100 protein-coding genes, 8 tRNA genes and 1 pseudogene (2 of these 109 running past the window's edge) are annotated in these 115343 nt (G+C 66.0%); 76 read left to right on the top strand and 33 right to left on the bottom strand.

Annotation, left to right across the window (positions count from 1 at the left end):
• The 4 genes from C5O79_RS13020 to ftsB form a co-directional block, all read left to right on the top strand.
• Positions 1-735: the 3' end of a CTP synthase gene (locus C5O79_RS13020; protein ID WP_046546046.1), read on the top strand. 918 nt of this gene lie to the left of the window's left edge; only the last 735 of its 1653 coding nucleotides appear in the window; its start codon lies beyond the left edge, outside the window; the stop codon is at positions 733-735.
• Positions 736-737: 2 nt separating this feature from the next.
• On the top strand, positions 738-1592 hold the full coding sequence (gene kdsA, locus C5O79_RS13015) for a 3-deoxy-8-phosphooctulonate synthase (protein ID WP_046546045.1): 855 nt from the start codon (positions 738-740) through the stop codon (positions 1590-1592).
• Positions 1593-1698: 106 nt separating this feature from the next.
• Entirely contained in the window at positions 1699-2982 is a 1284-nt protein-coding gene (gene eno / locus C5O79_RS13010) for a phosphopyruvate hydratase (protein ID WP_011352544.1), read from the top strand.
• A gap of 81 nt (positions 2983-3063) precedes the next feature.
• On the top strand, positions 3064-3489 hold the full coding sequence (gene ftsB / locus C5O79_RS13005) for a cell division protein FtsB (protein ID WP_046546044.1): 426 nt from the start codon (positions 3064-3066) through the stop codon (positions 3487-3489).
• A gap of 90 nt (positions 3490-3579) precedes the next feature.
• On the opposite strand, the gene C5O79_RS13000 is transcribed toward ftsB, so the two are convergent.
• The 3 genes from C5O79_RS13000 to C5O79_RS12990 all read right to left on the bottom strand — a co-directional run bounded on the left by C5O79_RS13000 (position 3580) and on the right by C5O79_RS12990 (position 5577).
• Positions 3580-3942, bottom strand: a complete 363-nt coding sequence (locus C5O79_RS13000; protein WP_122474160.1) for a hypothetical protein — start codon at positions 3940-3942, stop codon at positions 3580-3582.
• A gap of 134 nt (positions 3943-4076) precedes the next feature.
• Positions 4077-5027 carry an Hsp33 family molecular chaperone HslO gene (gene hslO, locus C5O79_RS12995; RefSeq protein ID WP_046546042.1) on the bottom strand — a complete coding sequence of 317 codons (951 nt, stop codon included), beginning with the start codon at positions 5025-5027 and terminating at the stop codon, positions 4077-4079.
• A 25-nt stretch (positions 5028-5052) separates the two neighbouring features.
• Positions 5053-5577, bottom strand: coding sequence for a gamma carbonic anhydrase family protein (locus C5O79_RS12990; RefSeq protein ID WP_071334714.1), 525 nt, complete (start codon positions 5575-5577; stop codon positions 5053-5055).
• A gap of 148 nt (positions 5578-5725) precedes the next feature.
• Here C5O79_RS12990 and C5O79_RS12985 point away from each other — a divergent pair, with 148 nt between their 5' ends.
• The 10 genes from C5O79_RS12985 (at position 5726) to C5O79_RS12940 (ending at position 14796) form a co-directional block, all read left to right on the top strand.
• On the top strand, positions 5726-6583 hold the full coding sequence (locus C5O79_RS12985; protein ID WP_122474159.1) for a ferritin-like domain-containing protein: 858 nt from the start codon (positions 5726-5728) through the stop codon (positions 6581-6583).
• A 178-nt stretch (positions 6584-6761) separates the two neighbouring features.
• Positions 6762-7652, top strand: coding sequence for an alpha/beta fold hydrolase (locus C5O79_RS12980; RefSeq protein WP_046546039.1), 891 nt, complete (start codon positions 6762-6764; stop codon positions 7650-7652).
• Between the two features lie 81 nt (positions 7653-7733).
• Positions 7734-8564 carry a 3',5'-nucleoside bisphosphate phosphatase gene (locus tag C5O79_RS12975; protein ID WP_046546038.1) on the top strand — a complete coding sequence of 277 codons (831 nt, stop codon included), beginning with the start codon at positions 7734-7736 and terminating at the stop codon, positions 8562-8564.
• A gap of 73 nt (positions 8565-8637) precedes the next feature.
• Complete coding sequence (locus tag C5O79_RS12970) at positions 8638-9270, top strand: L-threonylcarbamoyladenylate synthase (protein WP_039364722.1); 633 nt, start codon at positions 8638-8640, stop codon at positions 9268-9270.
• Between the two features lie 49 nt (positions 9271-9319).
• Positions 9320-9982 (top strand): site-2 protease family protein, encoded by a 663-nt coding sequence (locus tag C5O79_RS12965; protein WP_039364721.1) that lies wholly within the window; start codon positions 9320-9322, stop codon positions 9980-9982.
• A gap of 8 nt (positions 9983-9990) precedes the next feature.
• Positions 9991-11193 carry a tryptophan--tRNA ligase gene (locus tag C5O79_RS12960; protein WP_011352534.1) on the top strand — a complete coding sequence of 401 codons (1203 nt, stop codon included), beginning with the start codon at positions 9991-9993 and terminating at the stop codon, positions 11191-11193.
• A gap of 8 nt (positions 11194-11201) precedes the next feature.
• On the top strand, positions 11202-11804 hold the full coding sequence (locus tag C5O79_RS12955) for a class I SAM-dependent methyltransferase (RefSeq protein WP_122474157.1): 603 nt from the start codon (positions 11202-11204) through the stop codon (positions 11802-11804).
• 48 nt (positions 11805-11852) lie between these two features.
• Positions 11853-12758 carry a 4-hydroxy-tetrahydrodipicolinate synthase gene (gene dapA / locus C5O79_RS12950; RefSeq protein ID WP_046546036.1) on the top strand — a complete coding sequence of 302 codons (906 nt, stop codon included), beginning with the start codon at positions 11853-11855 and terminating at the stop codon, positions 12756-12758.
• Between the two features lie 111 nt (positions 12759-12869).
• A complete protein-coding gene (gene bamC, locus C5O79_RS12945) occupies positions 12870-14015 on the top strand; it encodes an outer membrane protein assembly factor BamC (protein WP_039364718.1) in 1146 nt (381 codons plus the stop codon).
• Positions 14016-14019: 4 nt separating this feature from the next.
• The gene (locus C5O79_RS12940) at positions 14020-14796 is read left to right on the top strand and encodes an MBL fold metallo-hydrolase (RefSeq protein WP_047850688.1); all 777 of its coding nucleotides are present in this window, start codon (positions 14020-14022) and stop codon (positions 14794-14796) included.
• A 306-nt stretch (positions 14797-15102) separates the two neighbouring features.
• Here the strand turns inward: C5O79_RS12940 and C5O79_RS38925 are convergent.
• A pseudogene (locus tag C5O79_RS38925) lies at positions 15103-15349 on the bottom strand (hypothetical protein).
• Between the two features lie 56 nt (positions 15350-15405).
• Positions 15406-16626, bottom strand: a complete 1221-nt coding sequence (locus C5O79_RS12925) for a cupin domain-containing protein (protein WP_131931395.1) — start codon at positions 16624-16626, stop codon at positions 15406-15408.
• 32 nt (positions 16627-16658) lie between these two features.
• Between C5O79_RS12925 and C5O79_RS12920 the strand changes: the two genes are divergently transcribed.
• A complete protein-coding gene (locus C5O79_RS12920) occupies positions 16659-17201 on the top strand; it encodes a peptidylprolyl isomerase (protein ID WP_046546033.1) in 543 nt (180 codons plus the stop codon).
• Here C5O79_RS12920 and C5O79_RS12915 read toward each other — a convergent pair.
• Both C5O79_RS12915 and mutS read right to left on the bottom strand, forming a co-directional pair.
• Positions 17181-18452 carry a hypothetical protein gene (locus tag C5O79_RS12915; RefSeq protein ID WP_174242098.1) on the bottom strand — a complete coding sequence of 424 codons (1272 nt, stop codon included), beginning with the start codon at positions 18450-18452 and terminating at the stop codon, positions 17181-17183. The genes C5O79_RS12920 and C5O79_RS12915 overlap by 21 nt on opposite strands.
• On the bottom strand, positions 18433-21090 hold the full coding sequence (gene mutS, locus C5O79_RS12910) for a DNA mismatch repair protein MutS (protein WP_122474155.1): 2658 nt from the start codon (positions 21088-21090) through the stop codon (positions 18433-18435). Before mutS ends, C5O79_RS12915 begins: the two co-directional genes overlap by 20 nt.
• A 344-nt stretch (positions 21091-21434) precedes the next feature.
• Here mutS and C5O79_RS12905 point away from each other — a divergent pair, with 344 nt between their 5' ends.
• Both C5O79_RS12905 and C5O79_RS12900 read left to right on the top strand, forming a co-directional pair.
• Positions 21435-21668, top strand: a complete 234-nt coding sequence (locus C5O79_RS12905) for a hypothetical protein (RefSeq protein ID WP_099316553.1) — start codon at positions 21435-21437, stop codon at positions 21666-21668.
• A 672-nt stretch (positions 21669-22340) separates the two neighbouring features.
• Complete coding sequence (locus C5O79_RS12900) at positions 22341-23231, top strand: amino acid ABC transporter substrate-binding protein (RefSeq protein WP_046546030.1); 891 nt, start codon at positions 22341-22343, stop codon at positions 23229-23231.
• Positions 23232-23686: 455 nt separating this feature from the next.
• Here the strand turns inward: C5O79_RS12900 and C5O79_RS12890 are convergent, their stop codons facing one another.
• The 3 genes from C5O79_RS12890 to C5O79_RS12880 form a co-directional block, all read right to left on the bottom strand.
• Positions 23687-24847 carry a DUF4382 domain-containing protein gene (locus C5O79_RS12890; RefSeq protein WP_122474153.1) on the bottom strand — a complete coding sequence of 387 codons (1161 nt, stop codon included), beginning with the start codon at positions 24845-24847 and terminating at the stop codon, positions 23687-23689.
• Positions 24848-25415: 568 nt separating this feature from the next.
• Positions 25416-27038 carry an NAD(P)/FAD-dependent oxidoreductase gene (locus C5O79_RS12885; RefSeq protein WP_122474152.1) on the bottom strand — a complete coding sequence of 541 codons (1623 nt, stop codon included), beginning with the start codon at positions 27036-27038 and terminating at the stop codon, positions 25416-25418.
• Between the two features lie 312 nt (positions 27039-27350).
• A complete protein-coding gene (locus C5O79_RS12880; RefSeq protein ID WP_039364710.1) occupies positions 27351-28154 on the bottom strand; it encodes an inositol monophosphatase family protein in 804 nt (267 codons plus the stop codon).
• Between the two features lie 280 nt (positions 28155-28434).
• Between C5O79_RS12880 and C5O79_RS12875 the strand changes: the two genes are divergently transcribed.
• Together C5O79_RS12875 and cysE are read left to right on the top strand one after the other, a co-directional pair.
• Complete coding sequence (locus tag C5O79_RS12875; protein ID WP_046546028.1) at positions 28435-29259, top strand: RNA methyltransferase; 825 nt, start codon at positions 28435-28437, stop codon at positions 29257-29259.
• Between the two features lie 271 nt (positions 29260-29530).
• Entirely contained in the window at positions 29531-30334 is an 804-nt protein-coding gene (cysE, locus tag C5O79_RS12870; protein ID WP_081421096.1) for a serine O-acetyltransferase, read from the top strand.
• A gap of 48 nt (positions 30335-30382) precedes the next feature.
• On the opposite strand, the gene C5O79_RS12865 is transcribed toward cysE, so the two are convergent.
• From C5O79_RS12865 to C5O79_RS12850, 4 genes are all read right to left on the bottom strand, one after another.
• A complete protein-coding gene (locus tag C5O79_RS12865) occupies positions 30383-31183 on the bottom strand; it encodes a UDP-2,3-diacylglucosamine diphosphatase (protein ID WP_039364704.1) in 801 nt (266 codons plus the stop codon).
• A 23-nt stretch (positions 31184-31206) separates the two neighbouring features.
• Positions 31207-31698 carry a peptidylprolyl isomerase gene (locus tag C5O79_RS12860; protein WP_006478428.1) on the bottom strand — a complete coding sequence of 164 codons (492 nt, stop codon included), beginning with the start codon at positions 31696-31698 and terminating at the stop codon, positions 31207-31209.
• An 88-nt stretch (positions 31699-31786) separates the two neighbouring features.
• Positions 31787-32368, bottom strand: coding sequence for a peptidylprolyl isomerase (locus C5O79_RS12855; RefSeq protein ID WP_011352517.1), 582 nt, complete (start codon positions 32366-32368; stop codon positions 31787-31789).
• Positions 32369-32407: 39 nt separating this feature from the next.
• Entirely contained in the window at positions 32408-33130 is a 723-nt protein-coding gene (locus tag C5O79_RS12850) for a tetratricopeptide repeat protein (RefSeq protein WP_047850693.1), read from the bottom strand.
• A gap of 234 nt (positions 33131-33364) precedes the next feature.
• On the opposite strand from C5O79_RS12850, the gene cysS reads away from it, so the two are divergent.
• From cysS to C5O79_RS12755, 18 genes are all read left to right on the top strand, one after another.
• A complete protein-coding gene (gene cysS / locus C5O79_RS12840) occupies positions 33365-34762 on the top strand; it encodes a cysteine--tRNA ligase (protein WP_039364700.1) in 1398 nt (465 codons plus the stop codon).
• Positions 34763-34805: 43 nt separating this feature from the next.
• Positions 34806-35633 carry a DNA-3-methyladenine glycosylase gene (locus tag C5O79_RS12835; RefSeq protein ID WP_046546023.1) on the top strand — a complete coding sequence of 276 codons (828 nt, stop codon included), beginning with the start codon at positions 34806-34808 and terminating at the stop codon, positions 35631-35633.
• Between the two features lie 103 nt (positions 35634-35736).
• A complete protein-coding gene (locus tag C5O79_RS12830) occupies positions 35737-36708 on the top strand; it encodes an acetyl-CoA carboxylase carboxyltransferase subunit alpha (protein ID WP_039364696.1) in 972 nt (323 codons plus the stop codon).
• A 46-nt stretch (positions 36709-36754) separates the two neighbouring features.
• Positions 36755-38176, top strand: coding sequence for a tRNA lysidine(34) synthetase TilS (tilS, locus tag C5O79_RS12825; RefSeq protein ID WP_047850694.1), 1422 nt, complete (start codon positions 36755-36757; stop codon positions 38174-38176).
• Between the two features lie 342 nt (positions 38177-38518).
• Positions 38519-39772 carry an aspartate kinase gene (locus C5O79_RS12820; RefSeq protein WP_039364692.1) on the top strand — a complete coding sequence of 418 codons (1254 nt, stop codon included), beginning with the start codon at positions 38519-38521 and terminating at the stop codon, positions 39770-39772.
• Positions 39773-39882: 110 nt separating this feature from the next.
• Positions 39883-39976: transfer RNA gene (locus C5O79_RS12815), tRNA-Ser, on the top strand.
• Between the two features lie 146 nt (positions 39977-40122).
• Positions 40123-41511: a hypothetical protein gene (locus C5O79_RS12810; RefSeq protein ID WP_122474151.1), complete on the top strand. Its 1389-nt coding sequence runs from the start codon at positions 40123-40125 to the stop codon at positions 41509-41511.
• Positions 41512-41969: 458 nt separating this feature from the next.
• The gene (locus tag C5O79_RS12805; RefSeq protein ID WP_122474150.1) at positions 41970-43499 is read left to right on the top strand and encodes an NADH-quinone oxidoreductase subunit M; all 1530 of its coding nucleotides are present in this window, start codon (positions 41970-41972) and stop codon (positions 43497-43499) included.
• A 275-nt stretch (positions 43500-43774) separates the two neighbouring features.
• Positions 43775-44662 carry a ubiquinol oxidase subunit II gene (gene cyoA / locus C5O79_RS12800; protein ID WP_039342567.1) on the top strand — a complete coding sequence of 296 codons (888 nt, stop codon included), beginning with the start codon at positions 43775-43777 and terminating at the stop codon, positions 44660-44662.
• 3 nt (positions 44663-44665) lie between these two features.
• Positions 44666-46672, top strand: coding sequence for a cytochrome o ubiquinol oxidase subunit I (cyoB, locus tag C5O79_RS12795; RefSeq protein WP_122474149.1), 2007 nt, complete (start codon positions 44666-44668; stop codon positions 46670-46672).
• A complete protein-coding gene (gene cyoC, locus C5O79_RS12790) occupies positions 46672-47280 on the top strand; it encodes a cytochrome o ubiquinol oxidase subunit III (RefSeq protein ID WP_021162482.1) in 609 nt (202 codons plus the stop codon). Before cyoB ends, cyoC begins: the two co-directional genes overlap by 1 nt.
• Positions 47281-47613 (top strand): cytochrome o ubiquinol oxidase subunit IV, encoded by a 333-nt coding sequence (cyoD, locus tag C5O79_RS12785; protein WP_011352504.1) that lies wholly within the window; start codon positions 47281-47283, stop codon positions 47611-47613.
• Positions 47614-48070: 457 nt separating this feature from the next.
• Positions 48071-48436 (top strand): hypothetical protein, encoded by a 366-nt coding sequence (locus C5O79_RS12780; protein WP_046546017.1) that lies wholly within the window; start codon positions 48071-48073, stop codon positions 48434-48436.
• 141 nt (positions 48437-48577) lie between these two features.
• Complete coding sequence (locus tag C5O79_RS12775) at positions 48578-50449, top strand: extracellular solute-binding protein (protein WP_046546016.1); 1872 nt, start codon at positions 48578-48580, stop codon at positions 50447-50449.
• Positions 50450-50501: 52 nt separating this feature from the next.
• Positions 50502-51545: an ABC transporter permease subunit gene (locus C5O79_RS12770; protein ID WP_059532181.1), complete on the top strand. Its 1044-nt coding sequence runs from the start codon at positions 50502-50504 to the stop codon at positions 51543-51545.
• 48 nt (positions 51546-51593) lie between these two features.
• Complete coding sequence (locus C5O79_RS12765; RefSeq protein ID WP_046546014.1) at positions 51594-52691, top strand: ABC transporter permease; 1098 nt, start codon at positions 51594-51596, stop codon at positions 52689-52691.
• On the top strand, positions 52688-54310 hold the full coding sequence (locus C5O79_RS12760; protein ID WP_122474148.1) for a dipeptide ABC transporter ATP-binding protein: 1623 nt from the start codon (positions 52688-52690) through the stop codon (positions 54308-54310). The genes C5O79_RS12765 and C5O79_RS12760 overlap by 4 nt, the downstream gene beginning before the upstream one ends.
• Before the next feature lie 128 nt (positions 54311-54438).
• Positions 54439-55116, top strand: a complete 678-nt coding sequence (locus C5O79_RS12755; protein ID WP_046546012.1) for a C40 family peptidase — start codon at positions 54439-54441, stop codon at positions 55114-55116.
• A 146-nt stretch (positions 55117-55262) separates the two neighbouring features.
• Here the strand turns inward: C5O79_RS12755 and C5O79_RS12750 are convergent, their stop codons facing one another.
• Positions 55263-56177, bottom strand: coding sequence for a patatin-like phospholipase family protein (locus C5O79_RS12750; protein ID WP_046546011.1), 915 nt, complete (start codon positions 56175-56177; stop codon positions 55263-55265).
• Positions 56178-56456: 279 nt separating this feature from the next.
• Between C5O79_RS12750 and gltX the strand changes: the two genes are divergently transcribed.
• The 9 genes from gltX (at position 56457) to C5O79_RS12705 (ending at position 59841) form a co-directional block, all read left to right on the top strand.
• Positions 56457-57866, top strand: a complete 1410-nt coding sequence (gene gltX, locus C5O79_RS12745; protein ID WP_046546010.1) for a glutamate--tRNA ligase — start codon at positions 56457-56459, stop codon at positions 57864-57866.
• A 128-nt stretch (positions 57867-57994) separates the two neighbouring features.
• Positions 57995-58070 (top strand) — tRNA-Ala (locus C5O79_RS12740).
• 138 nt (positions 58071-58208) lie between these two features.
• Positions 58209-58284, top strand: a tRNA-Glu gene (locus tag C5O79_RS12735).
• 79 nt (positions 58285-58363) lie between these two features.
• Positions 58364-58440, top strand: a tRNA-Asp gene (locus C5O79_RS12730).
• 63 nt (positions 58441-58503) lie between these two features.
• Positions 58504-58579, top strand: a tRNA-Glu gene (locus C5O79_RS12725).
• Between the two features lie 78 nt (positions 58580-58657).
• Positions 58658-58734: transfer RNA gene (locus C5O79_RS12720), tRNA-Asp, on the top strand.
• A 66-nt stretch (positions 58735-58800) separates the two neighbouring features.
• Positions 58801-58876 (top strand) — tRNA-Glu (locus tag C5O79_RS12715).
• A 73-nt stretch (positions 58877-58949) separates the two neighbouring features.
• Positions 58950-59026 (top strand) — tRNA-Asp (locus C5O79_RS12710).
• A gap of 350 nt (positions 59027-59376) precedes the next feature.
• Positions 59377-59841, top strand: coding sequence for a GNAT family N-acetyltransferase (locus tag C5O79_RS12705; RefSeq protein WP_046546009.1), 465 nt, complete (start codon positions 59377-59379; stop codon positions 59839-59841).
• A 26-nt stretch (positions 59842-59867) separates the two neighbouring features.
• On the opposite strand, the gene C5O79_RS12700 is transcribed toward C5O79_RS12705, so the two are convergent.
• Positions 59868-60746, bottom strand: coding sequence for a helix-turn-helix transcriptional regulator (locus C5O79_RS12700; protein WP_039342882.1), 879 nt, complete (start codon positions 60744-60746; stop codon positions 59868-59870).
• Positions 60747-61004: 258 nt separating this feature from the next.
• Between C5O79_RS12700 and C5O79_RS12695 the strand changes: the two genes are divergently transcribed.
• Positions 61005-61418 carry a gamma-glutamylcyclotransferase family protein gene (locus C5O79_RS12695; protein ID WP_122474147.1) on the top strand — a complete coding sequence of 138 codons (414 nt, stop codon included), beginning with the start codon at positions 61005-61007 and terminating at the stop codon, positions 61416-61418.
• A 135-nt stretch (positions 61419-61553) separates the two neighbouring features.
• Here C5O79_RS12695 and aceB read toward each other — a convergent pair whose 3' ends face one another.
• Positions 61554-63146: a malate synthase A gene (aceB, locus tag C5O79_RS12690; protein ID WP_039342626.1), complete on the bottom strand. Its 1593-nt coding sequence runs from the start codon at positions 63144-63146 to the stop codon at positions 61554-61556.
• A 67-nt stretch (positions 63147-63213) separates the two neighbouring features.
• Entirely contained in the window at positions 63214-63975 is a 762-nt protein-coding gene (locus C5O79_RS12685; protein ID WP_046546007.1) for a haloacid dehalogenase type II, read from the bottom strand.
• A gap of 154 nt (positions 63976-64129) precedes the next feature.
• On the opposite strand from C5O79_RS12685, the gene C5O79_RS12680 reads away from it, so the two are divergent.
• Together C5O79_RS12680 and C5O79_RS12675 are read left to right on the top strand one after the other, a co-directional pair.
• On the top strand, positions 64130-65035 hold the full coding sequence (locus C5O79_RS12680) for a LysR family transcriptional regulator (protein WP_046546006.1): 906 nt from the start codon (positions 64130-64132) through the stop codon (positions 65033-65035).
• Between the two features lie 159 nt (positions 65036-65194).
• Complete coding sequence (locus tag C5O79_RS12675; protein WP_031399397.1) at positions 65195-65629, top strand: universal stress protein; 435 nt, start codon at positions 65195-65197, stop codon at positions 65627-65629.
• A 199-nt stretch (positions 65630-65828) separates the two neighbouring features.
• Here the strand turns inward: C5O79_RS12675 and aceA are convergent, their stop codons facing one another.
• The 3 genes from aceA to C5O79_RS12660 all read right to left on the bottom strand — a co-directional run bounded on the left by aceA (position 65829) and on the right by C5O79_RS12660 (position 69726).
• Positions 65829-67136, bottom strand: a complete 1308-nt coding sequence (gene aceA / locus C5O79_RS12670; RefSeq protein ID WP_047850703.1) for an isocitrate lyase — start codon at positions 67134-67136, stop codon at positions 65829-65831.
• 411 nt (positions 67137-67547) lie between these two features.
• Positions 67548-69098 (bottom strand): DEAD/DEAH box helicase, encoded by a 1551-nt coding sequence (locus C5O79_RS12665; RefSeq protein ID WP_046546004.1) that lies wholly within the window; start codon positions 69096-69098, stop codon positions 67548-67550.
• A 358-nt stretch (positions 69099-69456) separates the two neighbouring features.
• Positions 69457-69726, bottom strand: coding sequence for an acyl-CoA-binding protein (locus C5O79_RS12660; protein WP_011352486.1), 270 nt, complete (start codon positions 69724-69726; stop codon positions 69457-69459).
• A 148-nt stretch (positions 69727-69874) separates the two neighbouring features.
• Between C5O79_RS12660 and tsaB the strand changes: the two genes are divergently transcribed.
• From tsaB to C5O79_RS12640, 4 genes are read left to right on the top strand one after another with little or no spacing between them, the layout of a single operon-like run.
• Positions 69875-70642: a tRNA (adenosine(37)-N6)-threonylcarbamoyltransferase complex dimerization subunit type 1 TsaB gene (tsaB, locus tag C5O79_RS12655; RefSeq protein ID WP_046546003.1), complete on the top strand. Its 768-nt coding sequence runs from the start codon at positions 69875-69877 to the stop codon at positions 70640-70642.
• Complete coding sequence (gene rimI / locus C5O79_RS12650; RefSeq protein WP_047850705.1) at positions 70639-71139, top strand: ribosomal protein S18-alanine N-acetyltransferase; 501 nt, start codon at positions 70639-70641, stop codon at positions 71137-71139. The genes tsaB and rimI overlap by 4 nt, the downstream gene beginning before the upstream one ends.
• Positions 71126-72154 (top strand): uracil-DNA glycosylase, encoded by a 1029-nt coding sequence (locus tag C5O79_RS12645; protein WP_122474146.1) that lies wholly within the window; start codon positions 71126-71128, stop codon positions 72152-72154. The genes rimI and C5O79_RS12645 overlap by 14 nt, the downstream gene beginning before the upstream one ends.
• Positions 72151-73116 (top strand): DUF1853 family protein, encoded by a 966-nt coding sequence (locus C5O79_RS12640; RefSeq protein WP_122474145.1) that lies wholly within the window; start codon positions 72151-72153, stop codon positions 73114-73116. The genes C5O79_RS12645 and C5O79_RS12640 overlap by 4 nt, the downstream gene beginning before the upstream one ends.
• Before the next feature lie 18 nt (positions 73117-73134).
• Here C5O79_RS12640 and thiD read toward each other — a convergent pair whose 3' ends face one another.
• The gene (gene thiD / locus C5O79_RS12635; protein ID WP_046545999.1) at positions 73135-73944 is read right to left on the bottom strand and encodes a bifunctional hydroxymethylpyrimidine kinase/phosphomethylpyrimidine kinase; all 810 of its coding nucleotides are present in this window, start codon (positions 73942-73944) and stop codon (positions 73135-73137) included.
• Between the two features lie 58 nt (positions 73945-74002).
• Complete coding sequence (lplT, locus tag C5O79_RS12630; protein ID WP_046545998.1) at positions 74003-75310, bottom strand: lysophospholipid transporter LplT; 1308 nt, start codon at positions 75308-75310, stop codon at positions 74003-74005.
• 218 nt (positions 75311-75528) lie between these two features.
• On the opposite strand from lplT, the gene alr reads away from it, so the two are divergent.
• From alr to C5O79_RS12615, 3 genes are all read left to right on the top strand, one after another.
• The gene (gene alr, locus C5O79_RS12625) at positions 75529-76599 is read left to right on the top strand and encodes an alanine racemase (RefSeq protein WP_131931393.1); all 1071 of its coding nucleotides are present in this window, start codon (positions 75529-75531) and stop codon (positions 76597-76599) included.
• Between the two features lie 11 nt (positions 76600-76610).
• Positions 76611-77987, top strand: a complete 1377-nt coding sequence (gene radA, locus C5O79_RS12620) for a DNA repair protein RadA (protein WP_039342661.1) — start codon at positions 76611-76613, stop codon at positions 77985-77987.
• Between the two features lie 146 nt (positions 77988-78133).
• On the top strand, positions 78134-78400 hold the full coding sequence (locus C5O79_RS12615) for a DUF2866 domain-containing protein (protein WP_039342663.1): 267 nt from the start codon (positions 78134-78136) through the stop codon (positions 78398-78400).
• 197 nt (positions 78401-78597) lie between these two features.
• On the opposite strand, the gene C5O79_RS12610 is transcribed toward C5O79_RS12615, so the two are convergent.
• The gene (locus tag C5O79_RS12610) at positions 78598-80529 is read right to left on the bottom strand and encodes an ATP-binding cassette domain-containing protein (RefSeq protein ID WP_122474144.1); all 1932 of its coding nucleotides are present in this window, start codon (positions 80527-80529) and stop codon (positions 78598-78600) included.
• 136 nt (positions 80530-80665) lie between these two features.
• Between C5O79_RS12610 and C5O79_RS12605 the strand changes: the two genes are divergently transcribed.
• Entirely contained in the window at positions 80666-81145 is a 480-nt protein-coding gene (locus C5O79_RS12605; protein WP_122474143.1) for a glutathione peroxidase, read from the top strand.
• Positions 81146-81205: 60 nt separating this feature from the next.
• Here the strand turns inward: C5O79_RS12605 and cls are convergent, their stop codons facing one another.
• The 6 genes from cls to dapC all read right to left on the bottom strand — a co-directional run bounded on the left by cls (position 81206) and on the right by dapC (position 87375).
• Positions 81206-82645, bottom strand: coding sequence for a cardiolipin synthase (gene cls, locus C5O79_RS12600; protein ID WP_122474142.1), 1440 nt, complete (start codon positions 82643-82645; stop codon positions 81206-81208).
• 108 nt (positions 82646-82753) lie between these two features.
• Entirely contained in the window at positions 82754-83662 is a 909-nt protein-coding gene (gene prmB, locus C5O79_RS12595) for a 50S ribosomal protein L3 N(5)-glutamine methyltransferase (protein ID WP_122474141.1), read from the bottom strand.
• An 11-nt stretch (positions 83663-83673) separates the two neighbouring features.
• Positions 83674-84813 (bottom strand): succinyl-diaminopimelate desuccinylase, encoded by a 1140-nt coding sequence (dapE, locus tag C5O79_RS12590; protein ID WP_047850710.1) that lies wholly within the window; start codon positions 84811-84813, stop codon positions 83674-83676.
• A 90-nt stretch (positions 84814-84903) separates the two neighbouring features.
• Entirely contained in the window at positions 84904-85272 is a 369-nt protein-coding gene (locus C5O79_RS12585; RefSeq protein ID WP_039342680.1) for an ArsC family reductase, read from the bottom strand.
• On the bottom strand, positions 85272-86099 hold the full coding sequence (gene dapD / locus C5O79_RS12580; protein WP_006478479.1) for a 2,3,4,5-tetrahydropyridine-2,6-dicarboxylate N-succinyltransferase: 828 nt from the start codon (positions 86097-86099) through the stop codon (positions 85272-85274). The genes C5O79_RS12585 and dapD overlap by 1 nt, the downstream gene beginning before the upstream one ends.
• Before the next feature lie 43 nt (positions 86100-86142).
• Positions 86143-87375, bottom strand: a complete 1233-nt coding sequence (gene dapC, locus C5O79_RS12575; RefSeq protein ID WP_122474140.1) for a succinyldiaminopimelate transaminase — start codon at positions 87373-87375, stop codon at positions 86143-86145.
• A 159-nt stretch (positions 87376-87534) separates the two neighbouring features.
• Here dapC and C5O79_RS12570 point away from each other — a divergent pair, with 159 nt between their 5' ends.
• From C5O79_RS12570 to def, 5 genes are all read left to right on the top strand, one after another.
• Entirely contained in the window at positions 87535-88476 is a 942-nt protein-coding gene (locus tag C5O79_RS12570; RefSeq protein WP_122474139.1) for a DMT family transporter, read from the top strand.
• Between the two features lie 139 nt (positions 88477-88615).
• On the top strand, positions 88616-92128 hold the full coding sequence (gene smc / locus C5O79_RS12565) for a chromosome segregation protein SMC (RefSeq protein WP_122474561.1): 3513 nt from the start codon (positions 88616-88618) through the stop codon (positions 92126-92128).
• 85 nt (positions 92129-92213) lie between these two features.
• On the top strand, positions 92214-93497 hold the full coding sequence (locus C5O79_RS12560) for a cell division protein ZipA C-terminal FtsZ-binding domain-containing protein (RefSeq protein WP_046545989.1): 1284 nt from the start codon (positions 92214-92216) through the stop codon (positions 93495-93497).
• 166 nt (positions 93498-93663) lie between these two features.
• Positions 93664-95739 (top strand): NAD-dependent DNA ligase LigA, encoded by a 2076-nt coding sequence (ligA, locus tag C5O79_RS12555; RefSeq protein WP_122474138.1) that lies wholly within the window; start codon positions 93664-93666, stop codon positions 95737-95739.
• Entirely contained in the window at positions 95736-96269 is a 534-nt protein-coding gene (gene def, locus C5O79_RS12550; protein WP_046545987.1) for a peptide deformylase, read from the top strand. The genes ligA and def overlap by 4 nt, the downstream gene beginning before the upstream one ends.
• A gap of 81 nt (positions 96270-96350) precedes the next feature.
• Here the strand turns inward: def and C5O79_RS12545 are convergent, their stop codons facing one another.
• The 3 genes from C5O79_RS12545 to map are packed head-to-tail and all read right to left on the bottom strand — an operon-like array spanning position 96351 to position 101400.
• Entirely contained in the window at positions 96351-97946 is a 1596-nt protein-coding gene (locus C5O79_RS12545) for a pseudouridine synthase (RefSeq protein WP_122474137.1), read from the bottom strand.
• Positions 97947-97962: 16 nt separating this feature from the next.
• Positions 97963-100539 carry a [protein-PII] uridylyltransferase gene (locus C5O79_RS12540; RefSeq protein WP_047850714.1) on the bottom strand — a complete coding sequence of 859 codons (2577 nt, stop codon included), beginning with the start codon at positions 100537-100539 and terminating at the stop codon, positions 97963-97965.
• A 45-nt stretch (positions 100540-100584) separates the two neighbouring features.
• Positions 100585-101400: a type I methionyl aminopeptidase gene (gene map, locus C5O79_RS12535; protein ID WP_046545985.1), complete on the bottom strand. Its 816-nt coding sequence runs from the start codon at positions 101398-101400 to the stop codon at positions 100585-100587.
• Between the two features lie 378 nt (positions 101401-101778).
• Here map and rpsB point away from each other — a divergent pair, with 378 nt between their 5' ends.
• From rpsB to lpxB, 14 genes are all read left to right on the top strand, one after another.
• The gene (rpsB, locus tag C5O79_RS12530; protein WP_006752149.1) at positions 101779-102519 is read left to right on the top strand and encodes a 30S ribosomal protein S2; all 741 of its coding nucleotides are present in this window, start codon (positions 101779-101781) and stop codon (positions 102517-102519) included.
• 162 nt (positions 102520-102681) lie between these two features.
• Complete coding sequence (gene tsf / locus C5O79_RS12525; protein ID WP_046545984.1) at positions 102682-103563, top strand: translation elongation factor Ts; 882 nt, start codon at positions 102682-102684, stop codon at positions 103561-103563.
• A 163-nt stretch (positions 103564-103726) separates the two neighbouring features.
• Complete coding sequence (gene pyrH, locus C5O79_RS12520) at positions 103727-104440, top strand: UMP kinase (protein WP_011352459.1); 714 nt, start codon at positions 103727-103729, stop codon at positions 104438-104440.
• Positions 104441-104531: 91 nt separating this feature from the next.
• The gene (gene frr, locus C5O79_RS12515) at positions 104532-105092 is read left to right on the top strand and encodes a ribosome recycling factor (protein WP_039342717.1); all 561 of its coding nucleotides are present in this window, start codon (positions 104532-104534) and stop codon (positions 105090-105092) included.
• A gap of 49 nt (positions 105093-105141) precedes the next feature.
• Entirely contained in the window at positions 105142-105924 is a 783-nt protein-coding gene (gene uppS, locus C5O79_RS12510) for a polyprenyl diphosphate synthase (RefSeq protein ID WP_006478494.1), read from the top strand.
• Positions 105918-106739 (top strand): phosphatidate cytidylyltransferase, encoded by an 822-nt coding sequence (locus C5O79_RS12505; protein ID WP_122474136.1) that lies wholly within the window; start codon positions 105918-105920, stop codon positions 106737-106739. The genes uppS and C5O79_RS12505 overlap by 7 nt, the downstream gene beginning before the upstream one ends.
• 15 nt (positions 106740-106754) lie before the next feature.
• Positions 106755-107951, top strand: a complete 1197-nt coding sequence (locus C5O79_RS12500) for a 1-deoxy-D-xylulose-5-phosphate reductoisomerase (protein ID WP_047850716.1) — start codon at positions 106755-106757, stop codon at positions 107949-107951.
• A gap of 11 nt (positions 107952-107962) precedes the next feature.
• On the top strand, positions 107963-109333 hold the full coding sequence (gene rseP / locus C5O79_RS12495; RefSeq protein WP_122474135.1) for an RIP metalloprotease RseP: 1371 nt from the start codon (positions 107963-107965) through the stop codon (positions 109331-109333).
• Positions 109334-109394: 61 nt separating this feature from the next.
• Complete coding sequence (gene bamA / locus C5O79_RS12490; protein ID WP_047850718.1) at positions 109395-111704, top strand: outer membrane protein assembly factor BamA; 2310 nt, start codon at positions 109395-109397, stop codon at positions 111702-111704.
• 64 nt (positions 111705-111768) lie between these two features.
• Positions 111769-112266, top strand: coding sequence for an OmpH family outer membrane protein (locus tag C5O79_RS12485; protein ID WP_039342730.1), 498 nt, complete (start codon positions 111769-111771; stop codon positions 112264-112266).
• Positions 112267-112282: 16 nt separating this feature from the next.
• A complete protein-coding gene (gene lpxD, locus C5O79_RS12480) occupies positions 112283-113362 on the top strand; it encodes a UDP-3-O-(3-hydroxymyristoyl)glucosamine N-acyltransferase (RefSeq protein ID WP_046545978.1) in 1080 nt (359 codons plus the stop codon).
• A 129-nt stretch (positions 113363-113491) separates the two neighbouring features.
• The gene (gene fabZ / locus C5O79_RS12475; protein WP_011352450.1) at positions 113492-113959 is read left to right on the top strand and encodes a 3-hydroxyacyl-ACP dehydratase FabZ; all 468 of its coding nucleotides are present in this window, start codon (positions 113492-113494) and stop codon (positions 113957-113959) included.
• A gap of 58 nt (positions 113960-114017) precedes the next feature.
• Positions 114018-114806 carry an acyl-ACP--UDP-N-acetylglucosamine O-acyltransferase gene (gene lpxA, locus C5O79_RS12470; RefSeq protein ID WP_046545977.1) on the top strand — a complete coding sequence of 263 codons (789 nt, stop codon included), beginning with the start codon at positions 114018-114020 and terminating at the stop codon, positions 114804-114806.
• A 3-nt stretch (positions 114807-114809) separates the two neighbouring features.
• Positions 114810-115343: the 5' end (the start) of a lipid-A-disaccharide synthase gene (gene lpxB, locus C5O79_RS12465; RefSeq protein ID WP_046545976.1), read on the top strand. It continues 636 nt past the right edge of the window; 534 of the gene's 1170 nt are visible here — the first part of the coding sequence; its start codon is at positions 114810-114812; the stop codon falls past the right edge of the window.

The following is a 115343-nucleotide window of genomic DNA, read 5'->3' as shown; positions in this document are numbered from 1 at the left end:
GAGTCGTACAAGTCGCTGATCGAAGCGCTGCGCCACGCATCGCTGCACACGTCGACCAAGGTCAACATCGAATACATCGACTCGGAAGAAATCGAGACGAACGGTGTCGACAGCCTGAAGCATCTCGACGCCGTGCTGGTGCCGGGCGGTTTCGGCCGTCGCGGCACGGAAGGCAAGATCGCGGCGATCCGCTATGCGCGTGAAGCGAAGGTGCCGTATCTCGGCATCTGCCTCGGCATGCAGCTCGCGGTGATCGAGTTCGCGCGCGACGTCGTCGGCCTGAAGCAGGCGAACAGCACGGAATTCGAGCCGGACACGCCGGAACGCGTGGTCGCGCTGATCACCGAATGGTACGACCGCGACGGCAAGGTCGAGACGCGCACCGAGGAGTCCGATCTGGGCGGCACGATGCGCCTGGGTTCGCAGCGCTGCCCGATCAAGCCGGGCACGATGGCGGAAGAGATCTACGGCAAGGACGTGAACGAGCGCCATCGCCACCGTTATGAAGTCAATAACCGCTTCGTGCCCCAGCTCGAAGCAGGCGGCCTTATCATCAGCGCCCGTACCCCGAGCGAGGATCTGCCGGAAATGATGGAGCTGCCGCGTTCGATGCACCCGTGGTTCGTCGGCGTCCAGTTCCACCCGGAATTCACGTCCACGCCGCGTGACGGCCATCCCCTCTTCAAGTCGTTCGTCGAAGCTGCGCTTGTCAACAAGCAAGCGCGCGGAGTGTAAGCATGAAGCTGTGCGATTTCGAGGTCGGTCTCGACAAGCCTTTCTTCCTGATCGCGGGTACCTGCGTGGTCGAATCGGAGCAAATGACGATCGACACGGCGGGCCGCCTGAAGGAGATCTGCGCGAAGCTGAACATTCCGTTCATCTACAAGTCGTCCTACGACAAGGCGAACCGCAGCTCGGGCAAGTCGTTCCGTGGCCTCGGAATGGACGAGGGCCTGCGGATCCTGTCCGAGGTGAAGCGCCAGCTCGGGCTGCCGGTGCTGACCGACGTGCATTCGATCGAGGAGATCGAGCAGGTCGCGTCGGTCGTCGACGTGCTGCAGACGCCGGCGTTCCTGTGCCGCCAGACCGATTTCATCCATGCGTGCGCGCGCTCGGGCAAACCCGTCAACATCAAGAAGGGCCAGTTCCTCGCGCCGCACGACATGAAGAACGTGATCGACAAGGCGCGCGAAGCGGCTCGTGAAGCGGGGCTGTCGGAAGATCGCTTCATGGCGTGCGAGCGCGGTGTCTCGTTCGGCTACAACAATCTGGTGTCGGACATGCGTTCGCTCGCGATCATGCGCGAGACGAGCGCGCCGGTCGTGTTCGATGCGACCCATTCGGTGCAACTGCCGGGCGGGCAGGGCACGAGCTCGGGCGGCCAGCGCGAATTCGTGCCGGTGCTCGCACGTGCGGCGGTCGCGACGGGCGTCGCGGGCCTGTTCATGGAGACGCACCCGAATCCGGCCGAGGCAAAGTCGGATGGCCCGAACGCGGTGCCGCTGAACCGGATGAGCGCGCTGCTGGAGACCCTCGTCACGCTCGACCAGGCGGTGAAGCGCAATCCGTTCCTGGAAAACGATTTCAATTAAAGATCGAATGAACCTTGCGACGGCTTCGCGCGTCAGTAGCGAAAGCGGTTCAGGCGCGCGCGCCGTCGCAGTTTGAAGAATCCATCGTCATTCTCAGAGGAAACCCATGAGTGCAATCGTAGATATCATCGGCCGCGAGATTCTGGATTCGCGCGGCAACCCCACCGTCGAATGCGACGTGCTGCTCGAATCGGGCACGATGGGCCGCGCGGCGGTGCCGTCGGGCGCGTCCACCGGCTCGCGTGAAGCGATCGAACTGCGCGACGGCGAAGCCGGCCGCTACAACGGCAAGGGCGTGCTGAAGGCAGTCGAGCATATCAACACCGAAATCTCCGAAGCCATCATGGGCCTCGACGCGTCGGAACAGGCGTTCCTCGACAAGACGCTGCTCGAACTGGACGGCACCGACAACAAGTCGCGCCTCGGCGCGAACGCGATGCTGGCCGTGTCGATGGCCGTCGCGAAGGCAGCCGCCGAAGAGGCAGGCCTGCCGCTGTACCGCTACTTCGGCGGCTCGGGTGCGATGCAACTGCCGGTGCCGATGATGAACATCGTCAACGGCGGCGCGCACGCGAACAACAGCCTCGACATCCAGGAATTCATGATCGTCCCGGTCAGCCAGCCGACGTTCCGTGAAGCCCTGCGTTGCGGCGCGGAAGTGTTCCACGCACTGAAGAAGATCCTGAGCGACCGCGGCATGAGCACGGCAGTTGGCGACGAAGGCGGCTTCGCGCCGAACTTCGGCAGCAACGACGAGTGCCTGTCGACGATCCTGCAGGCAATCGAGAAGGCAGGCTACCGTGCGGGCGAAGACGTGCTGCTCGCGCTCGACTGCGCGGCATCCGAGTTCTACCACGACGGCAAGTACCAGCTCGCAGGCGAAGGCCTGCAACTGTCGTCGGCCGAATTCACCGACTACCTCGCGACGCTCGCCGACAAGTTCCCGATCGTGTCGATCGAGGACGGCATGCACGAAAGCGACTGGGAAGGCTGGAAGCTGCTGACCGATCGCCTCGGCAAGAAGGTGCAGCTGGTCGGCGACGACCTGTTCGTCACGAACACGCGCATCCTGAAGGAAGGCATCGAGAAGGGCATCGCTAACTCGATCCTCATCAAGATCAACCAGATCGGTACGCTGACCGAAACGTTCGCGGCAATCGAAATGGCGAAGCGCGCGGGCTACACGGCCGTGATCTCGCACCGTTCGGGCGAAACCGAAGATTCGACGATCGCGGACATCGCGGTCGGCCTGAACGCCGGTCAGATCAAGACGGGTTCGCTGTCGCGCAGCGACCGCATCTCGAAGTACAACCAGCTGCTGCGCATCGAGGAAGATCTCGGCGACATCGCAAGCTACCCGGGTAAATCGGCTTTCTATAACCTGCGCTAACGCGCTACTATCGGGTTCGTCATATCGACGCCGCTCTGTGCATGTGCGCGGAGCGGCGCTTCTTATATCTGCGGTTCTTACATGCGGCTTGTCACTGTCGTCCTGATTGCCTTGCTGGCGCTCATTCAGTACCCCCTATGGTGGGGACACGGCGGCTGGCTGCGGGTGCATGAATTGCGTCAGCAGCTCGACGACCAGCTCCAGAAGAACGCGGACGAGAAGCTGCGCAACGAGCGCACCGCAGGCGAAGTGCAGGATCTGCAGGGCGGCACTGCGGCCATCGAAGAGCGCGCGCGCTACGAGATGGGCATGGTGAAGGATGGCGAAGTGTTCGTGCAGTTCGTGTCGCCGAATGCGCCTGCCGTACCGCTGAACAACACGCCGTCGAATACGTCGACGCGCGGCGCCGTCTCCGCGGCACCGGTGCGTGTCGTGCCGAATCCGCAGTCGATCGCGAAGCCGTCGCGGCATCATGGCGGCGACAAGGGCAAGGCCGCGCATCACTGAGGCACGATTGCTCGAACCCATTGAAAAAGCGCGGGAAATGCCGCGCTTTTTTATTTCCTGCCGGTAGTCAATCGGCTGAGCGATGCACGCTCACCACCACCATCCCGGGTAGCCGTAGCTGATGCCCGAGCCCCAGCGATTGCCCCATCCGCCGTAATACCCGCCGTAGACCGTCACCGGCGGCGGCGAGTAATAGGCCCATGCGCGCGCGGCTGCCTCGGCTGCCATCGCATTGTTCTGTTCGCGCAGCACCTGCTGGTCGATCTCGTCATAGCGCTTGCGTTCGGCGCTCGACAGCGCGGGCGGCTGGCCGCCCGATGCACCGGGTTCGGGCAGGCGGCTCAGGATCGTGGAAGTCGGCGGCGGCATCGCGCAGCCGGCCAGCACGAGCGCGCCGGCGGCAACGGTTGTCAGGACGATGATGCGGAACGGACGATGAAGCGGGCGATTCATGTGTTTCTCCTGCAGCGCGCCGACGACGGGAAGCGGCTTGCGCCGAAGTGCGTGACTTCGGTGCCGGAGCCTTGCGTGCGACGCTCGTGCGTCATTATGCGCCCGTGCCCGGACGGCGGGCACCGGGCCACTGATCAGTGACGCTGCTCGGTCGCGGGCGCGATGCCCGTCTCGACGCCGGGTGCCGCGAACAGCTGCGCGACATCGACCGGATCGAATTCATAGCGCTGGTTGCAGAACTCGCAATGAATCTCGACATGGCCGCGCTCGACGATCACGCTGTCGACTTCTTCACGGCCGAGCATGCGCAGCATCGCGCCGACCTTCTCGCGCGAGCACGAGCACTGGAAACGCGTGCCGGCCGGTTCGAAGTGCTGTACGTTTTCCTGCCAGAACAGCCGGCGGAACACGACTTCCGGTTCGACCTCGAGCAGTTCCTGTGCGGACAGCGTGCCGCCGAGCGTGCAGACGCGCTCCCACGTATCGGTATCGGTTTCGGCATTACGCGGCACGATGCCGCCGTCGCCCGGCAGCTTCTGCAGCAGCATGCCCACCGCGCGGTCGCGATCGGCCGCGAGCCACATCCGCGTGTCGAGCTGCTCCGAGTGATGCATGTAATGCTCGAGTACCTGCGAGACGGATTCGAGCGGGCCGTCGACACCGTTCAGCGGCACGATGCCCTGATACGGCTGCTGGCCCGGCAGCTTGTCGGCCGGATCGAGCGTGATCACGCAGCGGCCGTGGCCGCTCGCGTTGACGAGCGACGCGAAGCGTGTGTCGTCGCCGATCGTCTGGGCGGAGTCGCCGGCGAACTTCGCGGTGGCCCGCATCGACAGATCCGAGCTGCACTGGACGACCAGCATCTGGACCGGCCCGTCGCCGAAGATCTGCATGATCAGGGTGCCGTTGAATTTCAGGTTCGCGGACAGCAGCGCGCACGCGGCCATCATCTCGCCGAGCACCGTGCGCACGGGGGCAGGGTAGTCGCGGCGGGCGAGCACTTCCTGCCACGTATTGCGCAGCGAAACGATTTCGCCGCGCACGGGCGCCGCATTGAACATGAATTTCTGTAACTGGTCGCTCACTCTTCTTCCTTGAAATCCGTGCGAATCACCCGATCCGCACGAGTTGCTCCTTGAAATGCGCACGCCGCTCGACGTACGTCTTCGCGTTCGTGCGCAGCCGCGCAATGTCTTCCGCCGACAGCTCGCGCACGACTTTCGCCGGTGCGCCGAGAATCAGCGAGTTGTCCGGGAACGTCTTGCCCTCCGTCACGACCGCGCCGGCACCAACCAGACAGTTGCGGCCGATGACCGCTCCATTCAAGACCACCGCCTGGATACCGACCAGCGAACCTTCGCCGATCGTGCAGCCGTGCAGCATGGCCTGGTGCCCGATCGTCACGTTTTCGGCAATCGTCAGCGGAAAGCCGGGGTCCGTGTGCAAAACCGCGCCTTCCTGGACGTTGCTGCCTGCACCGACGGTGATCGTCTCGTTGTCGCCTCGAATCGTCGCGCCGAACCAGACGCTCGCGTTCTCCTCGAGCACGACCTTGCCGATGATGGCCGCCGTATCGGCGACGAATACGCTTTCGTGGATCGTCGGGGCCGTATCGCCCAGCTTGTAGATCGTCACGGAGTCTCCTTGTCTCTTCGATGAAGGGCGCCGGTAGAATGGCGCGTCTGGTTTGCCCGGCGCATGTGCATGCGCCGCGGAACAATCGCCTATTGTAAACCGTCGCGTGCGTGCGCTCCCGCGATGCGCGCGCAGGGTGTCCCCGTTTATGAGCATGGAGTCTTCTTCTTTCGGCAATCCGTCGGCGTGCGTGCGCCGCGCCGCGCTTGCGGCGCTGTGTGACGCCGAACCCGCGGCCAAGGCCGCCCAGGTGCGCGGGCTCTACGACGCGCTGCTGGCCGGGCAGGCGGCGATCGCGCCGTCGCTCGAATTGCCCGAACCGGCCGATCTGCCCGGGCGTCCGGCGCGCCCGCCGCTCGTCGAACCGCGCCAGCTCGAGCGACGCAGCATGCGTTCGCCGGAAGGGCGCGCCGTGCTGCTGCACGCGCTTGCCCATATCGAGTTCAATGCGATCAACCTGGCACTCGACGCGGTCTGGCGCTTCGCGGGCCTGCCGGCCCCGTTCTACGCGGACTGGCTGAAGGTCGCGGCCGAGGAGGCCTATCACTTCACGCTGCTGTCCGACCGCCTGGCGGCATTCGGGCATGCGTACGGCGATTTTCCCGCGCACAACGGTCTGTGGGAGATGTGCGAGCGGACCAAGGGCGACGTGCTGGCGCGCATGGCGCTCGTGCCGCGCACGCTCGAGGCCCGCGGGCTCGACGCGTCGCCGCCGATTCGCGCGCGGCTCGTGCAGGCGGGTGACGATGCGTCGGCCGCGATTCTCGATGTGATCCTGCGCGACGAAATCGGCCATGTCGCGATCGGCAACCGCTGGTTCCGGCATCTGTGCGACGAAGCCGGCCGCGATCCCGTGCCGACCTACCGGCTGCTCGCCGAGCAATACCATGCGCCGCGGCTGCGCGGCCCGTTCAATTTCGACGCGCGCCGCGATGCCGGATTCGAGCAGGCCGAACTCGACGAACTGGCCGCGCAGGACGTGGCGGAGGGCGGCGCGCCACGCTAGCCGGCTCGCGTTCGGCCGCGCTTCGACTGCCGCCTGCCGTCCCGGGTGCCCGGGACATGACGCTTCCCGACGGTTCCTGGCGTACGCGCGCCGCTAGAGCAGCACCTCGATTGCCGGACGCCGGAAAGCAGGCGTCGCCGCTATAATCGAACGATCATTCTTTTTTCTGGCGGCTACAATGAGGGCATCGAGTTCTGTTTCCGATTTCGTCACGGTGCGCGGCGTCCAGCTGCACGTTCGGCGCTGGGGCCGGCCCGATGCGCCGACGCTGTTCATGCTGCACGGTTGGATGGACGTCGCGGCGTCGTTCCAGTTCGTCGTCGATGCGCTCGCGGGCGACTGGCAGGTGATCGCGCCCGATGCGCGCGGTTTCGGGCTGTCCGACTGGCCGGTCGCGCGGCAGGGCGGTGGCCATTACTGGTTCCACGAGTACCTGGGTGACCTCGATGCGCTCGTCGACCACTATGCGCCGGCCGGCGAAGTCAACCTGGTCGGGCACAGCATGGGCGCGAACGTCGTGTGCCTGTATGCCGGCGCGCGGCCGGAGCGCGTGCGGCGCGTGGTCGATCTCGAGGGTTTCGGGCTGGCGCCGGCGCGGGCCGAGCAGGCACCGCGCCGGCTGCGCGGCTGGCTGGACGAACTGCGCGAACCGCCCGTGCTGCGCCCTTATGCGTCCCTCGACGACGTGGCGGCGCGCCTGACCAAGACCAATCCGCGGCTCGACCCGCGCCGTGCGGCGTTCCTTGCCGCGCACTGGTCGAAGCGCGGCGACGACGGCCTGTACCACCTGCTGGCCGACCCTGCGCACAAGATGCCTGGCCCGCAGCTGTACCGGCTCGACGAAGTGATGGCCACCTGGGCGCAGGTGCGCGCGAAGGTGCTGCACGTCGAAGCGGTCAATTCGCCGACGCTGGCACACATCGCCGGCGACATTCCGCTGCCGGAATTCAAGGCGCGCTTCAACGCGTTCCCCGACTGGCGCGAGAAGCTCGTCGAGGATGCGGGCCACATGGTTCATCACGACCAGCCCGAGCAGATTGCGGCGCTGATCGAGGCGTTCTGCGCGTAAGCGCGCGGCGGCAGCGGCGGGGCGCGCGGGCGGCGCATTGCCGCGTTGCAGTAGAATGAAGCCTTACCTGCCATGCCGACAATGAACGCCGATCTCCACTGCCATTCGAATGTTTCCGACGGGTTGCTGCCGCCTGCCGACGTCGCGCGCCGCGCTCATGCCGGCGGCGTGACCCTGTGGGCGTTGACCGACCACGACGAGATCGGCGGCCAGGCAGCGGCGCGCAGCGAAGCGGAAGCGCTCGGCATGCGCTACCTGAGCGGCGTCGAGATTTCGGTCACGTGGGCGTCGCGCACCGTGCACATCGTCGGCCTGAATGTCGATCCCGCGAACCAGGTGCTGGTCGACGGCCTGTACCGCACGCGCCACGGCCGCGCGGCGCGCGCGGTGGCGATCGGCGAGCAGCTCGCCACGCTCGGCATTCCCGGCGCGTACGAAGGCGCGTTGAAGTACGTGTCGAATCCCGATCTGATCTCGCGCACGCACTTCGCCCGCTTCCTCGTTGAAAACGGCTACGCGACGTCGACGTCCGATGTGTTCGATCGGCTGCTCGGCGACGACAAGCCCGGATTCGTCCCGCACCGCTGGGCGACGCTGCCCGACGCCGTCGCGTGGATTCGGGCCGCCGGCGGCGAAGCCATCGTCGCGCATCCGGGCCGCTACCGCTACACGCCCGTCGAATTCGACGCGTTCTTCGGCGAGTTCATCGATCTGGGCGGCCGCGCGATCGAGGTCGTCACGGGCAGCCACACACCCGACCAGTACCGCGAATATGCGGACGTCGCACGCCGCTTCGGCTTCGAAGCGTCGCGCGGCTCGGATTTCCATGCGCCAGGCGAGGGCCGTGTCGAGCTCGGCAGCCTGCCGCCGTTGCCGCCGGACCTGACACCGGTCTGGGAACGCTGGCTCTGACACCGGGCGGCGGCCTGCCACCTGCGTTGCTGCCGGCCGCGCGCATCCGACTTCTCCCCCTTTACGACCCTCCATGTCCCAGTTCTTCAGGATTCACCCGGATAATCCGCAGCCGCGCCTGATCAAGCAGGCCGTGGAAATCGTCAGCAAGGGCGGCGTGATCGCGATGCCGACCGATTCGAGTTATGCGCTCGCGTGCCATCTCGACGACAAGGACGCGGTCGAGCGCGTGCGCCGGATTCGCGGCCTCGACGAGAAGCAGCACCTGTCGCTGCTCGTGCGCGACCTGTCCGAGCTCGCCAACTTCGCGATGGTCGACAATCGCCAGTACCGGCAGATCAAGTCGGTGACGCCGGGCCCGTACGTCTTCATCCTGCAGGCGACGAAGGAAGTGCCGCGCCGGCTGTCGCACCCGTCGCGCAAGACGATCGGGCTGCGCGTGCCCGATCATGCCATCACGCTCGCGTTGCTCGAATCGCTCGGCCAGCCGCTGCTCGGCACGACGCTGATCCTGCCGCCGGACGACGAGCCGCTCAACGATCCCGAAGAAATCCGTGAGCGGCTGGAGAAACAGGTCGACCTCGTGATCGACGGTGGCGCGTGCCCGCGCGAGCCGTCGACGGTGATCGACCTGACCGGCGACGAGCCCGAACTCGTGCGTGCGGGGCGCGGCGCGCTCGAACCGTTCGGACTCTCGGCCGCGTAAGCGCGCCGTTCCATTTTTTGCGCGAGTGCGCTTGTTACAATAACGCGATATGGATGCTTCCCTGATACAGACCATCGCCGTCTACGCGCTGCCCGTGATCTTCGCGATCACGTTGCACGAGGCCGCGCATGGCTACGCCGCCCGCCTGCTCGGCGACAACACCGCCTACATGATGGGGCGCGTGTCGTTCAACCCGATGCGCCACATCGATCCGCTCGGCACGATCGCGATCCCGCTCGCGATGTATTTCCTGACGGGCGGCGCATTCCTGTTCGGCTATGCGAAGCCGGTGCCGGTGTCGTTCGGCAATCTGCGCGATCCTCGCTGGGGCAGCCTGTGGGTATCGCTCGCGGGCCCGGCCTGCAACTTCGTGCAGGCGCTGATCTGGGGTGTGCTGACCCTCGTGCTGCCCGCCGTCGGCATCGACGAGCCGTTCTTCACGCGGATGGCGTTTGCCGGCGTCAGCGCGAACCTCGTGCTCGGCGTGCTGAACCTGTTTCCGCTGCCGCCGCTCGACGGCGGCCGCATCCTGGCGGCGCTGCTGCCGACGAAGCAATCGATCGCGCTGTCGCGCATCGAGCCGTACGGTTTCATCATCGTCCTCGTGCTGGTCGCGACGGGCGTGCTGACGAACTTCTGGCTGCGCCCGCTCGTCAATGTCGGCTACGCCGTCCTGAGCGCCATCCTGTCCCCATTCGCCTCGCTTCTCTAACGACAACCATGTTCCCTGAACGTATTTTCTCCGGCATGCGACCCACCGGGTCGCTGCACCTCGGTCACTACCACGGCGTGCTGAAAAACTGGGTGAAGCTGCAGTCCGAGTACCCGTGCTTCTTCTGCGTCGTCGACTGGCATGCGCTGACGACGCACTACGAGACTCCCGAGGTCATCGAGAAGAACGTATGGGACGTGCTGATCGACTGGCTCGCATCCGGCATCGATCCGGCGCAGGCCACGCTGTTCATCCAGAGCAAGGTGCCCGAGCACGCCGAACTCGCGCTGCTGCTCGGCATGAGCACGCCGCTCGGCTGGCTCGAACGGGTGCCGACCTACAAGGAGCAGATGGAGAAGCTGAAGGACAAGGACCTGTCGACGTACGGCTTCCTCGGCTATCCGGTGCTGATGGCGGCCGACATCCTGCTGTATCGCGGCTCGCTCGTGCCGGTCGGTGAAGACCAGGTGCCGCACGTCGAGATGACGCGCGAGATCGCGCGCCGCTTCAACTACCTGTACGGCCGCGAGCCGGGCTTCGAGGAGAAGGCGCTCGATGCCGCGAAGAAGCTCGGCGGCAAGCGCGCGAAGCTCTATCACGAGCTGCGCAACGCCTATCAGCAGGAGGGCGACGACGAGGCGCTCGAACAGGCGCGCGCGATGCTGCAGGAATCGCAGAGCCTGTCGATGAGCGACCGCGAGCGGCTGTTCGGCTATCTCGAAGGCGCGCGCAAGATCATCCTGGTCGAACCGCAGGCGCTGCTCACCGAAGCATCGCGGATGCCGGGCCTCGACGGGCAGAAGATGTCCAAGTCGTACGGCAACACGATCGGCCTGCGTGAAGACGCCGAGACGATCACGAAGAAGGTCCGCACGATGCCGACCGATCCCGCGCGCGTGCGTCGCACCGATCCGGGCGATCCCGACAAGTGCCCGGTGTGGCAACTGCACCAGGTCTATACCGACGAAGCGACGCACGACTGGGTGCAGAAAGGCTGCCGTTCGGCGGGCATCGGCTGCCTCGACTGCAAGCAGCCGGTCGTCGAAGGGATCCTGCGCGAACAGCAGCCGATGCTCGAGCGTGCGCAGAAGTACATGGACGATCCGTCGCTGCTGCGCGCGATCGTCGCGGATGGTTGCGACAAGGCGCGCAAGTACGCGACGGAAACGATGCGCGACGTGCGTGACGCGATGGGCCTGTCGTACAACTGATCGACCGCATGAGCGCATCCGTCATCGCCGCTGCGGGCGGCCACGTCGCCCAGGCCGAGCCGTCGCGCTGGGTCGCGCAATGGTCGCGCCTCGTGTCGCCACGCGGCGCGGTGCTCGATGTCGCCGCGGGCGGCGGCCGCCATGCGCGCTGGTTCGCGTCGCACGGGCATCCGGTCGTCGCACTCGAGCGCGACCCGGTCGCACTGGCCGCATTGCGTTCGATTCCGGGCGTCGATGTCCGTGACGCCGATCTCGAAGGCGCGCCGTGGCCGTTGCCGGCCGTCGAGCAGTTTGCGGCGGTGGTTGTCACGAATTACCTGCATCGTCCGCTCTGGCCCCATCTGCTCGATGCGGTGGCGCCGGGCGGTGTGCTGATCTACGAAACCTTCGCGCAAGGAAACGAAACGGTCGGGAAACCGTCCAATCCCGCGTTCCTGCTCGCCCCGGGCGAGCTGCTGGACGCCGTGCACGGCCGCCTGCGGGTGGTTGCGTACGAGGACGGGTTCGTCGCCGCGCCGCGCGAGGCGTTCGTCCAGCGTCTCTGCGCAGTGCGCGAGGGCGCGACCCCGAAGGCGGGGGCGGGAATTCCACGTTACGAACTGCCCGGCTAATCCGCTACAATCTCAATGTTTACCGGTACATAATCTCAATCGCGTTTCATGGCTAACGGCACCCAAGACGGCATTCAAATCCGCGGCAGCATCCCCGCGATCGTCACCCCGATGCTCGAAGACGGCAGTCTCGACCTGCCGGCGTTTCGCAAACTGATCGACTGGCACATCGCGGAAGGCACCGATGCGCTCGTCGTGGTCGGTACGAGCGGCGAGTCGGCAACGCTCAACGTCGAAGAGCACATCCTGATGATCCGCACGGCGGTCGAGCATGCGGCGAAACGCATCCCGATCATCGCGGGCGCGGGCGGCAACTCGACCGCCGAGGCGATCGAGCTGACGAAGCACGCGAAGGCTGTCGGCGCGGACGCGACGCTGCAGGTCGTGCCGTACTACAACAAGCCGACGCAGGAAGGCATGTACCGTCACTTCAAGACGATCGCTGAAGCGGTCGACCTGCCGGTGATCCTGTACAACGTGCCGGGCCGCACGGTCGCCGACATGGCGCACGAGACGACGCTGCGCCTCGCGGAAGTCCCGGGCATCATCGGCGTGAAGGAAGCGACCGGCAACATCGATCGCGCCGCGCACCTGATCAAGGCCGCCCCGAAGCATTTCGCGATCTACAGCGGCGACGATCCGACCGCGATCGCACTGATGCTGCTCGGCGGCCACGGCAACATCTCGGTGACGGCGAACGTCGCACCGCGCGCAATGAGCGACCTGTGCCGCGCGGCGCTGGCCGGTGACGTACAGACGGCTCGCGCGCTGCACATGAAGCTGCTGTCGCTGCACAAGAACCTGTTCATCGAAGCGAACCCGATTCCTGTGAAGTGGGCGCTGCAGGCGATGGGCAAGATGCAGGGCGGCATCCGGCTGCCGCTCACGGCGCTCGACGAGCGCTGCCATGAAGCCGTGCGTTCGGCCCTCGTCGAGGCCGGCGTCCTCGCCTGATGCCGAGGCGGCCGCGTCCTGCGGCCGCCGGCTCGAACCCTGATCAACCCGCACCGGCCGGCTCCGTCCGGCGCCGCTCCTGACGAGCGTTCTAGCAAGACGAAGGATTTCATGAAACGTTTCGCCTTTTCCTCTCGCGCCATCCAGATGTCGGTGGTGGCGCTGGCGCTGGGCGCGCTCGCCGGCTGCGATACGCTGAACGATTACCTGGCCCCTGACCGGGTCAACTACAAGAACACCGGTTCCGCGCCGCCGCTCGCGGTGCCGAGCGACCTGAAGCCGGTGCCGACGACTCAGCAATTCGTCGCGCCTCCGAGCAACGCCGGCCTCGGCACGCTGCCGCCGCGGGTCACGACGCAGGCCGGCAACGCGACCGACGGCATCCCGAGCGCGCAGGATCCGCTCGGCATGCACATCGAGCGCGACGGCGACCGCCGCTGGCTCGTCGTCGATGGCCGCACGCCCGAGCAGCTGTGGCCGATCCTGAAGGAGTTCTGGCAGGAGAACGGCTTCTCGCTGAAGACCGATGCACCGTCGACGGGCATCATGGCCACCGACTGGGCTGAAAACCGCGCGAACATTCCTGACGACTGGTTCCGCCGCACGATCGGCAAGGTCATCGATTTCGCGTACTCGTCCGGCACGCGGGACCGCTTCCGTACGCTCGTGAACCGCACGTCGGACGGCAACACGGATATCTCGATCACGCACAGCGCGATGGAAGAAATGATGGTCGGCCCGCAGGGCGGCACGTCGTCGCGTTGGGAGGAGCGTCCGCGCAACCCGGTGCTCGAAGCCGTATTCCTGTCGAAGCTGATGCAGAAGTTCGGCCTGACCGATGCGCAGGCGAAGCAGTTGCTGACCGATGCGCGTCCCGCGACGGCGCCCGCGCAGGTCAGCGACACCAGCGGCGGCGGGGCAACGCTGCAACTGGCCGAGTCGTTCGACCGCGCATGGCTGCGTGTGGGCCTGGCGCTCGACCGCACCAATTTCGCGGTCGACAATCGCGATCGCGAGAAGGGTGTGTACACCGTGCGCTATGCGAACACGATGGAAGAGCTCAAGCGCGACGGTCTGTTCGGCAAGCTGTTCTATGGTGGTCCGTCGGCAGCGAAGCCGGGCAAGGAATACCTCGTCAACGTGCGCGCGCAGGGCAACGGCAGTACGCAGGTTGCGGTGGTCGGCGCAAACGGGCAGGTCGATAACTCGTCGGACGCACAGCGGATCATTTCGCTGCTCCACGCGCAGCTGAACTAAGCGCGTGCGATTCTCCAGCCTCGGAAGCGGCAGCGAAGGCAACGCGCTGGTCGTCGAGGCCTCGAGTGGCACGACGACCACCCGCGTGCTGCTCGATTGCGGCTTTTCCGCCAAGGAGGTCGAGCGCCGGCTCGGCCGACTGAATCTCTGCATCGGCGATCTCGATGCGATCCTCATTACCCACGAACACAGCGACCACGTCGGCAGTGCGCTGACGCTTGCCCGCCGCGCATCGCTGCCGCTTTACATGAGCTGGGGCACCGCGCGCGCGGTCGGCGCAGATGAGGCCGATGTCGATCTCCACGTGCTGTGGGGTGACGAGACGGCCGCGATACGCGACCTGGCCGTGATGCCCTATACGGTACCTCACGACGCGCGTGAGCCGCTCCAGTTCGTCTTCATGGACGGCGCCAGCCGGCTCGGCGTGCTGACGGACGTCGGGATGGCCACGCCGCACATCACGGCCGTCCTGAGCGGCTGTGACGCGCTGGTGCTCGAATCCAACCACGACACCGCGATGCTGGCCGCGAGCCGCTATCCGCAGTCGCTGAAGGCGCGCATCGGCGGCAACCACGGCCACCTGAGCAACGACGCGGCGGCGGACATCCTTGCGTCGCTTGAACGCAGCCGCCTCCAGCACCTGGTCGCCGCGCACCTGAGCCAACAGAACAACCGGCCGGAACTGGCCCGCCAGGCGTTTGGCGGTGTACTGGGGACGAGCGGAGACGACGTGGTCGTGGCCACGCAGGACGCGGGCTTCGACTGGCTGGCGCTCGAATGAGCGGGGCAGGGCCGCTGCGGCGGCCCGGTGCGACTGCCGTGCGATAGACGCAGAAACGGCAGACGTAAAAAAACCGGCCCTCGGGCCGGTTTTTTTTCAGCTGACGCTGAGGCTTACTGGCTTGCGCCCGAAGCCGGAGCAGCCGTCGCTGCCGAAGCAGCCGACGCCACTGCAGCAGCAGCGTCGCTCGCAGCAGCCGTTGCCGACGAAGCAGCAGCCGAAGCGTCGCTCGCAGCGCCAGCAACTGCCGAAGCAGCCGACGAAGCAGCAGCAGCCGCGTCGCTTGCAGCCGACGAAGCAGCTTGATCAGCGCTCTTGTTGCAAGCAGCCAGTGCAACAGCAGCCAACAGGGAAGCTACGAGGAGGGATTTCTTCATGATCACGTCCTTTTATGGTTAAAGGTAAGCAACAGCGCGAAACAATACCGGTAATGTGCTCCAACACCGACCTGGGCCGCTGGTGGAGATGCACTTCTTAGAGCGTGAATCTTCCCTACGGCTTGGGCGGAAATTATATGCACTTTCCTATCGACCGTCGACAAATGCGGGGTCAATACGTTGTCTTTCCCATACAGAATTTGATCTGTATGGGCATACGGGGCGACTCACACTAAATCCGGCTTCCGACCCGTATCCAGCCCGCACGATACCACTCGTGCAACAAGGCTGTCATCGAGGGAACCCGGGATAGTGTTACAAACCGTTTCGCCTCCATCTGGCGTTGATTGGCCAGTTCGGGCAGCCATTCGCTGGCCTGCTCGAGCGGTCCTTCTTCACCATTAATGAAGTACGAGCGCGCGTTATACATCAATGCGGCCCTTCTGTCGAGACACACGCCCCGGCGTGACGCTTGCGTGACGAACGTGGCCTCGGACAGCGGGCGCGCGGGCGGGTCGAAAACGACGTTCGGCTTGGGCTCGCTCAGGTAGCAGCCGAGGAATTCGGCGACGTCCCGCTTGCGCCAGCGGATCGCGTCCACGATCTCGGCAACGCGCTCGACCATCGCTGGAGGCAACTGGGCGGGCGTGTCGACAGCCGGCTGCTTCGGATCGCGGTAAAGATCGTCGCCGCAACCGTCGCGCAGGCCGCCACGCTCCGCGAGATAGTACAGGAACTGGGCGCCCAGCTCGCCGGCGGATGGGGCCCGGAAGCCGATCGAGCAGGTCATGCATTCGCCTTCGGCCACGCCATCGTGCGCGATGTGCGGCGGCAGGTAGAGCATGTCGCCGGGTTCCAGCACCCATTCGTCGCTCGGCTCGAAATTTTCGAGGATCTTCAGCGGCACGTCCGGTTGCAGCGACAGGTCTTTCTGCGCACCGACGCGCCAGCGGCGCCGGCCTTCGACCTGCAGCAGGAATACGTCATACGAATCGAAGTGCGGGCCAACGCCGCCGCCATCCGTCGCATAGGAGATCATCAGGTCGTCCAGACGCGCGTCGGGGATGAAGCGGAAGCGGTCGAGCAGGGCGCGCGCGGCATCGACGTGCAGGTCGAGCCCCTGCACGAGCAGGGTCCAGGCCTTGCGCGTGACGGCCGGCAGCGAGCCGGGCTCGAACGGGCCGTGGTCCAGTTGCCACTTGTTACGAAAATGGGTGATCAGTCGCGATTCCGCGTCATAGTCCGCTGCGAGCTCGAACAGCGCGTCGCGCGAGACCGGCGACGCGACGCCGGGGATCGCCTGGCGGATCAGGAGCGGCTTCTTCTGCCAGTAGCCGCGCATGAATTGCGCCGGCGTAAGACCACCGAGCAGCGGTGTGGGAAGATCGGAAAGCGGCGCGCCGAGCGGGGCGGCAGCGGCATCCCGCGGTTCGGCTTGAGACCGGTTGCGCATCGTATAATGAGACTTGTATTTGGGAGAATTGGATGAAAATCGCAAAAAACACCGTCGTGTCCGTCACTTACAAGCTGTCGGATACACAGGGCAACCTGATCGAGGAAAGCGACGAGCCGATGGTCTATCTGCACGGCGGCTATGATGGCACGTTCCCCAAGATCGAGGAACAGCTCGACGGCCATGAGCCGGGCTACGAGGCGCAGGTTCAGCTCGAGCCGCAGGACGCGTTCGGCGACTACGATCCCGAACTCGTGAAGATCGAGCCGCGCGATCGTTTTCCCGAGCCGCTCGAAGTGGGCATGCAGTTCGAAGGCACGCCGGAAGACGGCGACGAGGAAGTCGATTCGCTGATCTACACGGTCACCGACATCGCCGAAGACAAGGTCGTGCTCGACGGCAATCACCCGCTGGCAGGCATGGCGCTGCGTTTCGCGCTCACCGTGAAGGACGTTCGCGAAGCCACCGAAGACGAAATCGAGCATGAGCACGCACATGGTGCGGAAGGGCTCGAGATCGTCGACGAGGACGAAGACGAAGACGGCGAAGCGCCGTCAGGGCGTACCCTGCACTGAGCTCGCAGGCAGGCCGGGTGCCGGCCCCGACGCAGGGGCGGGCGCCGGCCACGAAGCGCCGCCCGGTGCGGCGCTGTCACCCTGTAATGGCGGCGCGACCGACGACGAGTCGGGCAGCGCCGGCAACGCAGGGATTTCCGGCATCTGCGGCAGCGGCACGTCGTCACGCGGCACGAGCGGCAGCGCGGGCGGCACGGGCAGGTTCTTCGGCACCTCCTGCAGGCTCACGTTGAAGATCGTCTGCCGTGCCGGCGACACGCTCACCTTGACCCACTGATTCGTCGGATGGCGCGGTCCGATCGCGACGCGCGTCACATTACCCACCAGTTCACCGTCATCTGCACGCAGCGGGCGGTCGATCAGAAAACCGTTTGCAAGCGGCTCGCCGCTCGCATGCATCACGAGTATCGGGCCGCGGAACGTCGCCGCCGCCTTCACCAGCGTTCGTTTCAATTCACGGAAGCCGTCGCGTACGCGCGGCCGGTTGAAGCGCAGCCATGCGAAGCGTTCCGCGCGTTCGTAGCGATCGAACTGCGGATCGCCTTCGAACATCACCACCATCGCACGTGCCTCACGCCGCTTCGCGTATTCGGCCGCGTGGTCGATCCAGAAACCGTTCGCGATGATGCGGTCCTCGAATTCGCCGTTGCGCCCGCCGGCCGTCAGGTAGTGGTTGTTCGGCGCCGGCGCGTTGAGCGCGACGTAGACGATGTCGTCGCGCATCCAGCGTGCGTTTTCCCGATACGGCCGGAACCGTGCGACTTCGCTTTCCCGCGTGATTTGCAGCGCGCCGGGGTCGGGCAGTGCCGAATCGGCGAGCAGCGTCTGCCGCAGGAAGTCGAGCCGCTCGACCGGATCGTAGCCGCCGCCAGCCGCGGTGTTGCACGTTACCCAGTCGTCGTGGCCGGGAATGAACGCGAGCGGCACGCGTGCCGCATCCAGGATCGCGCCACGCTGCGAATACAGTGCATCGCGGCACGCTTCCTTCGAACCCTTGAGATCGCCCGCATAGACGACGAACGCGAGGTTGCGCTCGCGCGCGATCGCATCGAGCAGCCGCTGGGCGGCGGGTTCGTCCGCAGGGGCGTTCATCACACCCGACACGATCGCGAACGAGTAGGGCGTGGTGCTGCGCTTCGGCGGCGCGGCCAGCGCGGTGGCCTGCGCGAGCGCGAACACGGCCGCGGCGAGCGCGGCGGCCGTGCGCGCCGGCAGGCCGCGCGGGATGCGCTTACGCGTGTCCGTCGACATCGTGCGACCGGACCAGCGTGCGCAGTTCGTACAGCAGGTCGAGCGCCTCGCGCGGCTTGAGATCGTCGGGATCGATGTCGCGCAGTTTTTCGAGCGCCGGATGCGGCGTGTCGGGCCGCGCCGGCGCGTCCGCGCATTCGAGATCGTCGGTGGCCGCCGGCGGCGCGCTGAACAGGTCGAGTTGCGGCGTGTGCTGCGACGCCGACTGCTGTTCGAGATACGCGAGGTGCTTGCGCGCGGCGCGGATCACGGGCGCCGGAACGCCGGCGAGCTGCGCGACCTGCAGGCCGTAGCTCTGGTTGGCCGGACCTTCGTTGACCGCGTGCAGGAACACGATGCCGTGGCCGTGCTCGACGGCCGACAGGTGGACGTTGGCCGCTTGCGGGAATTCGGCCGGCAGTTGCGTCAGCTCGAAGTAGTGTGTCGCGAACAGCGTGTAGCACGCGTTGTGCGCCAGCAGGTGGCGCGCGATGGCCCACGCGAGCGCGAGGCCGTCGAACGTCGACGTGCCGCGGCCGATCTCGTCCATCAGCACGAGGCTTTGCGGCGTCGCGTCGTTGAGGATCGCAGCGGCTTCGGTCATCTCGACCATGAACGTCGAGCGGCCGCCCGCGAGATCGTCCGCCGCGCCGATCCGTGTGAAGATCCGGTCGATCGGGCCGAAGCATGCCGACTTGGCCGGCACGTAGCTGCCCACGTAGGCCATCAGCGCGATCAACGCGGTCTGCCGCATGAACGTCGATTTACCGCCCATGTTCGGCCCGGTAATCAGCAGCAGCTTGCGCTCGGAGCCGAAGCGGCAGTCGTTCGCGATGAACTGTTCGACCTGTGCCTCGACGACCGGGTGGCGGCCCTGTTCGATTTCGATGCCGATTTCGTCGGTGAAGGTGGGTGCGACCCAGTCGAGTGCGCGGGCGCGTTCGGCGAATGCGGCGAGCAGGTCGAGCTCGGCGAGTGCCGATGCGACGCGCTGGCACTCCGGGATGAACGGCAGCAGTGCCTGCAGCACCGCGTCGTACAGCGCGCGCTCGCGCGCCAGTGCGCGTTCCTGCGCGGACAGCGCCTTGTCCTCGAAGGTCTTCAGTTCGGGTGTGATGTAGCGCTCGGCGTTCTTCAGCGTCTGGCGCCGGCGGTAATCGTCGGGCACCTTGTCGGTCTGGCCGCGCGTGACCTCGATGTAGAACCCGTGCACCTTGTTATATTCGACGCGCAGGTTCGCGATGCCGGTGCGCGTGCGTTCGCGCGCTTCGAGATCGATCAGGAACTGCCCGCAGTTCTCCGAGATGTCGCGCAACTCGTCGAGCTCGGCGTCGTAGCCGCGCGCAATGACACCACCGTCGCGCACCATCGCGGCCGGCTCGGGCGCAATCGCGCTGGTCAGCAGGTCGAGGCATTCGGCGGGCGGTGCGAGCGCTGCGTCGACACGGGTGAGTGCGTCCGCGTTCGCGACGATCGCGCTGATGCGCTCGCGCAGTGCCGGCAGCGCGGCGAACGTGTCGCGCAGGCTCGACAGGTCGCGCGGGCGGGCGGACAGCAGCGCGAGACGCCCGGTGATCCGTTCGACGTCGGCGATCTGGCGCAGCGCGCTGCGCAGTGCATCGAGGCTTGCATTGGCCGGTGCATCGAGCAGTGCACCGATTGCCTGCTGGCGCGACTGTGCAGCGACCGACGCGCGCGGCGGGTGATGCAGCCAGTGACGCAGCAGCCGGCTGCCCATCGTCGTGCAGCAGGTGTCGAGCAGTGAATACAGGGTCGGTGACTCGGTGCCGCGCAGCGTCTCGGTCAGCTCGAGGTTGCGGCGCGTGGCCGGATCGAGACCGATGTACTCCGTTTCGTTCTCGACCTTCAGGCTGCGCACGTGCCGCAGTTGCTGGCCTTGCGTGGCGGCCGCGTACAGCAGCAGCGCGCCGGCCGCGCCGCACGCGCTCGTGAGTGAATGCGCCCCGAAGCCGTCGAGGCTCGCGACATCGAGCTGGTCGCACAGGCGCTGCGTGCCCGATGCGATGTCGAAGTGCCAGGCCGGCACGCGCTTGCTGGCACCCGCGCCGGCCGGCACGGCGTCGGTCGCACCGTCCGGCGTCAGGATCTCGGCCGGCCGGATGCGCTCGAGCGCGGCCGCGAGCTGATCGGGTTCGATTTCGGCGAGCCGCAGCGCGCCGCTTGCGAGGTTCAGCCATGCAAGGCCGATGTTCACCGCGACGCCGCGCTTGTTGTGGCCCGTGCACATCGCGAGCAGGTAAACGTCGTTCTTGTCGGACAGCAGCGCGGCATCGGTCAGCGTGCCGGGCGTGACGACGCGCACGACCTTGCGCTCGACGGGGCCCTTCGACGTGGCGGGATCGCCGATCTGCTCGCAGATCGCGACCGATTCGCCCATTTTCACGAGCTTCGCAAGATATTGCTCGACCGCGTGATGCGGTACGCCGGCCATCTTGATCGGCGTGCCGGCCGATGCGCCGCGTTGCGTGAGGGTCAGGTCGAGCAGGCGTGCGGCTTTCTCCGCGTCTTCGAAGAACAACTCGTAGAAGTCGCCCATCCGGTAGAAGACAAGCGTGTCGGGATGGTCGGCCTTGATGCGCAGGTACTGCTGCATCATTGGAGTGTGGCCGGCGAAGGCGTCGGGCGACAGCGTGGTCATAAGTCAGGCGTGAAGTTGTTGCTTTGGTTGCCCGAGTTTACCAGTGGGCCGGACGCGGCTGGGCGAAGTTCGCCGTTTGGCCAGGTGCAGGGTGACTCGGCAGCGTCAGGGGCCTGTCCTGCCTCGCACGCGTAGCGCTGCTGGCACAACCCGCCACATAGTGCTAACCCCGACACGCCAGTTGCGGTCGACAGTCTAGATTGTGACTGTAGGGGTTCGTTGATCGAGCATCGGACGTTCTGTCCATTTCCTCGATATGTCGACCGGAGACCGCTACGTGAACGAATCGATCTACCGCGTCATTTTCGGCTTTGTCGTGATCTGCTGACCGCGACGGAGGATATATGACGCATCCTTTGTACGAATTGCTTAGCAACCTGGACGAACGCCGCCTCTTTTATACATTGGGCCGGCATCGCCCGGACACCATTCTGATCTCGATAACTGTGCCCGGTGAGCGTATCGAGATCGACGTGTTCGACGATGGACATATGGAAATGTCCCGCTTTTCCGGAGATGAGAGTGTAATTGACGACCAGCAAATAATTTTGAAGGCTATCGAGGACGCGTCCGAGTGAAACGGGGGGCGACGACGCGCAACGCGACCACCTCCCGTTGGCAACGCTGCTACGTGCGGCAGCTTTCAGGAATTGCATCTGCCTCTTATGGGCCTTAACGGCCCGTGCCCAGAAGCGCAGGCGTAGGTCTTGGCGTAGCTTTGTGCGCCGAGCCTTGTCAGATAAGCCGCAGATACTGCTGCATCATTGGCGTGACGGGTGCCGGTGCAGCGGTGCGTTGCATGCTCATGTGACCGGGAAAAATTGCTTTGGCTGCCGGAGTTTACCAGCGGTCCGCACGGGATCGGTGGAGGTTCGCCATCCGGCCAGTCGTCGCCGATCACGACGGGCGGCTAGTCACTCAAATGAACATTCGACCGCGGCAACGACCATTCGCGTTCAATTTCTCGCCCGGCGGGGAGAAGGTTCGCCGTACGAAACCACGCGCCAGGCCGGGCTCGCTTCAGACGCGGATCAGACCGGTCGCGTTTACCGGAACGCTGTCCCGACATTTGCTCCAAGGCGGCTGCGCCGTTGACCTGAGTCAATCGAGGGCGATTGCCCCCGCATAAAGTAAGTTCACGTCGAACTTGGTGGACGCGTAGTGAGGGATGCGATGCGCGGCCAGGTACAGACGCAAAGGGTTCGGGGAAACCGAGCTTTTGCGGGGCAAACGTCGTGAACAGAGGCATCATGAGACATCCATCCTTTTGCGTGCTTGCCGCACTATTCGTGGGGTATGTCACGTCGACGACTGCCGGTGCGCAGACGTTAGACAAAATCTCCCGGTCCAATCAAATCGTCGTTTCGTACAGGGAAGCTGCTGTGCCGTTCAGTTATCTGCTGACGCCGCATAAAGCCGTCGGCTTTTCGGTGGACGTAACTGAAGCGATCGTTGACGACGTTCGCAAGGCACTTCGCAGACCGGACCTGAGGGTCGCTTACGTGCCGGTTACCGGTCAAAATCGAATTCCGCTGCTCGTTAACGGTTCCTACGACCTGGAGTGCGGGTCGACGACAAATACGTCGGCGCGGGGCAACGACGTCGCTTTTTCGGTCAATTACTTTTATGCCGGTACGCGCCTGATGGCGAAACAGGTGTCGCACATTGGCGACTATGCCGACCTCGCGCATAAGACTGTCGTGACAGTCGGCGGAAGTACGAACGAAAAAACGCTGCGGCGCCAACTCGAAGCGCAGCACATCGATGCTGAAATCGTGCTGACAAAGGACTACGCCGAGGCGCTGAAAATCGTTGCGGACGACAAGGCGGCGGCACTTGCGCTCGATGACGTGCTGCTTTACGGGCTGAGGGCGAACGCAGAGGACCCGAGTACGTGGGTCGTGGCAGGGACCGCGCTGCAGGTGGAGCCGTACGCATGTATGGTGCGCAAGGACGATCCGGTGTTCAAGCGACTCGTCGATGGCACGCTCACTCGGCTGATGAAAAGTGGTGAATTCACTCGCCTGTACGTAAAGTGGTTCGAATCGCCGATTCCGCCGCGTGGCGCGAATCTCGACATGCCGATGAGCGCGGCGCTAAAAGGAAATCTGGTTACGCGCAGCGATCGGCCTGCACAATGACGATCCCAAGGCTCGTGCGTAGGGTTTGGCACAGGTTTCTGTACCAATAATCCTTGTCAGGCAGGGCGCAGGTACTGCTGCATCATTGGAGTCACGGTTGCAGATGTAGTCGTGGGTTGGGTGCTCATGGGACCGGGAAAAGTTACGTTGGCAGCCCAAGTTTGCCAGCGGAGCGGTGCACATCGGTTGATGCGGAGAACGAAAAAGGCCCGCTGTCCGCGGGCCTCGTGCAATCAGCAATTGCCTTTCTTTGCCTGTCCAGGCGGGCAGAATCCGTTCCCCGGTCCCCCCTGAGGTGCGACGACGACCGGTGCACCCGGAACGTATGCGACGCAGCCGCTAAGTGCGCCGACCATGCCCGCCGCCGCGAGCAATGCGATAACCCCTTTCTTCACATCGTTCTCCCGTTATTGATGAAAGGGCACGTCGGCCCTTTCGATGATGCTGCCGACACGTCAGAAGGTGAAATTGACGTTCGACTGGCTGGTTGTTGCATTGACATTCGTCGATTGTGTTGCTCCCGACGCTGCGTCCGCTTCGATCGTGTATTGCCCTGCTGCCGTTGGCGCTGCAGCCAGAGCGACAGGCAGCGAGCCCGAGTATGTGCCGACGATCGGCGCGGCGGTGGGCACGTTGAGCGCATACGCGCCGGTGTCCATGTTCGCGTTGATCGCCGTGATCTCGTACGCATTGGCATCGACGGTCTGCAGCGCGCGCATGAACGCGTTGGCGCTTGCCGTCACGGTGCCGCTGACCGTGCTCGTCGTCGACGCCGGCAGCGTGATCGGCGCGGTCGATGCCGACACCGCCGTGGTCGTATTCACGACGACCGGAACCGAGCGCACGATGCCCGACGCGAAGTTGTTCTGCACGATCACGACGTCGTAGTTGCCTTGCGTCGAGCTCTGGATCAGCGGCGACAGCACGAACTTGCCGGTGCTGTCGGCCACCGTGCCGCGGACGACCTTGCCGCCTTGTTCGGCGTACACGGTCGCGCCGGCTTCGGCCGATGCGACATAGCCGGAGATTGCGCCGCTCACGACGGTCGGGATCGCGGTGACGACTGGCTTCAGCGCATACGTGCCGTTACCGCGTTGGACGATCGACTTGCACGCGTTGAAGTCGAGCACAAGATCGACGAGCGTGTTCGGTTGCACCGTGAACGGCTGGATGATCTTATAGCCGCTTTGCGTCGCGCTCGGGGTCGCCAGTGCCTGTTCGGTACCGCCCGTCGGAACGACGGAATTCGCAAGATTGTTGCCCTGATTCTGCGTGAGAACGAGCCGGACTTGCTGATACTGGCCGGCCGGCAGCGCGGTCTGGCCGAGATCGGCGAGCATGCCATTGGTCAGCGAGAGCAGGTCCATCTTCTGCGGGGTCGCCAGCGTGATCGTCGACCAGCCTGCGTCGTTGTCGGCGGCATTCGCGTTCGCGTTGACTCGAACCTGCGAGACGGTGATGTATACGTGGTCGAAGCCACATGACGGAGCATCCGTCATCGCGACATGCAGCGTACCGGTTTGCGTGGCGCTGCCGCCATCGTCGCCGCCACCGCAACCGGCGAGCACGAATGGCACAAAGGCGGCGCAAAGTGCGCTCTTGATGATGTTATTCATATGTCACCCCCATGTGGGCATTATTGTGGGTGACGGAAGAATAGCGGGACAGAAGCTTACTATCTGGGCATCTTTGAAACGAACGGTAACAATGTGTTCGATCGGTAAATCTTGCCCTGGATTGATGTCCCTTTGGATGGGACCGGCCGGGCGGGAAGCGCGATTACGTTGCAGTCGCGTGCGACGTCGGCACGGTGAATCGATTGTTGCGAAGACGCCGCCGCCGCCAATCTCCTTGGAATACGGCAGCGTAGCTTTTAGCGCAGGTTTTCTATGAGAGCCTTATCCGACAGTGCACAGGTACTGCTGCATCACTGGAGTGTGGCCGGCGAAGGCGTCGGGCACCAGCGTGGACACAAGTCAGGCGTGAAGTTGTTGCTTTGGTTGCCCGAGTTTCCCAGCGGCTTCGGCATGCACGCGCGAAGTTCGCCATTCGGCCAGTTTGCCGGAGATTGCGCGACCGGCGGCGGTCATTCTCGTGCCGCCGTCCGACCGCGCTCCTGGCCGGCCATGAGACAGTCGGCGCCGCTCAGGTCGAGAACCTTCGCGCGCCGGCTCGTCTCGTACATCAGGCCGCTTGCCCCGACGTCATGCTGAGCGCCACCGCCTGTGCGACTTCGATCCCGTCGATGGCCGCCGAATAGATGCCGCCCGCATACCCCGCACCTTCACCCGCCGGATACAGGCCTTCGACGTTCATGCTCTGGTAATCGTCCTTGCGTCGAATCCGGATCGGCGACGAAGTGCGCGTCTCGACACCGGTGAGCACCGCATCGTGCATCGCGAAGCCGGCGATCTTCTTGTCGATCTCGGGTAGGGCTTCGCGGATCGCTTCGATCACGTAGTCCGGCAGCGCGGTGCTGAGATCGGTCGGGTTCACGCCCGGCTTGTACGACGGCTCCACGGAGCCCAGCGACGTCGACGGCCGGCCTGCGATGAAATCGCCGACCAGCTGGCCCGGCGCGCGGTAATCGCCGCCGCCGAGTTCGAACGCGCGCTCTTCCCATTTGCGCTGGAACGCGATGCCCGCCAGCGGGCCGCCAGGATAGTCGTCCGGCGTGATGCCGACGACGATGCCCGCATTCGCGTTGCGCTCGGCGCGCGAATACTGGCTCATGCCGTTGGTGACCACGCGGCCCGGCTCTGAGGTCGCCGCGACCACCGTGCCGCCCGGGCACATGCAGAAGCTGTAGACGGCGCGGCCATTGCTGCAGTGATGCACCACCTTGTAGTCCGCCGCGCCGAGCTGCTTGTGGCCCGCGAACTTGCCGAAGCGGCTGCGATCGATCAGCCCCTGCGGATGCTCGATGCGAAAACCCAGCGAGAACGGCTTGGCTTCGATGAAGACGCCGCGATCGTGCAGTATCTGGAAGGTGTCGCGCGCGCTGTGGCCCACGGCCAGCACCACGTGGTCGCACTGCAGCGTTTCGCCGTTCGACAGCTTCAGCGAGCGCACCTTGCCCTGATCGATCTCGATGTCGTCGACCCGCGTTTCGAAACGCACTTCACCACCCAGTTCGTGGATGGACGCACGCATCTTTTCCACCATGCTGACGAGGCGGAACGTGCCGATGTGCGGCCGGCTGAGGTACAGGATGTCGTCCGGCGCGCCGGCCTTGACGAATTCGTCCAGCACCTTGCGGCCATAGTGGTTCGGATCCTTGATCTGGCTGTACAGCTTGCCGTCGGAAAACGTCCCGGCCCCGCCTTCGCCGAACTGCACGTTGGATTCGGGGTTGAGCACGCTCTTGCGCCACAGGCCGAAGGTGTCCTTGGTGCGCTCGCGCACGGCCTTGCCGCGTTCGAGGATGATGGGGCGGAAACCCATCTGCGCGAGGATCAGCCCCGCGAACAGGCCGCAAGGCCCCATGCCGATCACGACCGGGCGCAGGAAGTTGCCGTGCTCGGGCGCCTTCGTGACGAAGTGATACGCCATGTCGGGCGTCACGCCGCAATGCGGCTTGCCGGCGAGGCGCTTGATCGCGGCCGCTTCGTCCGTGACTTCGACATCGACGATATACGTGAGCTTGATGTCGGCGCGCTTGCGCGCATCGTGCGCGCGGCGGAACACGGTGTAACGGAGGAGCTCGTCCGCGGCCACGCCAAGCTCCGCGAGGCGCGCGCGAATCGCGGCCTCGAGCGCGCTCTCGGGGTGGTCGAGGGGGAGTTTAATTTCGCTTAGCCGTAACATGGGGACTCGGATGCGATTGCCACGGCGTCGTGGCGGTGTTGATACGGTCGGGGGCCGGCTGGCCGGCGGTGTCGTCCGCCGTGCGGGCATGCCGGACGCAAAGCCATCATTGTCATTGCGGGAAGGGCCGTGCATGCGGAAGTGCGCCGACCGGCCCGAACAACTCAAGCAACTTCAGGATAGGCGCACGAAGCGACCCTTGTGCGGGAAGATTGTCCCGCCTCCCGGCAACGGGAGGCGAACGGCGCGCCGTCATGACGATGCCCGCGAGCGGTGTGCGCGAAAGCCGCGCCGTGCAGGCGCGGCCGGGGCTTACTCCGCCGCCGGATGCACGTGCGTGTAACCCTTCAGGATCGGGATCATCTGCGCGTAGATCTTCGGGTTCGCGGCGACGATTTCATGGCGATGCAGGAAATCGGCGTCGCCCGTGTAGTTGCCGACGAGGCCGCCGGCCTCGGTGATCAGCAGGCTGCCCGCCGCCATGTCCCACACGTTGATGCCCTGTTCGAAGAACGCGTCGAGGCGGCCGGCCGCGACGTTCGCGAGATCGAGTGCGGCTGCGCCCGGACGGCGCAGGCCCGTGCAGGCCTGCGTCATTTCGGTGAAGAGGCGCGCGTAGGCATCGAGGCCGTCCTTTTCGCGGAACGGGAAGCCCGTGCCGACCAGTGCGTCCGACAGGCGGTCGCGGCGGCCGACGCGGATGCGGCGGTCGTTCAGGTACGCGCCGCGGCCGCGGGTGGCCGTGAACAGGTCGTTCTTGTTCGGATCGTAGACGACGGCCTGCGTGACGACGCCCTTGTGCTCGAGCGCGATCGATACGCAGTAGTACGGGAAGCCGTGGATGAAGTTGGTCGTGCCGTCGAGCGGATCGATGATCCACTTGAATTCGGATTCGTTCTCCGATTCGCCCGATTCTTCCGCGAGGATCGCGTGGTCGGGGTAGGCGGTCTTCAGCGTCTCGATGATCGCGTCTTCGGCGGCCTTGTCCACTTCGGTGACGAAGTCGTTCTGCTGCTTCTTGCGGATCTCGATCAGGTCGAGATCGAGGGACGCGCGATTGATGATCTGTCCGGCGCGGCGCGCAGCCTTGACAGCAATGTTGAGCATGGGATGCATGAGCCTGGATCCTGTAGCCGGCGGCACGGGCCGCCACGAAGTGGAACAACCGCCCGGCACGGCGCTAGCGCGGCAGGCGAGATGAGACGCGAATTGACAAAGAACGGGGTACGACCCGCGTTGCACGGTGTGCAACGCGTAAAGGCATGATTTTACCCGATTTTTGGCGGTTTCAGGTAACCGGAATACGGGGAAACCCCCACTATCCGTCCGGACGAGTGGGTTTGCTGCGGCGATGGCGATACCATACTGCCATTCTGATGAACCGAGTCGTATCGTAGTGGAAACCCCGCAGATTACCGCCGCGCCGTCCGAGCCGGGCGCGGCCTCGTCCTGGTCGCCGTCCGGCGGCTTCACGTCCACCCGTTTCGTGCTCGTCGAGCCGAGCCATCCCGGCAATGTCGGGGCGGCTGCCCGCGCACTGAAAACGATGGGCTTTTCACGTCTCGTGCTGGTCGCGCCGCGCGTGCCGCACGTGCAGAGCGACCCCGAGGCGATCGCGATGGCCAGCGGCGCGGACGACGTCCTCGCGTCTGCGCACGTCGTGCCGACGCTCGGCGACGCGCTGTCCGGCGTTCACTGGTCGATCGCGCTGACCGCACGCACGCGCGAATACGGGCCGCCGCGCCTGGCGCCGCGTGCCGCGGCCACGCAGGCGTGCGCGCAGGTCGGCACGGGCGACATCGCGCTCGTGTTCGGCAACGAGCGCACGGGCCTCGCGAACGAGCATGTCGAGCAGTGCAGCGCGCTGGCGCACATCCCGGCGAACCCGGCCTACAGTTCGCTGAATCTCGCACAGGCCGTGCAGGTGCTTGCGTACGAGTTGCGCGTCGCGTTTCTCGAGCAGGCGAGCGAGCCGACTGCGCAACCGTCGGCCGAAGCCGGCACGCTTGCGCAGAGCGACGAGATCGAGCGGATGTACGTGCACCTCGAGAACGCGCTGATCGCGCTCGATTTCCTCGATCCACGCAACCCGAAGAAACTGATGCCGCGGCTGCGGCGCCTGTTCGCGCGCACGGGCCTCGAGCGCGAGGAGGTCAACATCCTGCGCGGTGTCGCGAAGCACATCCTGCTGAAATCGGGCAAGCCCGACGGCGACGCGTAAGCGGTCGGCGCACGGGGTGCCGGATGTCTCGGCGCGCGGGGCAACCATCCCGTCGGCAGGTGCCCCGGGCTGGCCGCGGAAAGCGCCGGGGCCGATCACTCCCCTTGGTCGATCACCCCGCAAACCCAGCAACAGCAAGCGTTCCGCCCGAATACCCGCGCCGGCGGCGGGGTGAACTGGTGAGCGCGTGCGGCCGTTCGTGACTCGCCCTACAATCGCCAAACGTCATAAGTAAATTACCCGGCGCGATAACGGCCGGTCATTGCCGGCGATGCGCGCCGGCCTTTTCCCAGACCACATCATGTTCACGAGACTGCGCGAAGACGTTGCAACGATTCGCGAGCGGGATCCCGCCGCTCGCAGTGCATGGGAAGTGCTGACCTGTTATCCGGGGTTGCATGCGCTCGTGCTGCATCGTTTCGCACACGCATGCTGGCGCGCGAAGCGCTACTGGCTCGCGCGTTTCGCGTCGCAGGCCGGCCGGTTCCTGACGGGGATCGAGATTCACCCCGGTGCGACGATCGGCCGGCGCGTGTTCATCGATCACGGGATGGGCGTCGTGATCGGCGAGACGGCGATCGTCGGCGACGATTGCACGATCTATCAGGGCGTGACGCTGGGCGGCACGTCGCTCACGCGCGGCGCCAAGCGCCACCCGACACTCGAGGCCGGCGTGATCGTCGGCGCCGGCGCGAAGGTGCTCGGCGGTTTCACGGTCGGCGCGGGCGCGAAGATCGGCTCGAACGCGGTCGTCGTGAAGCCGGTGCCGGCGGGCGGTACGGCGGTCGGCAATCCGGCGCGCATCGTGATGCCGGCGCAGCCGAAGCCGCAGCCCGAACGCGCGGCATTCTGCGCATACGGGATCACGCCGAATGCCGACGATCCGATGTCGCTTGCGATTCATGGCCTGATCGATCACGCGGCGAAGGAAAGCCGCCGCGTCGACGAGATCGTCGCCGCGCTCGAGCGGCTCGGCACGCATCTGGAAACGCTGCAGGGCGCCGACGCGGCGCGCCTCGATCTGCGCCGGCTGTCAGCCGTGCTGGAAGGCAAGTCGGTCGAGCGCCAGGTGTAATTCAATGGATGCCCGCTGTTGCCGGCGGGTGCGACGGCAGCGGCGGTGTCAGTCGAGCGGCATTGCGTGGATGCCTTCCGCATCGACGCGCAGGTAGCCGCCGCGCGGCTTGCCGTGGTCGAGATCCCAGTCGGGCAACACCCAGCGGATGCCCCCCGGTTCCATGTGCCGGGCGGGGCGGTGCGTATGGCCGTGAATGATTACGCTCGCGCGGCTTTTCCGGAACAGCGCGGCCACGCCGTCACGCGTGACATCGTAAATCGCCGAAGCGGGGCGCATCCGGCCCGCTTCGCTGTTCGAGCGCATGCGCTGCGCGAGCGCACGGCGCCAGCGGAACGGCCATGCGAGAAACAGCCATTGCGCAGCGCGGTTGCGTGCGAAGCGGCGGAACACCTGGTAGCCGCGGTCGGCCGTGCATTGTGCGTCGCCATGTGCGAGCACGATGCGCTGGCCGAATGCCATGATCAGCGAAGGATCCGGCAGCAGCATCGCGCCGGCTGCCTTCATGAAGCGCCGGCCGAGGAGGAAATCGCGATTGCCGTGCATCACATAGAGCGCAATGCCGCGCTCCGAGAACGTGTGCATCAGCGCGGCCATGCGTGCTGCGAACGGATCGTCGTCGAGGATGTCGTCGCCGATCCAGTATTCGAACAGGTCGCCGAGGATGAACACCGAATCGGCGCTGTCGGCGGTGTATTTCACGAAATGCTCGAACGCAGCGACCGTCTTCGGAATCGCTTCGCTCAGGTGCAGATCGGAGAGAAACAGGAACGGGCGTGCGGCTTGCGCGTATTCGCGCTCGCCCGGCACGCCCGCGGAGACGCTTCGCGGCGGACTCTCCTGCAACATCGAAGTGCCTCCGTAACGACGCGTCAGACCACGACGGCCTTCTCGATCACGACGTCGTCAGTCGGCACGTCCTGGTGGAAACCGGCGTTGCCCGTCTTGACGCCCTTGATCTTGTCGACCACGTCCTGGCCTTCGACGACCTTGCCGAACACGGCGTAGCCCCAGCCTTGCGGCGTCGGCGACGAGTGGTTCAGGAAGTCGTTGTCGTTCACGTTGATGAAGAACTGGGCGGTCGCCGAGTGCGGATCGTTCGTGCGCGCCATCGCGACCGTGTAGTTGTCGTTCTTCAGGCCGTTGTTCGCCTCGTTGTCGATCGGCGCATCGGTCGGCTTCTGCTTCAGGCCCGGCTCGAAGCCGCCGCCCTGGATCATGAAGCCGTTGATCACGCGATGGAACACGGTGCCGTCGTAGTGGCCCTTCTTCACGTAGTTCAGGAAGTTCTCGACCGTCTTCGGTGCCTTCGCGGCGTCGAGCTCGAGCTTGATCACGCCGTGGTTCGTATGCAGTTCAACCATGATGAATTCCTTCGGTGAGGCGGTTTAAATGGCACGCGGCCGGTCGTGCGACGCGGCCGCGTGAGGCGCCGGACGTGCCGGCAGGTTCTTACTTCGAGACGATGCTGGCCGATTCGATCACGATCGGTTGCGCGGGCACGTCCTGCATCGGGCCGCGCGAGGTCGTCGCGACGCCTTCGATCTTCTTCACGACGTCGAGGCCCGACACGACCTTGCCGAACACCGCATAGCCGTTGCCGTCCGGGTTCGGGTAGTCGAGGCCGCTGTTGTCGACCGTGTTGATGAAGAACTGCGCGGTGGCCGAGTTCGGATCGCTCGTGCGTGCCATCGCGATCGTGCCCGTCAGGTTCTTCAGACCATTGCGGCTCTCAAGCGGGATCGGCGCGCGGGTCGGCTTCTCCTCGAAGTTGGTCTTGTAGCCGCCGCCCTGGATCATGAAGCCCTTGATCACGCGATGGAAGATCGTGCCGTTGTACTGGCCGGCCTTCACGTAATCGAGGAAGTTGGCGACGGACTTCGGCGCCTTCTCCGGGTAGAGCTCGACGCGGATGTCGCCCTGCGAGGTCTTCAGCTGCACGACGGGGTGCGCGGTAGCCGATTGCGCGAACGCAGGTGCGGTCGCGGTCGCGAGAAGGGCGGCGCCGCCAAGCGCCAGCAACAGACGTTTCATTGCGATCCTCAGGTTGGGAGGGAAAGAAGGCCGCGCCGCTTATTTCGACGGCGCGACGTACGGCGCCGCCAGTGCGCCCGACGGACCGCTGAACTGGAACGTCGGCGACATCGGCAGCGTGGTGGTGCTCACGTTCGCGGCTGCGCGGTCGGAGTAGTCACGCGTGGCCGGTGCGGTTGCACGGGCATTCGGCGCGGCCTTCGGCGGCGACACGATCTTCTGGAGATCGGCAAGGCGCTGCGCGGTCGCGCCGCTCGTGCGGCCGAGCGATTGCGCGCGCTTGTACGACTCGGCCGCGAGGCGCAGGTAGAGATCGCCGAGGTTCTCGTATGCGAGCGAGTAGCCCGGGTTCGATTGCGTCGCCGTGACGAGCGCGGTGCGCGCTTCGTCGTAACGGCCATGCTTCGCGTAAAGCGCCGCAAGGTTGTTGTACGGCTCGGGCAGTTCGGGGTACGCCTGCGTGATCGCGACGAACTGCTGGATCGCGTCGTCATCGCGGTTCAGGCGGGCCAGCACCGTGCCGCGCTTGAACTGCGCCTGCACGTCGTGCGGGTTCGATGCGATGCGCGCGTCGAGCTGCGCGAGCGCCTGCTTCCACTGCTTGCCGGCGATCGACGCGTCGATTTCTGGCGTGCCGTCGGCGGTGGCCGGGGCCTTCTGCGCATGCGCCGCGGGAGCCGCGAAAAGCGTCAGCGCGACGCCCATGACGGTGGTCGCAACGAGGGTCGCAGCGCTCTGCGCGCGGCCGCGATGAGGTTTCATAGGCGTAAATCGGAATGTTATACTCCGAGCCATTCTAACAAAACGTCTGCGCGTTCCGGCGAGCGTCAGACAGTCTTTCTTTGCCTCTCGTGGCCGTCACCGCTGTGCTTGCAGCCTGACCGCCCCATGTGATATCGAGGACGCTCGGCCTGGTGCCGCAGCAGATGGTCCGTCCGTTTCGCATGCTGGGCGAGCTTCGCCAGGGCGGTTTCCTTCGGCTCACGGTTCATCTCTATGGAATCACTGCGCATCTACAACACGCTCGCGCGTGACAAGCAAGTCTTCGTGCCGCGCCAGTCTGGCGAAGTGCGGATGTACGTATGCGGAATCACCGTATACGACTATTGTCACGTGGGCCACGCGCGCATGCTGGTCGTGTTCGACCTCGTCCAGCGCTGGTTGCGTGCGATCGGTTACCGGGTCACGTATGTGCGCAACATTACCGACATCGACGACAAGATCATCCGCCGCGCGGTCGAGAATGGCGAGACGATCAAGTCGCTGACCGACCGGTTCATCGGCGCGATGCACGACGATGAAAGCGCGCTCGGCATCCAGCGGCCCGACATCGAGCCGCGCGCGACCGAGTTCATCCCGCAGATGCTCGGCATGATCGAGACGCTCGAGACGAACGGCTACGCGTACCAGGCGACCGACGGCGACGTCAATTACTCGGTGCGCAAGTTCGCGAACTACGGGAAGCTGTCGGGCAAGTCGCTCGACGACCTGCGCGCGGGCGAGCGCGTCGCCGCGAACGACGCGAAGGAAGATCCGCTCGATTTCGTGCTGTGGAAACGCGCGAAGCCGGAGGATCCGGAAGGCACGTCTTGGGCGTCGAAGTACGGGATGGGCCGCCCGGGCTGGCACATCGAGTGCTCGGCGATGGGCTGCACGCTGCTCGGCGAGCATTTCGACATCCACGGCGGCGGCCAGGATCTGCAATTCCCGCACCACGAGAACGAGATCGCGCAGAGCGAAGGCGCGACCGGCCAGACGTTCGTCAATTACTGGATGCACAACGGCTTCGTGCAGGTCGACAACGAGAAGATGTCGAAATCGCTCGGCAACTTCTTCACGATCCGCGAAGTGCTCGAACGCTACGATGCCGAAGTCATGCGCTTCTTCATCGTGCGCACGCACTACCGTTCGCCGCTCAATTACAGCGACGTGCATCTCGACGATGCGCGCGCGTCGCTCACGCGTCTCTATACCGCACTGAAAGACGTTGAAGCCGACACGCTCGCGCTCGACTGGAACGAGCCGCACGCGCAGCGTTTCGCTGCCGCGATGAACGACGATTTCAACACGCCGGTCGCGGTGGCGACACTGTTCGAGCTGGCGGGAGAGGTGAATCGCACGGGCGACGCATCGCTCGCGCGGCAACTGAAACAGCTGGCGGGCCTGCTCGGCCTGCTGGGGCGCGAACCGCGCGCGTTCCTGCAGCAGGCGTCCGGCGCCGCGCAGGCGGGCGGGCTTGCCGCCGACGAGATCGAAGCGAAGATCGCCGCGCGCGTCGCGGCGAAGCAAGCGAAGGACTATGCCGAAGCGGACCGGATCCGGGCGGAACTGCTCGAGACTGGTATCGCACTTGAAGACAAACCGGGCGGATCGACCGAATGGCGTCGCGTATGAGCGCGGCGCGTTCCACTGACCGATCCGTCGGGTAGGAGGCAAGATGGCAACGGCCAGAAAAGCGCCGGTCAGGCGCGCGACCCCGGTCGCCGCGCGTCCGGCAGCCAAGCGCATGCCGCCGGCGAAGACGGACGCGACGCGCGCCGTGCCGAACGGCGCGCTCAACGGTCATGCGCAGCCGGCGGCTGCGGTGCCGGCCGCCGACGCGGCCCGCAAGGCCCGTGCATCCGAAGCGGACGGCGAGGAGGTCGTCGTGCGTCCTGCATACTGGGACAAGGCATGCGCCGACCTCGTCAAGCGCGACCGGATCCTGAAGAAACTGATTCCGAAGTTCGGTCCCGCGCATCTCGTGAAGCGCGGCGATCCGTTCGTCACGCTCGCGCGCTCGGTCGTCGGCCAGCAGATTTCGGTGCCGTCCGCGCAGTCGCTGTGGGCGCGCATCGGAGATGCCTGTCCGAAACTCGCGCCGCAGCCGGTGATCCGGCTCGGCGCGGACAAGCTGATCGCGTGCGGGCTGTCGAAGCGCAAGACGGAATACATCCTCGATCTCGCGCAGCATTTCGTGTCGGGCGCGCTGCACGTCGACAAATGGACGTCGATGGACGACGAGGACGTGATCGCGGAACTCACGCAGATCCGCGGCATCAGCCGCTGGACGGCCGAGATGTTCCTGATCTTCAACCTGTCTCGGCCGGACGTCCTGCCGCTCGACGACCCGGGCCTGATCCGCGCGATCAGCGTCAACTACTTCAGCGGGGAACCCGTCACGCGCAGCGAGGCGCGCGAGGTTGCCGCCAACTGGGAACCGTGGCGCACCGTCGCGACCTGGTACATGTGGCGCAGCCTCGATGCACCCGACGTCGACGCTTGAGCGGCGGCTATCGGGTTTTAACCATCAATAGTTGAGAGCCGGTTTTGAGCGTCGCCCGCGCGGGTAGAATACGCGCTGCCGCAAGACCCAAGGATTCGAACACATGAAGACCACGTTTCTGGATTTCGAACAGCCGATCGCCGAACTCGAGGCCAAGATCGAAGAGCTGCGATTCGTGCAGGACGACTCGGCTGTCGACATTTCGGAAGAAATCGAGCGGTTGTCGAAGAAAAGCCAGCAACTGACGAAAGACCTCTACGCGAACCTGTCGCCGTGGCAGGTTTCGCAGATCGCGCGCCATCCGCAGCGTCCGTACACGCTCGATTACGTTGCGGAGCTGTTTACCGATTTTCACGAGCTGCACGGCGACCGCGCATTCGCGGACGACGTGTCGATCGTCGGCGGTCTCGCGCGCTTCGGCGGCCATCCGTGCATGGTGATCGGTCACCAGAAGGGCCGCGACACGAAGGAGCGCGCCGCGCGCAACTTCGGGATGCCGCGTCCGGAAGGCTATCGCAAGGCCGAACGCCTGATGCGTCTCGCCGAGAAGTTCGGTCTGCCGATCTTCACGTTCGTCGACACGCCGGGTGCGTACCCGGGCATCGGCGCGGAAGAGCGCGGCCAGTCGGAGGCGATCGGCCGCAACCTTTACGTGATGGCCGAGCTGAAGACGCCGATCATCACGACGGTGATCGGCGAGGGCGGTTCGGGCGGCGCGCTCGCGATCGCGGTGGCCGACACCGTGATGATGCTGCAATTCTCGACCTACTCGGTGATCTCGCCGGAAGGCTGTGCGTCGATCCTGTGGAAGAGTGCCGCGAAGGCGCCGGAAGCAGCGGAAGCGCTGGGCCTGACCGCGCACCGCCTGAAGGCGCTGGGCCTGATCGACAAGATCATCAACGAGCCGCTCGGCGGCGCGCATCGCGATCCGAAGGGCATGGCCGCGCTGCTGCGTCGTGCGCTGGCCGATTCGCTGCGCCAGTTCCAGGGGATGAGCATCGATGCGCTGCGCGAGCGCCGCTTCGAGCGCCTGATGGCCTACGGCAAGTTCAAGGAAACCACGCCGGGCGCATGACCGGCTGCGCCCTCCAATCGCGCGCCGCTGCGCGCGCGTTCCTCTCGTGATTCCACCCACCGAATTCTCCGCCGACCGCGTCGTCCTCGACGCGGTCGGCGTTGCGCTTTCCGGCATGCCGGCCGATGCACGCATCGCGATCGCTTACAGCGGCGGCCTCGACTCGACGGTGCTGCTCGATGCGGCCGTGCGCGTCGCGGGCGCATCGCGTTGCGTCGCGCTGCACGTGCATCACGGGCTGAGTGCGAACGCCGACGCGTGGGTGGCGCACGCCGAGGCGAGCGCCGCAGCGTTCGGTGTCGCATTCGAATCGATGCGCGTCGACGTGCCGCGCGACAGCGGCCTCGGCGTCGAGGCGACAGCGCGCGAGCAGCGCTATGCGGCGCTCGACGAGATGTGCGAACGCCACGGCGCGGCCGCGCTGTGGCTCGCACAGCATGCGGATGACCAGGCCGAGACCGTGCTGCTGCAGTTGCTGCGCGGCGCGGGGATCGCGGGGCTTGCCGCCATGGCGCCGCGTTACCGCCCTGACGGCGTGAGCGTCGAGCGCGTACGCCCGCTGCTGCGACTGTTGCGGGCGCAACTCGAGCGCTATGCGACGCAGCGCGACCTGGCATGGATCGACGACGAATCGAACAACGATACGCGTTACGCGCGCAATGCGTTGCGCATAGACGTGCTGCCGGCGCTGGCCGTGCATTTCCCGGGCTTTCGCGATGCGCTCGGCCGCGCGGCCCAGCATGCGGCGGCCGCGCAGCGACTGCTCGACGATCTGGCCGAACTCGACTTTGCCGTTGCCGCGTGCGATGACGGGCAGGCACTGTCGCGCGACGCGTTGGTCGCGTTCGACGACACGCGCGGCGCGAACCTGCTGCGCTTCTGGATGCGCAGGCTCGGCTTGCCGGGCGCGTCGGCTGCCCGGCTCGCCAACATGATGCGGCAGTTGCGTGCCACGAATGTCGCCCATGCGCTGCGCGTCGATCACGCGGGGCAATGCCTGCGCCTTTATCGCGATGTCGTCTACTGGGAAGCGGGCGACAGCAGCGAACCGGCCGACGACGGCACCGGGAGCCCGCACCCGGAAGCGGTGCTCGCGTGGGACGGGCAGGAAGTCTGGCGCCTGCCGGGATGGCGCGGCACGTTCGTGTTCGCACCGGCCGACGCGGGAAGCGCCGACGCGGTGCCGGAGGCGCTGCTGCGCGGCGCGCGGCTGGCGGCGCGTGCCCGAGCGGGCGGCGAGCGGATGCGCACGTCGCCGGGCGGCCCGGGCCGTACGCTGAAGAACCTGTTCCAGGAGCGTGGCGTGCCCGCCTGGCAGCGCGACGTGCCGCTGCTGTTCTCCGGCGACTTGCTGATCTACGTGCCGCGCCTTGGCGTGAATCGCGATGCCGGCTTGTCCGGCGGCGGGGCGTCCGGTGACGGCGCGTGGCGGCGGATCGAGTGGCGTCCGGACCTGCTGATTGCCTGACGGCGACAGGTCGCCTGTCGCGCGATCGCACGCGCATTTTCACCATTTGGTAAACAGCGCCGGAACGGCCCCGGATGCCGCGAGCGGCTTGTCAAGCGGGCCTCTATCGGGTACGCTCGGTCGTTTGCTCGGCTCGATTTTTGAGCGATTTGTGCAGGTTTTCCGCGTGACGTACCCGGTTTGCGCGGCCTGATCGGCCTTCCGGGCAAAATCCGTCACGCTTGCGTGTTGCGTCCCAGCCGTCCCCCTCGTCGTCCGTCCACAGCCACAAGCCGCGTGACCGAACGGCTACGCGGCCTGCCCAGCGCGCCCGTGCGGTTTCTCCTCCAGTTCAGAACGACAATGGCACTCATCGTACACAAATACGGCGGCACTTCGATGGGCTCGGTCGAGCGCATCAAGAACGTCGCGAAACGCGTCGCAAAATGGCATCAGGCCGGGCACCAGATGGTAGTCGTGCCTTCGGCGATGTCCGGCGAAACCAACCGTCTGCTCGGTCTTGCGAAAGAGATTTCGAGCCAGCCGAGCCCGCGTGAGCTCGACATGATCGCGTCGACCGGCGAGCAGGTCAGCGTCGGCCTGCTGTCGATCGCGCTGCAGGAAATCGGCGTCGAGGCCGTGAGCTACGCCGGCTGGCAAGTGCCGATCAAGACCGACAGCGCGTTTACGAAAGCGCGCATTCACTCGATCGACGACGAACGCGTGAAGGCCGATCTGAATGCAGGCAAGGTCGTGATCATCACGGGCTTCCAGGGCGTCGATCCGGACGGCCACATCACGACGCTGGGCCGTGGCGGCTCGGATACGTCGGCAGTGGCGGTCGCGGCCGCGCTGGGTGCAGAAGAGTGCCTGATTTATACGGACGTCGACGGCGTCTACACGACCGATCCGCGCGTCGTCGAAGAGGCGCGCCGCCTCGATCGCGTGACGTTCGAGGAAATGCTGGAAATGGCCAGCCTCGGCTCGAAGGTCCTGCAGATCCGCTCGGTCGAATTCGCCGGCAAATACCAGGTGAAGACGCGTGTGCTGTCGAGCCTGACCGATCCGCTGATTGCGCTCGACGAAGAAATGCGCTCGGGCACCCTGATTACTTTTGAAGAAGACGAGACCATGGAAAAGGCAGTCATTTCCGGCATCGCGTTCCAGCGCGACGAAGCACGCATTGCTGTGATGGGCGTGCCCGACAAGCCGGGCATCGCGTATCAGATCCTCGGCCCGGTCGCGGATGCGAACGTCGACGTCGACATGATCATCCAGAACCAGAGCGTCCAGGGCAAGACCGACTTCACGTTCACGGTCGGCCGTGGCGACTACCAGAAGGCGATGGACATCCTCACCAACCAGGTGAAGGGCCACGTGAGCGCCGAGCACGTGCAGGGCGACCCGAAGGTGTCGAAGGTGTCGGTCGTCGGCGTCGGCATGCGTTCGCACGTGGGCGTCGCGAGCAAGATGTTCCGCACGCTGTCGGAAGAGGGCATCAACATCCAGATGATCTCGACGTCCGAAATCAAGATTTCGGTGCTGATCGACGAAAAATATATGGAATTGGCTGTCCGCGCGCTGCACAAGGCATTCGAACTCGACCAGGCATCGTGAATTTTTCGTGATGCGTTGAAGAAAATGCATCACGGAAATTGACGAGCGGTTCGAAACCCTATATTATTTCGTTCTCGTCGCACTGCCTCCCTGGTGCGAGCGAAAGTTTGGGAGACGTGGCCGAGAGGTCGAAGGCACTCCCCTGCTAAGGGAGCATCTGGGCCAAAACCTGGATCGAGGGTTCGAATCCCTCCGTCTCCGCCAAAAGCGGTGACAAAGCCCCGCAAGTTCTCGGACTTGCGGGGCTTTTTCTTTTTCGGGCCTGTCGCGCGCCGGTCACGCAATGATTACTCGACTTGCGTGGCGATAGTGGGTTACATATCGCCTATCGTTTGATGTGACCTGGGGTGATGCGCTTGGCCAGCCCGCATTCTGTTCTGACTGTCCTTTCTCATCGGCCTGTCGACGGACTTGTCGACAACCACGCGCGCTATGCGCAGCTGCACGGCTACCGGCATGTGACGGTCGACGGCATGCACGTGTATGGCGAGCGCCAGCCGATCCTGCACAAGTACCACGTGATCGTCGCGCAGCTCGTCGCGATGGAGCCGGACGCTTTGCTGCTCGTGCTCGACCCGTTTTCCGTCGTGTTCGATCCGCACGCGCTGCAGGATGTCGCGCAGGGTTACGATGCAATCGTCACGACGCAGACGCCGAAGTCGGCGCTGCCCGCAGCGAGCGGCATGATCTTCCGCAACGTGCCCGGCGTGCGTGAGCAGTTGCGCAAGCTGGTGGTCGAGCTGGGCAAATGGGCGATGTACCTTCCGGAGCGGCGGCGCGCGTGCGAGGCGACGCTGCTGGCAGAGCACTTTTCGCCGCTGCCGTTCGATATGCCGCTCGCGAACGGTCATTTCGCATCCGCTCAGACGATCTGGAGCGACGGGCTCGCGATCGATTCGATCGCAGGCGCCCGGCCGCTCGTGGCGCACCAGGCGCCCGAGTGGCGGCAAGTGGAGGACGCCTGGGCGCCGGCTGCCGACTACGATTTCCGCTATGTGGCGGCGCTCGTCGACGATGCCGAGCGATACCAGCGCGGCGATCTCCCGCACGCAATGGACGACTGGCGTGCCGCGCAGCAGAGTAAGCGCGGTGCGGAGCGGCACGTGAACCCGCAAGCCCCGATTGCGTTCGTGAGCCTGCATACGTCGCATATCGCGGGATATGGCGATCTGCACGAGGAGAATTTCGCTCGCTACTGTACGCGGCATGGTTACGCGTATCACACGTATCGCGAACCTCCCGCATTTCTGCCGGACGGCATCGGTGCGAACTGGGCGAAGCTGCATCTGATTCGCGAACATCTGCCGCATCACGCGTTCGTCTTCTGGGTCGACGCGGACATTCTGGCGATCGACCAGCGTCAGGCCATCGACAGTACGATCGACGGCCGCGACTTCGTGATCGGTACCGATCACACGGCATGGGCGATCAATTCGTGCATGATCGGCGTGCGCAACGTGGCGCCGATGCGCGACCTGGTCGAGCGCATCTGTGCCCGCATCGAGAGTTTCGGCGATCGTTCGTCGGTCTATGCGAGCGGCGGCGACCAGCAGGCGATCTATGTGGAACTGCTGCAGTCCGGCATGATCGACGCGCGCCATATCGTCGATGCGATGACACTCGCGACGTCGCCGGTCTATGCCACACGCGACAGCCGCTTCGTCCATTTTCCCGCGCAACACAATCACTATCGCGCGGTGACGATGCGCATCTGGGATCGTCTGAGCCGTCAGCGGTAGGGGCGAGCCGGTGCGGCCCGTCGTACGGCCTGCGCAAGGCAAAGCCGTTTGTATTAAGAATGTAAGATGTAATGTAAGGATAGAGAGCCGCTCGTTCGCTGTCCTGCCATGCTTCAATTAGCGTCCTCCGACCCTCCGAAATAAAAAGCCGTCATCGAAAATGCGGCACTGCGTCGATTTTTACGACCGACCTCATCGAACAATACAAAAAATTACGCATAAAAATCAGTGGCATAGGGCTAAGCTGAAAAATGACGCTCTGCTGCGCTGCAGAAAATAATCAATCGCCTTATGCTGGTTAACCCGATCGCATTTGAGCGGCGTCAAGTTTTCCGGTGATGTCGCTTTACATTTTGCCAACACTGGCGATTCACGAAATCTACCTGTCGATTTGATTTCGATCCTTTCGTCTCGCCTGTCCCCGATGCAGTGCGCGACTTCATCAAGGCCTTGTTGACATGCATGATTTCCCCTTCCTGAGCCTGGCCATCTGGGCTCCGATCCTGTTCGGCGCGTGCCTGCTGCGCACCGGTTCCGACCATCATCCACGGCGTACGCGGTTGATCGCGCTCGCCGGCGCGCTGGTGGGGCTTGCGACGGTCGTGCCGCTGGTTGCCGGTTTCGATGCGCATTCGGCCGCGATGCAGTTCGTCGAAAGCCGCAACTGGCTGGCGGCATTCAATTCCGGATGGCGGGTCGGCATCGACGGCGCGTCGCTGTGGCTCGTCGTGCTGACCGCGTTCACGACACTCGTGGTGGTGGTGGCGTCGTGGGAATCGGTCACGGTACGCGTCGCGCAGTACTACGCGTCCTTCCTGATCCTGTCGGGGCTGATGGTCGGCGTGTTCGTCGCACAGGACGGGCTGCTGTTCTTCATCTTCTTCGAGGCGACGCTGATCCCGCTTTACCTGCTGATCGGCACGTGGGGGCGCGAGCGTCGTGTGTACGCGGCCGTGAAGTTCTTCTTCATCTCGTTCGCCGGCTCGCTGTTGCTGCTGATGGCGATGCTGTACCTGTACGCGCAGTCGCATACGTTCGACATGGCCGTATGGCGCACGCTGCAACTCGGCTTCGCGCCGCAGTTGCTGGTGTTCCTCGGCTTCTTCGCCGCCTTCGCGGTCAAGGTGCCGATGTGGCCGGTCCACACGTGGCTGAGCGACGTCTACACCGACGGCCCGACCGGCGCTGCGCTGATGCTCGCGATGCTCAAGCTCGGCGGCTACGGGTTCCTGCGCTTCGCGCTGCCGGTCACGCCCGATGCGAGCCACTTCTTCGCGCCGGCCGTGATCGCGCTGTCGCTGTTCGCGATCGTCTACGCGAGCCTGATCGCGCTCGCGCAGACCGATCTCGGCAAGCTGCTCGCGTATTCGACGGTCGCGCACATGGGGATCGTCACGCTCGGGCTGTTCCTGTTCAACCGGATCGGCGTCGAAGGCGCGATCGTCCAGCTCGTGTCGTACGGCTTCGTCGCGGGCGCGATGCTGTTGTGCGTGAACGTGCTCGTCGATCGCACGAAGCAGCGCGAGATTGCAGCGTACGGCGGTGTGGCGGGCGTGATGCCGCGTTTCGCGACCTTCACGGTGTTGTTCGCGATGGCCAACGTCGGCCTGCCGGGCACGTCGGGGTTCGTCGGCGAGTTCATGGTCATCATGGGCGCGATCCGCTTCAACTTCTGGATCGGCGCGATCGCGGCGCTGACGCTGATCCTCAGCGCGTCGTACACGCTGTGGATGCTCAAGCGCGTCGTGTTCGGCAAGGTCGCGAGCCAGCGGATCGCGAAGCTCGCCGACTTGAACCGTCGCGAGATCGTGATGTTCGCGTCGCTCGCACTCGTGGTGCTGGCGGTCGGCATCGATCCAAAGCCGTTCACCGATGCGATCGATCCGACCGTCGGACGGCTGATCGAAGACGCGAGCCATTCGAAGCTGCCGACCGGGGACGGCCCGGCGCAGCCGCAGCAGTCGTACATGGCGTCGACGCGCGGCTGAGCGCGGCGCGTCGCACGAGCAGGGCGCATCGCACGGCGGTGCGGTCGTTGCACGCACATCGATCAGGTCGAGGTCCGGCGCAGGTAGCGCCGGGCCGGCTTTCGGCTGCGTGAAATTGCCCCGCGACAATCTGTCTCACAGCAGATTCTGCAATGATGATTTGCCGCATTAGCTGATTTTTTATCGCACTCGCGCGACGTATGATTCGGCCACTTTCGTGGATCGAATGCGCATCGGGCATACGCAAACGGATTCAATGACCCTCGGGCTGTGTGATGAAAAGAAAAGCTTCAAAAGGCGGAGTGGCGCTGATGTCGATCGGCGCGGCTTTGAGCCTGTCAGGCTGTAATTTAGATGTACTAAATCCGAAAGGAAGCGTGGGCGCTGCCGAAAAGGCGCTGATCGCGACGTCCACCTGGGCGATGCTGATCGTCGTCGTGCCGGTGATCCTGCTCACGCTGTGGTTCGCGTGGCGTTACCGCGCGTCGAACCGCAACGCCACCTACGCACCGAACTGGTCGCACTCGACCGCGATCGAGGTCGTGATCTGGACGGTGCCGACGCTGATCATCCTGTTCCTCGGCGTGCTCACGTGGAAAACCACGCACGAGCTCGACCCGTACAAGCCGCTCGAGTCGTCGGTGAAGCCGATCGACGTCGAGGTCGTCGCGCTTGACTGGAAGTGGCTGTTCATCTATCCGGAACTCGGCATCGCGTCGGTGAACCAGCTCGCGATTCCCGTCGGCACGCCGGTGAACTTCCGCATCACGTCGGACTCGGTGATGAACTCGTTCTTCATCCCGCAGCTCGGCGGCCAGGTCTACGCGATGGCCGGCATGCAGACGCGCCTGCACCTGATCGCCGACGAGCCCGGCAACTATGCGGGCACGTCCGCCAACTTCAGCGGCCGCGGCTTCTCCGACATGAAGTTCCGCACGCTCGCCGAACCGCGCGAACAGTTCGATGCATGGGTGCAGAAGGTGAAGGCGTCGCCGGACCGGCTCGACGCGACCGTGTACGGCACCGTCGCGCAGCCGAGCGAGAAGGCGCCCGTGCGGTACTTCTCGTCGGTCGATCCGCGGCTCTTCCACAACATCATCGCGAAATACAACGATGGCCACGTCCTCGACCTGAAGGACGCCGCCTGCGGCACGAAGGGGTAACGCATGTTCGGCAAACTCACACTCTCGGCGATCCCGTTCGATCAGCCCATCATCATGGGGGCCGGCGCCTTCATGGGGCTGGTCGTGCTGGGCATCCTCGCCGCGCTGACGATCACGGGCCGGTGGAAATGGCTGTGGACGCAATGGCTGACCACGGTCGACCACAAGAAACTCGGCGTGATGTACATCATCGTCGCGCTCATCATGCTGCTGCGCGGCTTCGCCGACGCGATCATGATGCGCATGCAGCTCGCGCTCTCGTACAACGGGCCCGGCTACCTGCCGCCGCACCACTATGACCAGGTCTTCACGGCACACGGCGTGATCATGATCTTCTTCATGGCGATGGTGTTCATGGTCGGCCTGATGAACCTGATCGTGCCGCTGCAGATCGGCGCGCGCGACGTCGCATTCCCGTTCATCAACTCGCTGTCGTTCTGGATGACGGCCGTCAGCGCGATCCTGATCAACGTGTCGCTCGTGATCGGCGAATTCGCCCAGACGGGCTGGCTCGCGTATCCGCCGCTGTCGGAGCTGCAGTTCAGTCCGGGGGTAGGGGTCGACTACTACCTGTGGGCGCTGCAGATTTCGGGCGTCGGCACGCTGCTGACCGGCGTGAACTTCTTCGTGACGATCATCAAGATGCGCGCGCCGGGCATGACGCTGATGAAGATGCCGGTGTTCACGTGGACCGCGCTCTGCACGAACGTGCTGATCATGGCGTCGTTCCCGATCCTGACCGCGACGCTCGCGCTGCTCGGCCTCGACCGTTACCTCGGCATGCACTTCTTCACGAACGAAGCCGGCGGCAACGCGATGCTGTACCTGAACCTGATCTGGGCATGGGGTCACCCCGAGGTGTACATCCTGATCCTGCCGGCGTTCGGCATTTTCTCGGAAGTCATCTCGACGTTCGCGAGAAAGCCGCTGTTCGGCTACAAGACGATGGTGTACGCGACCTGCGCGATCATGGTGCTGTCGTTCCTCGTGTGGCTGCACCACTTCTTCACGATGGGCTCGGGTGCGAACGTGAACGCGTTCTTCGGCATCATGACGATGATCATCGCGATCCCGACCGGCGTGAAGGTGTTCAACTGGCTGTTCACGATGTACCGCGGCCGGATCGAATTCACGACGCCCGTGCTGTGGACGATCGGCTTCATGGTCACGTTCACGCTCGGCGGCATGACCGGCGTGATGATGGCGATCCCGGGCGCGGACTTCGTGCTGCACAACAGCCTGTTCCTGATCGCGCACTTCCACAACGTGATCATCGGCGGCGTGCTGTTCGGCTACCTCGCGGGCTTCAACTACTGGTTCCCGAAGGCGTTCGGCTTCAAGCTGAACGAGAAGCTCGGCAAGGCGGCGTTCTGGTTCTGGCAGATCGGTTTCTACGTTGCGTTCGTGCCGCTCTACGTGCTCGGCTTCATGGGCATGACGCGCCGGATCAACCATTACGACAACCCGGCCTGGCATCCGTGGCTGCTGGTCGCCGCATTCGGCGCCGTGCTGATCGCGATCGGCATTGCATGCCAGCTGCTGCAACTGGTGGTCAGCATCCGCAACCGCAACCTGCCCGAGTACCGCGACACGACCGGCGATCCGTGGGGCGGCCGCACGCTGGAGTGGTCGACGTCGTCGCCGCCGGCCGACTACAACTTCGCCGTGATCCCGCAAGTGCGCACGCTCGACGCATATGCGGACATGAAGGCGCACGGCGAAGGCCGGCCGAACCCGGCAGCGATTCGCGACATCCACATGCCGTCGAATACCTGCGCGGGCCTCGTCGTCGCGATCTTCAGCCTCGTGCTCGGCTTCGCGCTGGTGTGGCACATCTGGTGGATGGCGATCGGCGGGCTCGTCGGGATCGTCGCGACGCTCGTGATCTACAGCTCGCGCGACAACGGCGGCTATTACATCCCCGCGTCGACGGTGCGGAAGATCGAAGACAAGCAGCCGACGAAGCGCGTGGCTGCGCGCGTCGACGACGTGGAACTGGAGGCCAACTGATGTTGCAGAAAACCCTGAGCGCAACCCTGCTCGAGCACGACGACCATCCGCCGTCGCATTCGGTGTTCGGGTTCTGGCTGTATCTGATGACCGACTGCGTGATCTTCGCGGCGCTGTTCGCGACGTTCGCGGTGCTCGGCCAGCAGTATGCGGGCGGGCCGACCGCGAAAGACCTGTTCGATATCCCGGGCGTCGCGGTGGAAACCGCCGCGCTGCTGCTGTCGAGCATCACGTACGGTTTCGCGATGCTCGCTGCATACAAGCAGCGGCGCGGCGCGCTGCTCGCGTGGCTCGCGGTGACGTTCGTGCTCGGCGCGGCGTTTCTCGTGATGGAACTGCGCGAGTTCTCGCACCTGATCGCGGAGGGCGCAGGCCCGCAGCGCAGCGCGTTCCTGTCGGCGTTCTTCACGCTGGTCGGCACGCACGGGCTGCACGTGACGGCCGGCCTGCTGTGGATGATCGTGCTCGCCGGGCAGATCGTGTTCCGCGGCGGTGACCTGACCGATCGCGACCTGCGACGCCTGACGTGCCTGAGCCTCTTCTGGCACTTCCTCGACATCGTGTGGATCTGCGTGTTTTCCTTTGTCTATCTCGCGAGCGTGATCTAAATGGCCCATTCGCATTCGTCTCAACTCGAAGAAGGGCACGGCAGTGTCGGCGGTTACGTCGCCGGTTTCATCCTGTCGGTGCTGCTCACGGCCGCGTCGTTCGGCCTCGTGATGGGCGGCGTGCTGTCGCCGCACGCGTCGCTGATCGCGCTTGCCGTGCTCGCGTTCGTGCAGATCGTCGTGCACCTCGTTTATTTCCTGCACATGAACGGCTCGTCGGGCCAGCGCTGGAACGTGATGGCGTTCAGCTATACGGTGTTGACCGCGGCGATCCTGATCGTCGGCACGCTGTGGGTGATGCACAACGTCAGCATGAACATGATGTCGCGCTGAGCGGCATCGCGGCGCAGCGGTCAATATTCATGCGCGTTCATGAAAAGAAGGCGGCACGCGAGTGCCGCCTTTTTTGTTTATTCCCGGCCGCATTGCGCCGGGTAGCGGGATCAGTGGCGTGCACCCGCATCGGCCGTCGGTGCATGCGTGCAGTCGGCACGGTACTCGGCGGCGAGCCGATCTTTTGCAGCGTCGTGCCGCTGTTGCTGTACGTGAGGTTTCCCGCTGTTCGGCTCGCGCAGTGTGCGTTGCGCCGCTTAACGCGGGGCTTGTGGCAGGATGAAAGAAGTTTTAGGAACGGGGCGCGAGGGCGCGGGGCGGGCGTCGATTGTTACAAGACGTTAGCGCAGGCTTCCCGTTGCGATGCCGCGCATCAGTTCTTACAAAGTGGAAATATGCGGGGACGGCGCTTGCCGCTATAGTCGAATCACACATGAAACAACCAGAAGAGGAATCCATGAAGACCTTGCGTGTTGCCTCGCTCATGACCGGTATGACGGCCTTGCTCGTGTCGGGCGCAGCAATGGCGGGAGTCAATGTCGGGATCAATCTCGGCGTTCCGGCGCCGGTCTACGTCGCGCCCGCACCCGTGTATGCGCCGCCGCCCCCGCCGCCGGTCGTCTATCAGCCTGCGCCGGTCTATGCGCCGGCACCTGTCTATGCTCCGGGGCCGACCATCGTGATCGGCTGGCACGGCGACCGCTACTGGGACGGCCGTCGCTACTGGGGCCGCGACGAGTGGTACCGCCATCACGGCCGCGGCTGGGGCGATCGTGGCGATCGTGGCCACTGGGACAACGGCCGCCACAACGGCTGGCGCTGATCGGCAGGGCGCGCCCGCCTGATGCGCGCCTCCGATCCGCTCGTGAAGAAACCGCCCGCGTGGCGGTTTTCTTTTGGCTTGCAGGCTTGAATGGGTAGAATCGTCCCTCGTTACTACCCTCATTCGACCGACAGGGCCTCTATGACGAAGGGTTCGCCCCGGGCCGCCGCCGCGCGCGTCCGCCGTGCGGTACGAACTGCCGGCCGCACGGCCGCGGTGTTCGTGCTGCAAGCGGTGCTGGCCGCGACTGCTGCGCACGCGGCCTACGCCATTGCGCAGTACGGCGAGCCGAAGTATCCGCCGGGCTTCAAGCATTTCGACTACGTCAACCCCGACGCGCCGAAGGGGGGCACGCTGGTGCTCGCGAACCCGAATCGACTGACGTCGTTCGACAAGTTCAACCCGTTCACGATGCGCGGCAACCCCGCGCCGGGCATCGACATGCTGTTCGAGAGCCTCGCGACCGGCAGCTCCGACGAGCCGGCCTCCGCGTACGGGCTGCTCGCCGACGACATCGACATCGCGCCGGACCGCCGCTCGGTCACGTTCCACCTGAATCCGCGCGCGCGCTTCTCGAACGGCGACCGCGTCACCGCCGACGACGTCAAGTTCTCGTTCGACACGCTGAAGAGCAAGCAGGCCGCGCCGCAGTTCGGCGCGTATTTCGCGGAGATCGCGAAGGCCGTGGTCGTCGATCCGGCCACCGTGCGCTTCGAGTTCCGCAGCGCGAACCGCGAACTGCCGCTGATCGCCGGCGGCGTGCCGGTGTTTTCGCGCAAGTGGGGATTGCGCGCGGACGGCTCGCGCATCCCGTTCGACCAGCTCGCGTTCGAGCAGCCGATCGGCAGCGGCCCGTACCTGATCGACCATTACGACAACGGCCGGACGATCACTTATCGGCGCAACCCGGCGTACTGGGGCGCCGACCTGCCGGTGCGGGTGGGCACCAACAACTTCGAGCGGATCGTCTACAAGCTGTATGGCGACGGCGTCGCTCGGCTCGAGGCGTTCAAGGCCGGCGAATACGACGTGCTCGTCGAGTACATCGCGCGCAACTGGACGCGGCGCGACGTCGGCAAGCGCTTCGACAGCGGCGAGCTCGTCAAGCGCGAATTCCGCCAGCATAACGGCGCCGGCATGCAGGGCTTCTTCATGAACCTGCGCCGACCGCTGTTCCGCGACGTGCGCGTGCGCCAGGCGCTCGACCTCGCGTTCGACTTCGAATGGCTGAACCGCCAGTTGTTCTACAGCGCCTACACGCGTATGAACAGCTACTTCGCCGACACCGACCTGCAGGCGACCGGCACGCCCGGCCCCGGCGAGCTGAAGCTGCTGGAGCCGCTGCGCGCGCAGCTCGACCCGGCCGTGTTCGGCCCGGTGGTCACGCAGCCGAACACGAATCCGCCGGGCTCGCTGCGCGCGAACTTGCTGAAGGCGCGCGCGCTGCTCGCGCAGGCCGGCTGGACCTATCGAGACGGCGCGCTGCGCAACGCGAAGGGCGAGCCGTTCACGTTCGAGATCCTCGACGATTCCGGCGCGTCGATGGAAGGGATCGTGGCGGCGTACCAGCGCAATCTGGCGAAGCTCGGCATCGACGCACGTTTTCGCACGGCCGATTACGCGCTCCTGCAAAAGCGCCTCGATGCGTTCGACTACGACATGACGACGATCCGCCTGCCGGGCGTGCAGGTGCCGGGTGCCGAGCAGTACTCGCGCTACGCGAGCAAGTTCGCCGACGAGCCGGGCTCCGACAACTTCATCGGGCTGAAGTCGCCGGCCGTCGACGCGCTGCTGCACGCGCTCGGTACCGCACAGACACGCGAAGACCTGCTCGACGCGACGCACGCGCTCGACCGCGTGCTGATGCACGGCTACTACGCGGTCCCGCAGTGGTACAGCACGACGCACCGGGTCGCGTACAAGCGCACGCTCGCCTATCCGCAGACGCTGCCGCTGTACTATTCGGCCGAGGGCTGGGTCGTGTCGACCTGGTGGGCGAAGCCCGATCACTGAACCACGCCGCCCCAACGTCCAATCCCGCCTACCGATCGCGAGTCGACGCCCTATGTGGAGCTACATCCTCAAACGCCTGCTGCTGATGATCCCGACGCTCATCGGTGTGCTGACACTCACGTTCGCGGTGATCCAGTTCGTGCCGGGCGGCCCGGTCGAACAGGCCGTGCAGGAATTGCGCAAGGGCGCGACGGAGCAGGGCGCCGTGCCGTTCGGGATGCGCGCGCACACCGGCGTCGACGCGCAGCAGCTCGCGCAGCTCAAGGCGCTGTACGGTTTCGACAAGCCGCCGCTCGAACGCTACTGGCTGATGCTCAAGCGCTTCGCGCGCTTCGATCTCGGCGACAGTTATTTCCGCCACCAGAGCGTGTGGTCGCTGGTCGTGCAGAAGCTGCCCGTGTCGATCAGCATCGGGCTGTGGACGTTCTTCCTCACGTACCTGATCTCGGTGCCGCTCGGCATCGCGAAGGCCGTGCGCAACGGCTCGCCGTTCGACGTCGCGACGAGCCTCGTCGTGCTCGTCGGCTATGCGATTCCGGGCTTCGTGCTCGGCGTGCTGCTGCTCGTGCTGTTCGGCGGTGGGTCGTTCTGGCAGCTCTTTCCGCTGCGCGGCCTCACGTCGGACAACTTCGCGCAGCTGTCGCTCGTCGGCAAGGTGCTCGACTACCTGTGGCACATCGCACTGCCGATCACCGCATCGGTCGTCGGCAGCTTCGCGGTCGTCACGATGCTCACGAAGAACGCGTTCCTCGACCAGATCCGCCGGCAATACGTGCTGACCGCGCGCGCGAAGGGACTCTCCGAGCGCAACGTGCTGTGGAAGCACGTGTTCCGCAATGCGATGCTGCCGCTGATCGTCGGCTTTCCGGCTGCGTTCATCGGCGCGTTCTTCACCGGCAGCCTGCTGATCGAGACGTTGTTCTCGCTCGACGGCCTCGGGCTGCTGTCGTACGAATCGGTCGTGCGGCGCGACTATCCGGTCGTCCTCGGCACGCTGTACCTGTTCACGCTGATCGGGCTCGCGACCAAGCTGATCTCCGATCTCTGCTATGTGTGGGTCGATCCGCGCATTCAATTCGACACCCTGGAGCGCTGACATGAAACCGTCCGTCTGCATGCCCGGCGTCACCGGGCGAGGTACGCGATGAACCGGGCCGTCGTGTCTTCCCGCATCGACGCGGCGCGCGCCCGCGTGTCGCCGTCGCCCGCGCGCCGCGTATGGCAGCGCTTCCGGCAGCAGCGACTCGGCTACTGGAGCTTCGTGATCTTTTTCGTGGCGTTCGCCGTGAGCGTCGCGGCGCCGCTGTGGTCGAACGACAAGCCGCTCGTCGTACGTTACGACGGCCAGTACTATTTCCCGCTGTTCCACGCGTATCCGGAGACGACCTTCGGCGGCGACTTCCCGACGCCGGCCGACTATCTCGATCCGTATGTACGCAAGCGGCTCGAGGCGCCCGGCAACTTCGTCGTCTACCCGCCGAACCGTTACTACTACGACACGCTGAACTACTTCTCGAACGTGCCGAACCCCGCGCCGCCGTCGCGCGCGAACTGGCTCGGCACCGACGCGCAGGGGCGCGACCTGCTCGCGCGGCTCGTATACGGGTTCCGCGTGTCGGTCGAGTTCGGGCTGATCCTGACGGTGATCGGCACGCTGCTCGGGATCGCCGCGGGCGCCGTGCAGGGCTTCTTCGGCGGGCGCATCGACATCGTCGGGCAGCGGCTGATCGAGATCTGGAGCTCGCTGCCGGAGCTGTACCTGCTGATCATCTTCGCGTCGATCTTCGAGCCGAGCTTCCTGCTGCTGATCGTGCTGCTGTCGCTGTTCGGCTGGATCGGGCTCGCCGACTACGTGCGCGCGGAATTCCTGCGCAACCGCACGCAGGACTACGTGCGCGCGGCGCGCGCGATGGGCCTCACGAACTGGCAGATCATCTGGCGCCACGTGCTGCCGAACAGTCTCACGCCGGTGATCACGTTCCTGCCGTTCCGGATGAGCGGCTCGATCCTCGCGCTCACGAGCCTCGATTTCCTCGGGCTCGGCGTCCCGCCGCCGACCCCGAGCCTCGGCGAGCTGCTCGCGCAGGGCAAGGGTAACCTCGACGCCTGGTGGATCTCGCTGTCGACCTTCGGCGTGCTGGTTGCGACGCTGCTGCTGCTGACCTTCATGGGCGATGCGCTGCGCAATGCACTCGACACGCGGATCGCCGATTCGGTGCGCGCGGCGGGAGGCCAGCGATGAGCGAACCGGTCGTATCGACGCAGCGCGAGCCGCTGCTGGCGCTCGAGCATCTGCATGTGCGCTTCGGCGACACGGTCGCGGTGGACGACGTGACGCTCGCGATCGGCCGCGGCGAGCGCGTCGCGCTGGTCGGCGAGTCGGGGTCGGGCAAGAGCGTGACCGCGCTGTCGATCCTGCGGCTGCTGCGGGACGCCGACGTGAGCGGCACGATCCGCTTCGCGGGGCAGGACCTGGTGGCCAAGAGCGAGCGCGAGATGCGCGGGCTGCGCGGCTCGGACATCGCGATGATCTTCCAGGAGCCGATGACCGCGCTCAACCCGTTGTATACGATCGGCGTGCAGATCGGCGAGACGATCGTGCTGCACGACGGCGTCTCGGCGGTCGAGGCGCGCAAGCGCGCGATCGCGTTGCTTGCACGCACGGGCATCGCCGAGCCGGAGAAGCGCGTCGACAGCTATCCGCACCAGTTGTCGGGCGGCCAGCGCCAGCGGGCGATGATCGCGATGGCGCTCGCTTGCCGGCCGCGCCTGTTGCTGGCCGACGAGCCGACCACCGCGCTCGACGTGACGATCCGCGCGCAGATCGTCGATCTGCTGCTGGAACTGCAGCGCGAGGAAGCGGAAAAGCGCGGGATGGCGATCCTGCTGATCACGCACGACCTGAATCTCGTGCGGCACTTCGCGGATCGCGTCGCGGTGATGGAGCACGGCCGGCTCGTCGAGAGCGGCCCCGTCGAGCGAATCTTCGCGGCACCCGAGCATCCGTACACGCAGCGGCTCTTGAACAGCCGGCCGCAACGCGCGGTTACCCCGGTGATGCCGATCGCGCCCGTCGTGCTCGACGCGCAGCACGTGAGCGTGCAGTTCGCGCGCAAGCGGCCGGGCATCGCGGGCTGGTTCGGCTCGGTGCCGGTGACGGCCGTCGCGGACGTGTCGGTGTCGGTGCGGCAGGGCGAGACGCTCGGCATCGTCGGCGAATCGGGATCGGGGAAGTCGACGCTCGCGATGGCGTTGCTCGGCCTGCAGAAGACGGCCGGCGGCACGATCGAATTCCAGGGGCGCGCGCTGTCGACCTATCGCGGCCGCGAACAGACCAAGCTGCGCTCGAACATGCAGGTCGTCTTTCAGGATCCGTTCAGTTCGCTTTCGCCGCGTCACACGATCGAGCGGATCGTCGGCGAGGGGCTCGAGCTGCATCGCCCGGACATGACACCCGACGCGCGGCGTGAGAAGTCGCTCGCGGTGCTGCGCGAAGTCGGCCTCGACCGCACGGTGCTGCACCGCTATCCGCACGAATTCTCGGGCGGGCAACGCCAGCGGATCGCGATTGCACGCGCGCTGGTGCTGGAGCCGCGCATCCTGATCCTCGATGAACCGACGTCCGCGCTCGACGTGTCGATCCAGCAGCAGGTGTTGAAACTGCTCGCGAATTTGCAACAGAAATACAACCTCGGCTATGTCTTCATCAGCCATGACCTGGAGGTGATCGGGGCGATGGCGCACCGCGTCGCGGTGATGCAGGACGGGGCCGTCGTCGAGTCGGGGGAGGCGGCCGACATCTTCACCAGACCGTCACATCCTTACACACAAAAGCTGTTGAAAGCGGTCTGGAAAGCGTGATAGGCGGCCAATGGTCTGACTATCTCGATTGTATTTATTAATTTGTTTTGACAAACGATTACGCGCTGGCTAGTATCGACCGAAATTTTCCGCCAATCAGCTGATTTTTAAGCAAATTCCATCGACCAATGCAGCATCGATCCCTGACCCAGGCATGCGCGCGCACCATCGCCGGGCTGTTCATCGGCGCCCTGTTCGCAGCAGCACCCGGCGCGTTCGCCGACGAAGTCAGCAGTTTTAACCAGAATGTCACGAATTCGACGCAGAACGCGTCGAATTCCTCCCTCCAGCAGACCAGTGCACAGCCGTCGTCGAGCGGCGGCGCGAAGTCGTTCCTTGCGGGCATGGCCGGCAAGGCGGGCGACGTGGTCGTCGGCGCGCTGAACATGATCGGCGTGCGCTATCGCTGGGGCGGCAACTCGCCGGATTCGGGCCTCGACTGCAGCGGCTTCGTGCGCTACGTGTTCCAGGACACGCTCGGCATGTCGCTGCCGCGTCGCGCGGAAGAGATGAGCCGCGTCGGCGAGAAGGTGAGCATGAGCAACCTCAAGCCGGGCGACCTCGTGTTCTTCAACACGATGCGCCGTACGTTCTCGCACGTCGGCATCTACATCGGCGACAACAAGTTCGTGCACTCGCCGTCGACGGGCAGCACCATCCGCGTCGACGATCTCGATAGCGGCTACTGGGAAAAGCGTTTCACCGGCGCGCGCCGGCTCGAATCGGAGTTCCCGATGAAGCCGGAAGACCTGCGTCAGCGCGTGCGCGCGACGATCGGCGACGATTCGGCGAACGGCAACAACTGACGTTCGACGGCCGGTCCGGCCGGATCAAAAAAACCCTGTCACCGAAAGGCGGCAGGGTTTTTTGTTTTGGGGCCGTGCAAACGGTGGGCTGAGAACCGTTTCGCCGGTGGCGGGCCGGCGGCGCGCGCCGGCCTGCACCTCGCGTGCTACGCAGCAGCCACGCCGCGTGCCGCCGCGAGCTTGCGCTGCAGTTCCGGCATGATGCGCGCGACGGCTTCCTCGCCTGCGAGGATCGCCGCGTTGCGCTGGTTGAAGTCGCTGCCGCCCATCGCGTTGAGGTTCGGGCGGATCACGACGTCTGCATACTTGTCGAGCTCGTAGGTCTTGATCGTCTGGCCCATGATCGTGAAGGTCTGCAGCAGCATCTCGATCGGGTTGTTGGTTGCCGCGCCGTCCGGCCGGGACGAGATGTCGACTGCGATCACGAAGCTCGCGCCCATCTTGCGCGCATACGACGCGGGCACCGGGCTCACGAGGCCGCCATCGACATACTCACGGTTGCCGATCTTCACCGGCTCGAACACCGACGGCACGCTGCACGATGCGCGCACCGCGAGCCCCGTATTGCCTTGCTGGAACAGGATCGGCTGGCCGTTCTGCAGATCGGTCGCGACGACGCCGAGCGGCTTCGCCATCTTCTCGATCGGCCGGTTGTTGAGCGTCTTGTTCAGGAAGTTCTGCAGCGCCACGCCTTGCAGCAGCCCGCGCGAGCGGAACGGCAACGCCCAGTCGCTGATCGCCGCCTGGTCCATGTCGAGCGCGATCTTGTTGATCTGAAGGGCGCTCATGCCCGATGCATAGAGTGCGCCGACCACCGAGCCCGCGCTCGTGCCCGCGACGATCTCGATCGGGATGCCGCGCGCCTCGAGCGCCTTCAGCACGCCGATGTGCGAGAAGCCGCGCGCGGCGCCGCCGCCGAGGGCGATGCCGATCTTCACGGGCTTTTCCTGCGGCAGTGCGGCGCCGGGACGGGATTTGTCGCCGAACGACGTGCAGGCGGCGAGGCTGGCGGACGCGGCGGCGATCGTGAAGTGGCGGCGCGACAGGCGAGGGGACGACATCGAATGGTTCTCCGGCGGCTTGGCGGCGGGTGTCACGGCCCGCGGCGGCGATAGGTTCCGAGCGGCCGCGCAGGGGTTCCGTGCGGCCGGCGCCGCGCCGGCTGGCGGCCGCGGCGCGCACATCATAAAGCAAGCGGCGCGCTTGGCGCGATGTCCGGCCCGAGTATAATTCCGGCTTCTTTCCCGTTCCGGGCGTCGCCGGCACCGTTGCTGTCCGGGTTGCCGCCGTCGATCCCGCGTCGAATCATTCATGCGCCCCAGGCGTTCGAGTTACCGTTTATGACCCGTCCTGTCCGTACCCGCTTCGCGCCGAGTCCCACCGGCTTCATCCACCTCGGCAACATCCGCTCCGCGCTCTATCCGTGGGCGTTCGCCCGCAAGATGAAGGGCACGTTCGTGCTGCGCATCGAGGATACCGACGTCGAGCGCTCGTCGCAGGAAGCGGTCGATGCGATCCTCGAGGGGATGCAATGGCTTGGCCTGGATTTCGACGAAGGCCCGATCTACCAGATGCAGCGGATGGACCGCTATCGCGAGGTGCTTGCGCAGATGCTCGAGAAGGGCCTCGCGTACCCGTGCTACATGTCGGCCGAGGAGCTCGACGCGCTGCGTGAACGCCAGCGCGAGGCCGGCCTGAAGCCGCGCTACGACGGTACGTGGCGTCCGGAGCCCGGCAAGGTGCTGCCGGAGCCGCCGGCCGGCGTGAAGCCGGTGCTGCGCTTCCGCAATCCGCTGACCGGCACGGTCGTGTGGGACGACGCCGTGAAGGGGCGTGTCGAGATCTCGAACGAGGAACTCGACGACCTCGTGATCGCGCGCCCGGACGGCACGCCGATCTACAACTTCTGCGTGGTGGTGGACGACATGGACATGGGCATCACGCACGTGATCCGCGGCGACGACCACGTGAACAACACGCCGCGCCAGATCAACATCCTGAATGCGCTCGGCGGCGAGCCGCCCGTCTATGCGCACCTGCCGACCGTACTGAACGAGCAGGGCGAGAAGATGAGCAAGCGGCATGGCGCGATGAGCGTGATGGCGTACCGCGACGCGGGCTTCCTGCCCGAAGCCGTCGTCAACTATCTCGCGCGCCTCGGCTGGTCGCACGGCGACGCGGAGATCTTCTCGCGTGAGCAGTTCGTCGAATGGTTCGATCTCGAGCATCTCGGCAAGTCGCCCGCGCAGTACGACCACAGCAAGCTGAGCTGGCTGAACGCGCATTACATCAAGGAAGCCGACAACGCGCGCCTCGCCGAGCTGGCGAAGCCGTTCCTTTCCGCCCTCGGCATCGACGATGCGGCGATCGCGACGGGCCCTGCGCTCGAAGCGGTGGTCGGGCTGATGAAGGATCGCGCGACGACGGTCAAGGAGATCGCGGAAGGCGCCGCGATGTTCTATCGTGTGCCGGCACCGGAAGCCGATGCGCTCGCGCAGCACGTGACCGATGCGGTGCGTCCGGCGCTGGCCGATCTCGTCGCTGCGCTGAAGGCGGCCGACTGGACGAAGGAGGCCGTGTCCGCCGCGCTGAAGTCGACGCTCGGCGCGCACAAGCTGAAGATGCCGCAACTGGCGATGCCGGTGCGTCTGCTGGTGGCGGGTACGACGCATACGCCGTCGATCGATGCGGTGCTCGTGCTGTTCGGTCGCGATGTCGTGGTGTCGCGCATCGAGGCGGTGTTGGCCTGAGGTTCGAGGGCGAGCGAAGCTGCCCGTGCGTGACATCGCGGCAGCTTCGCAAAAAATTTCGCTCGAATCGCAAAAAGGGTATTTACAAGTTCAAAGTAGCTCCATATAATCTCATTTCTGTTCTGCAAGGGGGTATAGCTCAGCTGGGAGAGCGCTTGCATGGCATGCAAGAGGTCAGCGGTTCGATCCCGCTTACCTCCACCATCAGAACAAGCTGAGTTGATTTGCGAAGCACTGGTAGTAATAAATGCTTCACAAAATGATTCAAAGCAGTTAGAATTTCGGCCTTCGCTGTTGATTGAAAAGTGAATAGCGAGAGTCAGACAGATCTGAAAAGATTTTGTCCCCTTCGTCTAGAGGCCTAGGACATCACCCTTTCACGGTGAGTACAGGGGTTCGAATCCCCTAGGGGACGCCAGATTCAGCGGCGTTTCGTAGAAATGTCGCAACGCTTGCAGGAACGTAACCGACGTACTGCAGGTGAGGGTAAGAAAGCTGGAGCGGTAGTTCAGTCGGTTAGAATACCGGCCTGTCACGCCGGGGGTCGCGGGTTCGAGTCCCGTCCGCTCCGCCAGAACGAAGCCCGTTCAAGACGTTTTTGAGCGGGCTTTTGTATTAAGGATGTAAGCAGTACGTTGTCCCCTTCGTCTAGAGGCCTAGGACATCACCCTTTCACGGTGAGTACAGGGGTTCGAATCCCCTAGGGGACGCCAGATTCAGCGGCGTTTCGTAGAAGTGTCGCAACACATGTAGGAGCGTGACGGTGTCCTGCAGGTGTGAGCAAGAAAGCTGGAGCGGTAGTTCAGTTGGTTAGAATACCGGCCTGTCACGCCGGGGGTCGCGGGTTCGAGCCCCGTCCGCTCCGCCAGAACGAAGCCCGTTCAAAGAACGTTTTTTGAACGGGCTTTTGCATTAAAGATGTAAGCAGTACGTTGTCCCCTTCGTCTAGAGGCCTAGGACATCACCCTTTCACGGTGAGTACAGGGGTTCGAATCCCCTAGGGGACGCCAGATTTCGGCGTCGTTCGAACAAACGATGCGCCGGCAGGAAGCAACCGACGCCTGCCAGGCAAGTAGCAAGACTGGAGCGGTAGTTCAGTCGGTTAGAATACCGGCCTGTCACGCCGGGGGTCGCGGGTTCGAGTCCCGTCCGCTCCGCCAGAAAATGAAGAAGCCCGCCTTGCGCGGGCTTTTTCATTTGCGTTTCAGGTTGCGCCCGCTGGCGGGCGCGAGACTGCGGAGCGGAGGAAGCCGCCTGCGCGGCTTCCGGCGGGACTCGAAGGGATGCGCGTGCGCGCGCATCCGCGGCCTGCAGGATGTAGGCGAGTCCCGTCCGCTCCGCCAGAAAATGAAGAAGCCCGCCCTGCGCGGGCTTTTTCATTTGCGTTTCCGGTTGGCCCGCTGGCCGCATAACCTCCGGTCATCCGGCGTCGAGCCGCTACGAGAAATCCGCGATTGCATCCGCACGCGACTGCGCTATCGTTGCGGGATGCGTTCTTGACCCCTGCGCGATGCTCGATCCGACCGACCTGCGACTCCTGTATCAGCTCCGGCCCGCGGAGGCTGGCGATTTTCCGTTTGCCGAAGCGCTGACGCACGGCAACATGGGCGGCTACTACAAGCGCCATGGGCTCGTGTGGCGCAGCGACCTGTTCTACGCGAGCTGGCGCGAATCCGAGAACTTCATCCTCGAGGCTGACGGCGAGCGCATCGGCGTGCTGCGCGTGACAGAGGAGGGCGACTCGCTGCACATCCGCGACGTCCAGATCGCGGCCGGCCATCGCGGGCAGGGCGCCGGCACCTACATGCTCGACATGTCGCACCGCTGGGCGCGTGCGCGCGGGCTGAACGAACTGCAACTGCGCGTGTTCGTCGACAATCCAGCCGCGCGTCTCTACGTGCGCATGGGCTATCGGGTGGCCGGGTCGCGGCTCGCGCAACTCGGCTCGATCCGCCACATGGTGCGGCCGGTCTGAAGTCCTGACGCGCTGAAGCGACGCGTTTAGCGGGCAGCAACGTCGATCGCGTCGTCGTCCGGGGTTTCGTCGTCCGCGTGGCTGCCTTCCGGGCCGCGGTGCTCGTAGCCGCGCAGCATGAATGCACGCGGGCTTTCGCCGAAGGCACGCCGGAACATCGCCGAAAACGCGCTCTGGCTCTGGTAGCCGAGTTCGCGCGCGATATGGGACAGCGGACGCCCCTGGTTCAGCAGCGGGATGGCCCGCGCGAGCAGCGCCTGCTGGCGCCACTGCGAAAAGCTTACCCCCAGTTCCTGCTTGAAGAGCCGCGAAATCGTGCGTGTGCTCGCGCCTACCTCGCTGGCCCAATGCTCGAGCGACTCCGCATGGGCCGGGTGCGCGAGGACCGATTCGCACAGCATGCGCAGCCTTTTTTCGTCGGGCATCGGCACCGCGAGCGGCAGCGGCTCGGCATGACTCAACTCGTCGAGCACGAGCCCGCACAGCAGGCGCTCGCGCGTGGCGCTCAGGTCGCGCGCGTCGAGTGCGACGATCAGTTCGCGCAGGAGCCCCGTCACTTCGACGACGCGGCACGCGTCGAGTCCGTCCGGTACGATCGACTCGTCGATATACAGCGTGCGCAGATACGCCTCTTCGACGATCACAACCTCATGCGTCACGCGCGGCGGCACCCAGATCGCGCGGGATGGCGGCACCATCCAGGTCGTGCCGGTCGTCGCGACGCGCAGCACGCCGCGCGAGGCGTACGCGAGCTGCGCCCACGCGTGCGTATGCAGCGGGATGCGGTGCCCGGTATCGACCTGCCGGGCGCGCACGCGCATCGGATGGACGGCGGTCGGCGCGAATTCGGGCGGAATGTCGATGACGTACGGGTTCGGTACGTCGGCTTGGAACGGCGGGTTCATGGACGATTCGGGCAGCGCGGCGGCGATGCCGTTATTGTAGAAGGCGCCGTGAAAGTGCATGCGGCGGTTTGTCGGGCGATCATGCCGCGTTCAAATGAACTTTGTGTGGGGACCTGTCGATTTCCGGACTGCCCCGGGGCCAGGTGCGCTTGCGGGTTCGAACCATCCGGCCGGTATCGTGGTCTATCGATGCGCGGGCGGTTGCGCCACGACTCGCCTGCGAACACGGCAACATACGAATCAAAGAGGAGAACCACGATGCGCTACGTATTCGTCTACGGCACCTTGAGAAACGGGGAGGCCAACGACATCGGACACGCGGCCGCCAGGCACGGGATTGCCGCACCGACGCTGCTCGGCGCCGCTGCGCTGCCGGGCGAACTGTACGATTTCGGTACGTATCCGGGAATGATTGCCGGGTCGGCCGGCAAGTCGCTGGTCTGGGGCGACGTCTACGAGGTCGACGACCAGCTCGTTCCCGTGCTCGACGAGATCGAGCGCGTGTATCCGGGCGTCGACTCGCTGTTCAAGCCGGAAGACGTGACCGTCGAGCTCGGAGGCCGGCAGTACGCCTGCCTTTACTATCCGGTCGCCGCGCACGCGATTGTCGGGCGTCCGCGCATTGCGTCGGGCGACTGGGTTCAGCACCGGCGCGAGCGGGAAGCGGTGTGACCGGTTGTGCGGCAGCCGCGGTAGCGGAACTTGTCGCAAAAAGAAGAAGCGCCCCGCAGGGCGCTTTTTTGATGCCGTCACCGCACGCGACCGGCGCCGACGCAGTGCCGGCCCCGGTCGAGGCGGACAGCTACGTCAGATTTCCTCGTACAGCGGCAGCGTCAGGAATTCGGTGAAGCCTTCCGACGTCGACATCTGCTCGAAGATCGCCGCGGCGCGCTCGTACGGCTGCGTGTTGCCGCCGACCGAGCGCTTCACGTTGTCGAGTTCGGCCTTGGCGAATTCACGCACGAGTTCGGCGGTGACCTTGCGGCCGTCGTCGAGCACGCCCTTGGGCGAGCGGATCCATTGCCACACCTGCGAACGGGAGATTTCGGCCGTGGCCGCGTCTTCCATCAGGTTGTGGATCGGCACGCAGCCGTTGCCGTCGAGCCATGCGCCGAGGTAGTGGATGCCGACGTTGATGTTGTTGCGCAGGCCGGCTTCGGTGATCGGCGCTTCCGGCTGGAAGTCGAGCAGGTTCTTGCCTTCGACCTGCACGTCGTCGCGCTGCTTCGCGATCTGGTTCGGCTTGTCGCCGAGCACCTTGACGAACTCTTCCATCGCGATCGGCACGAGGCCCGGATGAGCCACCCAGCCGCCGTCGTAGCCGTCGGTCGCGTCGCGCTGCTTGTCCGAGCGCACGCCGCCCATCGCCTTGTCGTTCGCTTCCGGATCGTTCTTGATCGGGATCAGCGCGCTCATCCCGCCGATCGCCGGCGCGTTGCGCTTGTGGCAGGTCTTCAGCAGCAGCAGCGCGTACGCACGCATGAACGGCACCGTCATCGTGATCTTCGAGCGCTCGGCGAGGCAGAAGTCTCGGTCGTTCTTGAACTTCTTGATGGCCGAGAAGATGTAGTCCCAGCGGCCGGCGTTCAAGCCCGAGCTGTGTTCGCGCAGTTCATACAGGATTTCGTCCATCTCGAATGCGGCGAGGATCGTCTCGATCAGCACCGTCGCGCGGATCGTGCCGCGCGGCACGCCGACGCCTTCCTGCGCGGCGACGAAGATGTCGTTCCACAGGCGCGCCTCGAGATGGCTTTCCATCTTCGGCAGGTAGAAGTACGGGCCCGAGCCGCGCGCGAGCAGTTCCTTCGCGTTGTGGAACAGGAACAGCGCGAAATCGAAGATGCCGCCCGACACGCGTTGCCCGTCGACCGTCACGTGCTTCTCGTCGAGGTGCCAGCCACGCGGACGCACGATCAGCGTCGCGACCTTGTCGTTCAGCCGGTACGACTTGCCGTTCTGCTCGAGCGAGATCGTGCGGCGCACCGCGTCCTTCAGGTTGATCTGGCCGTCGATCTGGTTCGTCCAGCTCGGCGCGTTCGAATCCTCGAAGTCCGTCATGTACGAATCGGCGCCCGAGTTCAGCGCGTTGATGATCATCTTGCGCTCGACGGGGCCCGTGATCTCGACACGGCGGCATTGCAGGTCGGCCGGCAGCGGCGCGACCTTCCAGTCGCCTTCACGGATCGCCTTCGTCTCGGCCAGGAAGTCTGGGCGCTCGCCCGCGTCGAGGCGTTTCGTGCGCTCGACGCGCGCCTGCAGCAGCGCCTGGCGGCGCGGCTCGAACGTGCGGTGCAGCGCTGCGACGAGTGCGAGCGCTTCAGGCGTCAGGATTGCTTCGTAACCCGGCTTGATTTCGCCGGTGATCGCCATGCCTTGCGGCAGCGTGATCGGGGTGCTCATGAGTCTCATCTCCTTGGTCGGTCAGTTGCGGTTTCGGTGAAGGGGGAAGGCGGCAGCGCTGCGGACGTCATGCACCCGGGCTGGGGCGCGTGCGGTTTGCTGGTCTGCCGGACGGAGCCGGGGTGGCGAGGAATGCGAGCAGGTCGGCCATGCCGGTGCCGGTGCCGTCGGGCGGCGCGCCGAGTTCCTCGGCGGGCGCGCCCGTGCGGTTGAGCCAGAACGTCGTGTAGCCGAACCAGACGGCGCCGGCGACGTCCCACGCGTTCGACGACACGAACACGATGCCGCGCCGGTTCGGTCCGAACGCGTCGGTGCCGAGCGCGTAGGCGGCCGGGCTCGGCTTGTACGCGCGCACGGTGTCGGCCGACAGCACGCGATCGAACAGCCCGGACATGCCGGCGCTCTTGATCGCGATGTCGAGCATCTGCGGCGTGCCGTTCGACAGGATCCCGAGCGGCGGGCGCGGGTCGAGCGCGCGCAGCTTGCGCAGCGCGGGCACCGTATCGGGATAGGTGGACAAGCAGGCGTATTCGTCCATCAGTCGTTTCTCGGCTGCGCTGTTCAGCGCGAGCCCGAGCCGGCGTGCGGCGAACCGCAGCGCATCGAGCGTGATGTCCCGGAACGGGAGATAGCGGGCGCCGGCCGGATCGGCGAGCGTGCGCAACTGCGAGTATTCGATTTGCTTGCGTCGCCACAGCTGCGACAACCGTTCCCCGTGACCGGGGAACATCTGCTCCGCCGCGGCCAGGACCGCACGCACGTCGAACAACGTGCCGAATGCGTCGAAGAGGATTGCGTCGGGAGAGGAGAGTGTCGTTGTGGCCGACATAGCCTTGCGCTCCAGTTTCAGAGGTCAGGTGAATTCTATTCGTGATCGTATGTGCTAAAAAAGACGCTAAACATCACTTGATCTTTTACTTTCATATATCTAATCTTGAGCGGTTTAAGCTATTTGAAGGGCGGCAGCGCCGCCCCTGCGAGTCATGGACCGGTTCAAGCAGATCGAAACGTTCGCCGCGGTCGCGGCGAAGGGCAGCCTGTCGGCGGCCGCGCACGCGGAAGGGGTCGCGCCGGCGATCATCGGCCGTCGCCTCGACGCGCTCGAGGAGCGGCTCGGCGTCAAGCTGCTGGTGCGCACGACGCGCAAGCTCACGCTGACGTTCGAGGGTTCGGCGTTCCTCGAGGATTGCCAGCGCGTGATCAACGACATGCAGAACGCGGAGGCGAGCGTGTCCGCCGGTGGCGTCAAGGCGAGCGGCCACCTGCGCATCTCCGCGCCGGCCGGCTTCGGCCGGCGGCACGTCGCACCGCTCGTGCCCGAATTCAGCGGCGGGCATCCGGATGTATCGGTCACGCTCGACCTGTCCGACCGGATGGTCGATCTCGTCAACGAGGGGTTCGACTGCGCGGTGCGCCTTGGCGAGCTGCCCGACTCGTCGCTCGTGTCGCTGAAGCTCGGCGAGAATCGCCGCGTGTGTGTCGCTTCGCCCGCGTATCTGTCCCGGCGCGGCACGCCGGCCACGCTCGCCGATCTGGCGCGGCACAACTGCCTCGCGCTCGCGGCAAACGCGAACCAGCAACGCGGCTGGGCGTTCCAGGAGGACGGCAAGGTCGTGTCGATCCGCGTGAACGGCACGATGGAATGCTCGGACGGCGCGGTGCTGCACGAGTGGTGCCTCGAGGGCCACGGGCTCGCGTGGCGCTCGTGGTGGGAGGTCGGCGACGACATCGCGGCCGGCCGGCTCGTCAGCGTGCTCGACGCATTTGCGGCCCCGCCGATCGGCATTCACGCGGTGTTTCCGCAACGCCGGCATCTGCCGTTGCGCGTGCGGCTGTTTCTCGATTACCTGAAGCACACGTACGAGCGGCCCGGATATTGGGGCGAGTAGGCCGCGCGTGCCCGCGCGTTTCCGATATGAGGGCGAACCCGCTGCGCGGCCCGACCGCGTGCTTTCACGTCCTACAATCGAAACAGGCATGCCCCACGCGACGCAGCCGGACTGCCCGGAAGCGCGGCGCGTGGAGTGCGATTGACGACGGAGGGCGCGATGTTCCGGCACATCCTCGTTCCAACCGACGGTTCCGAACTGTCGCAGAAGGCGATCGACGGCGCGATCGACCTGGCGCGTGCGGTCGGTGCGCGGGTCACGGCCTACGCGTGCCTGCCGCAGTATCCGTACTCGCCGTTTTCCGAAGTGATCATCGAGCCGCCCGCCGATTTCCGGGCGCGCAGCGAGCGCGAGGCGCGCGCGCACCTCGACGAGGTCGAATCGGCCGCGAAGGCGGCCGGCGTCGATTGCGACACCTGGACGAGCGTGCATCCGTCGCCGTATCTCGGCATCATCGAGGCGGCCGAACGCGGCGGCTGCGACGTGATCTTCATGGCGTCGCACGGACGCCGCGGGCTCGGCAGCTTGCTGATCGGCAGCGAGACGCAGCGCGTGCTGACCCATACGAAAATTCCGGTGATCGTGTATCGATAGGGCGGCGCCCTGGAAAAAGGGCGCGCCGGACGGAGCCGGCGCGCATCGTTGCTGGCGGCCCGCAAGCCGCGCGGCCGGTCGCGCGATCAGGATCGCGCGCCTGCCATCTCCCCCCTGATTGTTGTTCGGTGGCCGATGCCCGCCGTCGCGAGACGAGGGCTGGCATCGGCATGACGCGTGGCGCGTCGTGCGTTTCTGCTTACGCGACCTTCTTGCCGTCGAAGAACTGCTCGTCTTCGGTCGAGCCGTGCAATGCGGTGGTCGATGCTTCGCGCTCGACCGTCTGCGTCACGGCGTCGAAGTAGCCGGTGCCGACTTCGCGCTGGTGCTTGACGGCCGTGAAGCCCTTGTCCGCTGCCGCGAACTCGGCCTGCTGCAGTTCGACGAATGCGCTCATCTGCGTGCGGGCATAGCCGTGCGCGAGGTTGAACATCGAGTAGTTCAGCGCATGGAAGCCGGCCAGCGTGATGAACTGGAACTTGTAGCCCATCGCGCCGAGTTCCTTCTGGAACTTCGCGATCGTCGCGTCGTCGAGGTTCTTCTTCCAGTTGAACGACGGCGAGCAGTTGTACGACAGCAGCTTGCCCGGAAACTGCTTGTGGATCGCTTCCGCGAACTTCTTCGCGTACTCGAGATCCGGCTTGCCCGTTTCGCACCAGACCAGGTCGGCGTATGGCGCGTAGGCGAGGCCGCGCGAGATCGCCTGCTCGATGCCCGGCTTCGTGCGGAAGAAGCCTTCCACCGTGCGCTCGCCCGTCAGGAACGGCTTGTCGTTGTCGTCGACGTCGGACGTGATCAGGTCGGCCGCTTCCGCGTCGGTGCGGGCGACCAGCACGGTCGACGTGCCCATCACGTCGGCCGCGAGACGCGCAGCCGACAGCTTCGCGACGGCCTCACGCGTCGGCACGAGCACCTTGCCGCCCATGTGGCCGCACTTCTTCACCGAAGCGAGCTGGTCCTCGAAGTGGACGCCCGACGCGCCGGCTTCGATCATCGCCTTCATCAGCTCGAATGCGTTCAGCACGCCGCCGAAACCGGCTTCCGCATCGGCGACGATCGGTGCGAAGAAATCGACGTAGCCTTCGTCGCCCGGGTTCTTGCCTTCCGACCACTGGATCTGGTCGGCGCGCGTCAGCGTGTTGTTGATGCGCTTCACGACGAGCGGCACCGAGTTTGCCGGGTACAGCGACTGGTCCGGGTACATTTCGCCCGCGACGTTCGCATCGCCGGCCACTTGCCAGCCGGACAGGTAGATCGCCTTCAGGCCGGCCTTCACCTGCTGCATCGCCTGGTTGCCGGTCAGTGCGCCGAGTGCGTTGACGAACGGCTCGTTGTTGACGAGGCTCCAGAGCTTTTCCGCGCCGCGCTTGGCGAGCGTGTGCTCGATCGGGATCGAGCCACGCAGGCGGACCACGTCCTCAGCCGAGTAGCTGCGCTTGACGCCCTTCCAGCGCGGATCGGATTCCCATTGCTGTTGCAGTTCCTGTGCCTGTTGCTGACGCGACATGATGAGCTCCTTGATGCGGTGCGATGCCTGATGGATTGACGCTGACCGTGTTGAGGCTGTTCTCGAAACCGGAAGTAGTGCGTTCCGGTTCGTGAGGTCTTGTATAAGAGTCTAGGCAAATCGACTGGAGCCGGACAGGGGGCTTTTCGGGGAGCGGGGTAAATTTTTAATTGTTTTAAATCAATAACTTGAAATTTCAATTCCGGGATAAGAAATGCGTTTTTCCATCCCGCAATCGCCCGGGTTGTGCCACGCAGCATGATTTTTTACGACACAAAAAAATTTTCCGCATCGTGAAATGTGGGGCGAGACGAAAAAAAACCGGCGCAGACGCGCCGGTTGGCAGGATGGGCAGGGCGGTGATCCGCGGGTCTGCCCTCCGTGGGGCGGCCGCTGGCCGCCCGTGCGTACTTACGACGCGGAGTTGCTGCGACGCGGGCCGCCACTGCGTTGACCGTCGCGACGCGGGCCGCCGTCACGGCTGCCGCCCGGCTTGCCGCTCCAGCCGCCGCCATTGCCGCCGCCGTAGCTGCGGCCGTTGCCGTTACCGTTGCCGCCATAACCGCCGCCCGGCTTGCCGCCGAAACGACGACCGCCGTTACCGCCGCCCGGACGGCCGCGGCCGCCGGTGCCGCCGTTGCGCGGGGGCGCCTTGCGCGGCTCGAAGCCTTCGATCACGTTGACCGGCAGCGGCGAGCGCACGAAACGCTCGATGCGCTTGAGCGCGCCTTGTTCGGCGTGGTGCACGAGGCTCACTGCCGTGCCCGAACGGCCTGCTCGGCCCGTACGGCCGATACGGTGCACGTAGTCTTCCGCGAACTTCGGCAGGTCGTAGTTGAACACGTGCGTGATGCCCGGGATGTCGATGCCGCGTGCCGCGACGTCGGTGGCCACCAGCACGCGCACGCGGCGCTCGCGCAGCGCACGGATCGTGCGGTTACGCGCGCCCTGCGGCAGGTCGCCGTGCAGTGCGGCCGATTCGAAGCCAGCGTCGGCGAGACGGCCGGCGAGCTGGTCGGCGTCGATCTTGGTCGCCGTGAAGATGATCGCCTGGTCGAGCGCGTCGTCGCGCAGCAGGTGATCGAGCAGGCGATCCTTGTGGTCGCGGTCGTCGACGTAGTGCACGGTCTGCGCGATGTTCGCGCGCGACTCGAGGCGCTGCTGGATCTCGATACGCTCCGGATCCTTCAGCAGGCGGCTCGTCAGCGAACCGATCTTGCCGTCGAGCGTGGCCGAGAACAGCATCGTCTGGCGCGATTCCGGCGTGGCGGCGACGATCGTTTCGATGTCTTCGATGAAGCCCATGTCGAGCATGCGGTCGGCTTCGTCGAGCACGAGCATCTTCAGCTCGGACAGGTCGATGCGGCCGCGCTCGAGGTGGTCGAGCAGACGGCCCGGCGTGGCGACCAGGATTTCCGGGTTCTTCGCGAGCAGCATCAGTTGCTGGCCGTAGGCGACGCCGCCGAGGATGCTGACCGTGCGCAGGCGCTTCAGGTGCTTGCCGTACGTCGACGCGGCCGTGGTGACCTGCATCGCGAGTTCACGGGTCGGCGTCAGCACGAGCAGGCCCGGGCGCGCGACGGGTTGCGGGCGGCGCGCACGGCGGTCACCCTGGTTCGGTTCACGCGGCGCGCGCGGTTGCTGCGCCTGCGTCTTCTGGAGCTGCGCGAAACGTTCGATCGCGGGCAGCATGAATGCAGCGGTCTTGCCCGAACCGGTCGGGCTCGAGACCAGCAGGTCACGGCCGGCGATGCCGGCCGGAATCGCGCGCTGCTGGACCGGCGTCGGCTTCACGTAGCCGGCGGCCTGCAGCGCGGAGACGATCTCCGGCGACAGCCCGAGCGACGCGAAGCTCGGCTCGTCCGACGCCGGTTCGACCGCGGCCGGTGCGGCGGCGTCGTCGAGACCGAGCGCCTGGTCGGCGATCGCGTTGAGCGGGCTGGTGTTGATGCTCGAAGTCATAACAATCCTTGAAACACAGTGGGTGAAACGTCGGCGCCAATCGCGCATACCCAAGTCGTCGGATTCAGCGAGCAAATCGGGAAACGGGTGCAATCCGCCGAACCTTCGGCGGATGAGGCATTAGAAGCTGTTTTGGGTGCGGCGCGCTTCTGGAGCGAGGCCGCCAGCCTAGTTGACGACCGCAAGGGTCGAAGCAGGAGGGGACAGGTTCTAAACCGGATTGGAGCTTAACGCTACGAGGCGTCGGGCCGGAACGGCTTGCGAGCCGAGCGCGGGAGGTGACGCAGCCAGCATTATAAAGATAATTGCTGCGCTGCGCCACTGATTTGATTGCCTATTGCGGCAGGGGGCGATTCGGTCAGGAAGCCGTGCCGTTCTTCAGCGATTCCACGAGTTCGATGTACTGCTGCTTCGCCGCATCCTGCGACGTGCCCTTCAGCGCATCCCAGGCGTCGTACTTGTATTTGCCGACGATGTCGGTGAAGCCCGGCTTGTCGCCATGAGCGTCGCCGTCGGTCGCCTGCTTGAAGAGGGCGTACAGGCGCAGCAGGGTCAGGTTGCCCGGACGTTCCGTCAGTTGCTTCACGTCGATCTGGGCCTGGTCGAATTGGGCGGTGAGTTCGCTCATCGGGTGTCTCCGTAAGGGTTTCAGGTCGGGCGATCTTAACAAGCGGACCGCCGCGCGGGGTCGAGCGATCCTTCCAAACCGCCACCCGGTGCAGCCCACACGCACGGATCGGGCCCGATCGCCCGTGGGAGCGGGGCGCCGCATTACAATGTCGCCCATGACGCAAACAGTGCTCCTCGCCATCGATACGTCGACCGAATACTGCTCGGTCGCGCTGCTGCGCTCGGCTCACGCCGATGACGCCGTTTCCAACCCGCAAACCTGGGTCCGCCACGAGCTGACGGGCGCCGTGTCGAGCACGCGCGTGCTGCCGGCCATCCAGGAGCTTTTCGCCGAATCGGGGCTGACGCTCGCCGATTGCGATGCGATCGCTTTCGGTTCGGGCCCCGGCTCGTTCACGGGCCTGCGCACCGCGACGGGCATCACCCAGGGCCTCGCGTTCGGACGCGGGCTGCCGGTCGTGCCGATCGGCACGCTGCTCGCGTGCGCCGAGCACGCGCGGCTGCGCGCACCCGGCACGACCCGCGTGCTGGCCGCGCTGGATGCGCGGATGGGCGAAGCCTACTGGGCGGATTTCGCGTGGGACGACAGCACCGGCGACTGGCGCACGGTGCATCCGGCTTCGCTGGATGCACCGTGCGCCGTCGGCGTGCCCGATGCGCCGTTTACGCTCGCGGGCAATGCGGCCGCCGCGTTCGGCGCGCAGTTGCCGGCTGCGGCGCGCGCGGCCGTGATCGATGGCGACGCGATGCCGCATGCGCTGGCGGTCGCTCATGCCGCCGTGCGTGCTTTCCGCGCCGGCCGCGCGGTGCCCGCCGATCAGGCCGCGCCGGAGTACGTGCGCGACAAGGTCGCGCAGACCACCGCCGAGCGTGTCGCGGCACGGGCCGCGCAGACGGGCGGGGCAAAGGGATGACGGGCGTACTGCTGAGCGACCGCTATCTGGCGCCGATGACGGATGCCGATCTCGACGAGGTCGTCGCGATCGAGCACGTCGCGTACGAATTTCCGTGGAGCCGCGGCAATTTCGAGGATTCGTTGCGCAACGGCTATCTGGGCGTGTGCCTGCGGCACGTGACGGGTTCGTTGATCGGCTATTGCGTGCTGATGCCCGTGGTTGACGAGATGCACCTGCTGAACCTGTGCGTCGCGCCGGCCGCCCAGTGCGCGGGCGCCGGCCTGGCGCTGCTGCGCGAGGCCGTGCGCATTTCGCGCGCGGAAGGGCTCGACGGCGTGCTGCTCGAGGTACGGCCGTCCAATTCGCGCGCGATCCATCTGTACGAGCGTTTCGGCTTCTTGACGATCGGCCGGCGCAAGAATTATTACCCGGCGAAGCATCGCAGCCGGGAGGACGCAATCGTGATGCGTCTGACGCTGAACAAGGACGAAGGGGACGCGCATGGCATGGGCTGAAGCGGCGCTCGAGGAAATGGGCCTCGCGCAGATCTGGGTGCGGCGCGGCCAAGGCGCGGATGAAGGCGCGGCAGCCGAAACACCCGTCGCCACGCAAACCGGCGCGGTGGACGCCGCACCGGCCGTCACGACCGAGCGACCTGCGCGCACCGTGCGTACGCCGGCGCAGGACGAAGCACCGGCGGCAGTGTCGCGGAGCGCCGATGCTCCGTCGACTCGCGCGCCGGCCGCCGCCTCGTCGCCGCCCGTCGACGATGGCGATCGCGGCGCGCCTGCACCGGTCACGCCGGTCGCATCGCCCGACACGATGCCTCCGATGGACGACATGCCGCCTGCCGGACCCGACGATTTCGCGTGGTTCGATGCGGCGCCGCCGGGCGATCCCGTGCCGATGGCCGAATCGCGTCCGGTCGGTACGCCGGTTGCCGCGCTCGACTGGGATGCGCTGGCCGCCCGCGTGGCCGACTGCACGCTGTGCGGTCTGTGCGAGAAGCGGACCAACACCGTGTTCGGCGTCGGCGACCGCGAAGCGGACTGGATGCTGATCGGCGAAGCGCCGGGCGAGAACGAGGACAAGCAGGGCGAGCCGTTCGTCGGCCAGGCCGGCAAGCTGCTCGACAACATGCTGCAGTCGCTGTCGCTCAAGCGCGGCGACAACGTGTACATCGCGAACGTGATCAAGTGCCGGCCGCCCGGCAACCGCAATCCGGAGCCGGACGAGGTGGCGAGCTGCGAGCCGTATCTGCAGCGCCAGGTCGCGCTCGTGAAGCCGAAGCTGATTGTCGCGCTCGGCCGCTTCGCCGCGCAGACGCTGCTGAAGACGGACGCGAGCATTGCGTCGCTGCGCGGCCGCGTGCATGCGTACGAAGGCGTGCCCGTGATCGTGACCTACCACCCGGCGTACCTGTTGCGCAGCCTGCAGGACAAGTCGAAGGCGTGGGCCGACCTTTGCCTTGCGCGCGACACGTTCCGGCGCGCAGAAAGCGGCGACGCGAACGGGCCGGCCGGACAATGACGACCGGCGCGGCGTTCGCATTCGTCGATACGCTGCACGACGTCGCGGTTCGGGATCTGGGCTGGCTGTTGGCCAGCCCGAGCCTGCTGACCGCGGTGCCGGACGCGCCGCTGGCGCGCCCGTGGCCGGATGCGGTCGGACAGTCGGACGTCGAAGCATGGCTCGCCGCACTCGATGCGCAACCCGAGCCGCTGCATCGCGCGCTCGACGGCGTCCGGCCCACCCGGCTCGGCCGCTACGCAGAATGCCTGCTCGAGTACTACCTGATGCACGGGCCGTCGCTGCGGCTCGTCGCGGCCAATCTGCCGCTGCGCAGCAACGGCAAGACGCTCGGCGAAGTCGATTTTCTCGTCGATGCACCGGATGGGCAGCGCCTGCACTGGGAGCTCGCGGTGAAGTGCTACTTGTGCGCGCCGGTGCAAGCCGGTGCATCGCTTGCCGATTTCGTCGGCCCCAACCTCGTCGACCGGTTCGACCGCAAGCGCACCCGGTTGCTCGAGCACCAACTGCGGCTCGGCGATCGTGACGGGTTCGCGCGGCTCGGCTACGGCGCGCCGTCCGAGGCGCAGATGTTCATCAAGGGCTGGTTGTTCTATCCGTACGGCGCGCCGCTGCCGCCGGTGTCCGCGGAAATCGCGCCGGATCACCCGCACGGTTTCTGGCTCACGCACGCGCAGTGGCCGGCCTGGGCGGCGGCCCAGCGTGCCGGCGTCGCGTGGAGCGTGTTGCCGCGGCTCGCGTGGCTAGCGCCGCGACGGGCTGCCGCCGATAGCGGATTCGAACCCGAAACGCTGGCGGCCACGCTGGAACTGCCGTCGGTGTTGACGGCTCGCGAGGCTCCCGCGCTGATCGGTATCCATGAAAAGGGCAGTGACGGAACGTGGCGCGAAACGGCGCGCGGCTTCGTCGTGCCGGACGACTGGCCGGTACGCGCCCAGGCGTTCGCCGCGCAGGATCACTGACGCCGCGTCAGCCGGCGCTCACCACCAGCGATGGAAGTGATGGACGGGGCCGACGCCGTGGCCGACGTCGAGGTGGCCGCTCGCGGCGATTGCACCGGTCAGGTAGGTCTTGGCTTCGCGCACCGCGCTTTCGAGGTCGGGCTGCTGCGGCAGCAGCGCGGCGATCGCCGACGACAACGTACAGCCCGTGCCGTGCGTGTTGCTGACCGGCACGCGCGCGCCGTCGAGCCGCACGATGCGCGTCGCGCCGACGAGCCAGTCGGGACTCGCGGACGCGTCGGGCAGGTGGCCGCCTTTCATCAGCACGGCGCGCGCCCCCATCTGCAGCAATGCCTGGCCTTGCCGGACCATGTCGTCTTCGGTGGCTGCGGGCACATCGTTCAGCAGCGCAGCCGCTTCGGGCAGGTTCGGCGTCACGACCGTCGCGAGCGGCAGCAGCGCGTCGCGCAGCGCGTCGACGGCATCGGGCGCGAGCAGTGCGTGCGCGCTCTTCGAGATCATCACCGTGTCGAGCACGACGAAGCGTGGCGCGTAGCGCCGCAGCGCGTCGGCGACCGCGTGCACGATCGGCGCATTCGCGAGCATCCCGATCTTGACCGCATCGATGCGGATATCGCTGAACACCGCGTCGAGTTGCGCGGTCACGAACGCGGCATCCGGCGCATGCACGCCCGTCACGCCGCGCGTGTTCTGCGCGGTCAGCGCGGTGATCACGCTCGCGCCATACGCGCCGAGCGCGGAAAAAGTCTTCAGGTCGGCCTGGATGCCTGCGCCGCCGCCCGAGTCGGAGCCGGCGATCGTCAGGATGTTGGGTATCGGGTGCGTCATGAGGGCAACGCGCCGGTTCGAGGACCGGCGCAGGCGGACGGAAACGGCAAGTGTAGCGTCAGTGCCGCGATTCGCCGATCAGCGCGACCGAGTCGAACTGACGCTGGTTCGCCTGGTGACGGCGCATCACGAGCCACATCGTCAGGCACACGAACGTGCCGAACAGCACGATCACGACGCCGACCGGCACGTCGAGCCACACGAGCACCGCATACAGGCACAGCATCACGAGCACCGACAGGTTCTCGTTGAAGTTCTGCACCGCGATCGAGTGGCCGGCCGACAGCAGCACGTGGCCGCGATGCTGCAGCAGCGCATTCATCGGAACGACGAAGTAGCCGGACAGCGCACCGACACACATCAGGAAGATATACGCGATGATCAGGTACACGGGCATGCGCAGGTGGCCGATGTGCACGGCCCAGTGTGCCGGGAACAGGTCGCGTGTGTAGAACGCCATCAGCATCACCGCGATGCCCATGATGATGCCGACGGGCAGCACGGTCAGCGACTTCTTCAACGGGATTCGGGCGGCGGCGGCGATTGCGCCGGCCGCGACGCCGACCGCGACCACGGCCTGCAGGATCGCGCCTTCCGACAGCGACATGCCGAGCGACACTTCAGCCCACTTCAGCACGATAAACTGCAGCGTCGCGCCCGCGCCCCAGAACAATGTCGTGACTGCCAGCGAGATCTGGCCGAGCTTGTCGCGCCACAGCACCATGAAGCAGTCGGCGAAATCGGTGAGGAGCTTGACCGGGCCGCGTTCCTGCTTCGGGTAGCGGGCGCCGGTATCCGGAATGCGCAGATTGAACAGTGCGGCGATCACGTAGATGGTCATGATGATCGCCATCGCCGCTTCGGCGGGCGTGCCGATCCAGGCGGGCGTGTGCGCGATCACGTGCGACGCGATGTGCGGGCTGATCAGCGCACCGCCCAGCACGGTGCCGAGGATGATCGAGCTGACGGTCGTGCCTTCGATCCAGCCGTTCGCGGCGACGAGCCGGTCGGCCGGCAGCAGCTCGGTAAGGATGCCGTATTTCGCGGGCGAGTAGGCCGCCGCGCCGAAGCCGACGATCCCGTACGCAATCAACGGGTGGGCGCCGAACAGCATGATCATGCAGCCGACGACCTTGATCGAGTTGGTGATGAACATCACGCGGCCCTTCGGGCGCGAATCCGCGAAGGCGCCGACATAGGCCGCCAGCACCACGTAGGACAACACGAAGAACAGCTTCAACAGCGGTGTCATCCAGTTGGGGGCGTGGAGGTCTTTCAGCAGGGCGATGGCGGCGATGAGGAGCGCATTGTCGGCCAGCGACGAGAAAAACTGCGCGGCCATGATGGTGTAAAAACCTTTTTTCATCTGATGCGATGCTTTCGTCGCTGCGGCAGGGCCGCGTAGGCCGCCTGGTGTGCGATCGGCTTATTCCGTTCGAAATGGGTTGTGCGCACGGCTTTATAACATGAAAATACGCCAATTCGGACTAGCAAGATTCCCCGATCGTTCCGCAAATTGTCGGCTTCAGTGCTCAAAAGGCGCGGTAAGCTGATGATTCGCAAGCGTCTTTACGTAAATTTCCCATGCCGCGCCCGATCTCCGCCACCATCCATACCGCCGCTCTCGCGAACAATCTCTCCGTCGTCCGCCGCTTTGCCGGCCCGTCCAAGGTCTGGGCGGTCGTCAAGGCCAACGCGTACGGTCACGGTCTCGCGCGTGTGTTTCCCGGCCTGCGCGGCACCGACGGCTTCGGCCTGCTGGACCTCGACGAGGCCGTCAAGCTGCGCGAGCTCGGCTGGGCCGGCCCGATCCTGCTGCTCGAAGGGTTCTTCCGCTCGACCGACATCGACGTGATCGACCGCTACAGCCTGACGACGACCGTCCACAACGACGAGCAGATGCGGATGCTGGAAACGGCGCGGCTGTCGAAGCCCGTCAACGTGCAGCTCAAGATGAACAGCGGGATGAACCGGCTCGGTTACGTGCCGGAGAAATATCGTGCTGCGTGGGAGCGCGCCCGCGCGTGCCCCGGCATCGGCCAGATCACGTTGATGACCCATTTTTCGGATGCGGACAACGAGCGCGGCGTCGCCGAGCAGCTCGCGACGTTCGAGCGCGGCGCGGAAAGCATCGCCGGCGCGCGCAGCCTCGCGAACTCCGCGGCCGTGCTGTGGCATCCGGATACCCACTTCGACTGGGTGCGCCCGGGTATCGTGCTGTACGGCGCGTCGCCGTCCGGTCTGTCGTCCGACATCGCCGAAACCGGGCTGAAGCCCGCGATGACGCTCGCGTCCGAACTGATCGCGGTGCAGACGATCGGGAAGGGCCAGGCCATCGGCTATGGCTCGACGTTCTCCGCGCAGGCGCCGATGCGGATCGGCGTGGTCGCGTGCGGTTACGCGGACGGCTATCCGCGGGTCGCGCCCGAAGGCACGCCCGTGATCGTCGATGGCATCCGCACGCGGATCGTCGGTCGCGTATCGATGGACATGATCACCGTCGACCTGACCCCGTGCCCGCAGGCCGGTGTCGGCGCGCGCGTCGAACTGTGGGGCAACGCGCTGCCGATCGACGACGTCGCCCGCCGTTGCGGCACGATCGGCTACGAGCTGATGTGCGCGGTCGCCGGCCGCGTGCCCGTGCGCGCGGAATAAGGGCGTCGCGCGTGGCCAAACAGAAAACCGTATACGTCTGCAGCGAGTGCGGCGGACAGACCCCGAAGTGGCAGGGCCAATGCCCGTCGTGCCAGGCCTGGAACACGCTGGTTGAATCGGTCGCCGAATCGCCCGCTGCCCATCGTTTCCAGTCGCTCGCGAAGCGGGCGCCCGTCCAGCGTCTCGTCGACATCGAAGCGGCCGACGTGCCGCGCTTCTCGACCGGCATCGGTGAATTCGACCGCGTGCTCGGCGGCGGGCTGGTCCCGGGCGGCGTCGTGCTGATCGGCGGCGATCCGGGCATCGGCAAGTCGACGCTGCTGCTGCAATCGCTCGCGGATATCGCGAGCGCGCGGCGTGCGCTCTATATCAGCGGTGAGGAATCGGCCGCGCAGATCGCGTTGCGCGCGCAACGGCTTGCGCTGCTCGACGGCGGTGCGCCGGCGGATGAGCTGAAGCTGCTCGCCGAGATCCAGCTCGAGAAGATCCAGGCCGCGATCGACGCGGAACGGCCGGACGTGGCCGTGATCGACTCGATCCAGACCGTCTATTCGGAAGCGCTCACGTCGGCGCCGGGCTCGGTCGCGCAGGTGCGCGAATGCGCGGCGCAGCTCACGCGCATCGCGAAGCAGTCGGGCACCGCGATCATCATGGTCGGGCACGTGACGAAGGAGGGCAACCTGGCCGGCCCGCGCGTGCTCGAGCACATCGTCGACACCGTGCTGTACTTCGAAGGCGACACGCACTCGTCGTTCCGGCTCGTGCGTGCGTTCAAGAACCGCTTCGGTGCGGTCAACGAACTCGGCGTGTTCGCGATGACCGAGCGCGGGCTGCGCGGCGTCGCGAATCCGTCCGCACTGTTCCTGTCGCAGCACGAGCAGGTCGTGCCCGGTTCGTGCGTGCTCGTCACGCAGGAAGGTACGCGCCCGCTGCTCGTCGAAATCCAGGCGCTCGTCGATACGGCGCACGTGCCGAACCCGCGCCGGCTCGCGGTCGGCCTCGAGCAGAACCGGCTCGCGATGCTGCTCGCGGTGCTGCACCGGCACGCAGGCATCGCGGCCTTCGACCAGGACGTGTTCCTCAATGCCGTGGGCGGCGTGAAGATCACCGAGCCGGCCGCCGACCTCGCGGTGCTGCTGGCGATCCATTCGTCGATGCGCAACAAGGCGCTGCCGAAGGGGCTGATCGTGTTCGGCGAAGTCGGGCTGGCGGGCGAGATCCGGCCGTCGCCGCGCGGGCAGGAACGGCTGCGCGAGGCGGCGAAGCTCGGTTTCACGTCCGCGCTGATTCCGAAGGCGAATGCGCCGAAGCAGCCGATCGAAGGGCTGAACGTGATGGCCGTCGATCGGCTCGAACAGGCAATCGACCGCGTGCGCGATCTCGAGTGACCGGCACGGCAGGCGTCCGGGCCATGGGCGCGGGCGATCTGTCGCGTAATTCACTGTAAAGAATATGTAGGGTCATGTAACCCGCCGGACATCGCTTTTCCCTATCCTTTGCCGGATTGTCGAACCGCGCAATGCGAAGGGAACCTATGTTGAAATCGTACGGGGAAGCGCCGAGCGGACGCCTTTACAACCTGCGTGGCTGCCGCGTGTCGGAGCCGATTCGCCAGCCCTGGGGCGGCGGATGCCGGATCGTCGAATGGATCGACGACGAGGGGCGCCTGGCGCGCAAGGTCGTGTCCGAGGACGTGACGGAAGCGGAAGTCGCTGCCGCGATCCGGCGGCCGACCGAAGGGCGCAGGCACCTGATGGGCGACGACGAGCAGATGCCGCGCGACACGTTGCCGCGACGCTGAGCCGGCCGGCGCGGCGAATCGGGTGACTGCGGCAATGAATGAACAGGCCGGGCCGGTGCGCCCGGCCTTGTCGTATCTGGGCCCGCCGAGGGCTGGATGGTCCGTCGAGGCGCTGCGATGCCTAGAGGGCGGCGCGGAGCGGAGCCAGCCGGCACGCGGGCCGGCTGGCGTATCGGCCGGCTGTGCCGCGACGGCGGTCAGCCGATCTGCTCGAGCTCTTCCTGCGCGGCGAGCCAGTCGGCCTCGACCGTTTCGAGACGCGTGTTGACGTCCCCGAGCTTGCGGATCGCGTCGGTCAGTTCCGTCTTGCGCTCGGCTTCGTAGCTCGCCGGATCGGCGACGAATGCGTCGAGGCGCGCCTTCTCCGCGTGCAGCGTCTCCATTTCCTTTTCGAGCTTCGTGATGCGCGTCTGCAGCGGCTTCTTCAGCACCGACAGGCGCTGCCGTTCCTCGGCGGCCTGACGCTTCTGGTCCTTGCGGTTGGCCCCGGCACCCGCGCCCGATGAAGCCGCGCTGTCGGCCTTCGCGGCGGCGCGCTGCTCGGCCGCGTGCTGCAGCAGCCAGTCGCGGTAGTCGTCGAGGTCGCCGTCGAACGGCTGCAGCCGGTGCTTTGCGACCAGCATGAACTGGTCGGTCGTCGCGCGCAGCAGGTGACGGTCGTGCGAGACGAGGATCAGCGTGCCTTCGAACTGCGCGAGCGCCATCGTCAGCGCATGGCGCGTTTCGAGGTCGAGGTGGTTGGTCGGTTCGTCGAGCAGCAGCAGGTTTGGCTTCTGCCAGATGATCAGCGCGAGCGCGAGGCGTGCCTTTTCACCGCCCGAAAACGGCCCGACCGGGGTGGTCGCCATGTCGCCCGAGAAGTTGAAGCCGCCGAGGAAGTCGCGCAGCTCCTGTTCGCGCGTGTCGGGCGCGAGCCGCGCCAGGTGCGCGAGCGGCGAATCATCCTCGCGCAGCGTTTCGAGCTGGTGCTGCGCGAAATAGCCGATCGTCAGCCCCTTGCCGTCGCGGACGTGCCCCGACAGCGGCGCAAGCGTGCCCGCCAGCGTCTTGATCAGCGTCGACTTGCCCTGGCCGTTCGCGCCGAGCAGGCCGATGCGCTGGCCGTTCTGGATCGACAGCGCGACGCGCTCGACGATCGGAATTTCCGCTCCGCCGTCGGCGTGGTAGCCGCAGCGGACGTCTTCCATCACCATCATCGGGTTCGGCGCGGCATCGGGCGTGCGGAATTCGAACGTGAACGGCGATGCGATGTGCGCAGGCGCGATCAGCTCCATCTTCTCGAGCGCCTTCATCCGGCTCTGCGCCTGCTTGGCCTTGGTCGCCTTGGCCTTGAAGCGGTCGACGAAGCTCTGCAGGTGCTCGATCGTCTTCTGCTGCTTTTCGTAGGCGCTTTGCTGCAGCGCCAGTTGCTGCGCGCGCAGCACTTCGAACTGCGAGTAGTTGCCGCCATAGCGCTTCACCTGGCGGTTTTCCAGATGCAGCGTGACATTGCAGATCGAATCGAGGAATTCGCGGTCGTGCGAAATCACGACGAGCGTGCCGGGGTAGCGGTGCAGCCAATCTTCGAGCCAGACGATCGCGTCGAGGTCGAGGTGGTTCGTCGGTTCGTCGAGCAGCAGCAGGTCGGAACGGCACATCAGCGCCTGCGCGAGGTTCAGGCGCATGCGCCAGCCGCCGGAGAAGCTGGCGACGGATTCGCGCGTCTGCGCGAGCGTGAAGCCGAGGCCGAGCAGCAGCGCCTCGGCGCGGGCGGGCGCGGTGTAGCCGTCGGCGTCGGCGAACGCCGCATGCGCGTCGGCTTCGGCGGCGCCGTCATGCGCGGCGGAGGCGGCCGCGATGCGGGCCTCGATCTCGCGCAGTGCGGCGTCGCCGTCGAGCGTGTAGTCGAGCGCCGAGCGGTCGACCGCGGGCGTTTCCTGCGACACATGGGCGATCCGCCACGACGGCGGCATCGAGAAATCGCCGCCGTCCGAGTGCAGCTCGCCGCGCAGGACCGAGAACAGGGTCGACTTGCCGGCGCCGTTCGCGCCGATCAGGCCGGCTTTCTCGCCGGGATTGAGCACGAAGGAGGTCGACTCGAACAGCGGCTTGGTGCCGCGCGCAAGGCTGAACTGATTGAAACGGATCACGGCGGAAATGACTGGCCAAAACCGCTATTCTAGACTGCGCGCCGCTCGCGCCGGGCATTGGCCGTTCGGCGGATGTCGCAACGGGGCAATTTCGCCTAGACTCCACGTCGATCCGGTTTCGTAAAAGGAGTGCCCGATGTCCACCCTGTATTCGTTCAGCGCAGAGACGCTTGCCGGCGCGCCGGCTTCGCTCGACGCGTATCGCGGCAAGGTGCTGCTGATCGTCAACACCGCGAGCGAGTGTGGTTTCACGCCGCAGTACGCGGGCCTGCAGAAGCTGTACGACCAGTACGCGGCGCGCGGCTTCTATGTGCTCGGCTTCCCGTGCAACCAGTTCGGCAAGCAGGAGCCCGGCGACGCCACGCAGATCGGTGCGTTCTGCGAGCGCAACTACGGCGTCACGTTCCCGATGTTCGCGAAGATCGACGTGAAGGGCGACCATGCGCATCCGCTGTACCGCTACCTGACCGACGAGGCGCCCGGCATTCTCGGCCTCAAGGCGATCAAGTGGAATTTCACGAAATTCCTGATCGATCGCGAAGGGCGCATCGTCAAGCGCTATGCGCCGTCGACCAGACCGGAAGAAATCGCCGCGGATATCGACAAGCTGCTGTGACGGCGGCCGACGGCGTTCACTGCGCAGGTGCGGATCGCACGGGCGCCGCCACCTCGGCCGTTAGAGGATCGGTGCGAACAGCCGTGCGACGTGCATCGCGATGCGCCGCCAGGCGGGCGACCGGCGGTATTCGTTCGCATCGACCTCGTACGCCTGCGCGAAATCGGCCTCGAGCATCGTCTCGACTTCGGCGGCGAACGTGCGGTCGACGGTCAGCACCATGATCTCGAAATTGAGGCGAAACGAGCGGTTGTCGAGATTCGCGCTGCCGATCGCCGCCGCGATGCTGTCGATCAGCACGACCTTCTGGTGCAGGAAGCCGGGCCGGTAGCGGAACACCTTGACGCCCGCATCGACCAGGTCGCGCGCGTACAGCTTCGACGCTTCGAATACCACGTAGTGATCGCGCCGGCTCGGGATCAGGATGCGCACGTCGACGCCGCGCATCACGGCGAGCTTCAGCGCGGAGATCACGGCTTCGTCGGGGACGAGGTACGGCGTGGTGATCCAGACCCGCTCGCGCGCGGCGTTGATCGCCTCGACGAAGAACAGCGAGCCCGTCTCCTGCTTGTCGGCCGGCCCCATCGGCACCGCGAGGCAATGCATGCTGTCGCCGGGCTGCGCGGGCGGAGGCAGTGCGAGCGGCGGCAGCTTCTGCGTGGCCCAGTGCCAGTCTTCGGCGAACACGTACTGGATGCTCGCGACCACCGGGCCGCGGATCTCGATGTGCGTGTCGCGCCACGGCGACAGGCGCGGCTTCGCGCCGAGATACTCGACGCCGACGTTGTGGCCCCCGACGAACGCGCAATTGCCGTCGACGACGACGATCTTGCGGTGGTTACGGAAGTTGAGCTGGAAGCGGTTGACGAACTTCCTGTTGGTCGCGAACGGGTGAACTTCGACGCCGCCCCGGCGCAACGTGTCGACGTAGCTGTGCGGCAGGTCGAAGCTGCCGATGCTGTCGTACAGCAGGCAGCAGCGCACGCCGGCCGCTGCGCGCGCGAGCAGCGAGTCGCGCAGCATCCGGCCTAGCGCATCGTCGCGCACGATGAAGAACTGCACCACCACGTAGTCACGCGCGGCGTCGATAGCCGCCAGGATCGCCGAGAACGTCGCATCGCCGTTCACGAGCGTGCGCACCGAATTGCCGCCGAGGAACGGCATGCCGCCGAGCCGCGTGAGCGCGAGCACCGCGGCCTGGCCGATCGCGTCGGCGGCCGGCCCGTCGGTCGCGTCGGTCGCGAGCCAGGGCGAGCGCGGTGTGTGCATGCGCAACATTTCCAGCTCGTGGCGCCGGGCATCGACGTAGCCGGAGAACTTGCTGCGGCCGAGGAACAGGTACGGAATGAGCGTCAGGTACGGCATGGCCGCGAGCGAGACGGCCCACGCGATCGCGCCTTGCGACGTGCGCGTGTTCATGATTGCGTGGCACGCCGCAACAATCCCGAGCACGTGGATGGTCAGGATCAGGGTGCCGAGATGTAGCCAGTCGAGGGTCATGGGCGCGTGACGGACTCCTGAGGTCGCGCGGCCGGGCGGCCGCCTACGCGCATCTTACCCAACCGTGCGGCGCAACGGTGCACCGCACGGTGGGCGAGCCGGGAAGGCTCAGGCCTTGCGGGGCAGGTCCGACGCCTGGATCAGGAACACGGCGTCGTCGCCCGCGCTGGTGGGCAGCCACGTGAGTTCGAGGCCGCCGAACGCGGCTTCGACGTTTTCGCGCTCGTTGCCGATCTCGACGACGAGCACGCCGTCGTCGTGCAGCCAGCGATGGGCCTCGGAGACGATACGTCGCACGATGTCCATCCCGTCATCGCCACCCGCGAGCGCCATCTCTGGCTCGTGCCGATACTCGGGCGGCAGCGCGGCCATCGACGATGCGTTTACGTACGGCGGGTTCGTCAGGATCACGTCATAGCGCGAGCCCGGATCGGTGCGGAACGCGGGCAGCGGCGCGTAGAGGTCGCCGCGGTGCAGCCCGATACGGTCTTCGAGGCCGTAGTCGCGCACGTTGATCTCGGCGACTTCGAGCGCCTTGTCGGACAGGTCGACCGCGTCGATCTCGGCGTTCGGGAACGCGCTCGCCGCGAGGATCGCGAGGCAGCCTGAGCCCGTGCACAGTTCGAGCACCGCGCCGACCTGCTCGGGATCGGCGACGTACGGCTGCAACCCGTCGTCGAGCAGCTCGCCGATGAACGAGCGCGGCACGATCACGCGTTCGTCGACGTAGAAGCGGTGGCCATGCATCCACGCTTCATGCGTGAGGTACGCGGCCGGCACGCGGTCGGTCGCGCGCCGTTCGATCACGGCGAGCACGGCCGCGATTTCGTCGGGCAGCAACCGCGCGTCGAGGAACGGCTCGAGCGTGTCGAGCGGCAGATCGAGCGTGCGCAGCACGAGGTAGGCCGCTTCGTCGTACGCATTGTCGGAGCCGTGGCCGAACGCGAGCTTCGCCTTCGAGAAGCGCGTGACCGCGTAGCGCAGCAGGTCGCGAACAGTGGCAAAAGGTGTCGTCATGCGAGCCTCCATCAGGCGATCAGTTGTTCGAGCACGCGGCGGTACACGTTCTTCAGCGGGTCGACGAAGCGCACTTCGATGTGCTCGTCGATCTTGTGGATACTGCCGTTCGGCGGGCCGAACTCGATGACCTGCGGGCAGATGCGCGCGATGAAACGGCCGTCCGACGTGCCGCCCGTGGTCGACAGCTCGGTCGTGATACCGGTCTCGGTGCGGATCGCGTTTTCCAGCGCGCCCGACAGCTCGCCGCGCGGCGTGAGGAACGGCAGGCCGCTCACCGACCATTTCAGCGTGTATTCGAGGCCATGCTTGTCGAGGATCGCGTGCACGCGTGCCTGCAGGCCCTCGACCGTGCTGGCGGTCGAGAAGCGGAAGTTGAACAGCAGGTCGGCGTGGCCGGGGATCACGTTGGTCGCACCGGTGCCGGCGTGCAGGTTCGACACCTGCCAGGTGGTCGGCGGGAAGTATTCGTTGCCTTCGTCCCACTGCTCGGCGGCGAGCTCGGCGAGCGCCGGCGCGAGCAGGTGGATCGGGTTCTTCGCGAGGTGCGGATACGCGATGTGGCCCTGCACGCCCTTGACGACCAGTTCGCCCGACATCGAGCCGCGACGGCCGTTCTTGACGACATCGCCGAGCTCGGTGGTCGACGTCGGCTCGCCGACGATGCAGTAGTCCATGCGTTCGCCGCGCGCTTCGAGCAGCTCGACGACCTTCACGGTGCCGTCGGTGGCGGGGCCTTCCTCGTCGCTCGTGATCAGGAACGCGATCGCGCCGCGGTGGCCGGGATGCGCTGCGACGAATTCCTCGGACGCGACGACGAACGCCGCAAGCGACGTCTTCATGTCGGCCGCGCCGCGGCCGTACAGCTTGCCGTCGCGATGGGCGGGGATGAACGGCGGCGAGCTCCACTGCTCGAGCGGGCCGGTCGGCACGACGTCGGTATGGCCCGCGAACGCGAGCAGCTTGCCGTCACGGCCGTCGGTGCCGCGCTTGACGGCCCACAGGTTGGTCACGCCGTGCGACGCGATGGTCTCGCATTCAAAGCCGAGCGCGGCGAGGCGCTCGGTCATGATCTGCTGGCAATGCTGGTCGTCGGGCGTCACGGACGCGCGGGCGATCAGCTGTTCGGTAAGGGCTAGGGTGGCGGACATGGTTCGGACCACTTTCGATAAAAAATGCCGGCGCGGTGGCCGGCAGCGACAAGACGTCGGGCTGCGCCGACTGGCGCAGCGCGGGCAGCCCTATGCGGCAAACAGCGCCGCGTATTGATCGGCCACGAAGCCGAGCGATTTCACGCGGCCGTTGATCACCAGCACGGGGCGCTTGATGACCGACGGCTTGTGGATCATCAGCGCGACCGCGCCGGCCTTCGTTTCGGCGGCCGCCTTCATCGCGTCGTCCAGGCCGCGCCACGTCGTGCCGCGCTTGTTGACGAGCGCGTCGAGCGACACGTCCTTCAGCCAGTCCTCGACGAGCGGTGCGCTGACACCGAGCTTCTTGAAGTCGTGAAACTCGAATTCGACGCCGTGATCGTCGAGCCACACGCGGGCCTTCTTCACGGTGTCGCAGTTCGGAATGCCGTAGACGACCACGGTGTGCGGCTTCGCCATCAGTCGCCTCGCAGCAGCTCGTTCAGGCCGACCTTCGCGCGCGTCTTCGCGTCGACCTTCTTGACGATCACCGCGCAGTACAGGCTGTGCGAGCCGTCCTTCGACGGCAGGTTGCCGGCGACGACGACCGAGCCGGCCGGAATGCGGCCGTAGCTGACTTCGCCCGTCTCGCGGTCGTAGATCTTGGTGCTCTGGCCGAGGTACACGCCCATCGAGATCACCGAGTTTTCCTCGACGATCACGCCTTCGACGACTTCCGAGCGCGCGCCGATGAAGCAGTTGTCTTCGATGATGACCGGGTTCGCCTGCAGCGGCTCGAGCACGCCGCCGATGCCGACGCCGCCCGACAGGTGCACGTTCTTGCCGATCTGTGCGCAGGAGCCGACCGTTGCCCACGTGTCGACCATCGTGCCTTCGTCGACGTATGCGCCGATGTTGGTGTACGACGGCATCAGCACGACGTTCTTCGCGATGAACGAGCCGCGGCGCGCGATGGCCGGCGGAACGACGCGGAAGCCGCCCGCGGCGAAATCTTCAGCGGTGTAGTTCGCGAACTTCGACGGCACCTTGTCGTAGAACTGCGAGTAGCCGCCGGCGGGCATCGGCGCGTTGTCCTCCAGGCGGAACGACAGCAGCACGGCCTTCTTCAGCCACTGGTGCACGGTCCAGTTGCCGTCGATCTTCTCGGCCACGCGCAGCGCGCCTTTGTCGAGCTGCTCGATCGCGTGCGCGACGGCTTCGCGGACGTCGGCCGGTGCGGCCTTCGGCGACAGCTCGGCGCGGTTTTCCCAGGCGGTATCGATGATTTGCTGAAGTTGTTGCGACATGTTCGTTTTCGCAGGAGATGGATGGAATTGATCGGATGAACGATTACCGCGCGAGAGCGCGGCAGAAATCGACGATGCGTTGCGCGCCCTCGACGCATTCGGGGGTGCCCGCGACGAGCGCGATCCGGATGAAATCGCGGCCCGGATTCGTGCCGTGCGCATCACGCGCCAGGTACGAGCCGGGCAGAACCGTCACATTATAGTCGGCGTACAGGCGGCGGGCGAACTCGGTGTCCGACAGCCCGGTGCGCGACACGTTGGCCCACAGATAGAACGCCGCGTCGGGCAGCTTCACGTCGATCACGTCGGCGAGCATCGGGGTGACGGTATTGAACTTCTGCAGGTACAGCGCGCGGTTCTCGCGCACGTGCGCTTCGTCGTTCCACGCGGCGATGCTCGCGTGCTGCCAGACCGGCGAGAGCGCCGCACCGTGGTACGTGCGGTACAGCAGGAATTTCTTCAGCAGCGCCGCGTCGCCGGCGACGAAGCCCGAGCGCATGCCCGGCACGTTCGAGCGCTTCGACAGGCTCGACAGCATCACGAGCCGCTCGAAGCCGCGGCCTAGGCGGTGCGCGGCCTCGAGGCCGCCGAGCGGCGGCGCCGCTTCGTCGAAATAGATTTCCGAATAACACTCGTCGGACGCGATCACGAAACCGTGGCGGTCGGACAGCGCGAACAGCTCGCGCCAGTCGTCGAGCGTCAGCACGGCGCCCGTCGGGTTGCCCGGCGAGCAGACGTACAGCAGTTGCGTGCGTGCCCAGACTTCGTCGGGCACGGACGCGTAGTCGCACGCGAAGTTGCGGGCCGGGTCGCTGTTCGCGAAATAGGGTTCGGCACCGGCCAGCAGCGCCGCGCCTTCGTAAATTTGATAGAAAGGATTCGGACAGAGTACGATCGCCTTCTCGCCCTGTTCGGACGGGCGCGCGTCGATCACCGTCTGCGCAAGCGAGAACAGCGCCTCGCGCGACCCCGACACGGGCAGCACCTGCGTGGCCGGGTCGATGGCCGGCAGCCCGTAGCGGCGCTCGAGCCAGTGCGCGATCGACGTGCGCAGCGCGTCCGAGCCGGCCGTGGCCGGGTACGACGCGAGACCGTCGAGCGCGGCCATCACGGCGTCGCGGATCAGCGCCGGGGTCGCATGTTTGGGCTCGCCGATGCCGAAGCTGATCGGTTTGAGGGCGCCGGAGGGCGTCACGTCCTTGAACAGGGCGCGCAGCTTTTCGAAGGGATAGGGCTGGAGCGAGTCGAGTCGAGGGTTCACGGGCGAAGCGGCCATCGCGGCCGGTTGGAGCAAAAGAAGCGGCGGGCGCGCCGCGCGGCTGCGAACGGGCGCCGATGGCGCGCGGGTCGCAACGGACGATTATAGCGTGACGGAATGCGGTCACGGCCTGCCGGAACGGCGGCCGGGCCGGTCGAATAAAGGGTATTGAACCAAATGAACAACGCGGTACGCGGCAGCCTGCCGACGCTGGCCATCCTGATCGGCGCGTCGGTATGGGGCCTGATCTGGTATCCGCTGCGGATCCTGGCGTCGCTCGGCGTGACGGGCACGCTGGCGAGCGCGCTGACGAGCCTCGTCGCCTTCCTGTTCGTGATTGTTGCGCGACACCGCACGATCTCGACGCTGCGCTGGCACTGGGTATTGCCCGGCATCGCGGTGACGGCCGGCGTGACGAACCTCGGGTTCGTATGGGGCACGATCCACGGCGAAGTGCTGCGCGTGATGCTGCTGTTCTACCTGACCCCCGCGTGGACCGCGATCTACGCGCACTTCCTGCTGCGCGAGCGGCTGACCTGGGCCGGCGCGGGGCTCGCGACGCTGTCGATCGGCGGCGCGATGCTGATGCTGTGGTCGCCGGCGCTCGGCCTGCCGCTGCCGGCCACCCCGGCCGAATGGGCCGGGCTCGCGGCCGGATTGAGCTTCGCGATGAGCAACGTGCTCGTGATCAAGGCGAGCCGCGAGCTGCCGGAGATGCGCGCGGAGATGCGTACCGCGACGCTGTTCGGCGGCGCGGCCGTGTTCGGCGCGATCGCGTCGCTGTTCGAGGGGATACCGGCTGCGCCGGCGGGCGGCCACCTCGGCACGGCCGCGCTGATCATCGTCGCGATCGGCGTGACGATGGCGTCGAACAACCTGCTCGTGCAATACGGGCTGGCGCGCGTGCCGGCGAACCGTGCGTCGATCATCATGCTGTTCGAGATCGTGATCACCGCGCTGTCGGCATGGGTGTTCGCGAACGAGCTGCCGACCGCGCGCGAGTGGGCGGGCGGCGCGTGCATCGTGCTGGCGACGTTGCTGTCGAGCCGGGTCCATCGCGCTGCGCCGGCACCGGACAAACCCGGCGACGGTCGGGACGGCGCACGCGCGATGGTATGATGGAAGCCGTTTGCGGGGCCCAACGCTGTATGCGCGCGGCCCCGCTTTTGAATTCCGGGGCGCTTCGCGCGCATGGGCCGTCCGGCCTCGCGCAGTGCGGCTCCGTCCGTTTCACACCTTCTTCACATCCGATACCGCCGTGCGTCTGAGCTCGATCAAACTCGCTGGCTTCAAATCCTTTGTCGATCCCACGCATTTCCAGGTTCCGGGCCAGCTTGTCGGCGTGGTGGGCCCGAACGGATGCGGCAAGTCCAACATCATCGATGCCGTGCGCTGGGTGCTCGGCGAGTCGCGCGCTTCCGAGCTGCGCGGCGAATCGATGCAGGACGTGATCTTCAACGGCTCGACCGCCCGCAAGCCCGGCAGCCGGGCCAGTGTCGAACTGATCTTCGACAACTCCGACGGCCGCGCGGCCGGCCAGTGGGGCCAGTACGGCGAGATCGCCGTGAAGCGCGTGCTCACGCGCGACGGCACGTCGAGTTACTACATCAACAACCTGCCGGCGCGCCGCCGCGACATCCAGGACATCTTCCTCGGCACCGGCCTCGGGCCGCGTGCGTACGCGATCATCGGGCAGGGCATGATCGCCCGGATCATCGAGGCGAAGCCGGAAGAGCTGCGCGTGTTCCTCGAGGAAGCCGCGGGCGTGTCGAAGTACAAGGAACGCCGCCGCGAAACCGAGAACCGCCTGCACGACACGCGCGAGAACCTGACGCGCGTCGAGGACATCGTCCGCGAACTCGGCGCGAACCTCGAGAAGCTCGAGGCGCAGGCCGTCGTTGCCACCAAGTACAAGGAACTCGTCGCCGACGGCGAGGAGAAGCAGCGCCTGTTGTGGCTGCTGCGCAAGAACGAGGCCGCCGGCGAGCAGCAGAAGCAGCAGCGCGCGATCGAACAGGCGCAGATCGACCTCGAGGCGCAGACGGCGAAGCTGCGCGAGGTCGAGGCGCAGCTCGAGACGCTGCGCGTCGCGCATTACTCGGCAAGCGACGCGATGCAGGGCGCGCAGGGTTCGCTCTACGAAGCGAACGCCGAGGTGAGCCGCCTCGAAGCCGAGATCAAGTTCATCGTCGAATCTCGCAATCGCGTGCAGGCGCAGATCGCCGCACTGAATGCGCAGCGCGAGCAATGGCGTGCGCAGGCCGAGAAGGCGCAGGACGAGCTCGAAGAAGCCGAGGAAGCGCGTGCGATGGCCGACGAGAAGGCCGCGCTCGCCGAAGACAACGCCGCCGCGAAGCACGACGCGCTGCCGGCGCTCGAAGCGAAATTCCGCGATGCGCAGGCGCAGCTCAACGACGAGCGCGCGCGGATCGCGCAGACCGAACAGTCGCTGAAGCTCGAAGCCGCGCACCAGCGCAACGCCGACCAGCAGCTCCAGCAGCTTCAGCAGCGCCATGAGCGCCTGAAGAGCGAGGCGGGCGGGCTCGACGCGCCGGACGAGGCGCAGCTCGAGGAGCTGCGCATGCAGCTCGCCGAGCAGGAAGAAATCCTGGCCGAAGCGCAGGCGCGCCTCGCCGACGCGCAGGAAACGGTGCCGCGCCTCGATGGCGAGCGCCGTGCCGCGCAGGAGCGCGTGCAGGCCGAAGCCGCGCAGATCCACCAGCTCGAGGCGCGTCTCGCCGCGCTGAAGCAGCTGCAGGAAAACGTGCAGACCGAAGGCAAGGTGCAGCCGTGGCTCGACAAGCACGAGCTCGGCGCGCTGCCGCGTCTGTGGAAGAAGCTGCATGTCGAAGCGGGCTGGGAAGCCGCGCTCGAAGCCGTGCTGCGCGAGCGCCTCGCCGCGCTCGAAGTGTCGAATCTCGACTGGGTGAAGGCTTTTGCCACCGACGCACCGCCCGCCAAGCTCGCGTTCTACGCACCGCCTGCGGCTGGCGAGCCGCCCGCGGCCGTGGCCGGCCTGCGTCCGGTGCTGTCGCTCGTGCGCATCGACGACGCGGGCATCCGCGCGGTGCTGAACGATTGGCTCGGCAACGTGTACGTCGCCGACGACGTCGCGCAGGCGCTTGCGACGCGCACGCAGCTGCCGGCTGGCGGCGCGTTCGTCGTCAAGGCCGGCCATATCGTCACGCGCGTCGGCGTGCAGCTGTATGCCGCCGATTCGGAGCAGGCCGGGATGCTGGCCCGCCAGCAGGAAATCGAAAATCTGACGCGCCAGGTGCGTGCGCAGGCGCTGCTCGCCGACGAGGCGCGCACGGCCGCTGTCCGCGCGGAAGCCGCGCACACGCAGGCCACTCAGGCGCTCGGCGACGTGCGAGCGCAGGCCGAGCGCGCGACGCAGCGCGTACATGCGCTGCAGATGGACGTACTGAAGCTCGCGCAGGCGCACGAACGTTACACGCAGCGCAGCACGCAGATTCGCGAGGAACTCGAGGAAATCGGCGCGCAGATCGAAGAGCAGCGCGCGATGCGCGCGGAGTCGGAAGCGAATTTCGAGCGTTTCGACGGCGAACTTGCGGAACTGCAGGCGCGCTTCGAGGACAACCAGCTCGCATTCGAAGCACTCGACGAATCGCTGACGCAAGCGCGTCAGGAAGCGCGTGACCTGGAGCGCGGCGCGAACGACGCACGCTTCGCCGCACGCAATGCCGTGACGCGGATCGACGAACTCAAGCGCAGCATCCAGGTCGCGCACGAGCAGAGCGAGCGCGTCGCCGCGTCGCTCGAAGACGCACGCGCCGAGCTCGAGACGATCAACGAACAGACCGCGCACACGGGCCTGCAGGACGCGCTCGAGATTCGCGCGGTGAAGGAAGAGGCGCTGCAGGCCGCGCGGATCGAACTCGACGACCTGACCGCGAAGCTGCGCGCGTCGGACGAGCAGCGGCTCGTCGTCGAGCGCTCGCTGCAGCCGCTGCGCGACCGCATCACCGAATTGCAGTTGAAGGAGCAGGCCGCGCGCCTGTCGGTCGAGCAGTTCGCCGAGCAATTGACGACGGCCGAGGTCGACGAGGAAGCGCTGCGCGAGAAGCTCACGCCGGATCTGAAGCCGTCGTACCTGCAGGGCGAGGTCACGCGCCTGAACAACGCGATCAACGCGCTCGGCCCGGTGAACATGGCCGCGCTCGACGAGCTGAAGGCCGCGAGCGAGCGCAAGGTGTTCCTCGACGCGCAGTCGGCCGACCTGATCGACGCGATCACGACGCTCGAGGACGCGATCCACAAGATCGACCAGGAAACCCGCACGCTGCTGCAGGGCACCTTCGACGAGGTCAACCGTCACTTCAGCGACCTGTTCCCGCGCCTGTTCGGCGGTGGCCAGGCGAAGCTGATCATGACGGGCGACGAAATCCTCGACGCCGGCGTGCAGGTGATGGCGCAGCCGCCGGGCAAGAAGAACGCGACGATCCACCTGCTGTCGGGCGGCGAGAAGGCGCTGACCGCGACCGCACTGGTGTTCGCGATGTTCCAGCTGAACCCGGCGCCGTTCTGTCTGCTCGACGAGGTCGACGCGCCGCTCGACGACGCGAACACAGAGCGTTTCGCGAATCTCGTGCGCGCGATGTCCGACAAGACGCAGTTCCTGTTCATCTCGCACAACAAGATCGCGATGGAAATGGCGCAGCAGCTGATCGGCGTGACGATGCAGGAGCAGGGCGTGTCGCGGATCGTTGCGGTGGACATGGAAACCGCCGCTGGTTTTGCCCAGAATTGACGTTTGACGAAACCGGACCGCGTTCGCGCGGCGCATGGGCGCCCGTTCGCGGTTCCGACGAACAAGAATTGCTGATGGAGCGTGCATGGACGAGTTGACACTCGGTTTGATCGGCGCGGGCGCCGTCGTGGTGGGCGGCGTCGTGGTCTACAACGCATGGCAGGGCGCGAAGGTGCGGCGCAGGATGCCGCGCCCGATGCCGGAGGAAGCGGCCGAGGCGATGAACCGCCCCGAACGCGAGGAAGAATTGCCGTTCATCGAGCCGGTGCGCCAGCCGGTGCGGCGCGAGTCCGCGGCCCCGGCCCCGGTGGCCGCCACGGGTGGCACGCCGGCCGAAGTCGCGCGCGTCGAGCCGACGTTCGGTGGAGCGGCACCTGCCGACACGCCGGCCGATCTGCAGGCCGAGGCGACTGGCGTCGATGCACCGGCCGAGTCGGTCGAGCCGGTTGCCGGCGAAGCCGCTGCGCCGGCTTCCGCGCACGACACGCACGCTGAACCGGCCGAGCCGGCCGAACCCGTGCTGCCGGCCGCCACGACGATCTCGTCGGCGCCGCCGGCGATCGTCGACCGCCGGATCGACTGCATCGTGCCGATCCGCCTCGGCGGGTTGCTGCCGGGCGACAAGATCCTGCCGGCCGCGCAGCGGCTGCGCCGCGCGGGCAGCAAGCCCGTGCACATCGAAGGCAAGCCGGAAGGCGGCCAGTGGGAATTGCTGCAGAACGGCGTGCGCTACGAGGAATTGCGCGCGGCCGCGCAGCTCGCGAACCGCAGCGGTGCGCTGAACGAACTCGAGTTCTCCGAATTCGTGACGGGTGTCCAGCAGTTCGCCGACGCGATCGACGGCGCGCCGGAATTCCCGGACATGATGGAAACGGTCGCGATGGCGCGCGAGCTCGACGCGTTTGCCGCGCAATGCGACGCGCAGCTGTCGATCAACGTGATGTCGGACGGCGCGCCGTGGTCGGCGAACTACGTGCAGGCGGTCGCGTCGCAGGACGGGCTGCTGCTGTCGCGCGACGGCACGCGTTTCGTGAAGCTCGACGCGAAGCAGAATCCCGTGTTCATGCTGCAGTTCGGCGACACGAACTTCCTGCGCGACGACCTCACGTACAAGGGCGGCAACATGATCACGCTGGTGCTCGACGTGCCGGTCGCCGAAGAGGACATCCTGCCGTTCCGGCTGATGTGCGACTACGCGAAATCGCTGTCCGAGCGGATCGGCGCGCGGGTCGTCGACGATTCGCGGCGGCCGCTGCCGGAATCGACGCTGGTCGCGATCGATCAGCAACTGATGAAGCTGTACGCGAAGCTCGAGGAAGCCGGCATCCCGGCCGGTTCGCCGGTCACGCGCCGCCTCTTCAGCCAGTAACGCGCGCCCGGCGGGCGGCGGCTTCCGGCACCGTCGCCCGTCGCGGCAATGCACCGTGCTTGTGTGCGCTGCAGCGTGCCCGCGCGGCATGCATCGCGGGCCCCCGCTGCGGCGTCAAACTGAGATAATCGGAATTCCGATTTTTCAGAACGACTCTGCCGCCAGCATGGCCCGAACCCAAGCCGAACCGCCAGCCAGCCAGCCCGACGTGCGCGCCGCGTGGCTGCGCGATCAACTCGAGCAGGCGAACTACGCCTACTACGTGCTCGACCAGCCGGATCTGCCCGACGCGGAATACGACCGGCTGTTCCGCGAACTGCAGCAGCTCGAAGCCGACCATCCCGAACTCGTGACGCCCGATTCGCCGACGCAGCGTGTCGGCGGCGAGGCGGCCGGCGGTTTCACGCCGGTCGTCCATGATGCGCCGATGCTGTCGCTGAACAACGGCTTCGCCGACGAGGACATCGTGGCATTCGACAAGCGTGTCGCCGATGCGCTCGACAAGACGACCGATCTCGCCGGCTCGGTGACGGAGCCCGTCGAATACGCATGCGAACTGAAGTTCGACGGTCTCGCGATCTCGTTGCGCTACGAGCAGGGCGTATTCGTCCAGGCGTCGACGCGCGGCGACGGGACGACGGGCGAGGACGTAACCGAGAACGTGCGCACGATCCGCTCGATTCCGCTGAAGCTGAAGGGCAAGAACGTGCCGGCCGTGCTCGACGTGCGCGGCGAGGTACTGATGTTCAAGCGCGATTTCGCACGCCTGAACGAACGCCAGCGCGCGGCCGAGCAGCGCGAATTCGCGAACCCGCGCAACGCGGCGGCCGGCAGCCTGCGCCAGCTCGACTCGAAGATCACCGCGCAGCGCCCGCTGTCGTTCTTCGCGTACGGGATCGGCGTACTCGACGGGATGCCGATGCCCGATACGCACAGCGTGCTGCTCGACTGGTACGAGTCGCTTGGCCTACCCGTGAACCGCGAGCGCGCGGTCGTACACGGCGCCGAAGGCTTGCTCGACTTCTTCCGCAAGGTCGGCGAGAAGCGCGAGTCGCTGCCGTACGACATCGACGGCGTCGTGTACAAGGTCAACCGGCGCGACGAGCAGGAGCGCCTCGGCTTCGTGTCGCGCGCGCCGCGTTTTGCACTCGCGCACAAGTTCCCCGCGCAGGAAGCGCTGACCAAGCTCATCGCGATCGACGTGCAGGTCGGCCGCACCGGCGCGATCACGCCGGTCGCGCGTCTCGAGCCCGTGTTCGTCGGCGGCGCGACCGTGACCAACGCGACGCTGCACAACGAGGATGAGGTGCGCCGCAAGGACATCCGGATCGGCGATACCGTGATCGTGCGCCGCGCGGGCGACGTGATCCCCGAGGTGGTCGGCGCGCTGCTCGACCGGCGCCCGGCCGATGCGGCCGAATTCGTGATGCCGACCGAATGCCCGGTGTGCGGCTCGAAGATCGAGCGCCTGCCGGACGAGGCGATCGCGCGCTGCACGGGCGGCCTGTTCTGCCCGGCGCAGCGCAAGCAGGCGCTGTGGCACTTCGCGCAGCGCCGCGCGCTCGACATCGACGGGCTCGGCGAGAAGATCATCGACCAGCTCGTCGAGCTGAATCTCGTGCGCACGCCGGCCGACCTGTTCAATCTCGGCTTCGCGACGCTCGCCGAGCTCGACCGGTTCGCCGAGAAGTCGGCGCAGAACCTGCTCGACTCGCTCGAGAAGGCGAAGCATACGACGCTCGCGCGCTTCATCTACGGGCTCGGCATCCGTCACGTGGGCGAATCGACCGCGAAGGATCTCGCGAAGCATTTCGGCTCGCTGACGCCGATCATGGACGCATCGATCGAAGAGCTGCTCGAGGTCAACGACGTCGGGCCGATCGTCGCCGAGTCGTTGCACCAGTTCTTCGCGGAAGAGCACAACCGGACCGTGATCGAGCAGCTGCGCGCGCCGGGCAAGGTGACGTGGCCGGAAGGGCCGCCCGCGCCGAAGGCGCCGCAGGGTGTGCTGGCCGGCAAGACGGTCGTGCTGACGGGCACGCTGCCGACGCTCACGCGCGATGCCGCGAAGGAAATGCTCGAAGCGGCGGGCGCGAAAGTGGCCGGCTCGGTATCGAAGAAGACGGATTACGTGGTCGCGGGCGCCGAAGCCGGCAGCAAGCTCGCTAAGGCCGAGGAACTCGGCATCCCCGTGCTGGACGAAGACGGCCTGCACCAACTCCTGGAGGGCAATACGCCATGATTCGCGAGATCCTGAAGATGGGCGATCCGCGCCTGCTCGAAGTCGCCAAGCCGGTCGAGCGGTTCGATACACCCGAACTGCACGAGATCGTCGCGGACATGTTCGAGACGATGCACCACGCGAACGGCGCCGGCCTGGCCGCGCCGCAGATCGGCATCGGGCTGCAGATCATCATCTTCGGCTTCGGCAACAACAACCGCTACCCGGAAGCGCCACCGGTGCCGGAGACCGTGCTGATCAACCCGAAGATCGAGTACCTGCCGCCGGACATGGAGGAGGGATGGGAAGGCTGCCTGTCGGTGCCGGGCATGCGCGGCGTCGTCAGCCGCTACGCGAAGGTGCGCTACAGCGGCTTCGACCAGTACGGCGAGAAGATCGACCGTGTGGCCGACGGTTTTCACGCACGCGTTGTCCAGCACGAATACGATCACCTGATCGGCAAGCTGTATCCGATGCGGATCACCGACTTCACGCGCTTCGGCTTCACGGAAGTGCTGTTCCCGGGGCTCGATCCGGCTTCCGACGATTGATTGGCCGACTTCTCGCAGACAAGAAAAAAGCCCGCTTGCGCGGGCTTTTTCATTGCGTGGCGCACACATGTGCGCCCGCGATCAGAACGTCTCGTCGGCCGACAGATAGCGCCATTGACCCTGCGGCAGTGCGCCGAGCATCACGCGGCCCATCCGGACGCGCTTCAGGCCGATCACGTCGAGGCCCACCAGCTCGCACATGCGACGGATCTGGCGCTTCTTGCCTTCGCGCAGCACGAAGCGCAACTGCTCGCCGTTCTGCCAGCTCACCATCGCGGGCTTCAGCGCGACGCCGTCGAGCTCGAGGCCGTGGCGCAGCTTCGCGAGCGATTCCGCGGGGAAGTGCTGGTCGATGTCGATGAGCCGTTCGCCGAAGCGCACGCGCACCAGATACTCCTTGTCGATGTCCGATTGCTCGCCGATCAACTGCTTCGCGATCACGCCGTTCTGCGTCAGCACGAGCAGGCCGGTCGAATCGATGTCCAGGCGGCCGGCCGGCGCGAGCGCGTGCAGGTGCTGCGGCGAGAAGCGCACCGGCGAATGGTCGCCGCTCCAGCGGTTCGCGCGCGTAATCAGCACGGCCGCGGGCTCGTAGCCGTCTTCCGCCTGACCCGACACGTAGCCGACCGGCTTGTGCAGCAGGATCGTGACTTGTGCTGCCTGCGCGGCGCTCGCGCGTTCGTCGATCTCGATCTTCTGGTCCGCGCGTACCTTGGTGCCGAGCGTGTCGATGCGCTCGCCGTCGACGAGGACCCAGCCCTTTTCGATCCATTCGTCGGCTTCGCGGCGCGAGCACATGCCGAGCTCGGACATCCGTTTCGACAGGCGCATCAGGCCCGATTCGTCACCATAGTCAATGTCGGCGGCGGCGCGCTTGACCGGTTGCGCGGTCTTGACCGCGCCGAACGAGCGACGCTCGCCGTCGCGTGCGGGGCGGGCCGGGCGGTCGCCGAAGCTGCGCTTCGCACCTTCGCCGGCAGGTTTGTCGCGATACGACGGGCGCTTGCCGTCGTCGGCGCCTGCGCGGCGCGGGCGGGCATCGTCATCACGGCGCGGCGGGCGATCGGACGACGTGCGACGGTCGCCGAAGCTGCGCTTCGCGCCTTCGCCGGCTGCCTTGTCGCGATACGGTGCGCGCGCGTTGCCTTCACTGGAACCTGCACGACGCGGCCGTGAGTCGTCATCGCGGCGGGGCGGGCGATCGGACGACGTGCGGCGGTCGCCGAAGCTGCGTTTCGCGCCTTCACCGGATGCGTTGTCGCGATATGGTGCGCGTGCGTTGCCTTCACTGGAACCTGCACGGCGCGGCCGTGCATCGTCATCGCGGCGCGGAGGACGATCCGACGACGTGCGACGGTCGCCGAAGCTGCGCTTCGCGCCTTCACCTGACGCGTTGTCGCGATAAGGGGCGCGCGTGCCGTCCGCACCGCCGTCACGCGGCGCACGTTTGGCCGGTGCGCGATCCGCGCCCGGGCGCTCGGCGCCTGCGGCAGCGCGCGGCTTGAACGTGCGTTCGCCGGCGGCGGCCGGGGGCGCCTTCTTCGGCCGGGCCGGCTTGTCCCCGGCGGAAGGCGTAGCGGGACGCACCGCCTTGCGGGCGACGAGGCTGCCGGAGCGGACAGGGGCGCGGGTCGGCGACGCCGGCTTCGGATTCTTGACGGTTAATTTGGTGCGCATAAACGCTGGAATTCATTCAGACTGCGATCGCACGCAGCAATTCGGTTTCGAGCTGGATCTGCAGGCGGTTGTCGGACAGGCCGGCACCCGCGAGCAGAAAGATGTCCTCGACGCGTTCGCCGAGCGTGTTGATCCGCGCCGCGTGGACGCCGATCCGATGCTCGGCGAGTACGCGCGCGATCGAATAGAGAAGGCCCGGCCGGTCGTTGGCCGACACGGACAGGATGTAGTACTGGCCGCGCTCGTCGGCCCGCAGGTCGACGCGCGGCGTGATCGGAAACGTCCGGGACAGCCTCGACAGGCGGCCCTTGGACGGCTCCGGCAGCGGTGCGGTTTCGGTGAGCCGCGACGCGAGTTGCTGCTCGACGAGATTCGCGATGTCGCGATACCGCACGTCACGTTCGGTCTGCGTGACGATGAAGTTGTCGAGCGCATAGCCGTGCCGCGTCGTGCTGACGCGCGCGTCGAGCACCGACAGCCCGTTGCGGTCGAAATACGCGCAGATGCCCGCGAACAGGTCGGGGCGATCCTTCACGTACACGAGCACCTGCAGCGCGTCGCCGATCGGCGACGGCCGCGCGCGGACGATCGCGGTTTCGGCATTCACGTGCCGGTACAGCACGCGTGTCTGCCACGCGATGTCGGCCGCGTCGTGACGCAGGAAGAAGCCGACATCGAGCTGATCCCACAGTGCGCGATGCGCGTCGTCGGGCACGGTCTCGAGACGCAGCAGCGCGAGCGCCTGCTCCTGCCGCGACTTCAGCTCCGAATGCGCGTCGGGGCTGGCCCCGCCGAGCACCGCGAGCGTGATGCGGTAGAGGTCCTCGAGCAGCTTGCCCTTCCACGTGTTCCATACCTTCGGGCTCGTGCCGCGGATATCGGCGACGGTCAGCAGGTACAGCGCGGTGAGGTAACGCTCGTTGCCGACGACTTCGGCGAAGCGCTTGACGACCTCGGGGTCGCTCGTGTCCTGCTTTTGCGCGACCTGGCTCATCGTCAGGTGATGCTGGACGAGCCACACGATCAGCGCCGCATCGTCGCCGGCGATGCCGTGCTCGCGGCAGAAGCGCCGTGCGTCGGCCATCCCGAGCGTCGAGTGGTCGCCGCCGCGACCCTTCGCGATGTCGTGGAACAGCGCCGCGACATACAGCACCCACGGGCGCTCGAAGTTGCCGATCAACTGGCTGCAGAACGGATATTCGTGCGCGTGCTCGGCCACCGCGAAGCGGCGGATGTTGCGCAACACCATCAGGATGTGCTGGTCGACCGTGTACACGTGGTACAGGTCGTGCTGCATCTGTCCGACGATGCGGCGGAAGTTCAGCAGGTAGCGGCCGAGCACGCTCGTCTGGTTCATCAACCGGAACGCGTGCGTGATCCCTTCGGGTTGCTGAAGGATTCGCATGAACGTGTCGCGGTTCTGCGGATCGCGGCGCCACGTGTTGTTCATGATCTCGCGCGAGTTGTACAGCGCGCGCAGCGTGCGGGCGGACAGGCCCTTCACGCCGCGGGTCGTCTCGTACAACAGGAATGCTTCGAGGATCGCGTCGGGGTGGCGTTCGAACACGCCGTCGTCGACGATCTCGAGCATGCCCTGCTTCTCGACGAAGCGGTCGGGCGACAGCACGCGCGTGATGCCGCTCGTCGCGGGGAACAGTTGCGCCTCGATGTTCTGGATCAGGATCGTCGCGAGCTGAGTGACGGCTTTCGCGGCCCAGTAATAGCGGCGCATCAGCTGCTCGCTCGCGCGCTTGGCCTGCGTCGGCTGATAGCCGAAGCTCTCGGCGGCCTGCGTCTGCAGGTCGAACACGAGCATGTCCTGGCGGCGGCCCGCGATCACGTGCAGCCGTGCGCGCAGCGTTTTCAGGAAACCTTCGTTGCGGCGCAGCTCGCGCGCTTCGCGATCGGTGATGAGGCCACGCGTGTCGAGTTCGCGCCAGCTGCTGCCGAAGCCGGCCGCGCGCGCGATCCACAGGATCGTCTGCAGGTCGCGCAGCCCGCCGGGGCTTTCCTTCACGTTCGGTTCGAGGCTGTACGGCGTGTCCTGGCACTTCGCATGGCGCTGGCGCATCTCGAGCACCTTCGCGGTGAAGAACGCGCGGGCGTCGAGCGCCTCGTGGTAGCGCACCGTGAAGCGCTCGAACAGCGCGGTACTGCCGACGATGCGGCGCGCTTCCAGCAGCGAAGTCTGCACCGTGACGTCCTGCGACGCCTCCTCGATGCACTGCGCGACCGTGCGCACGCTGCTGCCGATCTCGAGGCCGAGATCCCACGCCATGCCGATGAAGCGCTCGATGCGCGTGTCGAGGGCCGGATCGTGCGCGTCGGGCAGCAGCACGAGGATGTCGACGTCGGAATAGGGCGCGAGCTCGCCGCGCCCGTAGCCGCCGACGGCGACGAGCGCGAGCGTCGCGGGCAGGCCGCAGTCGTCCCACACGCGCTTCAGCGCTTCGTCGGTGAGTTTCGACAGCGCGTGCATCAGCGACGCGACGTTCGCCGCGTGGCGGAAGCGCTCGAGCATCTCCGTCTTGGCGGCCTTGAATTCGGCGCGCCGCGACAGCGCTTCGGGCGGGGGGGCAGCGTGAGCGCTCATGGGCGGCCGTTCAGGTGCGGGTGGGGCGGGCTGGCGCGACGGCGCTCAGACGGCGGCGGCCGGTTGTGCGAAAACGGGGCGCGCCGGCGTGCCGGCCGACACGGTCAGCACGTCGTAGCCGGTTTCGGTGACGAGCACCGTGTGCTCCCACTGCGCCGACAGGCTGCGGTCGCGCGTCTTGACCGTCCACTGGTCGGGCATCGTGCGAATGTCGCGCTTGCCGGCGTTGATCATCGGCTCGATCGTGAAGATCATCCCGGCCTTCAGTTCGATGCCGGTGCCCGGGCGGCCATAGTGAACGACCTGCGGATCTTCGTGGAACACCGTGCCGATGCCGTGGCCGCAGTATTCGCGCACGACGCTGTAGCCCTGCGCTTCCGCGTGCTTCTGGATCGCGTAGCCGATGTCACCGAGGTGCGCGCCCGGCTTGACCTGGTCGATGCCGAGCCACATGCATTCGTAGGTGGTCTGCACGAGGCGCTTCGCGAGGATCGAACCCTCGCCGACGATGAACATGCGGCTCGTGTCGCCGAAGTAGCCGTTCTTGATCACGGTGATGTCGATGTTCAGCGCATCGCCGTTCTTGATCACCTTCTCGCCGGGAATGCCGTGGCAGATCACGTCGTTGACCGAAATGCAGGTGGCTTTCGGGTACGGCGGATAGCCGGGCGGCTGGTAGTTCAGCGGCGCCGGGATCGTGCCCTGTTCGTTGAGCATGAACTCGTGACAGAGGCGGTCGAGTTCGGCGGTCGTGACGCCCGCGACGACGTGCGGCGTGATGAAGTCGAGCACTTCGCTCGCGAGACGGCAGGCGACGCGCATCTCGGCGATATCGTGTTCGTTTTTGAGCGTAATAGCCATCGAGGTATGCCTGGAATGCGGTGAATTGACGGATTATCGCACCTTCTGGCAGGCGTCGCAGCCCCTGCCGGCGGTGCGGATGCGGGTTTTCGCGGATTGTCCGGCCGGCTGCCGCGCGGCAAGCGAAAGTGGTGAGCGACTTGAGAGCGGACAAATCGGCGTGCTATACTCTTTGGCTAAGTCGATATCCAATTGCCGAGCTTGCCCCATGTTGGGGCGGGATGGCGGATGTAAGGCTTGCGGCACGGGCGTTTGCACGTGCCGAATCGCAAGCCGGCGCAACCAGGGTGCCGGCCGCGCGGAATTCGCCCCCTTCGGGGTGGGATCGCGCGGCGGTACGGCAGCCGGCTTAAGACCCAACCCTCGTGGAGAATTTACATGGCAGTTACGATGCGCCAAATGCTGGAAGCGGGTGTCCACTTCGGTCACCAGACGCGCTTCTGGAACCCGAAGATGGCTCCGTTCATTTTCGGTCACCGCAACAAGATTCACATCATCAACCTCGAAAAGACGCTGCCGATGTTCACGGACGCACAGAAGTACGTGCGCCAGCTGGCAGCGAACCGCGGCACGATCCTGTTCGTCGGCACGAAGCGTCAATCGCGTGACACGATCGCCCAGGAAGCGCAGCGCGCAGGCATGCCGTTCGTCAACGCACGCTGGCTCGGCGGCATGATGACCAACTTCAAGACGCTGAAGGTATCGATCAAGCGCCTGAAGGACATGGAAGCGGCAGTCGAGGCAGGCGAGCTCGAAAAGATGAGCAAGAAGGAAGCGCTGCTGTTCGAACGCGAAATCGCCAAGCTGCAAAAGTCGATCGGCGGCGTGAAGGACATGGGCGGCATTCCGGACGCGATCTTCGTCGTCGACGTCGGCTATCACAAGATTGCCGTCACCGAAGCGAACAAGCTGGGCGTGCCGGTCATCGCCGTGGTCGATACGAACCACTCGCCGGAAGGTGTGGATTACGTGATCCCGGGTAACGACGACTCGAGCAAGGCAGTCGCGCTGTACGCTGAAGGCGTGGCCGACGCGATCCTCGAAGGCCGTGCGAACGCGGTCAACGAAGTGGTCCAGGCCGCACGCGGCGACGACGAGTACGTCGAGGAAAACGCGTAACTGGCCCCGAGCCGGCGCAAAAAGGGGGCTCTCAACAGGCCCCCTTTTTTTAAGCTTGTGCGCCGGACCTGATTGCGCCGAATGGGTGCGGGTCCGGAAACGAATCTCGGCCGTTCGCGTCCAAGCGGGCGGCGTTGTGAATACAGACTCAAGGAGCGAATGATGGCGGCAATTACCGCAAGCATGGTGGCAGAACTGCGCGCAAAGACCGACGCACCGATGATGGAGTGCAAGAAGGCGCTGACGGAAGCCGACGGCGACCTGGCCAAGGCTGAAGAGCTGCTGCGCGTCAAGCTCGGCAACAAGGCGAGCAAGGCGGCATCGCGCGTGACGGCAGAAGGCGTCGTCGCATCGTTCGTCGGCGGCAACGCAGGCTCGCTGGTCGAACTGAACTGTGAAACCGACTTCGTCGCGAAGAACGACGACTTCCTCGCATTCTCGAAGACGGTTGCAGAGCTCGTCGCGACGCAAAACCCGGCCGACGTGGCTGCGCTGTCGGCGCTGCCGCTGGAAGGCTCGACGGTCGACGCAGTGCGCCTCGCACTGGTCGGCAAGATCGGCGAGAACGTCTCGATCCGCCGTTTCGTCCGTTTCGAAACCGCGAACAAGATCGCAACGTACCTGCACGGCGCGCGTATCGGCGTGATCGTCGAGTACACGGGCGCGGACGAGCAGGTCGGCAAGGACGTCGCGATGCACATCGCGGCCATGAAGCCGGTCGCGCTGTCGTCGGCAGACGTGCCGGCGGAACTGATCGACACGGAACGCCGCGTGGCCGAGCAGAAGGCTGCAGAATCGGGCAAGCCGGCTGAAATCGTCGCGAAGATGGTCGACGGTAGCGTCCAGAAGTACCTGAAGGAAGTGTCGCTGCTGAACCAGACGTTCGTGAAGAACGACAAGCAGACGATCGAGCAGATGCTGAAGGCAGCGGATGCCGCAGTGCAGAAGTTCGCACTGTTCGTCGTCGGCGAAGGCATCGAGAAGCGCCAGGACGACTTCGCCGCCGAAGTGGCCGCGCAAGTCGCAGCAGCAAAGCAGCAGTAAGCCGTAAGCAGTCAGGCAGTATCCGCGGCGGGCGTCCGCTCCGCCGCGGTCGGCGCCGCCGCCGGCCGGCCGGGAAACCCGGTCCGACCGTCGGCGCTTGCCCGAATCAGTATTTCGCCCCTACAGTTCGTGGTTGTCATCCTCTCGTCGCTCGGAAGCCCCTATGTCCAATGCCTATAAACGCGTCCTCCTCAAACTCTCCGGCGAAGCGCTGATGGGCGACGATGCCTTCGGCATCAATCGCGCGACGATCGAACGGATGGTGGCCGATATCGCCGAAGTCGTGCGTCTCGGTACGCAGCTCGCGGTTGTGATCGGTGGCGGTAATATTTTCCGCGGTGTCGCGGGTGGCGCGGCCGGCATGGATCGCGCGACGGCAGACTACATGGGGATGCTCGCGACGATGATGAACGCGCTGGCGCTGCAGGACGCGATGCGCCACGCCGGCATCGAGGCGCGTGTGCAGTCCGCGCTGCGGATGGACCAGGTCGTCGAGCCGTACATCCGGCCTCGCGCGATCCGCCAGCTCGAGGAAGGCCGCGTCGTGATCTTCGCGGCCGGTACGGGCAACCCGTTCTTCACGACGGACACGGCCGCCGCGCTGCGCGGTTCGGAAGTGGGCGCCGAGGTCGTATTGAAGGCGACCAAGGTCGATGGCGTATATTCTGCCGATCCGAAGAAGGATCCGTCGGCCACGCGTTACACGACGATCACTTTCGACGAGGCGATCAGCCGCAACCTGCAGGTGATGGACGCGACGGCCTTTGCGCTGTGCCGCGACCAGAAGCTGCCGATTCGCGTGTTTTCGATCAACAAGCCGGGCGCGCTCAAGCGCATCGTGCTGGGCGAGGACGAAGGTACGCTCGTCCACGTGTAAACTCCCGCGGATGCGGGTCATCGGCCGCGGCGCACCCGATGTGCCGGGCAGGGCCCGTGTTCTTTGAAGGTTAGAAGGTTCGGAGGTTGAAATGAGTGTCGCTGATACCAAGAAGGGCGTCGAGCAAAAGATGCAGCGCTCGATCGAAGCGTTCAAGAACGATCTGGCAAAGATCCGTACGGGCCGTGCACACACCGGTCTGCTCGATCACGTGCAGGTCGACTACTACGGCTCGATGGTGCCGATCTCGCAGGTCGCCAACCTGACGCTCGTCGATGCGCGCACGATCGGCGTGCAGCCGTGGGAAAAGAACATGGTCGCGAAGGTCGAGAAGGCCATTCGCGAAGCCGACCTGGGCCTGAACCCGGCCACCGCCGGCGACCTGATCCGCGTGCCGATGCCTGCGCTGACGGAAGAGCGCCGCCGCGAGCTGACCAAGGTCGTCAAGAGCGAAGGCGAAACGGCCAAGGTCGCGATCCGCAACCTGCGCCGCGACGCGAACGAAGCGCTCAAGAAGCTCGTGAAGGACAAGGAAATCTCGGAAGACGACGAGCGTCGTGCAAGCGACGACGTGCAGAAGCTGACCGACAAGCACGTTGCCGAAATCGACAAGCTCGTGCAGAGCAAGGAAGCCGAGATCATGACGGTCTGACGACCGTCCTCGCGCGCCGCCTTCTTCCCGCATTACTGTCTCAACGGCCATGACCTATACCAGCTCTACCGTTCGCGTGCCTGACGTCGGCGTCGTGCCGCGTCACATCGCGATCATCATGGACGGCAACGGCCGTTGGGCGACCGAACGCCGCTTGCCGCGCGTCGCGGGGCACACCCGCGGCGTCGATGCCGTGCGGGCAGTGGTCGAAGGCTGCGCGCGCGCCGGCGTCGAATACCTGACGCTGTTCGCGTTCAGTTCGGAGAACTGGCGCCGTCCGAACGACGAAGTGTCGTTCCTGATGCGCCTCTTCATCACCGCGCTCGAGCGCGAGGTCGGCAAGCTTCACGCGAACGGGATCCGCCTGCGTGTCGTCGGCGATCTCGACCGCTTCGAGCCGCGCATCCGCGAACTGATTCGCCGCGCCGAAACCAAGACGGCGCGCAATACCCGTCTCACGCTCACCATCGCGGCCAACTACGGCGGCCGGTGGGACATCCTGCAGGCGACGAAGAAGCTCGTCGAGCAGGCCGTGCGCGAGGGTCGCGAGGTCGAAGTGACCGAGGACGCGTTCGCGCCGCACCTGGCGATGGCCTATGCGCCGGAGCCCGATCTCTTCATCCGTACCGGTGGCGAGCAGCGCGTCAGCAACTTCCTGCTGTGGCAGCTTGCGTACGCCGAATTCTATTTCACCGACAAATACTGGCCGGATTTCGACGGTGCGGCACTGGCCGACGCCATGGCGTCGTATACGGAGCGCGAACGCCGTTTCGGCCGCACGAGCGCACAGCTCGAACCGCAATCGCAGAACGCCGACTCCCTTTCATGCTGAAAACCCGTGTGATCACGGCGATCGTGATGCTGGCGGTGCTGCTGCCGGTGACGCTGTTCGCGCCGCTCACCGCGTTCGGCGCGCTGATCGGCGTCGTGCTCGTGTTTGCCGCGTGGGAATGGGCGCGCCTGCTCAAGCTCGGCGGTGCCGGCCCGGTCGTCTATGCGGTCGTCGCGGCGCTGGCGCTCGCGGCAACGGCGCCGCTCGGCGTCGATGCGGCTTTGTCCCGCCCCCTTTTCATGGCAGCCGGCGTGTTCTGGCTGCTGGTCGGCCCGTTCGCGCTGCGGCGCAAGCCGGTGCTCGCGGGTGGCGTATGGCGGCCGTTCCTGCTGGCAGCCGGGCTCGTGGTCTTTGCGGCCTGCTGGCATGCGCTCGTCGCTGCGCGCGCGCAGGGCGTGCCGTTCGTGTTGTCGCTGCTTCTGGTCGTCTGGCTCGCCGATATCGGCGCATACTTCGCGGGCAAGGCCTTCGGAAAGCGTAAACTGGCCATCACGATCAGCCCCGGCAAGAGCTGGGAAGGCGCGATCGGTGGCTGGCTCGCCGTGATGGTCGTCGCCGGTGTCGCGATGGCCGCGCATGCGTTCGAGCCGACCCTGTTTTCCGCGTTCGCCGTGCGCTACGGGATGCCCGGCGCATGGGCCGCACTGACGCTGCTGGTCGCATACAGCGTGATCGGCGACCTGTTCGAGTCGTTGCTGAAGCGGCAGGCGGGCGTGAAGGATTCGAGCGGACTGCTGCCAGGCCATGGCGGCGTGCTCGACCGTGTCGACGCGCTGCTGCCGGTGCTGCCGCTCGCGATGCTGCTGCTTGGTTAAACCACTAATTCTGTTATGCAAAAACGTCTGACATTGCTCGGTTCCACGGGCTCGATCGGAGACAGCACGCTCGACGTGGTCGCGCGCCATCCCGAGCGCTTCTCGGTCTATGCGCTGACCGCACACCGCAACGGCGACAAGCTCGTCGAGCAATGCCAGCGCTTTGCGCCCGAGGTGGCGGTGGTCGGCGATGCCGAGACGGCCGCGCACGTCGACGCGAAACTGCGCGCGGCGGGCAGCAAGACGACCGTGCTGTACGGGCCGCAGGCGCTCGTCGACGTGTCGAAGAGCGATGGCTGCGACACGGTGGTCGCGGCGATCGTCGGTGCGGCCGGCATGGCGCCGAGCCTCGCGGCCGCGCGCGCCGGCAAGCGCATCCTGCTCGCGAACAAGGAGGCGCTGGTGATGTCGGGCGCGATCTTCATGGACGCCGTGCGCGACCATGGCGCGATCCTGCTGCCGGTCGACAGCGAGCACAACGCGATCTTCCAGTGCATGCCGCGCGACGCGGCCGAGCACGGCGGGATCTCGAAGATCATCCTGACCGCATCGGGCGGCCCGTTCCGCACGCGCGAACCGGCCACGCTCGTCGACGTGACGCCGGACGAGGCCTGCAAGCACCCGAACTGGGTGATGGGCCGCAAGATCTCGGTCGATTCCGCGACGATGATGAACAAGGGCCTCGAGGTGATCGAGGCGCACTGGATCTTCGGGCTGCCGGGCGAGCGCATCGACGTGCTGATCCATCCGCAGAGCGTGATCCATTCGCTCGTGTCGTATCGCGACGGCTCGGTGCTCGCCCAGCTTGGCAACCCCGACATGCGCACGCCGATCGCGCACGCGCTCGCGTTCCCCGAGCGTGTCGACGCGGGTGTCGAGCAGCTCGATCTCGCGCAGATCGCCCAGCTGTCGTTCGAGAAGCCCGATTACGCGCGCTTCCCGTGCCTCGCGCTCGCGCTGAAGGCGCTTGACGAAGGCGGCATCGCGAGCGCCGCATTGAACGCGGCGAACGAAGTCGCGGTCGAAGCGTTTCTCGAGCGCCGCATCGGCTTCATGGCGATTGCGGCGACGGTCGACGCCGTGCTCAACACGCTGCCGAACCGTACGCCCGACGGGCTCGAGGATGTCCTGGCGGCGGATGCCGAGGCACGCCGCCTCGCCGCCGAAATCATCGCGAAAGCGCCTGCGCCACGCGTGGAGCGTACTGTCTGAATGGGGTGCTCATGAACGTGCTGGTCGAACTGATCGCGTTTGCGGTGGCGATCGGGGTGCTGGTCGTCGTGCATGAGTACGGACACTATCGCGTCGCGCGCTGGTGCGGCGTGAAGGTGCTGCGTTTCTCGATCGGCTTCGGCCAGCCCGTCGCGCGCTGGGTCAGCCGCAGGACGGGCACCGAGTGGACGCTGTCGGCCCTGCCGCTCGGCGGCTACGTGAAGATGCTCGACGAGCGCGATCCCGGCCCCGGTATCCCGCCCGAGGAACTGGGCCAGGCGTTCAACCGGCAGTCCGTCTACAAGCGCATCGCAATCGTCGCGGCCGGGCCGATTGCCAATTTCCTGTTGGCAATCGCGCTGTTTTCCGTCGTATTCGCCACCGGCGTAACCGAGCCGGCCGCGATCGTCGCACCGCCGGCTACCGGCACGGTGGCGGCGCGCGCGGGCTTCGACGGCAGCGAGAAGATCGTGTCGATCCGCAACGCGCAGGGCGGCGAGGCCGAGCCGGTGCGGTCGTGGTCGGACCTGCGCTGGAAGCTGCTGGCGGCCGCGTTCGATCACCGCGAGATCGTGCTCGGCGCACGCGACGGCAACACGACGTTCGATTTCCGCGTCGACCTCCGCAATGTTCCTGAAAGTCAGCTCGACGACGATTTCATGGCCCATCTGGGCTTCGAGACCGGCGGCGGGACGTTGTCGGTCGCGTCCGTGCAACCCGGCAGCGCGGCGGAGCAGGCGGGCCTGAAGTCCGGCGACAAGCTGGTCGCGCTCGACGGCAAGCCGATCGGCGGCGCGTCGCGCTTCATCGATTTCGTGAAACACCATGCGGGCAAGCCGCTCGACCTGCAGATCGAGCGCGACGGCGCCGCGCAGACGGTGTCGATCGTGCCGCAGATGCAGCGCGACGACGAATCCGGGCAGCAGGTCGGCCGGATCGGCGCGGCGCTGTCGATGCATGCGCCGTCCGTCGACGTGCGGTACGGGCCGATCGAGAGCCTGCAGCTTGGCGCGCACCGGACGTGGGACATCTCCGTGTATTCGCTGAAGATGTTCGGGCGCATGATCACGGGCAACGCGTCGCTGAAGAACCTGTCCGGCCCGGTGACGATCGCGGACTACGCGGGCAAGAGTGCGCGGCTCGGTCCGTCGGCGTTCCTGTCCTTCCTCGCCCTTGTCAGCATTAGCCTTGGCGTCCTGAACTTGTTGCCGATTCCCGTTTTGGACGGGGGGCATCTGTTATATTATGCGGTTGAAGCCGCGACTGGGAAAGCCGTCTCGGAGCGCTGGCAGCTGATTCTGCAAAGAGCCGGGTTGATCTGCATCGTCGCATTGTCGGCGATCGCGCTGTTCAACGATCTGGCTCGGTTAATCCATTTCTGAAGCGTCAGGCGGCGGCCGCTGGGCAGCCGCCTGATTTGATGCAGCTAAATATTGGGGATGCATGTTGTTCAAACCTCATCGCTTTGTACCTAAGACAGTTGCAGCGGCCGCGCTCGCCGCGCACGGCCTCGCGGCCCATGCAGCGGCACCGTTCGTGGTGCAAGACATCAAGATCGAGGGGCTGCAGCGCGTCGAAGCGGGTTCGGTGTTCGCCTACCTGCCGATCAAGCAGGGCGATACCTTCACGGACGACAAGGCATCCGAAGCAATCCGCGCGCTGTATGCGACGGGCTTCTTCAACGACGTACGCATTGCCACGCAGGGCAACGTCGTGATCGTGCAGGTGCAGGAGCGTCCGGCCATCGCGTCGATCGACTTCACCGGCACGAAGGAATTCGACAAGGACAACCTGACGAAGGCGCTGCGCGCAGTCGGCCTCGCCGACGGCCGCTACTACGACAAGGCGCTTGTCGACAAGGCGGAGCAGGAGCTCAAGCGCCAGTACCTCACGCGCGGCTTCTACGCGGCCGAGGTCAAGACGACGGTCACGCCGGTCGACGCGAACCGCGTGTCGATCCTGTTCGCGGTGGCCGAAGGCCCGAGCGCGAAGATCCGCCAGATCAACTTCATCGGCAACAAGGCATTCAGCACCAGCACGCTGCGCGACGAAATGCAGCTGTCGACGCCGAACTGGTTCTCCTGGTACACGAAGAACGACCTGTACTCGAAGGAAAAGCTCACGGGCGACCTCGAGGCGGTGCGCTCGTACTACCTGAACCGCGGCTATCTCGAGTTCAACATCGACTCGACCCAGGTGTCGATCTCGCCCGACAAGAAGGACATGTACCTGACGGTCACGCTGCACGAAGGCGAGCCGTACACGGTGTCGGGCATCAAGCTGTCGGGCAACCTGCTCGATCGCGAAGCCGAACTCAACAAGCTGGTCAAGATCAAGCCGGGCGACCGCTTCTCGGCCGAAAAGCTGCAACAGACCACCAAGTCGATCGTCGACAAGCTCGGTGAGTACGGCTACGCATTCGCGACCGTCAACGCGCAGCCGGACATCGACCAGGCGAACCACAAGGTGAACCTGAACCTCGTCGTCGATCCGAGCCGCCGCGTGTACGTGCGCCGCATCAACGTCGTCGGCAACACGCGCACGCGCGACGAAGTGGTGCGCCGCGAAATGCGCCAGCTCGAAAGCTCGTGGTTCGATTCGAACCGCCTCGCGCTGTCGAAGGATCGCGTGAACCGTCTCGGCTACTTCACCAACGTCGACGTGACGACGGTGCCGGTCGAAGGCACGAACGACCAGGTCGACGTGAACGTGAAGGTCGACGAAAAGCCGACCGGCGCGATCACGTTGGGCGCCGGCTTCTCGTCGACGGACAAGGTCGTGCTGTCGGCCGGCGTGTCGCAGGACAACGTGTTCGGTTCGGGTACCAGCCTGTCGGTGAACGTCAACACCGCGAAGAGCTACCGTACGCTGACCGTCACGCAGGTCGACCCGTACTTCACGGTCGACGGCATCAAGCGGATCACTGACGTCTACTATCGCACGTACCAGCCGCTCTACTATTCGACAAGCTCGAGCTTCCGGATCATCAGCGCGGGCGGCAACCTGAAGTTCGGCATCCCGTTCTCGGAAGTCGACACCGTCTACTTCGGTGCGGGCTTCGAGCAGAACCGTCTCGACGTCGATTCGAACACGCCGCAGAGCTACCAGGATTACGTGAACCAGTTCGGCCGCGTGTCGAACACGGTGCCGCTGACGGTCGCGTGGTCGCGCGACGCGCGTGACAGCGCGCTGATTCCGAGCCGCGGCTACTTCACGCAGGCGAACATGGAGTACGGCGTGCCGGTCGGCAAGATCCAGTACTACAAGGCCGACCTGCAGGCCCAGTACTACTATTCGTTCTCGCGCGGCTTCATCCTGGGCCTGAACCTGCAAGGCGGCTACGGTAACGGTATCGGCAACCCGTACCCGATCTTCAAGAACTACTACGCGGGCGGTATCGGCTCCGTGCGTGGCTACGAGCCGAGCTCGCTGGGCCCGCGCGACACGAAGACGAATGACCCGATCGGCGGTTCGAAGATGGTCGTCGGCAACATCGAACTGACGTTCCCGCTGCCGGGCACGGGCTACGACCGCACGCTGCGCGTGTTCACGTTCCTCGACGGCGGTAACGTGTGGGGCAACGCGCCGGGCGGCACGAGTACGGGCGCCAACGGCCTGCGTTACGGCTATGGTGTGGGTCTTGCGTGGATCTCGCCGATCGGCCCGCTGAAGCTGAGCCTCGGCTTCCCGCTGCAGAAGCACGAAGGCGACCAGTACCAGAAATTCCAGTTCCAGATCGGAACGGCGTTCTGAGCGAACGCATGACAACAGCAACGAGAGGGTAATTTTGCTAACCGGTAAGTTTTCGAAACGAGTGATGTGCGCGCTGACCGTTGCGCTGGCCTTGGGCGCGGCAACGGCGCACGCACAGGACGTCGCCCGCATCGCGGCGGTCAATTCGGATCGGATCCTGCGCGAGTCGGTGCCCGCGAAGGCGGCGCAGACGAAGCTCGAAGCCGAGTTTGCGAAGCGCGACAAGGATCTGCAGGATCTGGCGGCGCGCCTGAAGTCGATGTCCGATTCGCTGGACAAGAACGGCGCGTCGCTGTCGGCGGCCGACCGCGCGCAGAAGCAGCGTGATCTCGCCCAGCTCGATACCGACTTCCAGCGCAAGCAGCGCGAGTTCCGCGAAGACCTGAACCAGCGCCGCAACGAGGAGCTGGCGGCCGTGCTCGAGCGGGCGAACAAGGTCATTAAGCAGATCGCCGAGCAGCAGAATTACGACCTGATCGTGCAGGAAGCCGTGTACGTCAGCCCGCGCATCGACATCACCGACAAGGTGCTCAAGGCGCTCGCGTCCGGCTCGGCGAACTGAACGGAGCAGACGACGAATGGCATTGACGCTTGAGGCACTCGTAAAGCGGTTCGGCGGCGAGATCGCCGGCGACGCACAGTGCACGGTCGGCGGCCTCGCGCCGCTCGACCAGGCAGGCCCGCAGCAACTCGCGTTCCTCGCGAACCCGAAGTACCTGTCGCAGGTCGAGACGACCCGCGCCGGCGCGGTGCTGATCGCGCCGAAGGATCTGGAAAAGCTGGGCGCGGCCGCCACCGGTCGCAACTTCATCGTGACGCCGAATCCGTACGCGTACTTCGCGCGTGTCGCGCAGATGTTCATCGATCTCGCCACGCCGCCGCGCGCGGCCGGCGTGCATCCGAGCGCGACGATCGATCCGGCTGCGAAGGTCGCCGCGAGCGCGGTGATCGGCCCGCACGTGACGGTCGAGGCCGGCGCGGTGATCGAAGACGGTGTGCAGCTCGACGCGAACGTGTTCATCGGCCGCGGCACGACGATCGGCGCGGGTTCGCACCTGTATCCGAACGCGTCGGTGTACCACGGCTGCAAGGTCGGCCCGCGCGCGATCATTCATGCGGGCGCCGTGATCGGCTCCGACGGCTTCGGCTTCGCGCCGGATTTCGTCGGCGACGGCGACGCGCGCACCGGCAGCTGGGTCAAGATCCCGCAGGTCGGCGGCGTCACGATCGGCCCGGACGTCGAGATCGGCGCGAACACGACGATCGACCGCGGCGCGATGGCGGATACCGTCATCGAGGAATGCGTGAAGATCGACAACCAGGTGCAGATCGGCCACAACTGCCGGATCGGCGCCTACACGGTGATCGCCGGCAGCGCCGGGATCGCGGGCAGCACGACGATCGGCCGCCACTGCATGATCGGCGGCGCGGCCGGGATCGCCGGCCACGTGACGCTCGGCGACTATGTCATCATCACCGCGAAATCGGGCGTATCGAAGTCGCTGCCGAAGGCCGGTATCTATACCAGCGCGTTCCCGGCCGTCGACCACGGCGAGTGGAACAAGAGCGCCGCGCTCGTGCGCAACCTCGACAAGCTGCGCGAGCGCATCAAGGCGCTCGAAGCCGCGCTCGCCGCCCAGGGCGGCACGGACGCCTGAGCGCATCATGCGAGACCTCGAACCGGGTACGGCCAGCGCAACCGGCCCGGTTTGCCAGACTGGGCCGCACGACGGCCCGCTTCAGCCTTTGCATCACCACCGCGCAGCCTCTGCGTGAGACGAACCATCATGAGCACTGAAAAAATCAATCTCGACATCCACAAGATCCTCACGCTGCTGCCGCATCGCTACCCGATTCTGCTCGTCGATCGCGTGCTCGAACTCGAACCGCACAAGGGCATCAAAGCGCTGAAGAACGTGTCGATCAACGAGCCGTACTTCCAGGGGCATTTCCCGAAGCGGCCGGTGATGCCGGGCGTGCTGATCCTCGAGGCGCTCGCGCAGGCCGCGGCGCTGCTGACCTTCTCGGAAGAGCAGCCGAAGGATCCGGAGAACACGCTGTACTACTTCGTCGGGATCGACGGCGCGCGCTTCAAGCGTCCGGTCGAGCCGGGCGACCAACTGATTCTGAACGTGACGTTCGAACGCTACATCCGCGGTATCTGGAAGTTCAAGGCGGTGGCGGAAGTGGACGGCAAGGTGGCGGCGGAAGCCGAACTGATGTGCACGGTCAAGACGACCGACGTGGCGCCCTGAGCGACGCGGCACGGACAGGCAACGCAACGCGACACATCACATCGAGAGGCAACGGCGCATGACCAGGATTCATCCCACCGCGATTGTCGAACCGGGCGCGCAGATCGACGAATCGGTCGAGATCGGCCCGTACGCGATCGTCGGTCCGCACGTCACGATCGGCGCGCGTACGACGATCGGCTCGCACAGCGTGATCGAAGGCCATACGACGCTCGGCGAGGACAACCGCATCGGCCATTACGCGTCGGTCGGTGGTCGTCCGCAGGACATGAAGTACAAGGACGAGCCGACGAAGCTCGTGATCGGCAGCCGCAACACGATCCGCGAATTCACGACGATCCACACGGGCACCGTGCAGGACGGCGGCGTGACGACGCTCGGTGACGACAACTGGATCATGGCCTATGTGCACATCGGTCACGACTGCACCGTCGGCAGCCACGTGATTCTGTCGAGCAACGCCCAGATGGCCGGCCACGTCGAGATCGGCGACTGGGCGATCGTCGGCGGGATGTCGGGCGTCCACCAGTTCGTGCGCATCGGCGCGCACTCGATGCTGGGCGGCGCATCGGCGCTCGTACAGGACATTCCGCCGTTCGTGATCGCGGCTGGCAACAAGGCCGAACCGCACGGGATCAACGTCGAAGGGCTGCGCCGGCGCGGTTTCTCGCCCGACGCGATCTCCGCGCTGCGCAGCGCATACCGCCTGCTGTACAAGAACGGCCTGTCGCTCGAGGAAGCGAAAGTGCAGTTGCGCGAGCTGGCGGCGGCGGGCGGCGAGGGCGACGCACCCGTGAAGGCGCTCGTCGATTTCATCGACGCGTCGCAACGCGGCATCATCCGCTAAGCGATGCCGCTTCCGACCACTCAGCTCCGGCTCGCGATGGTGGCCGGCGAACCGTCGGGCGACCTGCTCGGCGCGTCGCTGCTCGGCGGGCTGCGCGAGCGGCTGCCCGAATCGGCCCAGTACTACGGGATCGGCGGGCCGCGAATGATCGCGCAGGGCTTCGACTCGCACTGGCAGATGGACAAGCTGACCGTGCGCGGCTATGTCGAGGCGCTGGGCCAGATTCCCGAAATCCTGCGGATTCGCGGCGAGCTGAAGCGCCAGTTGCTCGCCGAGCGGCCGGACGCGTTCATCGGCGTCGATGCGCCCGATTTCAACTTCAACGTCGAACAGGCGGCGCGCGACGCGGGCATCCCGTCGATCCACTTCGTGTGCCCGTCCATCTGGGCATGGCGCGGCGGCCGGATCAAGAAGATCGCGAAGTCCGTCGATCACATGCTGTGCCTGTTCCCGTTCGAACCGGCGATTCTCGACAAGGCAGGCGTTGCGTCGACCTACGTCGGCCATCCGCTCGCCGACGAGATTCCGCTCGAGCCT

It is taken from the genome of Burkholderia sp. SRS-25 (assembly GCF_004343765.1).
GTDB classification, from domain to species: Bacteria; Pseudomonadota; Gammaproteobacteria; order Burkholderiales; family Burkholderiaceae; genus Burkholderia; species Burkholderia contaminans.
This window is presented reverse-complemented; position numbering and strand designations above follow the sequence as displayed.

Excerpts from the sequence above, each read along its gene's own strand:
- C5O79_RS12700 (WP_039342882.1), bottom strand. The coding sequence starts at position 60,746 with ATGAACCCGCCGTTCCAAGCCGACGTACCGAACCCGTACGTCATCGAC.
- eno (WP_011352544.1), top strand. The coding sequence starts at position 1,699 with ATGAGTGCAATCGTAGATATCATCGGCCGCGAGATTCTGGATTCGCGC.
- C5O79_RS12915 (WP_174242098.1), bottom strand. The coding sequence starts at position 18,452 with ATGTCGACGGACACGCGTAAGCGCATCCCGCGCGGCCTGCCGGCGCGC.
- lpxA (WP_046545977.1), top strand. The coding sequence starts at position 114,018 with ATGACCAGGATTCATCCCACCGCGATTGTCGAACCGGGCGCGCAGATC.
- C5O79_RS12500 (WP_047850716.1), top strand. The coding sequence starts at position 106,755 with ATGCAAAAACGTCTGACATTGCTCGGTTCCACGGGCTCGATCGGAGAC.
- rimI (WP_047850705.1), top strand. The coding sequence starts at position 70,639 with ATGACGGGCGTACTGCTGAGCGACCGCTATCTGGCGCCGATGACGGAT.
- bamC (WP_039364718.1), top strand. The coding sequence starts at position 12,870 with ATGAAACGTTTCGCCTTTTCCTCTCGCGCCATCCAGATGTCGGTGGTG.
- C5O79_RS12860 (WP_006478428.1), bottom strand. The coding sequence starts at position 31,698 with ATGGTTGAACTGCATACGAACCACGGCGTGATCAAGCTCGAGCTCGAC.
- C5O79_RS12865 (WP_039364704.1), bottom strand. The coding sequence starts at position 31,183 with ATGTTGCAGGAGAGTCCGCCGCGAAGCGTCTCCGCGGGCGTGCCGGGC.
- thiD (WP_046545999.1), bottom strand. The coding sequence starts at position 73,944 with ATGACGCACCCGATACCCAACATCCTGACGATCGCCGGCTCCGACTCG.
- cyoA (WP_039342567.1), top strand. The coding sequence starts at position 43,775 with ATGAAAAGAAAAGCTTCAAAAGGCGGAGTGGCGCTGATGTCGATCGGC.
- C5O79_RS12570 (WP_122474139.1), top strand. The coding sequence starts at position 87,535 with ATGAACAACGCGGTACGCGGCAGCCTGCCGACGCTGGCCATCCTGATC.
- uppS (WP_006478494.1), top strand. The coding sequence starts at position 105,142 with ATGACCTATACCAGCTCTACCGTTCGCGTGCCTGACGTCGGCGTCGTG.
- cyoD (WP_011352504.1), top strand. The coding sequence starts at position 47,281 with ATGGCCCATTCGCATTCGTCTCAACTCGAAGAAGGGCACGGCAGTGTC.
- C5O79_RS12855 (WP_011352517.1), bottom strand. The coding sequence starts at position 32,368 with ATGAAACGTCTGTTGCTGGCGCTTGGCGGCGCCGCCCTTCTCGCGACC.
- dapA (WP_046546036.1), top strand. The coding sequence starts at position 11,853 with ATGGCTAACGGCACCCAAGACGGCATTCAAATCCGCGGCAGCATCCCC.
- C5O79_RS12615 (WP_039342663.1), top strand. The coding sequence starts at position 78,134 with ATGTTGAAATCGTACGGGGAAGCGCCGAGCGGACGCCTTTACAACCTG.
- pyrH (WP_011352459.1), top strand. The coding sequence starts at position 103,727 with ATGTCCAATGCCTATAAACGCGTCCTCCTCAAACTCTCCGGCGAAGCG.
- lplT (WP_046545998.1), bottom strand. The coding sequence starts at position 75,310 with ATGAAAAAAGGTTTTTACACCATCATGGCCGCGCAGTTTTTCTCGTCG.
- C5O79_RS12675 (WP_031399397.1), top strand. The coding sequence starts at position 65,195 with ATGTTCCGGCACATCCTCGTTCCAACCGACGGTTCCGAACTGTCGCAG.
- C5O79_RS12890 (WP_122474153.1), bottom strand. The coding sequence starts at position 24,847 with ATGAATAACATCATCAAGAGCGCACTTTGCGCCGCCTTTGTGCCATTC.
- C5O79_RS12925 (WP_131931395.1), bottom strand. The coding sequence starts at position 16,626 with ATGCGCAACCGGTCTCAAGCCGAACCGCGGGATGCCGCTGCCGCCCCG.
- cyoC (WP_021162482.1), top strand. The coding sequence starts at position 46,672 with ATGTTGCAGAAAACCCTGAGCGCAACCCTGCTCGAGCACGACGACCAT.
- C5O79_RS12540 (WP_047850714.1), bottom strand. The coding sequence starts at position 100,539 with ATGAGCGCTCACGCTGCCCCCCCGCCCGAAGCGCTGTCGCGGCGCGCC.
- kdsA (WP_046546045.1), top strand. The coding sequence starts at position 738 with ATGAAGCTGTGCGATTTCGAGGTCGGTCTCGACAAGCCTTTCTTCCTG.
- bamA (WP_047850718.1), top strand. The coding sequence starts at position 109,395 with ATGTTGTTCAAACCTCATCGCTTTGTACCTAAGACAGTTGCAGCGGCC.
- C5O79_RS12665 (WP_046546004.1), bottom strand. The coding sequence starts at position 69,098 with ATGACTTCGAGCATCAACACCAGCCCGCTCAACGCGATCGCCGACCAG.
- C5O79_RS12605 (WP_122474143.1), top strand. The coding sequence starts at position 80,666 with ATGTCCACCCTGTATTCGTTCAGCGCAGAGACGCTTGCCGGCGCGCCG.
- tsaB (WP_046546003.1), top strand. The coding sequence starts at position 69,875 with ATGTCGCCCATGACGCAAACAGTGCTCCTCGCCATCGATACGTCGACC.
- dapC (WP_122474140.1), bottom strand. The coding sequence starts at position 87,375 with ATGGCCGCTTCGCCCGTGAACCCTCGACTCGACTCGCTCCAGCCCTAT.
- C5O79_RS13000 (WP_122474160.1), bottom strand. The coding sequence starts at position 3,942 with ATGAATCGCCCGCTTCATCGTCCGTTCCGCATCATCGTCCTGACAACC.
- cysE (WP_081421096.1), top strand. The coding sequence starts at position 29,531 with ATGCGCGCCGGCCTTTTCCCAGACCACATCATGTTCACGAGACTGCGC.
- cysS (WP_039364700.1), top strand. The coding sequence starts at position 33,365 with ATGGAATCACTGCGCATCTACAACACGCTCGCGCGTGACAAGCAAGTC.
- rseP (WP_122474135.1), top strand. The coding sequence starts at position 107,963 with ATGAACGTGCTGGTCGAACTGATCGCGTTTGCGGTGGCGATCGGGGTG.
- C5O79_RS12975 (WP_046546038.1), top strand. The coding sequence starts at position 7,734 with ATGAACGCCGATCTCCACTGCCATTCGAATGTTTCCGACGGGTTGCTG.
- ftsB (WP_046546044.1), top strand. The coding sequence starts at position 3,064 with ATGCGGCTTGTCACTGTCGTCCTGATTGCCTTGCTGGCGCTCATTCAG.
- prmB (WP_122474141.1), bottom strand. The coding sequence starts at position 83,662 with ATGACGACACCTTTTGCCACTGTTCGCGACCTGCTGCGCTACGCGGTC.
- C5O79_RS12545 (WP_122474137.1), bottom strand. The coding sequence starts at position 97,946 with ATGCGCACCAAATTAACCGTCAAGAATCCGAAGCCGGCGTCGCCGACC.
- C5O79_RS12640 (WP_122474145.1), top strand. The coding sequence starts at position 72,151 with ATGACGACCGGCGCGGCGTTCGCATTCGTCGATACGCTGCACGACGTC.
- C5O79_RS12705 (WP_046546009.1), top strand. The coding sequence starts at position 59,377 with ATGCTCGATCCGACCGACCTGCGACTCCTGTATCAGCTCCGGCCCGCG.
- C5O79_RS12770 (WP_059532181.1), top strand. The coding sequence starts at position 50,502 with ATGTGGAGCTACATCCTCAAACGCCTGCTGCTGATGATCCCGACGCTC.
- C5O79_RS12835 (WP_046546023.1), top strand. The coding sequence starts at position 34,806 with ATGGCAACGGCCAGAAAAGCGCCGGTCAGGCGCGCGACCCCGGTCGCC.
- C5O79_RS12965 (WP_039364721.1), top strand. The coding sequence starts at position 9,320 with ATGGATGCTTCCCTGATACAGACCATCGCCGTCTACGCGCTGCCCGTG.
- dapE (WP_047850710.1), bottom strand. The coding sequence starts at position 84,813 with ATGTCCGCCACCCTAGCCCTTACCGAACAGCTGATCGCCCGCGCGTCC.
- aceB (WP_039342626.1), bottom strand. The coding sequence starts at position 63,146 with ATGAGCACCCCGATCACGCTGCCGCAAGGCATGGCGATCACCGGCGAA.
- map (WP_046545985.1), bottom strand. The coding sequence starts at position 101,400 with ATGGCTATTACGCTCAAAAACGAACACGATATCGCCGAGATGCGCGTC.
- C5O79_RS12980 (WP_046546039.1), top strand. The coding sequence starts at position 6,762 with ATGAGGGCATCGAGTTCTGTTTCCGATTTCGTCACGGTGCGCGGCGTC.
- cyoB (WP_122474149.1), top strand. The coding sequence starts at position 44,666 with ATGTTCGGCAAACTCACACTCTCGGCGATCCCGTTCGATCAGCCCATC.
- C5O79_RS12585 (WP_039342680.1), bottom strand. The coding sequence starts at position 85,272 with ATGGCGAAGCCGCACACCGTGGTCGTCTACGGCATTCCGAACTGCGAC.
- tsf (WP_046545984.1), top strand. The coding sequence starts at position 102,682 with ATGGCGGCAATTACCGCAAGCATGGTGGCAGAACTGCGCGCAAAGACC.
- fabZ (WP_011352450.1), top strand. The coding sequence starts at position 113,492 with ATGAGCACTGAAAAAATCAATCTCGACATCCACAAGATCCTCACGCTG.
- C5O79_RS12505 (WP_122474136.1), top strand. The coding sequence starts at position 105,918 with ATGCTGAAAACCCGTGTGATCACGGCGATCGTGATGCTGGCGGTGCTG.
- C5O79_RS12885 (WP_122474152.1), bottom strand. The coding sequence starts at position 27,038 with ATGTTACGGCTAAGCGAAATTAAACTCCCCCTCGACCACCCCGAGAGC.
- C5O79_RS12760 (WP_122474148.1), top strand. The coding sequence starts at position 52,688 with ATGAGCGAACCGGTCGTATCGACGCAGCGCGAGCCGCTGCTGGCGCTC.
- C5O79_RS12780 (WP_046546017.1), top strand. The coding sequence starts at position 48,071 with ATGAAGACCTTGCGTGTTGCCTCGCTCATGACCGGTATGACGGCCTTG.
- C5O79_RS12765 (WP_046546014.1), top strand. The coding sequence starts at position 51,594 with ATGAACCGGGCCGTCGTGTCTTCCCGCATCGACGCGGCGCGCGCCCGC.
- C5O79_RS12645 (WP_122474146.1), top strand. The coding sequence starts at position 71,126 with ATGGCATGGGCTGAAGCGGCGCTCGAGGAAATGGGCCTCGCGCAGATC.
- alr (WP_131931393.1), top strand. The coding sequence starts at position 75,529 with ATGCCGCGCCCGATCTCCGCCACCATCCATACCGCCGCTCTCGCGAAC.
- C5O79_RS12695 (WP_122474147.1), top strand. The coding sequence starts at position 61,005 with ATGCGCTACGTATTCGTCTACGGCACCTTGAGAAACGGGGAGGCCAAC.
- C5O79_RS12805 (WP_122474150.1), top strand. The coding sequence starts at position 41,970 with ATGCATGATTTCCCCTTCCTGAGCCTGGCCATCTGGGCTCCGATCCTG.
- lpxD (WP_046545978.1), top strand. The coding sequence starts at position 112,283 with ATGGCATTGACGCTTGAGGCACTCGTAAAGCGGTTCGGCGGCGAGATC.
- frr (WP_039342717.1), top strand. The coding sequence starts at position 104,532 with ATGAGTGTCGCTGATACCAAGAAGGGCGTCGAGCAAAAGATGCAGCGC.
- dapD (WP_006478479.1), bottom strand. The coding sequence starts at position 86,099 with ATGTCGCAACAACTTCAGCAAATCATCGATACCGCCTGGGAAAACCGC.
- C5O79_RS12850 (WP_047850693.1), bottom strand. The coding sequence starts at position 33,130 with ATGAAACCTCATCGCGGCCGCGCGCAGAGCGCTGCGACCCTCGTTGCG.
- C5O79_RS12905 (WP_099316553.1), top strand. The coding sequence starts at position 21,435 with ATGACGCATCCTTTGTACGAATTGCTTAGCAACCTGGACGAACGCCGC.
- C5O79_RS12960 (WP_011352534.1), top strand. The coding sequence starts at position 9,991 with ATGTTCCCTGAACGTATTTTCTCCGGCATGCGACCCACCGGGTCGCTG.
- C5O79_RS12820 (WP_039364692.1), top strand. The coding sequence starts at position 38,519 with ATGGCACTCATCGTACACAAATACGGCGGCACTTCGATGGGCTCGGTC.
- C5O79_RS12955 (WP_122474157.1), top strand. The coding sequence starts at position 11,202 with ATGAGCGCATCCGTCATCGCCGCTGCGGGCGGCCACGTCGCCCAGGCC.
- C5O79_RS12985 (WP_122474159.1), top strand. The coding sequence starts at position 5,726 with ATGAGCATGGAGTCTTCTTCTTTCGGCAATCCGTCGGCGTGCGTGCGC.
- C5O79_RS12485 (WP_039342730.1), top strand. The coding sequence starts at position 111,769 with ATGTGCGCGCTGACCGTTGCGCTGGCCTTGGGCGCGGCAACGGCGCAC.
- ligA (WP_122474138.1), top strand. The coding sequence starts at position 93,664 with ATGGCCCGAACCCAAGCCGAACCGCCAGCCAGCCAGCCCGACGTGCGC.
- aceA (WP_047850703.1), bottom strand. The coding sequence starts at position 67,136 with ATGTCGCGTCAGCAACAGGCACAGGAACTGCAACAGCAATGGGAATCC.
- C5O79_RS12775 (WP_046546016.1), top strand. The coding sequence starts at position 48,578 with ATGACGAAGGGTTCGCCCCGGGCCGCCGCCGCGCGCGTCCGCCGTGCG.
- C5O79_RS12920 (WP_046546033.1), top strand. The coding sequence starts at position 16,659 with ATGAAAATCGCAAAAAACACCGTCGTGTCCGTCACTTACAAGCTGTCG.
- C5O79_RS12750 (WP_046546011.1), bottom strand. The coding sequence starts at position 56,177 with ATGTCGTCCCCTCGCCTGTCGCGCCGCCACTTCACGATCGCCGCCGCG.
- C5O79_RS12810 (WP_122474151.1), top strand. The coding sequence starts at position 40,123 with ATGCGCTTGGCCAGCCCGCATTCTGTTCTGACTGTCCTTTCTCATCGG.
- gltX (WP_046546010.1), top strand. The coding sequence starts at position 56,457 with ATGACCCGTCCTGTCCGTACCCGCTTCGCGCCGAGTCCCACCGGCTTC.
- C5O79_RS12900 (WP_046546030.1), top strand. The coding sequence starts at position 22,341 with ATGAGACATCCATCCTTTTGCGTGCTTGCCGCACTATTCGTGGGGTAT.
- cls (WP_122474142.1), bottom strand. The coding sequence starts at position 82,645 with ATGACCCTCGACTGGCTACATCTCGGCACCCTGATCCTGACCATCCAC.
- mutS (WP_122474155.1), bottom strand. The coding sequence starts at position 21,090 with ATGACCACGCTGTCGCCCGACGCCTTCGCCGGCCACACTCCAATGATG.
- C5O79_RS12970 (WP_039364722.1), top strand. The coding sequence starts at position 8,638 with ATGTCCCAGTTCTTCAGGATTCACCCGGATAATCCGCAGCCGCGCCTG.
- C5O79_RS12560 (WP_046545989.1), top strand. The coding sequence starts at position 92,214 with ATGGACGAGTTGACACTCGGTTTGATCGGCGCGGGCGCCGTCGTGGTG.
- C5O79_RS12830 (WP_039364696.1), top strand. The coding sequence starts at position 35,737 with ATGAAGACCACGTTTCTGGATTTCGAACAGCCGATCGCCGAACTCGAG.
- C5O79_RS12680 (WP_046546006.1), top strand. The coding sequence starts at position 64,130 with ATGGACCGGTTCAAGCAGATCGAAACGTTCGCCGCGGTCGCGGCGAAG.
- C5O79_RS12660 (WP_011352486.1), bottom strand. The coding sequence starts at position 69,726 with ATGAGCGAACTCACCGCCCAATTCGACCAGGCCCAGATCGACGTGAAG.
- C5O79_RS12685 (WP_046546007.1), bottom strand. The coding sequence starts at position 63,975 with ATGTCGGCCACAACGACACTCTCCTCTCCCGACGCAATCCTCTTCGAC.
- C5O79_RS12880 (WP_039364710.1), bottom strand. The coding sequence starts at position 28,154 with ATGCATCCCATGCTCAACATTGCTGTCAAGGCTGCGCGCCGCGCCGGA.
- def (WP_046545987.1), top strand. The coding sequence starts at position 95,736 with ATGATTCGCGAGATCCTGAAGATGGGCGATCCGCGCCTGCTCGAAGTC.
- C5O79_RS12755 (WP_046546012.1), top strand. The coding sequence starts at position 54,439 with ATGCAGCATCGATCCCTGACCCAGGCATGCGCGCGCACCATCGCCGGG.
- rpsB (WP_006752149.1), top strand. The coding sequence starts at position 101,779 with ATGGCAGTTACGATGCGCCAAATGCTGGAAGCGGGTGTCCACTTCGGT.